The organism is Streptosporangium canum (genome assembly GCF_900113865.1).
In the GTDB taxonomy this organism is placed as follows: Bacteria; Actinomycetota; Actinomycetes; order Streptosporangiales; family Streptosporangiaceae; genus Streptosporangium; species Streptosporangium canum.
On the sequence record NZ_FOQY01000001.1, the window covers coordinates 1 to 115,343 of the forward strand.

At 71.3% G+C, this 115,343-nt stretch carries 91 protein-coding genes and 1 other RNA gene (1 of these 92 running past the window's edge); 33 read left to right on the forward strand and 59 right to left on the reverse strand.

All coding sequences use genetic code 11. The features are described from left to right. The coding region (locus BM085_RS45135; RefSeq protein WP_218158559.1) for a hypothetical protein at nucleotides 1–366 on the reverse strand (366 nt) is incomplete at its 3' end. Between the two features lie 133 nt (nucleotides 367–499). Here BM085_RS45135 and BM085_RS00010 point away from each other — a divergent pair. The 3 genes from BM085_RS00010 to BM085_RS00020 all read left to right on the forward strand — a co-directional run bounded on the left by BM085_RS00010 (nucleotide 500) and on the right by BM085_RS00020 (nucleotide 5,751). Continuing rightward, complete coding sequence (locus BM085_RS00010) at nucleotides 500–853, forward strand: hypothetical protein (protein ID WP_093885003.1); 354 nt, start codon at nucleotides 500–502, stop codon at nucleotides 851–853. 198 nt (nucleotides 854–1,051) lie between these two features. Continuing rightward, nucleotides 1,052–2,284, forward strand: coding sequence for a metallophosphoesterase family protein (locus tag BM085_RS00015; protein ID WP_093885004.1), 1,233 nt, complete (start codon nucleotides 1,052–1,054; stop codon nucleotides 2,282–2,284). Further along, nucleotides 2,284–5,751 carry a YhaN family protein gene (locus BM085_RS00020; RefSeq protein WP_093885005.1) on the forward strand — a complete coding sequence of 1,156 codons (3,468 nt, stop codon included), beginning with the start codon at nucleotides 2,284–2,286 and terminating at the stop codon, nucleotides 5,749–5,751. The genes BM085_RS00015 and BM085_RS00020 overlap by 1 nt, the downstream gene beginning before the upstream one ends. A 553-nt stretch (nucleotides 5,752–6,304) precedes the next feature. Here BM085_RS00020 and BM085_RS00025 read toward each other — a convergent pair. The 5 genes from BM085_RS00025 to pgfA (BM085_RS00045) all read right to left on the reverse strand — a co-directional run bounded on the left by BM085_RS00025 (nucleotide 6,305) and on the right by pgfA (BM085_RS00045) (nucleotide 11,625). Continuing rightward, a complete protein-coding gene (locus tag BM085_RS00025) occupies nucleotides 6,305–7,417 on the reverse strand; it encodes an NAD(P)H-dependent flavin oxidoreductase (RefSeq protein ID WP_093885006.1) in 1,113 nt (370 codons plus the stop codon). A 95-nt stretch (nucleotides 7,418–7,512) separates the two neighbouring features. After that, nucleotides 7,513–8,256: a decaprenylphospho-beta-D-erythro-pentofuranosid-2-ulose 2-reductase gene (gene dprE2, locus BM085_RS00030; protein WP_093885343.1), complete on the reverse strand. Its 744-nt coding sequence runs from the start codon at nucleotides 8,254–8,256 to the stop codon at nucleotides 7,513–7,515. Between the two features lie 113 nt (nucleotides 8,257–8,369). Then, a complete protein-coding gene (gene dprE1, locus BM085_RS00035; protein ID WP_093885007.1) occupies nucleotides 8,370–9,695 on the reverse strand; it encodes an FAD-binding oxidoreductase in 1,326 nt (441 codons plus the stop codon). Further along, nucleotides 9,692–10,693, reverse strand: a complete 1,002-nt coding sequence (locus BM085_RS00040) for a decaprenyl-phosphate phosphoribosyltransferase (RefSeq protein WP_342742831.1) — start codon at nucleotides 10,691–10,693, stop codon at nucleotides 9,692–9,694. Before BM085_RS00040 ends, dprE1 begins: the two co-directional genes overlap by 4 nt. Before the next feature lie 14 nt (nucleotides 10,694–10,707). Continuing rightward, nucleotides 10,708–11,625 (reverse strand): cell envelope lipid trafficking protein PgfA, encoded by a 918-nt coding sequence (pgfA, locus tag BM085_RS00045; RefSeq protein ID WP_093885008.1) that lies wholly within the window; start codon nucleotides 11,623–11,625, stop codon nucleotides 10,708–10,710. Nucleotides 11,626–11,764: 139 nt separating this feature from the next. Here pgfA (BM085_RS00045) and BM085_RS00050 point away from each other — a divergent pair, with 139 nt between their 5' ends. Next, nucleotides 11,765–12,961, forward strand: coding sequence for an acyltransferase family protein (locus BM085_RS00050; RefSeq protein ID WP_093885009.1), 1,197 nt, complete (start codon nucleotides 11,765–11,767; stop codon nucleotides 12,959–12,961). A 208-nt stretch (nucleotides 12,962–13,169) separates the two neighbouring features. Here BM085_RS00050 and BM085_RS00055 read toward each other — a convergent pair whose 3' ends face one another. Then, nucleotides 13,170–15,044 (reverse strand): hypothetical protein, encoded by a 1,875-nt coding sequence (locus BM085_RS00055; RefSeq protein WP_093885010.1) that lies wholly within the window; start codon nucleotides 15,042–15,044, stop codon nucleotides 13,170–13,172. Between the two features lie 75 nt (nucleotides 15,045–15,119). Here BM085_RS00055 and BM085_RS00060 point away from each other — a divergent pair, with 75 nt between their 5' ends. After that, nucleotides 15,120–15,908, forward strand: a complete 789-nt coding sequence (locus BM085_RS00060; protein ID WP_093885011.1) for a class I SAM-dependent methyltransferase — start codon at nucleotides 15,120–15,122, stop codon at nucleotides 15,906–15,908. A 17-nt stretch (nucleotides 15,909–15,925) separates the two neighbouring features. On the opposite strand, the gene BM085_RS00065 is transcribed toward BM085_RS00060, so the two are convergent. The 8 genes from BM085_RS00065 to BM085_RS00095 all read right to left on the reverse strand — a co-directional run bounded on the left by BM085_RS00065 (nucleotide 15,926) and on the right by BM085_RS00095 (nucleotide 29,911). Next, a complete protein-coding gene (locus BM085_RS00065) occupies nucleotides 15,926–17,815 on the reverse strand; it encodes a hypothetical protein (RefSeq protein ID WP_093885012.1) in 1,890 nt (629 codons plus the stop codon). After that, nucleotides 17,812–18,954, reverse strand: coding sequence for a cell envelope lipid trafficking protein PgfA (pgfA, locus tag BM085_RS00070; protein WP_177244898.1), 1,143 nt, complete (start codon nucleotides 18,952–18,954; stop codon nucleotides 17,812–17,814). Before pgfA (BM085_RS00070) ends, BM085_RS00065 begins: the two co-directional genes overlap by 4 nt. Next, the gene (locus BM085_RS00075; protein ID WP_245789034.1) at nucleotides 18,951–23,090 is read right to left on the reverse strand and encodes an alpha-(1->3)-arabinofuranosyltransferase domain-containing protein; all 4,140 of its coding nucleotides are present in this window, start codon (nucleotides 23,088–23,090) and stop codon (nucleotides 18,951–18,953) included. The genes pgfA (BM085_RS00070) and BM085_RS00075 overlap by 4 nt, the downstream gene beginning before the upstream one ends. An 8-nt stretch (nucleotides 23,091–23,098) precedes the next feature. Next, nucleotides 23,099–24,403: a glycosyltransferase family 4 protein gene (locus tag BM085_RS00080; protein WP_386434113.1), complete on the reverse strand. Its 1,305-nt coding sequence runs from the start codon at nucleotides 24,401–24,403 to the stop codon at nucleotides 23,099–23,101. 137 nt (nucleotides 24,404–24,540) lie between these two features. Then, on the reverse strand, nucleotides 24,541–24,672 hold the full coding sequence (locus BM085_RS46665; RefSeq protein WP_269323798.1) for a hypothetical protein: 132 nt from the start codon (nucleotides 24,670–24,672) through the stop codon (nucleotides 24,541–24,543). Between the two features lie 133 nt (nucleotides 24,673–24,805). Further along, nucleotides 24,806–26,566, reverse strand: coding sequence for a hypothetical protein (locus BM085_RS00085; RefSeq protein ID WP_093885015.1), 1,761 nt, complete (start codon nucleotides 26,564–26,566; stop codon nucleotides 24,806–24,808). A 66-nt stretch (nucleotides 26,567–26,632) separates the two neighbouring features. Continuing rightward, nucleotides 26,633–28,837: an acyl-CoA dehydrogenase family protein gene (locus BM085_RS00090; RefSeq protein ID WP_093885016.1), complete on the reverse strand. Its 2,205-nt coding sequence runs from the start codon at nucleotides 28,835–28,837 to the stop codon at nucleotides 26,633–26,635. A gap of 54 nt (nucleotides 28,838–28,891) precedes the next feature. Next, a complete protein-coding gene (locus tag BM085_RS00095; RefSeq protein ID WP_143120746.1) occupies nucleotides 28,892–29,911 on the reverse strand; it encodes a hypothetical protein in 1,020 nt (339 codons plus the stop codon). Between the two features lie 133 nt (nucleotides 29,912–30,044). On the opposite strand from BM085_RS00095, the gene BM085_RS00100 reads away from it, so the two are divergent. Both BM085_RS00100 and BM085_RS00105 read left to right on the forward strand, forming a co-directional pair. Then, nucleotides 30,045–31,508, forward strand: coding sequence for an AMP-binding protein (locus tag BM085_RS00100; RefSeq protein ID WP_093885018.1), 1,464 nt, complete (start codon nucleotides 30,045–30,047; stop codon nucleotides 31,506–31,508). Nucleotides 31,509–31,526: 18 nt separating this feature from the next. After that, the gene (locus tag BM085_RS00105; RefSeq protein WP_093885019.1) at nucleotides 31,527–32,609 is read left to right on the forward strand and encodes a S1C family serine protease; all 1,083 of its coding nucleotides are present in this window, start codon (nucleotides 31,527–31,529) and stop codon (nucleotides 32,607–32,609) included. 122 nt (nucleotides 32,610–32,731) lie between these two features. Here the strand turns inward: BM085_RS00105 and BM085_RS00110 are convergent, their stop codons facing one another. From BM085_RS00110 to BM085_RS00125, 4 genes are all read right to left on the reverse strand, one after another. Continuing rightward, nucleotides 32,732–33,313 carry an OmpA family protein gene (locus BM085_RS00110; protein ID WP_093885020.1) on the reverse strand — a complete coding sequence of 194 codons (582 nt, stop codon included), beginning with the start codon at nucleotides 33,311–33,313 and terminating at the stop codon, nucleotides 32,732–32,734. After that, the gene (locus tag BM085_RS00115) at nucleotides 33,297–33,938 is read right to left on the reverse strand and encodes a hypothetical protein (RefSeq protein WP_093885021.1); all 642 of its coding nucleotides are present in this window, start codon (nucleotides 33,936–33,938) and stop codon (nucleotides 33,297–33,299) included. The genes BM085_RS00110 and BM085_RS00115 overlap by 17 nt, the downstream gene beginning before the upstream one ends. A gap of 78 nt (nucleotides 33,939–34,016) precedes the next feature. Beyond that, entirely contained in the window at nucleotides 34,017–36,869 is a 2,853-nt protein-coding gene (locus tag BM085_RS00120; protein WP_093885022.1) for an AfsR/SARP family transcriptional regulator, read from the reverse strand. A gap of 4 nt (nucleotides 36,870–36,873) precedes the next feature. Beyond that, complete coding sequence (locus BM085_RS00125; protein ID WP_093885023.1) at nucleotides 36,874–38,541, reverse strand: serine/threonine-protein kinase; 1,668 nt, start codon at nucleotides 38,539–38,541, stop codon at nucleotides 36,874–36,876. A 147-nt stretch (nucleotides 38,542–38,688) separates the two neighbouring features. On the opposite strand from BM085_RS00125, the gene BM085_RS00130 reads away from it, so the two are divergent. Further along, nucleotides 38,689–39,003 (forward strand): type II toxin-antitoxin system Phd/YefM family antitoxin, encoded by a 315-nt coding sequence (locus BM085_RS00130; protein ID WP_093885024.1) that lies wholly within the window; start codon nucleotides 38,689–38,691, stop codon nucleotides 39,001–39,003. Between the two features lie 152 nt (nucleotides 39,004–39,155). On the opposite strand, the gene ssrA is transcribed toward BM085_RS00130, so the two are convergent. From ssrA to ftsE, 5 genes are all read right to left on the reverse strand, one after another. Then, nucleotides 39,156–39,540, reverse strand: a transfer-messenger RNA (tmRNA) gene (ssrA, locus tag BM085_RS00135). A 346-nt stretch (nucleotides 39,541–39,886) separates the two neighbouring features. Further along, nucleotides 39,887–41,770, reverse strand: a complete 1,884-nt coding sequence (locus BM085_RS00140; RefSeq protein ID WP_093885025.1) for a penicillin-binding transpeptidase domain-containing protein — start codon at nucleotides 41,768–41,770, stop codon at nucleotides 39,887–39,889. A 2-nt stretch (nucleotides 41,771–41,772) separates the two neighbouring features. Then, the gene (gene smpB / locus BM085_RS00145; RefSeq protein WP_031162459.1) at nucleotides 41,773–42,240 is read right to left on the reverse strand and encodes an SsrA-binding protein SmpB; all 468 of its coding nucleotides are present in this window, start codon (nucleotides 42,238–42,240) and stop codon (nucleotides 41,773–41,775) included. A gap of 86 nt (nucleotides 42,241–42,326) precedes the next feature. Next, nucleotides 42,327–43,232, reverse strand: coding sequence for a permease-like cell division protein FtsX (ftsX, locus tag BM085_RS00150; protein WP_093885026.1), 906 nt, complete (start codon nucleotides 43,230–43,232; stop codon nucleotides 42,327–42,329). A 30-nt stretch (nucleotides 43,233–43,262) separates the two neighbouring features. Next, the gene (ftsE, locus tag BM085_RS00155; RefSeq protein WP_012888192.1) at nucleotides 43,263–43,952 is read right to left on the reverse strand and encodes a cell division ATP-binding protein FtsE; all 690 of its coding nucleotides are present in this window, start codon (nucleotides 43,950–43,952) and stop codon (nucleotides 43,263–43,265) included. Between the two features lie 235 nt (nucleotides 43,953–44,187). Between ftsE and BM085_RS00160 the strand changes: the two genes are divergently transcribed. After that, on the forward strand, nucleotides 44,188–44,379 hold the full coding sequence (locus tag BM085_RS00160; protein ID WP_012888191.1) for a hypothetical protein: 192 nt from the start codon (nucleotides 44,188–44,190) through the stop codon (nucleotides 44,377–44,379). A gap of 84 nt (nucleotides 44,380–44,463) precedes the next feature. On the opposite strand, the gene prfB is transcribed toward BM085_RS00160, so the two are convergent. Next, nucleotides 44,464–45,582 (reverse strand): peptide chain release factor 2, encoded by a 1,119-nt coding sequence (gene prfB, locus BM085_RS00165; RefSeq protein WP_093885027.1) that lies wholly within the window; start codon nucleotides 45,580–45,582, stop codon nucleotides 44,464–44,466. 97 nt (nucleotides 45,583–45,679) lie between these two features. Between prfB and BM085_RS00170 the strand changes: the two genes are divergently transcribed. Continuing rightward, on the forward strand, nucleotides 45,680–46,723 hold the full coding sequence (locus BM085_RS00170) for a DUF8094 domain-containing protein (RefSeq protein ID WP_143120747.1): 1,044 nt from the start codon (nucleotides 45,680–45,682) through the stop codon (nucleotides 46,721–46,723). Between the two features lie 237 nt (nucleotides 46,724–46,960). Here the strand turns inward: BM085_RS00170 and BM085_RS00175 are convergent, their stop codons facing one another. Then, complete coding sequence (locus BM085_RS00175) at nucleotides 46,961–51,841, reverse strand: NAD-glutamate dehydrogenase (RefSeq protein WP_093885029.1); 4,881 nt, start codon at nucleotides 51,839–51,841, stop codon at nucleotides 46,961–46,963. An 802-nt stretch (nucleotides 51,842–52,643) separates the two neighbouring features. Between BM085_RS00175 and BM085_RS00180 the strand changes: the two genes are divergently transcribed. After that, nucleotides 52,644–54,062, forward strand: a complete 1,419-nt coding sequence (locus BM085_RS00180; RefSeq protein ID WP_218158560.1) for an FAD-binding oxidoreductase — start codon at nucleotides 52,644–52,646, stop codon at nucleotides 54,060–54,062. Nucleotides 54,063–54,221: 159 nt separating this feature from the next. Here BM085_RS00180 and BM085_RS00185 read toward each other — a convergent pair whose 3' ends face one another. The 3 genes from BM085_RS00185 to BM085_RS00195 form a co-directional block, all read right to left on the reverse strand. Continuing rightward, nucleotides 54,222–56,276 carry an acetoacetate--CoA ligase gene (locus tag BM085_RS00185; protein WP_093885030.1) on the reverse strand — a complete coding sequence of 685 codons (2,055 nt, stop codon included), beginning with the start codon at nucleotides 56,274–56,276 and terminating at the stop codon, nucleotides 54,222–54,224. 73 nt (nucleotides 56,277–56,349) lie between these two features. After that, nucleotides 56,350–57,201: a serine hydrolase gene (locus BM085_RS00190; protein WP_093885031.1), complete on the reverse strand. Its 852-nt coding sequence runs from the start codon at nucleotides 57,199–57,201 to the stop codon at nucleotides 56,350–56,352. Beyond that, nucleotides 57,198–58,118, reverse strand: a complete 921-nt coding sequence (locus BM085_RS00195) for a LysR family transcriptional regulator (protein WP_093885346.1) — start codon at nucleotides 58,116–58,118, stop codon at nucleotides 57,198–57,200. Before BM085_RS00195 ends, BM085_RS00190 begins: the two co-directional genes overlap by 4 nt. A 107-nt stretch (nucleotides 58,119–58,225) precedes the next feature. On the opposite strand from BM085_RS00195, the gene BM085_RS00200 reads away from it, so the two are divergent. Both BM085_RS00200 and BM085_RS00205 read left to right on the forward strand, forming a co-directional pair. Continuing rightward, nucleotides 58,226–59,749 carry a penicillin-binding transpeptidase domain-containing protein gene (locus tag BM085_RS00200; RefSeq protein ID WP_093885032.1) on the forward strand — a complete coding sequence of 508 codons (1,524 nt, stop codon included), beginning with the start codon at nucleotides 58,226–58,228 and terminating at the stop codon, nucleotides 59,747–59,749. 69 nt (nucleotides 59,750–59,818) lie between these two features. Continuing rightward, entirely contained in the window at nucleotides 59,819–61,234 is a 1,416-nt protein-coding gene (locus BM085_RS00205) for a pyridoxal phosphate-dependent decarboxylase family protein (RefSeq protein ID WP_245789035.1), read from the forward strand. Nucleotides 61,235–61,347: 113 nt separating this feature from the next. On the opposite strand, the gene BM085_RS00210 is transcribed toward BM085_RS00205, so the two are convergent. From BM085_RS00210 to BM085_RS00225, 4 genes are all read right to left on the reverse strand, one after another. After that, nucleotides 61,348–62,064, reverse strand: a complete 717-nt coding sequence (locus BM085_RS00210; RefSeq protein ID WP_093885034.1) for an HAD family hydrolase — start codon at nucleotides 62,062–62,064, stop codon at nucleotides 61,348–61,350. An 83-nt stretch (nucleotides 62,065–62,147) separates the two neighbouring features. Further along, nucleotides 62,148–62,780 carry an HAD family hydrolase gene (locus BM085_RS00215; protein WP_093885035.1) on the reverse strand — a complete coding sequence of 211 codons (633 nt, stop codon included), beginning with the start codon at nucleotides 62,778–62,780 and terminating at the stop codon, nucleotides 62,148–62,150. A gap of 74 nt (nucleotides 62,781–62,854) precedes the next feature. After that, the gene (locus BM085_RS00220; RefSeq protein ID WP_093885347.1) at nucleotides 62,855–63,361 is read right to left on the reverse strand and encodes a DUF6912 family protein; all 507 of its coding nucleotides are present in this window, start codon (nucleotides 63,359–63,361) and stop codon (nucleotides 62,855–62,857) included. Nucleotides 63,362–63,472: 111 nt separating this feature from the next. Continuing rightward, on the reverse strand, nucleotides 63,473–64,117 hold the full coding sequence (locus BM085_RS00225; RefSeq protein ID WP_093885036.1) for an HAD family hydrolase: 645 nt from the start codon (nucleotides 64,115–64,117) through the stop codon (nucleotides 63,473–63,475). 82 nt (nucleotides 64,118–64,199) lie between these two features. Here BM085_RS00225 and BM085_RS00230 point away from each other — a divergent pair, with 82 nt between their 5' ends. After that, nucleotides 64,200–65,402: an acyl-CoA dehydrogenase family protein gene (locus BM085_RS00230; RefSeq protein ID WP_093885037.1), complete on the forward strand. Its 1,203-nt coding sequence runs from the start codon at nucleotides 64,200–64,202 to the stop codon at nucleotides 65,400–65,402. Nucleotides 65,403–65,554: 152 nt separating this feature from the next. Here the strand turns inward: BM085_RS00230 and BM085_RS00235 are convergent, their stop codons facing one another. The 7 genes from BM085_RS00235 to BM085_RS00265 form a co-directional block, all read right to left on the reverse strand. Then, nucleotides 65,555–66,871: a glycoside hydrolase family 3 protein gene (locus tag BM085_RS00235; protein WP_245789037.1), complete on the reverse strand. Its 1,317-nt coding sequence runs from the start codon at nucleotides 66,869–66,871 to the stop codon at nucleotides 65,555–65,557. A 154-nt stretch (nucleotides 66,872–67,025) separates the two neighbouring features. After that, nucleotides 67,026–68,708, reverse strand: a complete 1,683-nt coding sequence (ptsP, locus tag BM085_RS00240) for a phosphoenolpyruvate--protein phosphotransferase (protein WP_093885039.1) — start codon at nucleotides 68,706–68,708, stop codon at nucleotides 67,026–67,028. Then, the gene (locus BM085_RS00245) at nucleotides 68,705–68,962 is read right to left on the reverse strand and encodes an HPr family phosphocarrier protein (RefSeq protein ID WP_093885040.1); all 258 of its coding nucleotides are present in this window, start codon (nucleotides 68,960–68,962) and stop codon (nucleotides 68,705–68,707) included. The genes ptsP and BM085_RS00245 overlap by 4 nt, the downstream gene beginning before the upstream one ends. A 45-nt stretch (nucleotides 68,963–69,007) precedes the next feature. Beyond that, nucleotides 69,008–69,646: an HAD family hydrolase gene (locus BM085_RS00250; RefSeq protein WP_093885348.1), complete on the reverse strand. Its 639-nt coding sequence runs from the start codon at nucleotides 69,644–69,646 to the stop codon at nucleotides 69,008–69,010. A 92-nt stretch (nucleotides 69,647–69,738) separates the two neighbouring features. Continuing rightward, nucleotides 69,739–70,185: a PTS sugar transporter subunit IIA gene (locus BM085_RS00255; protein WP_093885041.1), complete on the reverse strand. Its 447-nt coding sequence runs from the start codon at nucleotides 70,183–70,185 to the stop codon at nucleotides 69,739–69,741. Between the two features lie 53 nt (nucleotides 70,186–70,238). After that, nucleotides 70,239–70,475: a PTS sugar transporter subunit IIB gene (locus BM085_RS00260; protein WP_012888165.1), complete on the reverse strand. Its 237-nt coding sequence runs from the start codon at nucleotides 70,473–70,475 to the stop codon at nucleotides 70,239–70,241. 52 nt (nucleotides 70,476–70,527) lie between these two features. Continuing rightward, nucleotides 70,528–71,562, reverse strand: coding sequence for an SIS domain-containing protein (locus BM085_RS00265; RefSeq protein WP_093885042.1), 1,035 nt, complete (start codon nucleotides 71,560–71,562; stop codon nucleotides 70,528–70,530). Between the two features lie 160 nt (nucleotides 71,563–71,722). Between BM085_RS00265 and BM085_RS00270 the strand changes: the two genes are divergently transcribed. From BM085_RS00270 to BM085_RS00285, 4 genes are all read left to right on the forward strand, one after another. Next, a complete protein-coding gene (locus BM085_RS00270) occupies nucleotides 71,723–72,463 on the forward strand; it encodes a GntR family transcriptional regulator (RefSeq protein WP_031162498.1) in 741 nt (246 codons plus the stop codon). 36 nt (nucleotides 72,464–72,499) lie between these two features. Then, entirely contained in the window at nucleotides 72,500–73,840 is a 1,341-nt protein-coding gene (locus BM085_RS00275) for a PTS transporter subunit EIIC (protein WP_093885043.1), read from the forward strand. A gap of 141 nt (nucleotides 73,841–73,981) precedes the next feature. Further along, nucleotides 73,982–75,316, forward strand: a complete 1,335-nt coding sequence (locus BM085_RS00280; protein WP_093885044.1) for a PTS transporter subunit EIIC — start codon at nucleotides 73,982–73,984, stop codon at nucleotides 75,314–75,316. A gap of 309 nt (nucleotides 75,317–75,625) precedes the next feature. Further along, on the forward strand, nucleotides 75,626–76,135 hold the full coding sequence (locus tag BM085_RS00285) for an Rv3235 family protein (RefSeq protein ID WP_093885045.1): 510 nt from the start codon (nucleotides 75,626–75,628) through the stop codon (nucleotides 76,133–76,135). Between the two features lie 75 nt (nucleotides 76,136–76,210). On the opposite strand, the gene secA is transcribed toward BM085_RS00285, so the two are convergent. After that, nucleotides 76,211–79,018 carry a preprotein translocase subunit SecA gene (gene secA, locus BM085_RS00290; protein ID WP_093885046.1) on the reverse strand — a complete coding sequence of 936 codons (2,808 nt, stop codon included), beginning with the start codon at nucleotides 79,016–79,018 and terminating at the stop codon, nucleotides 76,211–76,213. Nucleotides 79,019–79,270: 252 nt separating this feature from the next. On the opposite strand from secA, the gene BM085_RS00295 reads away from it, so the two are divergent. Together BM085_RS00295 and BM085_RS00300 are read left to right on the forward strand one after the other, a co-directional pair. After that, nucleotides 79,271–79,525, forward strand: a complete 255-nt coding sequence (locus tag BM085_RS00295) for an HGxxPAAW family protein (protein WP_093885047.1) — start codon at nucleotides 79,271–79,273, stop codon at nucleotides 79,523–79,525. Nucleotides 79,526–79,615: 90 nt separating this feature from the next. Next, nucleotides 79,616–80,797, forward strand: coding sequence for a winged helix-turn-helix domain-containing protein (locus BM085_RS00300; protein ID WP_093885048.1), 1,182 nt, complete (start codon nucleotides 79,616–79,618; stop codon nucleotides 80,795–80,797). A 145-nt stretch (nucleotides 80,798–80,942) separates the two neighbouring features. On the opposite strand, the gene BM085_RS00305 is transcribed toward BM085_RS00300, so the two are convergent. From BM085_RS00305 to mtrA, 6 genes are all read right to left on the reverse strand, one after another. Continuing rightward, nucleotides 80,943–81,647 (reverse strand): response regulator, encoded by a 705-nt coding sequence (locus tag BM085_RS00305; protein WP_012888156.1) that lies wholly within the window; start codon nucleotides 81,645–81,647, stop codon nucleotides 80,943–80,945. A gap of 95 nt (nucleotides 81,648–81,742) precedes the next feature. After that, complete coding sequence (hpf, locus tag BM085_RS00310; protein WP_093885049.1) at nucleotides 81,743–82,399, reverse strand: ribosome hibernation-promoting factor, HPF/YfiA family; 657 nt, start codon at nucleotides 82,397–82,399, stop codon at nucleotides 81,743–81,745. 522 nt (nucleotides 82,400–82,921) lie between these two features. Further along, nucleotides 82,922–83,626, reverse strand: a complete 705-nt coding sequence (locus tag BM085_RS00315; protein ID WP_093885050.1) for a ComF family protein — start codon at nucleotides 83,624–83,626, stop codon at nucleotides 82,922–82,924. A 201-nt stretch (nucleotides 83,627–83,827) separates the two neighbouring features. Beyond that, entirely contained in the window at nucleotides 83,828–85,615 is a 1,788-nt protein-coding gene (locus BM085_RS00320; protein WP_093885051.1) for an LpqB family beta-propeller domain-containing protein, read from the reverse strand. Then, entirely contained in the window at nucleotides 85,605–87,344 is a 1,740-nt protein-coding gene (gene mtrB / locus BM085_RS00325; RefSeq protein WP_093885052.1) for an MtrAB system histidine kinase MtrB, read from the reverse strand. The genes BM085_RS00320 and mtrB overlap by 11 nt, the downstream gene beginning before the upstream one ends. 27 nt (nucleotides 87,345–87,371) lie before the next feature. Next, nucleotides 87,372–88,049: an MtrAB system response regulator MtrA gene (gene mtrA, locus BM085_RS00330; RefSeq protein WP_012888151.1), complete on the reverse strand. Its 678-nt coding sequence runs from the start codon at nucleotides 88,047–88,049 to the stop codon at nucleotides 87,372–87,374. A gap of 343 nt (nucleotides 88,050–88,392) precedes the next feature. On the opposite strand from mtrA, the gene BM085_RS00335 reads away from it, so the two are divergent. From BM085_RS00335 to BM085_RS00360, 6 genes are all read left to right on the forward strand, one after another. After that, nucleotides 88,393–89,694, forward strand: a complete 1,302-nt coding sequence (locus BM085_RS00335) for a DUF7847 domain-containing protein (RefSeq protein WP_093885053.1) — start codon at nucleotides 88,393–88,395, stop codon at nucleotides 89,692–89,694. Next, entirely contained in the window at nucleotides 89,679–90,347 is a 669-nt protein-coding gene (locus tag BM085_RS00340; protein ID WP_093885054.1) for a DUF4129 domain-containing protein, read from the forward strand. Before BM085_RS00335 ends, BM085_RS00340 begins: the two co-directional genes overlap by 16 nt. Further along, complete coding sequence (locus BM085_RS00345; RefSeq protein ID WP_177244899.1) at nucleotides 90,344–91,504, forward strand: DUF4350 domain-containing protein; 1,161 nt, start codon at nucleotides 90,344–90,346, stop codon at nucleotides 91,502–91,504. The genes BM085_RS00340 and BM085_RS00345 overlap by 4 nt, the downstream gene beginning before the upstream one ends. A 73-nt stretch (nucleotides 91,505–91,577) precedes the next feature. Beyond that, entirely contained in the window at nucleotides 91,578–92,582 is a 1,005-nt protein-coding gene (locus BM085_RS00350) for an AAA family ATPase (protein WP_218158566.1), read from the forward strand. A 4-nt stretch (nucleotides 92,583–92,586) separates the two neighbouring features. Next, the gene (locus BM085_RS00355; RefSeq protein ID WP_093885055.1) at nucleotides 92,587–93,954 is read left to right on the forward strand and encodes a DUF58 domain-containing protein; all 1,368 of its coding nucleotides are present in this window, start codon (nucleotides 92,587–92,589) and stop codon (nucleotides 93,952–93,954) included. A gap of 276 nt (nucleotides 93,955–94,230) precedes the next feature. After that, the gene (locus tag BM085_RS00360) at nucleotides 94,231–94,920 is read left to right on the forward strand and encodes a TioE family transcriptional regulator (RefSeq protein ID WP_031162531.1); all 690 of its coding nucleotides are present in this window, start codon (nucleotides 94,231–94,233) and stop codon (nucleotides 94,918–94,920) included. Between the two features lie 37 nt (nucleotides 94,921–94,957). Here BM085_RS00360 and BM085_RS00365 read toward each other — a convergent pair whose 3' ends face one another. From BM085_RS00365 to BM085_RS00390, 7 genes are all read right to left on the reverse strand, one after another. After that, nucleotides 94,958–95,953 (reverse strand): stage II sporulation protein M, encoded by a 996-nt coding sequence (locus BM085_RS00365; RefSeq protein ID WP_093885056.1) that lies wholly within the window; start codon nucleotides 95,951–95,953, stop codon nucleotides 94,958–94,960. Between the two features lie 123 nt (nucleotides 95,954–96,076). Further along, nucleotides 96,077–96,466, reverse strand: a complete 390-nt coding sequence (gene rbsD, locus BM085_RS00370; protein WP_093885057.1) for a D-ribose pyranase — start codon at nucleotides 96,464–96,466, stop codon at nucleotides 96,077–96,079. Next, nucleotides 96,463–97,452, reverse strand: coding sequence for a ribokinase (locus tag BM085_RS00375; RefSeq protein ID WP_218158567.1), 990 nt, complete (start codon nucleotides 97,450–97,452; stop codon nucleotides 96,463–96,465). Before BM085_RS00375 ends, rbsD begins: the two co-directional genes overlap by 4 nt. Next, a complete protein-coding gene (locus tag BM085_RS47145; protein WP_342742834.1) occupies nucleotides 97,452–98,399 on the reverse strand; it encodes a substrate-binding domain-containing protein in 948 nt (315 codons plus the stop codon). Before BM085_RS47145 ends, BM085_RS00375 begins: the two co-directional genes overlap by 1 nt. Before the next feature lie 18 nt (nucleotides 98,400–98,417). Then, nucleotides 98,418–99,401: an ABC transporter permease gene (locus BM085_RS47150; RefSeq protein ID WP_342742835.1), complete on the reverse strand. Its 984-nt coding sequence runs from the start codon at nucleotides 99,399–99,401 to the stop codon at nucleotides 98,418–98,420. Then, nucleotides 99,385–100,911 carry a sugar ABC transporter ATP-binding protein gene (locus BM085_RS00385; RefSeq protein WP_093885058.1) on the reverse strand — a complete coding sequence of 509 codons (1,527 nt, stop codon included), beginning with the start codon at nucleotides 100,909–100,911 and terminating at the stop codon, nucleotides 99,385–99,387. Before BM085_RS00385 ends, BM085_RS47150 begins: the two co-directional genes overlap by 17 nt. Next, nucleotides 100,884–101,888: a LacI family DNA-binding transcriptional regulator gene (locus BM085_RS00390; RefSeq protein WP_093885059.1), complete on the reverse strand. Its 1,005-nt coding sequence runs from the start codon at nucleotides 101,886–101,888 to the stop codon at nucleotides 100,884–100,886. Before BM085_RS00390 ends, BM085_RS00385 begins: the two co-directional genes overlap by 28 nt. A 258-nt stretch (nucleotides 101,889–102,146) precedes the next feature. Here BM085_RS00390 and BM085_RS46670 point away from each other — a divergent pair, with 258 nt between their 5' ends. Next, entirely contained in the window at nucleotides 102,147–103,148 is a 1,002-nt protein-coding gene (locus BM085_RS46670; RefSeq protein ID WP_093885060.1) for an RDD family protein, read from the forward strand. A 127-nt stretch (nucleotides 103,149–103,275) separates the two neighbouring features. Here BM085_RS46670 and BM085_RS00400 read toward each other — a convergent pair whose 3' ends face one another. Both BM085_RS00400 and BM085_RS00405 read right to left on the reverse strand, forming a co-directional pair. Beyond that, nucleotides 103,276–104,658: an LVIVD repeat-containing protein gene (locus BM085_RS00400; protein ID WP_093885061.1), complete on the reverse strand. Its 1,383-nt coding sequence runs from the start codon at nucleotides 104,656–104,658 to the stop codon at nucleotides 103,276–103,278. 189 nt (nucleotides 104,659–104,847) lie between these two features. Next, nucleotides 104,848–106,290: an LVIVD repeat-containing protein gene (locus BM085_RS00405; RefSeq protein WP_093885062.1), complete on the reverse strand. Its 1,443-nt coding sequence runs from the start codon at nucleotides 106,288–106,290 to the stop codon at nucleotides 104,848–104,850. A 180-nt stretch (nucleotides 106,291–106,470) separates the two neighbouring features. Between BM085_RS00405 and BM085_RS00410 the strand changes: the two genes are divergently transcribed. Further along, nucleotides 106,471–107,109: a DUF305 domain-containing protein gene (locus BM085_RS00410; RefSeq protein WP_093885063.1), complete on the forward strand. Its 639-nt coding sequence runs from the start codon at nucleotides 106,471–106,473 to the stop codon at nucleotides 107,107–107,109. Here the strand turns inward: BM085_RS00410 and BM085_RS00415 are convergent. Continuing rightward, nucleotides 107,104–108,345: an adenosylhomocysteinase gene (locus tag BM085_RS00415; RefSeq protein ID WP_093885064.1), complete on the reverse strand. Its 1,242-nt coding sequence runs from the start codon at nucleotides 108,343–108,345 to the stop codon at nucleotides 107,104–107,106. The genes BM085_RS00410 and BM085_RS00415 overlap by 6 nt on opposite strands. Nucleotides 108,346–108,407: 62 nt before the next feature. Further along, nucleotides 108,408–109,835 (reverse strand): adenosylhomocysteinase, encoded by a 1,428-nt coding sequence (gene ahcY, locus BM085_RS00420; protein ID WP_093885065.1) that lies wholly within the window; start codon nucleotides 109,833–109,835, stop codon nucleotides 108,408–108,410. Between the two features lie 196 nt (nucleotides 109,836–110,031). Here ahcY and BM085_RS00425 point away from each other — a divergent pair, with 196 nt between their 5' ends. Genes BM085_RS00425 through BM085_RS00435 form a run of 3 tightly spaced genes read left to right on the forward strand, consistent with a single transcriptional unit; the run spans nucleotide 110,032 to nucleotide 112,393 of the window. Further along, nucleotides 110,032–110,367 carry a MerR family DNA-binding transcriptional regulator gene (locus tag BM085_RS00425; RefSeq protein ID WP_031162553.1) on the forward strand — a complete coding sequence of 112 codons (336 nt, stop codon included), beginning with the start codon at nucleotides 110,032–110,034 and terminating at the stop codon, nucleotides 110,365–110,367. A gap of 41 nt (nucleotides 110,368–110,408) precedes the next feature. After that, nucleotides 110,409–111,575, forward strand: a complete 1,167-nt coding sequence (locus BM085_RS42565; protein ID WP_143120748.1) for a sensor histidine kinase — start codon at nucleotides 110,409–110,411, stop codon at nucleotides 111,573–111,575. Further along, nucleotides 111,572–112,393 carry a response regulator gene (locus BM085_RS00435; RefSeq protein ID WP_342742836.1) on the forward strand — a complete coding sequence of 274 codons (822 nt, stop codon included), beginning with the start codon at nucleotides 111,572–111,574 and terminating at the stop codon, nucleotides 112,391–112,393. Before BM085_RS42565 ends, BM085_RS00435 begins: the two co-directional genes overlap by 4 nt. Nucleotides 112,394–112,706: 313 nt before the next feature. On the opposite strand, the gene BM085_RS00440 is transcribed toward BM085_RS00435, so the two are convergent. After that, nucleotides 112,707–114,275 (reverse strand): helix-turn-helix domain-containing protein, encoded by a 1,569-nt coding sequence (locus BM085_RS00440; protein ID WP_093885066.1) that lies wholly within the window; start codon nucleotides 114,273–114,275, stop codon nucleotides 112,707–112,709. Between the two features lie 29 nt (nucleotides 114,276–114,304). Here BM085_RS00440 and BM085_RS42570 point away from each other — a divergent pair, with 29 nt between their 5' ends. After that, entirely contained in the window at nucleotides 114,305–115,033 is a 729-nt protein-coding gene (locus BM085_RS42570; RefSeq protein WP_143120749.1) for an LbetaH domain-containing protein, read from the forward strand. A 5-nt stretch (nucleotides 115,034–115,038) separates the two neighbouring features. After that, on the forward strand, nucleotides 115,039–115,343 hold the 5' portion of the coding sequence (locus BM085_RS00445) for a UDP-N-acetylglucosamine 1-carboxyvinyltransferase (protein ID WP_143120750.1). The gene runs 1,012 nt beyond the window's last position; the window shows 305 of its 1,317 coding nt (coding positions 1–305); it begins with the start codon at nucleotides 115,039–115,041; its stop codon lies off the right edge, out of view.

The window sequence follows — 115,343 nt, forward strand, 5'->3', positions numbered from 1 at the left end:
ATTTTGAAGGGTAACCAGCCGCTGGCCCGCGCGGCCGCTCAGGCTCTGTTGACCGGCCCGGATGCCGACTGGAGCGCGACTACCGCCATCGATGACGATCACGGGCACGACCGCACCGAACGCCGCACCATCCGTACCGCCGAAGCAGGCGACGCCCTGTTCCCCGGTGCCCGCCAAGCCTTCCGGCTGCGCCGCGACGTCGGCGACCTGGACGGCGTCTGGACCAGCAAGGAAATCGTGTACGGCATCACCAGCCTGCCCGCCGAAGCGGCCGGGCCCGCCCAGCTCAACCACTATGAACGGGCGCACTGGGGAGTGGAAAACCGCCTCCACTGGGTCCGCGACGTGACCTTCCGGGAGGATCACTCCCAGGTCATCGTTGTCACATCGTGCGCGCCGTACGGATCGTCACCGGCGATCAGCTGGACTCCGCCGTGGGTGAGGCCGTCGGCTGTCAGCCGGATGAGATCCTCCCGTCTCGGCCACCTGCCGCAGCGCGGTGCTCTACAACGCCTACGGCGGCAAGAAGACGGCGGTGCTAGAGGTCAAGGCCGGCGGCGCGTGGAACGCGGTGTTCAAGCCGCTGAGCAAGGCCCGCTGCTGGTGCGCGGCGACCGCCGAAGGCGACGGTGAGCAGGTGCTCAAGCTCTCCCTTGTCCGCGGGCCGCGGACCGTCCGTTCGTCCTTCAGCGGCGAGGGCAATTTCATCGTGCAGAGCTACACGCGCCCCGGCTCCTACGGTGACCCGCTGTTCAAGGAGGTCGGCTCCTACCGGGGCAAGGCCCTGCTACCGTCGGGCACCCACCTGGTCACCGTCCACGCCGACGGCTCGTGGACCGTGACCCGCCACTGATTCGCCGGTGACCGGCTCCGGCCCCGGGGGACCTGACAGGTTCTCCCCTGGTCACGCCTTTGTGGAACGAGTCAAAAATTTCACCATTCGCATCACTTAGCCCTTTCCTGCACGTCATCATCAGTGGTCGGCGTACGCCTCTTGCGGAGATGTACGCCACCGCTGACGGCGTGCGTCTTCCCCAGTGAAGGGACTCGCGTGAAACTTCTTCATGCCGCCGATCTCCACATCGACAGCCCACTGCGCGGGTTGTCGGCCTACGAGGGCGCCCCGGCCCAGGAACTGCGAACAGCCTCCAGACGTGCCTTGGAGAACCTCGTCGACCTGGCCGTGTCCGAATCAGTGGACGCGGTGCTGCTGGCCGGCGATATCTACGATGGCGACTGGCCCGACTTCCAGACCGGCCTGTTCTTCACCCGGCAGATGACGCTGCTCGGCCGCGAGGGCATCCACGTCTACATGGTCTCCGGCAACCATGACGCGCAGAACCACATGACCCGGCAGCTACGGCTGCCAGCCAACGTCCACATGCTCGACATCAACCAGCCGCAGACGGTCCGTGACGAGAAGCGCGGGCTGGCCGTGCATGGTCAGGGCTTCGCCCGTCGCGACGTCAAAGAGAACCTCTGCCTGGCCTACCCCTCCCCCTGCAACGACCTGTTCAACGTAGGCCTGCTGCACACCGCGCTGACCGGGCGGGACGGCCACGACAACTACGCGCCCTGCACGGTGGCCGACCTCACGGCGAAGGGCTACGACTACTGGGCGCTGGGGCACGTGCACCGACGCGAGGTCGTCTCGGAGGAGCCGTGGATCGTCTTCCCCGGCAACCTCCAAGGCCGTCACGCCCGGGAGACCGGTCCGAAGGGCTGCACCCTGGTCACCGTCGAGAATCTCCACGTCGTCTCCGCCGTCCATCACGACCTGGACGTGGCCCGCTGGGAACACCTGCGTGTCGATGTATCGGACGCAACCGACGTCGACTCGGCCGCCGACCTGGTCGCCCACCGGCTCCGAAAAATTTCAGGCGGGCGACTGCACGCCGTCCGGGTCAGCGTCACCGGGGCCAGCCCCGCCCACCTGCGTCTCTGGGGTGAACGTCCCCGGTTCCTCAACGAGGTGCGCTCCCTCGCCAACGGGTTGGGCGAGGTCTGGGTGGAGAAGGTGCGGATCGAGACCCGGCCACCGGACGCACCCGACGAGGGCGCCGCCGGATTGCTCGGCGATCTACGGCGCACAGCGTCGATGTTGCGCGCCGACGAGGATGCCCTACGGAGGATGGTCGCAGAAAGCCCACTGGGTTCGGCGCTGCCTCCGGAGGTCTGCGGCCGGGACGGGATCCGTCCCGATGATCCGGACTGGCTGCTCCGGATCGCCGACGACGCCGTCGATCTGCTGGAGTCCATGATCACAGAAAGGCGGAGCCGCTGATGAGGATCGACAGGTTGGACCTCACCGCGTTCGGTCCCTTCACCGGGACGAGCCTGGACCTGTCTGCGCCGGGCATCCACCTGGTGACCGGGCCGAATGAGGCGGGTAAGTCAACCGCCCTGCGCGCCCTCGACCAGCTCCTATACGGCATCGACGTGCGCTCGCCGTACGACTTCGTGCACGCCAAGGGGGCACTGCGGCTCGGTGCGCTGATCCGGCAGAGCGGCGGCGGCACCCTGGAGTTCGTCAGGTCCAAGTCCCGCAGCACTCCGCTGCGCGGCCCGGACGGCTCGGTGCTGAGCCAGTCGGACCTGGACGCGGCCATGGGCGGCCTCGACCGGACCACGTTCACCTCGGTGTTCGCCCTGACCAGCGCGGAGCTGCGCAAGGGCGGAGAGACGCTGGCACGGGGAGACGGCGATTTCCGGCAGGCCCTGGCGGCCTCGCGCTCCGGGCTCCGGCTCTCCGAGGCGCTGCGCGCCATCGAGGGACGCATGGAGGAGCTGTACAAGCAGCGGGGCCTCAAGCCGCTGATCAACATGCGGATCACCGCGCTGCAGCAGGCGCGGGAGCGGCGTCGTCGCGCGTTTCTTCAGCCACAGGAGTACGGCCGGCTGGAGCGGGACGTCACCGACGCCGAAGAATCCCTCGCCAGGCTGGCCACGAAGTTGAAGGTGGCCAGGGCCGAGGAGGCGCGCCTTGAGCGGCTGAGCCAGGCGCTTCCCGCCCTGAGCCGGCGCCGGGGTCTGCTCGCCGAGATCGAGGAAGTGTTGGCGGAGGGTGTGCTGGCGCCGCAGGAGGCGGTTGACCGCCTTCCTGGGTTCCTGGAAGGGCTGAAGGCCGCACGGCACAACCTGGCAGAGACACAACGGCGCCTCGACGAGACGTCGGACGAATTGGACAGGCTGACCGTCGACGATGACCTGCTCGCCGTCGGCGAGGCGATCGAGGATCTTTTCCAGGACCGCAAGGACGCCGCGAGCGCGGCACGGCGCCTGGCGAAGTCCACCGGCGCCGCGGCCGAACTACGGGAGGAGGCGGAGTCACTCCTACGCCAGGTGCATCCGGAGGCGTGCCTGAGCGATGTCGCTCTCTACCAGGTGCCCCGGGCCGTACGAACGGACGCCCAACGGCTGCACGATCGGCACACCGAACTGGAGACCGCGCTGGCGCAGAGCCGCCGGGAGATCGAAAAGCGGCGACGCAGGCTGGAGGAGGCCGAGAAGAGGCTCAGCGCGCTCCCGCCCGTTGAGGACGCCGGACCACTGCGGGCCATCCTCGCCGCCATCCCTGCCGACCTGCTCAGCCGGATGGTGACCGACGACGAGGACGAGCGGCGGATCCGCGGCGTCGTGGAGCGGATCCTGCGTGATGTGAAACTGGTGGCGTTTCCCGTGGACGAGGCGGGTGCCGTCAGCGTGCCCGCCAGCGCGGAAGTAGACGCGCACGCGGAGGCTCTCCGCGAGCTCAAGAGCGACCGGCGCGATCTCACCAGGCGCGCGAAGGAACTGACGAAGCAGCTGGCGGGCAGACGCCTGGACTTGGCGGGCCTGCTGAACGGCGACCCGCCACCCACCGACGACGACCTGACCGCCGCCCGGGCCTCCCGGGACGCCCTCTGGCGGAAAATCCGTGACGGACGGCACGACCGGGCGGAAGATTTCGAGCCCGCACTCGCCCGGGCCGACCATCTCGCCGACCAGTTGCGTAGGGAGGCGGACCGGGTCGCGAAGCGCTACCAGCTTGAACTTCAGATCGGTGATGCCGAGCGTGGCCTGGCCGAGGCCGGTCAGGAACAGGCCGCGCTCGATCGCCGGGCTGAGGAGCTGGAAGCCGAATGGGCCAGCCTGTGGGAGGGTTTCGCCGGGTTCCGGCCCACCCCCAACGGCGCCTCCGCCACCCTCAAAGCCGTGGAAAGGCTCCGCGAGGCCGTCGGCGATCTCGCCGCCGCCCGGGCCGGGCTCGAATCCCGCCGGACCCAGGCGTCCCAGCACATCGCGCGGCTCCAGGATGTCCTGCGCGTCACCGAGGGAGCCTCCTCGCTCGACACCGGCAACTTCCTCGCGGAGCTGCCCGAGCTGCGGGAGATCGCCGAAACCCGCTTGAACCTGCAGGAGACGGCGACGCAGGAACGCGCTGCGCTGGTGGATCGAGTCGCCACTGCCCGCGGCGAGCTGGGCGAGGCCGAAGCGCGGCTCACCCAGGATGAGCACGAACTGAGTACGTGGCAAGCCGGTTGGGACGGCCTGCTCACCCGAGCCGGGTTGCCCGCCGGACTGGGCACCGCCGAAACCCTCGCCCACTTGGAGCGGCTTGACCAGGTCGCCGGTAAGACGGCCCTGGCCGCGAAAAGCGAGCGAGAGATGGAGCGGGACGTCGCCGTGGTCCAGCGCTTCCGCACATCACTGGAGACGATTGCCTCCGCGTGCGGCAGGAAGATTCCCGCCGACGAGACCGAACGTCACGGGCTCGTAGCGAACCTGTACGAAGATGCCAAGGCCAACCGCTCGGCCTCCGACCGGCGCGCCCGTCTCCAGGCCGAGCGCGGCGAGCTGTCGATGACCGCCAATCACCTCCGACGCGCCATCGAGGACCTGGATGCGGAACTCGCCGAACTTTCGGAGAAGTCGGGAGTGGATGGCGCCGAGGCACTAGGCGAAGCCGTACGGCGGCGCACGCGGCACACCCGCCTGATCACCACCCTCACGGAGGTGACCACGACGATCCCCGCCAGGGGCAAGACCCTCGACGATCTCGCGGAGGAAGCCTCCCTTGTGGATCCCGACCGGCTCGGGGCCGACCTGAGCGAACTCAAGCACGTCGTCCACGATCTGGACGGGCAGCGGACCGAGCGGTCCGCGCTCTTCGGTGAAAAGAAGGCCGAGCTCGCGCGGCACGACGGTTCCGCCGAGGCTGCCCAGGCCGCCGCGGACGCCGAGATCGCGGCGGCGGCCTTGGTGGAGGAGGGTGAGGAGTACCTTCGTCTGTGGGTCGCCCGGGGCATCCTGACCACGTGCATGGAAGAGTACCGGCAGTCACAGCAGGATCCGATCCTCGCCAGGGCGAGCCGGTTGTTCGAGAGGCTGACCCTGAGCGGGTACGGAGGTCTAGAGCTCGACGAGGACAAGGAATCTCCGGTCGTGCTGGCGCGACGCGGATCCGAACTGCTCGGCGTCCACCAGCTCAGCGAGGGCACACGGGACCAGCTCTACCTGGCGCTGCGCCTGGCATCGCTGGAACGGTACGCCGAGGAGGACCATGCGCTTCCCTTCGTCATGGACGACATCTTCATGACCTTCGACGACCAGCGCACCCGCGCGACGCTGAGAGTGCTGGACGAGATGGCCGACCGCTTCCAGATGATCGTCTTCACCCACCACGACCACTTGGCGGAACTGGCCCGGGCGGAGCTTCCGGACGGCCGTCTGCATCTCCATCCGCTTCAACGGTTCACTCCGGTCGTGTAGCGGGCACGGGACGGATCGTCGGCTCGGTGTGAACCATGCGGCCAGGTGCTGTCGCTGGCCTTACCGCCGACAGCCGGTGCTGCACGGTGTATTTCAGACCGATCGCCACCGCAAGGAGAACTCCACCGCATCCACGGTGATCGGCCCTGCACTGGTCGGAGAGATACGCGTCAGCTACGGCGATCGGCCCTGAACGGTCCCGCACGGATCGCTTCAGCGTCCGTGAGCCCGCCGGGCGGTCCGAAAGCAAGAAACTGCGGTCCGCACGCCGTACGGCGGAACGGAATGGCGCGGAGGTGGGTGGGTGTTCCGGCCGGCTTATAAAAAAGCGCAACCATCGCGCCCGCCAGGCCGGAGGCCTGAAACACCGGACGGCAACCGCGACGGCCGGCCGGAACACCCACCCACCGCAGCGCGAACGGCCACCCGCCGCCAAAAAGCGCGAACGGCCACCCGCCGCCAAAAAGCGCGAACGGCCACCTCCAAAAGACTCACCCCGAAAAGCTCACCCCGGAAACACTCCGAGAACAGCGAAACCCCCAGCACAGACGCCCTACTCCCGAGTAAGACTCCCCAGGCGTTCGGTGGCCTCGATGTACTGCTCGACCATCGCGAAGACGACGTCCTTGGCCGGCCTCACCTGGTTCATCGTCCCGATGATCTGACCGGCCGGGAAGGTGGCCAGCTCGGCGGCGTCGGACCGGCCGATCCTCCGCAGCGCGTCGGAGACCAGCATGAACTGCAGCGGCATCGGAAGCGTGCCGGGCGAGTCCGCGGCCTCCCAAGCGTCGGTCCACTCGTTCTTGAGCAGCCGGGCCGGCTTGCCCGTCCACGAGCGCGAGCGCACGGTGTCGCGGGAGGTGGCCTCCAGGATCCGCCGCCTGGCCATCTCGGGGGTGTCGGCCTCCTCGACGGTCAGCCAGATGGACCCGGTCCACACGCCCTCGGCGCCGAGCGCCAGACCCGCCGCCATCTGGCGCCCGTCGCCGATGCCGCCGGCGGCCAGCACCGGCACGTCCACCGCGTCCACGACCTGCGGGATGAGCACCATCGTGGAGATCTCACCGGTGTGCCCGCCCGCCTCGGTGCCCTGGGCGACGACGATGTCCACGCCGACCTCGACCTGCTTGACCGCGTGCCGCGGGGTGGACGCCAGCGCCGCCACCTTCACCCCCCTGGCGTGGGCCAGCTCGACCACGTCGGCGGGCGGGGGGCCGAGGGCGTTGGCCAGCAGCGCGATCGGGTGTCTCAGCGCCACCTCGACCTGCGGCCGGGCGGTGGCGTCGGTCCAGCCGAGCAGGACCTTGCCGGCGTCGGAGCCGGACAGCTCCGCGACGCCGTGCGCGGCCAGCAGGCCGTCGACGAATTTGCGATGGCCGTCGGGGATCATCCCCTGGAGCCGTCCCACCAGGTCCTCGGCGGAGTCGACGCCCAGGTCGGCGCCCTCGTAGGAGGCGGGCATGACCACGTCGACACCGTACGGCCTGCCGTCGACGTGGTCGTCGATCCACTTGAGCTCCATTTCGAGCTCTTCCGGGGTGAAGTAGAGGGCGCCGAGGACGCCCATCCCGCCGGCGCGGCTGACCGCGGCGACGACATCCCGGCAGTGGCTGAACGCGAAGATCGGAAGCTCGATCCCGAGCATGTCCGTGACACGTGTCCGCATGCGCCCACGGTACGGCCCGCACCCAGCAAACTGCAACGCGTTCTAATCTAGAATATTTCGTCGGTATTGACGGGCTCTTATATAGAGAACGCGTTTCAGCGAGGCATCCTGCGCCAGATCGCGCGAGGGAGCACGCGCATCACCGCGAAGACCGCCCGCAACCTGCCGGGGACCCACACGACCTCGGCGTCCGAGCGCAGTCCGGCGATCACCGCGTCGGCGACCTGGCCGGGCGTGGAGGACATCGGCGCGGGAGACATGCCCTCGGTCATCCTGCCGATCACGAAACCGGGCCGCACCACCATCACCCGGGCACCCGAGCCGTGCAGCGCGTCACCCAGTCCCTGCGCGAAACCGTCCAGGCCCGCCTTCGCCGAGCCGTACACGAAGTTGGCCCGCCGCACCCGCACCCCCGCCACCGACGACAGGACCACCAGCGTGCCGTGACCCTGCTCACGCAGCCGCCGGGCGGCGAAGAGCCCGGCGGACACGTGCCCGCCGTAGTTGACGGCGACCGCTTCGGCGGCGGCCACCGGATCGGCGTCGTAGGCCGCCTGGCTGCCGAGGACACCGAAGGTCGGGATCACCACGTCCAGGTCGCCGACCAGCTTCGCGGCGGACTCGATCACCTCGCCATGCGTCTCCGGGCGCGAGGCGTCGAACTCCAGCAGGTGCACCTCGGCGGCCCCGATGACCGGGGGCGTGTCACCGGCGTCACGGGCGGCGAGCACGACCCGGCGGGCACCGTCGCGGACCAGCCGTTCGACGATCGCCAGCCCGATCTCGCTGCGTCCGCCCAGCAGCAGCACGGTGTCCACCGAGCCTAGGGCGTTCTTCATCGACGGGGCCTCCTCGTCGGCCATGGAACGGTCTCCGTTGAACGGGCGTCACAGCGAGAGTCTCACGGACCCGCCGCGGACCTCACCGGGACCGGTCGTCCACGACGGATGCCTCACAGGCCCAGCCTTCTCGCCAGGTCGGAGCGGAACACCCCGCCGGGGTCCACCTCGTCGCGGACCTTACGCCATTCGCCCAGCCGGGGATACATCGCGGCCGCCGTCCCCGCCGACATCCGCGAGTCCTTGGCCAGGTAGATCCGCCCGCCCGCCTCCGCCACCCAGCCGTCGAACTCCCGCAGCAGCACGGCCAGCCCGCGCCGGCCCGCCGGGATGTCCAGCGCGAGCGTCCAGCCGGGGATCGGGAACGACAGCATCCCCGGTGTGCCGGGGCCGAACCGCTTGAGCACGGTGAGGAAGGAGACCACACCCTCGGCCGACAGCCGGGAGACGATCCGCCGCAGCGTCGCCTCCTCACTGAACGGCACCACGAACTGGTACTGGACGAAACCGTGCGAGCCGTAGACGCGGTTCCAGCCGTCCACGGAGTCCAGCGGGTGGAAGAACGGCGAGAGCCCCTGGACGAGGCCGGTCCTGGGACGCGCCCTGCGGTACCAGGCCTCGTTGAACGCCCGCACGGTCACCGGGTTGAGCAGGCCGTTCGGCGCCCAGGGCGGGGCCTTCAGCCGGGAGGCGGGGGCGAACGCCAGCGGGTCGGCGCCGCGCGGCAGCTCGTCACGGCTTGCATGGTCCCCCCGGGTGAGCACGCTGCGGCCCATCCGGCCGCCGGAGGCGAGCAGGTCGATCCAGGCGACCGTGTAGCGGTGGCGGTCGTCGGTGGCGGTCATCGTCTCCAGGGTGTGGTCCAGGTCGCGGGTGCGCTCGACGTCCACCCGCATGCGCGAGGTCTCGATCGGCACGCAGCGGAAGACCGCCTCGGTGATCACTCCGGTGAGCCCCATCCCGCCGACCGTGGCCCAGAACAGCTCGCTCTCCGGCGTGAGGGTACGGCAGCCGCCGTCGGCCGTGACCAGGGTGAGCGAGCGCAGGTGGGCGCCGAAGGAGGAGTCGGCGTGGTGGTTCTTGCCGTGCACGTCGGCCGCCACGGCCCCGCCCACGGTCACGTGCCTGGTGCCCGGGGTGACCGGGACGAACCAGCCTCGGGGCACCAGTGCGGTCATGAGGTCGTGCAGGCTGAGGCCGGCGGCGGCGGTGACCAGGCCGGAGCTCTCGTCCAGGGACCACGAGGTCAGCGCGGTGCAGTCGAGGACCAGCCCCCCGGAGTTCTGTGCGGCGTCGCCGTAGGCGCGGCCGAGCCCCCGGGCGGCGACGCCCCGTCCGGGGGCCCGCCGTACCAGCTCGGCGACCTCCTCCGCCGAGCGGGGACGGGCCAGGCGCGCGGGGGTCGGTGCGGTACGGCCCCAGCCGGTCAGGAAGGTCATGTGAGGTGGATCCCGATGATGAGCGAGACGAGGAGCAGCGCGACGAACACCTGCGTGGGCCGGTCGCGCAGGGCGAGCTCCTCGGGCTCCTCCCCCACTCCCTGGTCCACCAGCAGATTGTGCCGCAGGACGATGAGGACGAAGGGCACGATGCTGATCCCGTAGGACAGCCCGGCACGTTCGTTGAGCGCCCACAGGCAGTAGGTCACGATCATGGCGCCGGAGGACATCGCGCGGACGCCTGCCAGGTAGCCGGGGGTGTAGGCGGCCAGGACGGCCCGCGTGGAGACACCGCCGGAGGCACGCAGCTCGACCTCGCGCTTGCCCGCCACGAGCTGGAGCGAGCCGAGCGAGACCACCACGAGGAACCAGCTCGTCACCGGCACGTCCACAGCGACCGCCCCGGCGAAGGCGCGGATCACGTGGCAGCCGGCGACCGCGACCAGGTCCACCACCGCCTGGTGCTTGAGCCAGTAGGTGTAGGAGAAGGTCAGCGCCAGGTATCCGGCGACGACGGCCGGCAGCCGCCAGTCGCCGGACAGAGCGGCGAGCGCCGGGGCCAGCGCCACGAGCAGGGCCCCGGCGGTCCACGCGAGCCGTACCGGGACCAGGCCCGCCGCGATCGGGCGGTGGCGCTTGCGCGGGTGACGGCGGTCGGCCTCGACGTCGGCGGCGTCGTTGAGCAGATAGACGCCGCTTGCGGCCACGCAGAACGCCGCGAAGGCGATCAGCGCGCCCACCGCCCCCTGGGCGGTCACCAGCACGCCGGCCGCCGCCGGGGCCGCGAAGACCAGGGCGTTCTTCAGCCACTGGCGCGGGCGGCAGGCCCGCAGGAGGGCCATGGGCGAGATCCCCCGGCCGGTGCGCACGGTCGCCGGCGCATCCGCCGGCGGATGGGCGGCCACCGCTTCCTCGTTCACGGGATCGCGGTCCGCCAGAACCCGGTCGCCGGAGCCCACCGCGTCCCGGCCCGCCGGGCCCTGCTCACCGAAACCCACCGGATCGCGGCTCGTCAGGCCCTGGCGGTGCGACGGATCGCGACGAACCCGCCGGCCAGCAGGACGAGGCCCACCAGGAGCAGGATCACCGGGATCGTCACCTTGATCAGAGTGATCTGGCTCTTGCTCTCGGTGGCGTTCTGCACCAGGTCCTCGACCGTCTCGGGGGTCATCTTGGCCGTCGCCGCGAAGGCGGTGATGCTGTGGGCGCCGTCCTGGGTCTTGAGGGTGTCGTGCCGCTGCTGCTCCTGCTTGACCGGCGACCCGGTCGTGGGCTCGATCCAGAACGTGTTCTTGCCTTCGTAGAACCGGTCGACCTGGACGTCACCCGTCGTGTCCGGCACTCCCATGATCGAGGCGGGGACGGTACGGGTCTCGGTCTTCGTCGACGGGGCCACCTGCTCGAACTTGTAGGCCGGCAGCCCGTTGACGTTCTCCTCGCCGACGAACTCGGCGTCGAAGGCCATGCCGGCGGTGGAGTTGAAGACCTTGTAGGTCTTCTTCTCGACGTCGAAGGGGAACTTGTAGATCTGGCCCTCAAGCTTGCTGGGCTTCTTGTCGATGTTCACCGCGCAGCAGTTGACGCCCTCGCCGGTGAACTTGTTGAAGGCGCTGCGCCGCTCGCCGAACGAGACGTCCGGGTTGCCGTTGGTCACGTCGTTCACCGCGGTGAACTCGTCCCATACGACCCGGTCGCCCTGGGCCTGGGACACGTCCCCCCGCGTGGTCACCGTGATGCCGAGGTCACCGGTCAGCACCTTGAGAGCCTTGGGGTAGAAGTACTGGGCTCCCTGGGCCTCCAGCTTGCTGACGCCGTACTGCGCGGCCGGAGCCGCGATCAGGCTGCCTCCGACCTGGAAGCGCACGAGCGGCGCCAGCACGATGAGGAACGCCCCGACGGCTACGAGGACTACTCCGATGACCCGGCTCATCTACCCTCCTGGGGGATTACTGCTTTGGGGGGTTAGGGGGAGATTTGTGGATTAACAAAGCTACTGGCCGGTATGTTAAGTGCCGAGAGTGACCGCCGTCACCGGGGGATGCGGAAAAGTGACCGAAACAGGTTCTAGATTGAACTCCCTCGTCCGGCAGACCCCTCCGGAGGCCGACGGCCATCTGGACACCCTCGACGGCGTGCGCGCCGTCGCCTCGTTCGCGGTGCTCGTCTTCCACGTCGCGAGCGAGTCCGGCGCCGCGATGCGCGACGGCTTCGGCGGCGCACTGCTCTCCCGCGGCGACGTGGCCGTGCCGATCTTCTTCGCGCTCTCCGGGCTGCTGCTCTACCGGCCCTACGCCGCCTCGCTGCTGCGCGGGGACGCCCCCGTCCGCACCCGCGCCTACCTGTGGAAGCGGGCCGTGCGCATCCTGCCCGCCTACTGGCTGGTGGTCGTCACGGCCATGCTCATCTGGTCGCGCGACCACCTGTCCGACGGCTGGAGCTGGCTGACGCTCCTGACCCTCAACCAGAACTACGTGACCGAACCCTGGTGGTACGGCCTGGGGCCCAAGGGCCTCGCCCAGATGTGGAGCTTGTCGGTGGAGGTGGCCTTCTACATCCTGCTCCCCCTGCTCGCGGCGGCGCTGGCGGCCTTCGCCCGGCACGGCGGCGCGGACGTGCACCGGCGGGCCCGGCGGCTGCTGGCAGGCCTGGGCGTGCTGGCCACACTGTCCTTCGGGTGGATGCTGCTGACCTACTACCCGCAGTACCGGCCCTTCCTGAACAGCTGGCCGCCCAGATCGGCGGTCTTCTTCGCTGCGGGGATGGCGCTGGCCGTGATGCTGGCCTGGGTGCACGCCGATCCGGACGAGAACTCCCCAGCCCGGCGCTTCAGGCGGGCGGCCTCGGCCTCCCCTGGCTCGTGGTGGCTGGTCGCCGCCCTGGCGTACGCGGTCGCCGCCTCTCCCGTGACCGGGACCCGCTTCCTCGGCATCGACGGCATCTGGTCAGGCCTGTTCGAGCTGGCCCTCTACACGGTCGTGGCCCTCTGCCTGCTCGTCCCGGCCACATTCCCGCCGCCGGGCGACTCGCTCGTGAAGCGACTGCTCGCCAACCCGGTGATGAGCTTCCTCGGCCGCATCTCCTACGGCGTCTTCCTCTGGCAGTTCGCGGCCATCTACCTCTGGTACGGGTTCACCGAGCAGCAGCCGTTCTCCGGCAACTTCCTGGCCAACCTGGTGCCCATCACCGTCATGACGCTCGCGATGGCCACCCTCACCTACCGGTACGTGGAGCGGCCCGCCCGCCGCCTCAACCACATCGTGCGCTGACGGTGGTCCGTGCAGGGCGGGGCGTAGGGGCTGAGGGGCCGTCCTGCGATGACGGCTGCGGCCCGGACTCGTAGTCCAGCGGGCGGGGACCTGGTTGACCAACTGCGCCACCGGCGTTGCAGCAGTGCGCAGGAGGTCCACCAGCCGCAGACGTAGCGGACGGCCCGGGGCCGGCACAGCGGCACGGCCCCTGCCGCGTGACCGGCGGCTACGGCGGGGAGGGTTGCTCACCCTCGGCGACCGGCACGCCCAGGGCCACGCCGGTCATGCAGACCGGGGCCGCCGGGTCGTCCATAACGATCCGGATCCCTCTGCTCACACCTCTCACAGGGAAATGGATCAACCCGAGGGGCGTTTCCTGCAGATTGAGCACGATCCGCTCCTCGCCGACCTCGACGGTCACCGAGACCGGCCTGCCTGCCGTGTAGGCCAGCGCGCCTGCGGTGGCCGGGCCGCCGAAGGAGACCGCCTCGGGGAAGACGGCGGCACCGTTCACCACCGGGATGCAGCGCTCGTTCTTCCCCGGGGTGGCGAAGAAGCCGAAGACGCTCATCCGCACCAGCCTGCCGTTCCGGTCGAAGGCCCGGGCCTCGTGGGAGGGCTCGGGGTGAGCCATCCTGACCCGTACGGCGGGGCGGGCCAGTGGAGCGAGCAGGCGGTTGCTGAGCCGCCGCTCGCCGTTCCACGGCAGCACGATGTCGTCGGGGAGCGGAGTCGGGTAGATCACGACATTGTCCGGCGCGGCGGCGAGCTGCGCGGCGGCGGTGTCCAGGTAGGCCCGGACACGGTCGCCGCTGAGGGTCGCCCGGTAGGTCTCGATCGAGATCACCGACAGCACCAGGTAGGCCCCCGCGCTCAGCCCCGCGACGAGCCGGGACGAGGCGGGCAGCGGGCGGCGATAGGCGCCGGTCTCCCCTTTCACCGGCAGCAGCGCGAACCCCAGGCAGAGCGCGAGGACCAGAACGGCGTCGGCGACGTAGCGGGTCTCCGCGCCCACCAGCGCCGTGTAGCTGCCCCGGGCGATGACCGTCGGGATGGCGTCGGCGAAAAGCAGGTAGCCGGCCAGGACGATCCACGCCCGCAGCGCCCGGCGCCGGTAGAGCACGGTGACCACCACCACGGCCGCCAGCCCCGCCCAGGAGGCGGCGACCATGAGGTCGGACGGGTCGGCCAGGCCACCGGTCGGGGTCGGCGTCCACGTGACCGGGCCGCCGACCGCTCCGCTCGGGAACGTACGGCCCAGCATGCGCGAGACCAGATCCACGGCCACTCCGGGCTTGGGCACCGACGCGCCCTCACCCGGGGCGGTGCCCATCCGGGAGAGATAGACGATCGTGTAGGCGGCGATCGCCATCACGTGCACCGACCAGAGCCGCCAGTGCCGCCGCACCTCGCCGAGCATCGACCGGATCCAGCCGGTCTCCCGGTCGCCCAGGAAGGCCGTGGTCAGCGCGTACAGCAGGAAGGCGGCGAAGACGCCCTTGGTGCTGAAGGCCATGCCGGCCACGCACCAGGCCAGCGCGCGCCATCCGTACCGGGCGCCCTCGCCTCGGGTGAAGCGGACCTGGTCGGTCAGCGCGAGCGCCAGGGCCAGCTGGAGCGGGATCGCGTTGATCGCGGCCGCCCACCAGCCGAACGCGGGGACCGTCAGCGGGGAGAACAGGAACAGGGTCAGCGGCGGCAGGATCGCCGGCCGGGTGCCGAACAGGGTCCTGAGCAGCCGGAGCACCAGCACGCCGAGCAGCGCCTGCGCGACGAACGTGACGCCGGCCACCAGCAGCCAGTCATAGGGCGCGATGCGCGAGAGCACCCAGGTCAGTGCGATCGCGCCGGGCATGAAATGGCCCTTGTGCACTCGGGTCACGAAGTCGAGGGTGAGGTCGTTCTCGTAGGCGTTCCCCACGAACAGCAGATCGTCCTCGACGAAGTAGGAGTCGCGCAGGATCAGCGCCCGCAGCGCGAGCGACGCCGCGATGAACAGGACGGCGCCGAGCAGCACGGGGCTGCGCAGGGCCGCCAGCCAGCCGGGCAGCGCGACCCGCAGTGCCGTCGACTCCGGCCGCTCGGTCTCCGTGGCCTCCACCAGCCCTCTCCCTCTGATCCCGTGTTCCGGCGGAACACCCTACGAGCCCGAAAAGTTTGCTGGCAATGCGGTGTTATGCTCCGGCCCACCTGGTTTGTTCCACTTCGTAGAGGAGCAGCATTGGAGACCCCGCAGGCACCGTTCCGGGCCACTCTGGGCCGATCCGTCAAGCTGCTCGGCGCCTTCCGCAAGGAGCAGAGCGACCCAGACTTCTTCTACGGCATGCTGGCCCGCGACACGGTCGCCCAGCTCGCCGCCTATACCGAGCTGGACGGCGCGCTCGTCGCCGACGTCGGAGGCGGACCGGGCTACTTCACCGACGTACTGCGGGCTGTGGGCGCCCGCCCGGTGTGCGTGGACTGCGACGCCGGCGAGATGATGGCCCGCCAGGGAGCCGCCCCGGAGGGAGCGGTGCTGGGCAGCGCGCTCGACCTGCCGCTGGCGACCGGCTCGGTGGACGTCTGCTTCTCCTCCAACGTGCTGGAGCACGTGCCCGACCCGTGGCGGATGGCAGACGAGATGGTGCGGGTGACGAGGCCGGGCGGCGTGGTCTACCTGTCCTTCACCAACTGGCTGTCCCCGTGGGGCGGCCACGAGACCTCCCCCTGGCACTACCTCGGCGGCCACCGCGCCGCCGCCCGCTACACCCGCAAGTACGGCAGGTCCCCCAAGAACGTCTACGGCGCCGGCCTCTACCCCGTCTCGGTCGGCGCCGCGCTGCGCTGGGCCAGGCGGCAGCCGGACGCCACAGTCCTGGACGCCCTCCCCCGCTACCACCCCCGCTGGGCGACCCCGGTGATCCGGGTCCCGGGCCTGCGCGAGATCGTGAGCTGGAACCTGCTGCTCATCCTGCGCCGCCGCTGACCGCCCGCTCCAGCCCCTCACCGTCCCCCCCTCTCCTCCGGTACGGCCGCGCCGACCACCACCGTCCGGAGGCAGGTGTGCTTCCCCCGGACCGAGATCCGCACCGGCCCTGGGGCGACTTCGGCCGGGAGGTAGACCCGGTCCCGGTCGGCCCGCAGCAGAACCTCGCGCGACCGCTCTCCCCTGAGAACGGTCGCGAGCGTGTCACGCGGCACGCGGTAGTCGATGCGGAGGACGTTGCCCTCGTGGGCGGCGGGGACGTCGACAACGGCCGTACCGCCGCCCAGCGGGAGGCAGGAGCCGTCCTTGGCCGCCACGTACCCGCCGAAAACGGTGGCGGGCACCAGGTGGCCACGGCCGTCGAAGGTCACCGCGCGGTGAGCCGCTCCCGGATGCCTGACCCTCTCCTGCAACGTGCCCTCGGCGAGCGGGCTGAGCGCCCGGGAGGTCAGCCGGTCCTCCAGGGCCTGCCAGGGGAAGACCATGCTGTCGGGCACCAGCGAGGGGTACACCCCCGTCTCCGGATCGAGCGCGGCCAGATCCGCGCGAGCCGCCTCGAAGTAGGCGCGGTTGCGCTCACCCGGCAGCCCTTGGGCGAAGCCCGACGCCGACACGAGTGCGATCACCACGTAGACGCACACGGCGGGGAGGATGTACGGCGAGGCCGCCCATGACGGCTCGCCCTCCGGAGCCGGGCCCCGCCGTAGGGATCCGGCTTCTCGAGATCGGCCCTGCGGCACGGGGCCGTCCTCCCGGGACGGGGCGCGCCACGGCATCAGGACCAGCGCCAGGCAGACCGCGAGCAGGGGCGTCGCATCGGCGATGTAGCGGCTCTCGAAGGCGTGCTGGGCCGAGCCCGACCGGCTGAACATGATCGGCAAGGCATCCGCGGCCAGGAGGTAGCCCGCGGCCAGTGCCCAGGCGGGGGCCGCCATGAGGTGCCTGCGGCAGGTGCCCGCCACGACGGCGGCCAGGACCAGCCAGGCGACGGCTACCTCGACGGCCTGGTGGGCCACCAGCGGGCCGGCCGTGGTCTCCGGCCCCCAGCTCAGCGGGCCTCCCACCAGCAGCGTCGGCACCGTTCCGCCGAGGAAGCTCCCCAGGTAGTCCACCGCCGCGTAGAAATCGGGGACCGCGAGCCCCTGCCCGCCGGTCCGCCCGGAGGCTATGAGATAGCCGGTCAGGTAGGCACCGCCCACCGCCAGATAGGCCGGCCAGAGGCCCAGATGCCTACGCGCGGCCTCCAACACGCCGTGCTCGCGCGCCGACAGCAGCACGGTGAGAAGGAACAGTACCGGCGGGATGAGAAGCGCCTTCTCGAAGAAGAGCAGGCCGGCACATGTCCAGGCGATCCCGGCGAGCGCGTGCCCGGTCCTGCCGGTGCGGATCAGCAGCACCTGGGAGCACATGGCCATGATCATGGCGATCTGCAGCGGCAGGATGTTGAGCGCCGCCGCGAACCAGGTGCCTGCCTGGAAGTTGGCCGGCGCGAACAGGAAGAACGCGAACGGGACGAGGATGAGCGGCCGGGTGCCGCACAGCAGGCGCAGCAGCCGGTGGAGCGCCAGGGCCGCGCCCGCGTACAGCGCCAGGATCACCGCCGAGACCAGAGTCCAGTCGTAGGCGGAGACGGCCGTGATCGCCCGGACCAGGGCGAGGGCGCCCGGCATGAGATGGCCGATGTGCACCCGGAGCAGGTGATCCCAGCCGAACGGCTCGGCCACGGCCCGCCCGACGAAGACGATGTCGTCCTCGGCGAAGTAGGACCGGCTGAGCAGCCACCCCTTGAGCGCGAGCCCCGCGAGCAGGAGGAGCAGCGCCGCGACCTGAAGGCCGTGCCGCCTCGCGAAGGGGCTCCGCGCCCACCGGGGCAGCCGCAGTTCCACCTCGACCGGGCCACCGTTCATGACCGCTCCCGTCCAGACCGCTCCGCCCCGGCCTCTCGCGCCCCCTCCTGTTCCGCCCCAGACTCCTCCGGTCCCCGCGCCTCCGGCCGCTCCGGCTCGATCCGCTCGCTCTCAGGTCCCGGCGGCCCCGCCCCGGACTCCTCCAGCACCGCTCGATCCGGCTCAGATCCCGGCGGCTCCGCCTCGGTGCCCTCCGGTCCGGAATCCCCGGGCTCGGGGGGGCGGGGTGATCTGCGGAGGCGGACTCCCAGAAAGGCCAGCAGGAGTCCGGCGGCGAGGAAGACGCCGGGCAGCAGGTCGCGGACGATGAGGACCCAGCGGGTGAAGGCCCGCGCGTCGGCGACCTTGGCGCTGACGTCCTGCGGGGACATCACCAGGTCCGCCCGGAGGCTCACTCTGCGCTCGATGCCGTCGGGAGTGCGCAGGCCCTGGCGGTGGCGCTCCTCCACCTTCACCGTCAGGCCGCTCTCGGGCTCGACCCAGAGCGTGCGGGTCACCTGGGCGTAGCGGGAGACGCCGATGGCCCGCCACTCGGGCAGGCCCAGCACCTTGCCGGGGAGCTGCCCGGGGATGTCCTCGATCTTCGCCGGGCCCGCCGTGTAGGTGTAGCGATAGGTCCGCAGGCCGTTGATCTGCTCCTGGCGCTCGTAGCGGAGCGGGACCGCCACCCGGAGCATCGTGTCGTACATCGGGTAGTAGCGCGGCTCGGCACGGAAGGGCAGGCGGAAGGCCAGGCCCGTCTGCTGGGCGTTGGGATCCTCGTCGACGTACTCCCCGCAGCAGTTGACCGCCATGGCCGTCCTGCGATCGAAGGCGGTCCTGCGCTCGTGGTAGTCGATCCGGTCGCCGGAGGCCGTGGTGAGCGAGGTGAACTCCACCCACACCGCCGTGTCCCCGCTCCCGGCTCCGGCGTCCCCGCTCAGCGTCCTGGTGGACACCATCGGGACGCCGGTGTGGGAGGTGAACGTGCCCGTGTCGAAGTAGTCGGCGTCCTGGGCGAGCAGGCGGTAGGTCCTGCCCTGCTCCAGCGGCAGGACCAGGGCGCTCTCGTAGACATAGAAGCGCAGGAGTGCCGCGAGGGTGACGAGGAAGGCGCCCGTGCCCGCGAGCACCGCCCGGGGGATCCTGAACCGGGTCACCGGCCCACCGCCACCGATTCGGGTCGTCGGGTCATGGCGCGGCGCGCTGGAGACGGTGCGGCCGGAGCCCGCTGGGGGACCGACGCCATCAGCCACGCGAGCGTCAGAAGGCAGAGTATCTGCGGCACGACGCCGGCCAGGGGCTTGGCCAGCGCCTCGGTCGCGTCGGCCCTGCCGTACAGGGTGCCCGCGGCGAGGGCGAGGCCGGCCAGGCTCGGTGGCACCATGAGCGCCCAAGGCGTGGCCGCCGCGCTCGCGAGGCCGGGGAGCGCGCCGAGGCGGGCGTGCCTGGCCTGGGCCACGGCCGCCAGCCAGGCGAAGAGCGCCAGCGCCGCCGTGACGAGCGCGGCGCCCGCGAAGCCTCCGGTCCACAGGCCGACGAGCGGGGCGAGCGGCCAGATCCAGGCCGCGCGGACGGCGGCGGGCGCCGCACCGGGTGACAGGACCCGCTGGGAGGGAGGGGCGAACGCGAACACCGCCACCAGGAGAACCAGAGTCCAGCCACCGAGCAGCGCCGTATGGTAGGCGGAGTCGGGCTCATAGCGCATGGTCACGACCCCCTGCCCGGAGGGCAGCTCCCAGGCCTGCCTCCAGCCGTCCAGCCTGGCCGGCGTCAGCCGCCTGCCGTCGAGGTATGCCTGCCAGCCGGCGTTGTGGTTCTCGTTGACCACCAGATAGGACGGGGTCGAGGCCGAGACCCGGACCCGACGCTCCCCCCGCCCCCACGATTCCGCGACGACGGGCGTGGCCGCGACCGCTCGCCGGGCATCGTCGGCGGATGTCCGCACGACCACCGACTCGATCCTGAAGGCGTCGCTGGGGGTGGCGGTGATCCGCGCCGTGCCGGCGCCCAGATCGACCGGCTCGCAGGCCCGGTAGCCGATCGGGCGGCCGCCGACCACATCGTCCAGCGTGCCGTCGACGACCTCGGTGAGCACGGCGTTGCCGTTCACGGTGAGCGTGGGGCCGTAGCCGCAGGGCAGCCTCAGCGGGAACGGCGCCAGCGAGCCGAGCGGCTTCACCCCCGGGATGGTGACCTCCGACACCTCGATCGGCCTGGACGCCGGAGCGGTGAAACCGATCTCCAGGCGGTCCGTGCGGATCGGCGAGAACACCACCCTTCCGTCGGAGCCGACCCAGCCCTGCGCCGTACGGCCTCCGCCGCGCACGCTCACCTTGACCGGCGGCTGCCCCAGGAACGAGTCGGGGAAGAGGACCATGATCTGCGAGATCGTGATCTTCTTGCGGAGGTTGACGCTCAGGGTCGGGTGGTGGTCGGAGGTCTGGGCGTACCAGACCGTGTCCAGATTCCCGTCCATGGCCGAGCGGCCGAGCACGGCCGGGTGGTCGGTCAGCGTGGAGGATGCGGTGACCTGGGGGAAGACGCCGGGGATGGTGGTGACCAGCCGGGCGGAGATGGGATCGGTGAGCACGGCCCTGCCGGTGACGGCGCGTTCCCCGCCGTCCCGGACGGCGAAGGTGCGATCGAAGCCGGAGCCGTCCTCGCCGATGATCTCCAGGGACGGCGAGCAGGTCCACGTCGATGGCCCGTGCATGCACGCGGGCGCGGCCCCCTGGCGGGTCAGCAGCACCGTGCCGGGATCCTGCCCGCCGTCCGAGGGGACGACGATGCTGCGCATGGCCTTCACGCCGGGAATGGCGATCTCGGTGATGCCGACGCGGGTGCCGAGCCGCGCCCCGGGCTCGGAGGCCAGCTTGGTCACCCGGATCCGCAGCCAGGAGGTCGCGCCGGCCGGTGGGCGCAGGAGCTGCGGGTCGGCCGACTCCTGGACCGGTACCAGCCGCGTTCCCGCCTCGGTCTCCAGGGCGACCTCGGCCACGGGAGGTCCCAGGGACCCCTTCTCGAACGCGACGGTGATCTGCGGCATGTCGATGCTCTCGACGAAGCGCACTTCCAGCCACTCCCCGACGGCTCCGTTCCAGCCGTCGGAGCGCCACCCGGTGTGCGGGTCGGCGTCGAGCGCCGCGTACGGCTGGCGCCCCGGATCACGCCGTTCGCCGGCCCCGATGTCCGACTCGGCGGAGGAGGCTCGCACGCCCTCGATGCCGGAGTAGCGGGCGGACGCGGTGGCGGCGGTCCAGGCGGGGTCGGTGAGGTCCGATTCCCTGCCCCGTTCCAGCGGCTGGTCTTCGGTGAGCGTGGCGGTGCCGATGCGGCGCAGGTCGCCGAAGACGATCTCGCGGCGGCGCAGCGTGTCGGTCATCACCCGGTGTCCCGGAGACGTCGTGCCCGCGCCCGGCTCGTCGCCGACCAGCATGGCCCGGTCGTCGAGCAGTCCCTCCTCGGCGAGGGCCAGCGCCGCCTCGGGCGCCCCGGTGACCCGGAGCGTCCCGGCACGGGGCACCATGGCGACGAGCGGTGCGGGGTCAGGGACCGCGTAGACCTCCAGCGCGGGGTAGGGCTGCTCGAACCAGCCCGAGGCCGTCGCGTTGGCCCTGGTCCCCAGCTCCGGCCCGAAGGCGGCGACCCGTTCCAGGCCGGTGGACTCCGCGAGGGTCTCGTGGACCCGCGCGGGCCATGCCGTACCCAGGCTCTCCCGCGCCAGGTCGTTGCGGACGAGCAGGTAGGTGACCCCGATCCGGCGGAGCGCCGAGGTGAGACCCGGCGATCCCCTGCCGGTGGCGAAGCGCTCGTCCACCGCCTGGACCAGCCGGGCCAGCCCCGGTGAACCCCAAGGGACGTTGGTGTGGGTGGCCCAGCGCACGGTCAGCAGCGACTGCATGGGCTCGTCCATCGGGCGGCCCCAGAGGTATTCGCCCCGGCGCGATCCGGGCGCGGCGAAGACCATGCCGTCCCCCGTGTTCCGGTTCAGCCAGGTCGCGGCGTCCCGCCAGTAGGAGGGCACCTCGGCGAACGCGCCCGTGGGGGTTATCCCGGCGGCGACGGGCAGCGCGGTGAGGGCGACGAGGCCGGCGGACGCCGCGAGGACGGGCTTGCGCAGCCGTACGGGACCGATCAAAGGCAGGGCGGCCAGGCCGAGGGCGAGTGGGAGCCGGAGGAGCGCGTCGAACTTGTGCAGGTTGCGGAAGGGCGCGAGGGGACCGTCCAGCAGCGCCTTCACCTGCTCGGTCCACGGGTGGGCGAGCGCGTCGGCGTGCCCGGCGGAGACGATCACGACCCCGGCCAGCAGGCTGATCGCGAGGAACGCCCGCTCCGGGGTGGCCCGGGCGGCGATCCCGGCGAGGCCGAGCCCGGTGACGAGCGCGGTCAGCACGATCAGCGTGGGCCCGGTCGCCTGCCCGAACGCCGCGGGCAGCCACGGCCGCCCGTCCACCGGCAGGAACGCGATCCAGCTCGACGTGCCCCGCAAGGTGTTGATCAGCGAGGTGACGCGGGTGGTGGCGTCCGTGGTCTCGATGAACGGCAGGAAGGAGAAGATGTAGCGGCCCATCACCAGCAAGGGCATCAGCCACCACATCGACACCGCGCCCACGCAGCCCAGCCACCAGACCAGCAGTTGTCGCCTGCGGCGCCCGCGGCGCCGGGTCAGCAGATACAGCAGCGGCACGATCAGCACGGCGAGCTCGGCCACCGCGTTGATCCCGCCGGCGAACAGGAACGCCAGCGCCGAAAGGGCCGCCGCCCTGCGCGGGCTCGTCCGCGGCCTCGTGCCGTGCACGAGCGGCAGCAGGATCCAGGGCAGCACGGCGCTCGGCTGGAACTCCGAGGAGTTGACACCGATCAGCGCGATGGCGTGCGGGGCCAGGGCGTAGGCGAGACCGGCCAGCAGGCGCGTGGCGGGGGTGCCGACGCCCATGGCGCGGGCCACCCGCTCGACGCCGACGAAGGCGGCGCAGAGGACCAGGGTCATCCACAGGCGCTGGATGTTCCACGCAGGCATGTCCAGCGCCTGGAAGAGCGCGTAGAACGGGCCCATCGGGAACAGGTATCCGTAGGCCTGGTTCTGCAGGTGGCCGAAGAACGCGCCGTCCCACAGGTGCATCGCCCGGGCGAGGAAGCCGAGGGGGTTGAGCGCCATGTCGAGCTTGGTCTCGGAGATCACCTGGCCGGGTGAGGTGTTGAACGCGATGGCTCCGAGCAGGAGGCATCCCGCCAGCAGGTTCAGCCGGCGCCGGAGCCGGGCGGGCCCGGCGTCCGTGCTGTCAGGGGTCAATGCGGCACTCAAGTGGGGTCGGTCTCACCTACGGCGAGACGGAGGTCGGAGGTCCAGGCCGGCGAGCCCGCGGAGCTCGCGGTCCGGTGCCTGCGGCCGGCCGCGGGAAGTTCCGCGGCGATGAGTCTGGTCATCGTAGCGCCGGTTCTTCCCCAGGTGAACTCGCCCGCCCAGGCTCTGCAGGCCCGCTGGATCTCCGCGCGCCGCGCCGGGTCGGCCAGCTCGGTGATCGCCCGGTCGACCACGTCGGCGAGCGCCTCGCCGTCACGGACCAGCCAGCCGGTCACGCCGTCACGGACGGAGTCGCGCAGCCCGGCGACGTCGTAGGCGACCGTGGGCACGCCGAAGGCGGCGGCCTCGATGACGGTGAGGCCCCAGCCCTCGAACTCCGAGGCGGTCACGTTCAGCAGGGCCGAACCGAGCACGGCGTTCTTGTCCTGCTCGGTGAGGAACCCGTGCAGGTGCACGCGGCCGGCGACGCCCAGCTCGGCCGCCCTGGCCGCGAGGGCTCCGGACTCCGGGCCGCGGCCCACGACGTGCACGTGCAGACCGGGACGGCTCTCGCCCAGCTCGGCCGCCAGGCCGACGACGCGTTCGACCCGCTTGTGACCGACAAGCCTGCCCAGGTAGACCACGGAGGGGTCGCCGGGCAGGGGGTGCGGGGCGACCGAGCGGACCGCGGGGCTGCCGTTGGGCACGACCTCGATCGGGGCCAGCCAGCGCAGCCGCGTGCGGAGGTCCTCCTTGGACGACTCCGAGACCGTGATCGTGGTGCGGCGGCGGTAGAGCAGCCGCGCCACCGGCCCCTCGACGAAGCAGCCGACCCTGGCGAGCCACGTGGGGAAGAAGGCGTGGAACTGCCGGTCGTGCACGTGGTGCACCAGGCAGATCACCGCGGTACGGCGGCGCACCACGAGGGGGGAGAAGAAGGGGATGCCGTTCATCGAGTCGATGACCACGTCGAAGCGGCGGCGGCGCAGCAGGAGCCAGAGCGGCACGAGCAGGTAGACGAGGTAGCGATTGCCCATCCTGCGCAGCTCGACGCCGTCCCACCGCTCGGCCCTGGCCTGGCCGGGCTCGCGGCTGGTCACGAAGTGGACCGAGGCGCCCTGGGCGGTGAGGTAGCGGCTGACCTGCCAGGCGTACTCCTCGGCGCCGCCCGCCACCGACTGCCGCGGCTCGCGGAAGTTCAGCACCGCCGCCCGGACCCCGCGCAACGGCGCCTCGGGGTCCTGCGTGGCCTCCAGGCTCAGGCGGGGCCGCGGGGTCAGCGGAAGCGGCCCGGCGCTCGCGCTCTCACCGGAAAAGGCCACGGTGTCTCCTCGGTCCTCTACGGCGCCGCGCGCCCGAATCGGGGCATGGCGGAGCCACACACCGTTCTGATGACTGTGCTCAGCCCCGGCGGGCTGAGGAGAGCAGCGTCCGAGGGGCCGTCACGCGCCCCTTCGGATCACCTGTCGCCGTAGTTGTACAACGGCCGGTTGGGCGGCTCCGGTGCGGGCGAGGCCACGTTGACCACTGCCACGGAGGCACCGACCGCCAGGATCGCCCCGATGGCCAGGGCTGCGATCACTCGTAACACTGAGCTCTCCCTCCAGAATCCGGACAGTGTGCCGAGAGTAGAACGTGATTCATCTCATAAGCCATAGGCTTAGTGAAACCGTGACAAAGAAAGTTACCGCCGGGTACTTCCGGGAGCTGCGGATACACCCGGCTCACTTGGGCGGATCAAGGCGGAGAAGGCGGATCTCGGGCCCCTGGAAGACGGTCACGGCATCTTGGAACGTGTTATCGCCGGCCTGCGCCAGAACGTAGCGGACCCCCAGCCCCGCCAGCGCCGCCGTCCGCCCGTCCGGACCGGCGCGCAGCGCCGCCTGCGCCGCGGCGACCGCCGGGTCCTCCGAGGCGACCCGGAGCCGGCCTCCGCCGGGCAGGCCCACCAGCAGCGCGTCGTTCCACAGCACCCGGCGCCGGAACATCTTGGTCGCGGGGTCGAGGACCACCCGGCGGCCGTTCCACGCGAACGCCCGGTGCGCCCCCCACGGCAGCGACAGCAGCGCCCCCGGCGCCGGGTCGGCGTTCACGATCGCCTGGACCCGGCGCCACTCGTCCGGGTAGTCGACCGCCGACAGCCTGCCGAACGCGCCCAGCGCGAAGGTGGGCAGGACCAGGACCGGGACGGCCGCCGCGACCGCGACGACGGCGCGCGAGTGCCATCGCGCGACGACGGAGGCCAGGCCGACCGCCTGGAGCAGGACGAACGGGGCAAGGTAGAGCTGCCCGTCGCGCAGCGGCCCGAAGCCGGGCCACCAGGCGATCAGACCGCCCAGCGCGCCGGGCGCGAAGACCCCCGCCAGAGCGACCGCCAGCCCACCCCCCGCCGCCACCGCCACCCCGGCCCGGTACGGCGGCGCCTCCCCCTGCCCGGCCCTGCGCGACGGCACGTCTTCCCCTCCGGCCCGGTACGGCGGCACCTCCCCCGCCCCGGCCCCGCGTGCCTCTCCCGCCCCGGCCCGGTACGGCACGGCCCGGGGAGCGCGTAACCGGGCGAACCCCCAGACGGCGACCGCCGCGAGCGACAGCCGTACGATCGCCGACCACCAGGACTCCTGCCCCGGCACGACGGCGTTGGCGTTCCAGATCCCGCCGAGCGACAGCAGGCTCCCGACCGTGCCGAGCGGCCCGTCGGCCCGCGCGGCGAACGCCTCGACCCCGGCGGGATCGGTCACGGCCCGGCTGAGCAGGGCGGGCACCAGCCACGGCAGGCTCAGCACCCCCAGCACCAGCGCGGCCTCCACCACCCGCCGCGCCCGCACCGCCCAGGCGGGAACCGTCCGCCCCGGGACCGCCCGGCCCCGGGGCGCGCGGATGGGGACCGCACGGCCGGGAGACCCGCCCGTATCGGGTGTCCCGGAAGGCCGGGCGGCGGGGACCGGGGCGGTCGCGGCCGTCGCGAGCACCGCCAGCGCGGAGACCAGCATCGCCTGGAACCCGCCCACCGCCGCCGGGAGCAGCGCGACGGCCAGGCGCAGCCGGCCGCCGAGCACCACGGCGCGCACCGCCCAGGGCAGCCCGGCGACTCCCAGCAGCAGCGCCCACTGGCCGAGCAGGAGCCGCTGGGCGAGGTAGGCGTTCCAGGCGTAGAAGGCCGCGGCCGCCAGCCGGGGGCCCAGGCGCCGTGAGGGCACCAGGGCGGCCGCGCCCGACGCGGCCAGCACGAAGATCCCGATCAGGACGGCCTTCTGGACCATCTGGTCGGGCGCGATCCGGGAGAGCAGGGCGACCACCAGGTCGCTGGGCACCGCCCGGGGGAACCCCTCCCCGGGCAGGGCCAACGGTGGGTCCGGCACGAAGACCATGTCGTACCTGAGCACGAAGCCCGGTCCCAGCGCGGGTCCGAGGGCGAGCAGCGCGAGCAGCAGCCCGAGCAGGGCCGGCGCGGACCGCTCCGCCGTCTCGACCCACCCGCTGCGCATGATGACCGACTCTAGGGGGTGGCTCCGGATGCCCGCGGACGCGTCCGGAGCCACCGCCTCAGCCGGCTACTTGCCCGGCTCGGGGTCGCGGGGCAGGCCGAGCATGCGCTCGGCGATGATGTTGAGCTGCACCTCGGTGGTGCCGCCGTAGATCGTCATGGCGCGGGTGGCGAGCACGGCGCGGTTCCAGTAGCCCGCGTCGCCGAGCTTCATGTCGGCGGCGACCACGGCGGAGGCGCCGAGCAGCCCGACCGCGCACTCCGAGACGTGCTGGGCGTGCGAGGTGGACAGGAGCTTGCGGACCGAGGCGTCGGCGCCCGGCTCGGCACCGGTGAGCTGCTTGAGCGTCACCCGCAGGCCGAGGGCGTTGATCGAGTGGCCTTCGCAGACCACCCGGGCCAGCTCCTGGCGCTCGACGGGGGTCAGCTCGCGGCCGAGCCGCCCGGCCAGGCCGACCAGGTCGGGGACCGACGAGCCGGTACCGCCGGAGCCCGAGGAGAGCGAGACCCGCTCGTTGGACAGGGTGTTGCGGGCGACCTTCCAGCCCTGGCCGACCTCCCCGACGACCAGCTCGTCCGGGATGAACACGTCGTCGAGGAAGACCTCGTTGAACAGGTTCTCGCCGGTCATCTCGGTCAGCGGCCGGACCGTGACGCCCGGGGCCTTCATGTCGACCAGGAAGTAGGTGATGCCGTCGTGCTTGGAACCGGCGGAGGAGTTACGGGCGATGCAGATGCCCCACTCGGCGACGTGGGCGACCGAGGTCCAGATCTTCTGGCCGTTGAGCTTCCAGCCCCCCTCGACCTTCTCGGCCTTCATCTGCAGCGAGGCGAGGTCGGAGCCGGCGCCCGGCTCGGAGAAGAGCTGACACCAGATCATCTCGCCGCTCAGGGTGGCGGGCAGGAAGCGATCCTGCTGCTCGGCCGTACCGTACGCGGCGATCGACGGGACCACCCAGGCACCGATGATCATCTGAGGCAGCTTGACGCGGGCCGCCTTGAGCTCCTGGAAGATGAGCACCTGCTCCAGCGGCCTGGCGTCGCGGCCCCACGGCCTGGCCAGGTGCGGCATCACGTAGCCGGCCCCGGCCAGCGCCCGCTTCTGCTCCTTGCCCTCCAGCTTGGCGAACTCGGCGACCTCCGCCCGGATCCGCTCGCGCAGCGCGGTGGCGTCGTCCGGGAGGTCGATCTCCATCTCCCGGCTCACGCCGTTCAGTGCCAGCGAGGCGACCGTCTCGGCCCATTCGGAGGAGGAGCCGAGCAGCGCGCGCAGGGTCAGCGCGCGGCGGTAGTAGAGGTGGGCGTCGTGCTCGTAGGTGTAGCCGATGCCGCCGAAGATCTGCACGGCGTCCTTGGCGCACTGCACGGCGGCGTCGGGGGCGACCACGCCCGCGATCGCGGCGGCGTAGGCCGCCTCGTCTCCGGCGCCCGCGGCGCGGGTCGCGTCCCATACGGTGGCGCGGGCCTGCTCCAGCGCGACGAGCATCCGGGCGGCCTTGTGCTTGACGCCCTGGAACTGGCCGATCGGGCGGCCGAACTGCACGCGCACCTTGGCGTAGTCCGACGCGGCGCGCACGCACCACGACGCGACGCCCGCGGCCTCGGCGCCGAGCAGGACGGCGGCCAGGTTGAGGACGCCCGGCCCCTCCAGCCCGTCCAGCACCCGTCCCGCCGGCACGGCCACCGCGTCCAGCTCCACCTTGGCCACACCGCGGGTCAGGTCCAGCGACCTGACCGGGGTCACGGTCGCCTGGGAGGCGTCCAGCGCGACCCATTCCTCACCTCGGTCGGTGCTCACCGGGAGCACCAGGACGTCGGCGAGCGCGCCGCCCAGGACCAGCTCGGCGAGGCCGCCGACGGTCAGCGTGCCGTCCTCCCCCCGGGTGCCGGTGATCGAACCGGTCAGCGCGACCGCACCGGTCAGCGTGCCGTCGGCGAGGCCGGGCAGGAGCTCGGCGTGTGCCTTGCCGTCGGAGGCCAGGATCGCGGCGCTGGCGAACACGGTCGGGACGTAGGGGCCGGGGGCCACCCGCTCGCCGAGGGCCTCGACGGCGACGGCGGTCTCCAGCAGGCCGTAGCCGCTGCCGCCGTGCTCCTCCGGCAGGTGCAGGCCGAGCAGTCCCTGCTCGGCCAGGCCGGGCCAGAAGGCGGGACGCCTCTCGTTCTCGGCCGCGATCGCGGTGCGCACGACCTCGGACGGGATGTTCCGCTCCGCCCAACCGGTCACCGACTCGCGGAGCGCCTCGTGCTCCTCGCTCAACCCGATCGCCATGACAGCCTCCAGACACGGTTCAGTGGCAGAACCATATTCTAGAAGGCACTTCCATCACAACGCTCGGGCACTCGCCACCAAAGGTGCGATATCGGCCCATAGCTGCTTGCGTGTGTCCGGCACGGTCACGAAGAGCATGGCGGGCTTCCTACGGCCCACGTCCAGCAGCGAGAGCGCCGCCTGGGAGGTGCGCCTCTCCCCCTTCACCCGGTAGCTCACCTGGTAGCCGAAAGTCCAGCCCCGGCCCGCGACCGGCTCCTGCGAGGCGGTCCAGACGACCTTGCTGCCCGCCGGATAGTGGTGGCGGATCGTCCACCTGACCGCGGTCAGCGCCACCCTGCGGAAGTCGGCGCCGGTCTTCAGGGCGTTGGCCGGCGCCGCGCCGGGGAGCGTGCCGGAGGCGACCATCGTGCGCGGCAGCCGCGCGGCGCCCACCTGGTGGCCGACGGAGAAGGACGGAATGGCCCTGGCCGTCCACGGCGCGCCCAGCTTGACGTAGGCGATCGCGGCCTTGGTGTCGGTCACCGTGCCCAGCACCGGGCTCGGCGTGCCGGGCAACGGCTGCATGGCCTTCACCTTGGGCACGCCGGGCAGCGTGATGGTGGGCACGGCCCGCGGGAGCATCGGCTCGGTGGCGGCGTCCGCCCGCGGCATCGGCACCGGATCGTCGGGCTCGTCGGCGGAGAACAGCACGAAGGCCCCGATGATCGCGGCGGCGCTGACGACGGCGGCGACGGCGCCGACGGCCGCCCGGAACCGGTTGTTCCCGGTCCGCGCCGGCGGGGCGGCAGGCGCGGGCGAGGCGGCCGGGCCACCGTCACCGTGCGTGCCGGGATTACCGAACGTGCTGGGCGGGTAGACCGGGGCGGATCCGGGGAACGCTCCATCGAGATCGCGCCGGGAGACGAGCACGGGCTCCTCGCCGTCCCCGATGGGGAAGCGCCGGGGCACCCGGGTGCCGACCGTCGTGCCGTCTTCGTCGCGGATGACGGGCATGGGCGCCGTGAGCGCCTCGTAGGACGGGACGTATCTCTCGCGAGAGCGCCCGGAGGAGTTTCCACCAACGTCCGCCATAGGCGTCACACTACGTCACCTGCCGTGATCGATATACCGTGTCACAATTACACTTAAGCCACGAGATCACCATTTTCCCTGGTGGTGACGGCCCCCTTCCATAAACAGAATGTCGCTCTGTATGGTCGCGCCTATGAGGGGCTTCTACGAGATCGCCGCCGCCGATCCCGGACGCGTCGCCGTCGTCGCCGGCACCGCCACGACGTACGGCGAGCTGCACGAGCGGGTCAACCAGGTCTCCCACGGCCTCCTCGCCCGCGGCACCCGCCCCGGCGACACCGTGGTGACGGTCCTGCCCAACGGGGTCGACGCGATCACGATGATGCTCGCGACCTACCAGATCGGCGCCTATCACGTCCCGGTGAACTGGCACTACACCGCCGACGAGGTCGGCTACATCATCACCGACTGCGCGGCGCGCGTGGTGGTCGGCTCCGAACGCCACGCGCAAGCCGTACCGGCCGGTTTCACGGAGGTCGGCGAGCTCGCCGAGGGGCGGCCCGCCACCCCGCCCGGCGAGCGCCGGGCCGGATCGATGATGCTCTACACCTCCGGCACCACCGGCAGGCCCAAGGGCGTCCGGAGACGGCTGATCGAGCTCTCCCCGGAGGACCTCCACCCGATCCTGATGCGCAAGAGCTGGCGGCACTTCGCGCTGCCGTTCGACGGCGTGCACCTGCTGCTCTCCCAGCTCTACCACTCCGCCCCGTACGGCCAGGCGATGATGGCGCTGCAGTTCGGCCACACGCTCGTGGTGACCGAGCGGTTCGACGCCGAGGAGACGCTGGAGCTGATCGAGCGGCACCGGGTGACCAACGCGTTCATGGTGCCGACCATGTTCCACCGGCTGCTGGCGCTGCCTGCCGAGGTCAGAGAAAAACATGATCTGTCATCGTTGACCCACCTCTATCACGGCGCCGCCCCCTGCCCGCCCGCCACCAAGCAGGCGATGATCGACTGGCTCGGCCCGGTGCTGTGGGAGTACTACGGCTCGACCGAGGCCGCCGTGGCCACCATGGTCTCCTCGGCGGAGTGGCTGAAGCGGCCGGGCACGGTCGGCCGGGCGATCGACGGCATGGAGTTCAGGATCGTCGCCGACGACGGCACGGAGCTCCCGCCCGGCGAGCCGGGCATGGTCTACATCGGCGGCATCAACCGGTTCGAGTACCACCACGACCCGTCCAAGACCGCCTCCGCGATGCGCGGACGCCTTTACACCCCCGGCGACATCGGCTATCTGGACGGGGAGGGCTACCTGTTCCTGTGCGACCGCCGTACCGACCTGATCATCTCCGGCGGGGTGAACATCTATCCGGCCGAGATCGAGGCGGCCCTGCTGGAGCACCCCGCGGTGGCGGACGTGGCCGTGATCGGCGTGCCGGACCCGGAGTGGGGGCAACGGGTCGTCGCCCTGGTCCAGCCGGCGCCCGGCGCCGAGCCCGGCCCCGCGCTCACCGCCGGCCTGCTGGCCCACTGCGCGCCCAGGCTGGCGCGGCTCAAGCACCCGCGGGTGATCGAGTATCGCGACCGGCTGCCGCGCACCCCCACCGGCAAGCTGAGCCGCAGCGACCTCCGGGAGACGTATCTTCCGCTCTGAGCTGGGAAGACATATCCCATGGGGGGATCGAGTCCACGTCTCGCGCTGTTCGCCGCCGCCGCCATAGCACTCGCCGGCTGCGGCCAGACCGCACGATCACAACTGTCCGGCACGGCCACCGACTCGCCCGGCGCCTCGGCGGAGGCGTCACCACGGACATCGGAGGAGCCGCTGGCCCTGGAGGGCAGATACGAGCGGGTCATCGCCGGCGTGCTGCCCTCCATCGTGCAGATCACCACGACGAACGGCCTCGGGTCGGGCGTCGTCTACGACAGCTCCGGGCACATCGTCACCAACGCCCATGTGGTCGGCCGGGCCACCCGGTTCGAGGTGACGCTCGCCACCGGCGGCGCCCCCCGGGCGGCCAAGCTCGTCGAGGCCTTCGCCCTCGGCGACCTGGCCGTGATCAAGGTGGACGATCCCACCGGGCTCAAACCCGCCGTCTTCGGCGACTCCGGCAGGCTGCGGGTCGGCCAGATCGTGCTGGCCATGGGAAACCCGCTGGGCCTGTCCGGCAGCGTCACCGACGGCATCGTCTCCGCGCTGGGCCGTACGGTCAGCGAGCCCACGGAGGGCGAATCCCCCGGCGCGACGATCACCGGCGCCGTCCAGACCTCGGCCGCGATCAACCCCGGCAACAGCGGCGGCGCGCTGGTCAACCTCTCCGGCGAGGTCATCGGCATCCCGACCCTGACCGCCGTCAACCCCGAGCTCGGCGGGGGGCAGGCCCCGGGCATCGGCTTCGCGATCCCGTCCAACACCGCCACCGACATCACCCGGCAGATCATCAAGAACGGCAAGGTCACCAACACCCACCGGGCCGCCCTCGGCGTCACCGTGCAGACCGTGATCGGCTCCGGAGGCCAGCCCTCGGGCGTCGGCGTCGTGCGCGTGACCCCGGGCGGCGGCGCCGACCGGGCGGGCATCAGGTCGGGCGACGTGATCGTCTCGATCAACGGCACGCCCACCCCGACGTCACAGGCCCTGTCGGAGATCCTCGCCACCCTCAACCCAGGCGACCAGGCCAAGGTCGAGGTCCTGCGTCCCGACGGCTCCACCTCCACCATCGCCGTGCCCCTGAGCGAGCTTCCCGGCGGCTGACCGGCCCGAACGGCGGCGCGCCCCCGCACCCGGCCACCCGGCGCGGCTCCGCACGGGCACCCGACGGCCTTCACGGGCACCCGACGGGCCTTCGCGCGGTCACCCGGCGGGCCTTCGCGCGGTCACTTGGCCGTGAAGACGATCTCGACGCGGCGGTTCCTGGCCCGGTTCTCCTCGACCGGCTTGCCGGCCACGATGTTGGGCGCCTTCGGCCGCCGCTCACCGAGACCGGTGGCCTCGAAGGTCACGCTCTGCCCGCTCAGCAGGGCACGCAGCCCCTCCTGCACGGCCTGCGCCCGCCGCAGGGACAGCCGGTCGTTGTAGGCGTCGGCCCCCTGGTCGTCGGTGTGTCCCACGATCTTGACCACCCCTCCGGCCGACTCCGTCCTGATCCTGCCCGCGACTCCCCGCAGCCTCGCCGCCGCCTTGGCGGAGAGAACGGCCCTGTCCAGGGCGAACAGCACGTCGCTGGTGAGGGCCAGGGTGACCGTCTCACCCTGCTTCGACTCGCTCTCGCTACCGTCCAGGGACTCGACCTCCGCCAGGATGTCGTCGACCGGCAGGATGAGATCCTCCACCGGCGCCGTGGCGTCGGCCGGAGGTTCCGGCTCCGCCCACGCCGCCGGCGCGGCCCCGGCGACGAGGCCGCCGGCGAGCACCGCGGCGACCAGGACACGCCATACGGGCTCAGGAGATCGGGACATCGGTGAACACCCCGAGGATCGGGAACTCAACGTTGATCTTCTGGACGTCCGGCGGCGGCGCGGCGTAGGTCGCGTACAGCGGGAGGACCTCCCCGGGCTCGGTGTTGACGTCGTACTCCGAGCACACGCACTTGGCGGTGCCCTTCTCGCCCGTGCGGGCGACCCGGTAGCGCTTGGCGTTGGCCGGGTCGACGAGGCTCACCCCGGCCACCGTCAGGCCGAGATAGGCGGAGGTGTCCCCCATGTCGCTGCCCATATTCCATTTGGTGTCACCGGTGTTGGTGACGGTCCAGCTCAGCGTGACCAGCCGTCCCTGCCGGCGGAGGCCGGTGACGTCCACCTTCAGCTCCGCGCCGCCGGCCTTGACCTCACGGGTGGCGATCACCTCCCCCTGCTGGGGCGGCGCGCTGGCCGCCGGGTCGGGCGGCGCCTGCTCCCCGGACGGGGCCTGCTCCTTCTGCCCCGGATTCTGCTCCGGCGCGCCGGACGCGGCCGTCTGGGCCACCTGCCCGGACTGGCGCTCCTGCCCGCCACCACCGAACTGCTGGCCGTTGAGCACACCGCACGCCGTCAGAGCCACCACCAGACCGGGTGCGGCCACGGCGAGCGCGATCTTCCTTCGCATCCTGTGTCACCTTTACTTGTCGGGGTTCCGGGCCGGAGTCGAATGTACGGAGGCGACCTTCAGAATCCGTATAGCCCGCTATAACCACAGGCCACGGCGGCGGCGCGCTTCCCGTGCGAGCTCCTCCGCCTCGGCCAGACCCCGCCGGTCGCCGAGAGCGTCGAACTCTGCCACAGCGACGGCAATCCCGGCAAATGCCCCATCGACCTCATCGAGGTCGAGATTCGCGGCCGCCAGGACCAGCGACGCGCGGGCGGTCCCCCGGCGGTCGCCGTACTCCTTGAAGATCGCCAGAGCCTCCTCGGCCGTCGCCCGCGCCGCCTCCGGCACGCCGTCGGCGCGGGCCACCCGAGCCAGCAGCAGCAGTCCGGCGGCCTCCGGAAGCCGGTCACCCAGCCGCCGGTCGATACGGAGGCCGCGCTCGGCGCAGTCACGGGCGGCGGGCAGGCGCCGCCGCTCCAGGTGGACCAGGGCCAGCTCGCGCAGGGCCGCCGCCTCCCCCCGGGGATCGCCCAGGTCCCGGTAGGCGTCGAGGCTGATCGTCAACAGGTCCTCGGCCCGCCGTGCCGAGCCCAGCCCGCGCAGCGCGTCCGCCCGGCCCCGCGCGTCACCGGCCGACTCGAACTCGGCCAGGCACTCGGCCAGGCACCGCTCCGCCTCGGCGGGACGCTCCTGGGCGAGGAGGACCAGACCGAGCCGGTATCGCGCACGCGCCTCCTCCGACCTGTCGGCCAGGTCCCGGAAATGGGACAGCGCCGCCTGGAGTGCGCGGGCGGCCTCGTCCAGGCGGCCCTCGATCCGGTACAGGTCGGCCAGCGCCCTCAGCAGCAGCGCCTCGCCATGACGGTGACCCGCCAGCCGCGCGGCCTCCAGCCCGATCCGGTTCGTCGCGTGCCAGTCCTCGTGGTGGGCCCGCAGCTCGAAGAACGGCGTCAGGTAGAAGGCCAGCCGCCAGGCGGCCTCGGCCAGCCCCGCGCGGTGGAAGTCCGCGACGGCGGCGACCAGGAATCCCCGTTCGGCCCCCAGCCACCGGGCCGACTCGCGCAGATGCGTCGTCTCCATGGCCAGGCTCTGCTCCGCCGTGCGGACGAGGGTCCGGCCGGTGCCCGGTTCGGCCGGCAGCAGCAGGCCACGGGCCCGCCGTACCCGTTCCAGGACCTCACGCGCGACCACGGCGAGCACCCGCGCCGCCGTGCCCTCCTCCTCGACGAGGCGTTCGGCGGCGTAGAGCCGGGTGAGATCGTGCCAGCCGTACCGTTCCTGGCCCGCGTCGTCCAGCCCGCGCGCCTGGAGCAGGCCGGCTCCGGCCAGCTCCTCCAGTGCCCGGTCCACCCGGAGACCGCCGAACGCCGCGGCGGCGGCCCACGGCGCGACGTCCGGCCCCGACAGCGCCCCGAGGCGCCGCAGCAGCCGCTGCTCCTCCTCCGCCAGGCCGCGATAGCCGAGGCCGAGGCTGCTCCGCACGGCCAGATCCCCGGCGGTCAGCTCATCCAGCCGCCCGCGCTCGTCGTCCAGCCGTACGGCCAGGTGCTCCAGGGTCCAGCCGGGCCGCCGGGCCAGCCGGGAACCCGCGATCCGCAGCGCCAGCGGAAGGCCGCCGCACAGCTCGGCGATCCGCCGGGCGGCCTGCGGCTCGGCCCGCACGCGCGGATCCCCCGCCACCTTGGACAGCATCGCCACCGATCCGGCGGTGTCGAGCACGCCGACCTCGAAGGCACGGGATGCCTCCAGCCCGTACAGCGGGGACCTGCTGGTCACCAGTGTCAGGCAGCCCGGCCCGGTCGGCAGCAGCGGTCTGATCTGGGACTCGCCGACGGCGTCGTCCAGCACCACCAGCAGCCGCCGGGAGGCCACCATGCTCCGGTAGAGGCGCACCCTGTCGTCGAAGCCGGCGGGGACGGCCCCCTCGGGACAGCCGAGGGAGCGCAGCAGGTCCTCCAGCACCGCGCCCGCGCCGGCCGGCCGGTTCCCCGCGCGGAGCGCGGCGTAGAGGCGGCCGTCGGGGAACTCCGCGCCCAGCAGCGTGGCGGCGTGGACCGCCACGGCGGTCTTCCCCGAACCGGCGGGACCGTGCAGCACCAGATGGACCGGAGCGCCACCGGCCGCGGGCGCCTGCCGGGCGATCCAGCTCAGCACCTCCTCGCGGCCGGTGAAGTCGGCGATGTCGGGCGGCGTCTCCTGCGGAACGGCGCCGCGCTCCCGTCCCTGCCCGGCCAGCACCTTGTCGTGGGCCGTCCGCAGCTCGGGGCCGGGCTCCAGGCCCAGCTCCTCCACCAGCACGCGGCGGGCGTCCTGGTAGGCCGCGAGCGCCTCCGACCGCCTGCCCGCCTGGTGCAACGCCAGCATGAGCTGCCCCCAGGCGCGCTCCCTGAGCGGGTAGGCGGCGACGAGCGCGCGGAGCTCGCCGACGACCTCGCCGTGACGCCCGAGCGCCAGGTCGAGATCGATCCGCTCCTCGGTCGCGCCCAGACGCAGCTCCTCAAGGCGTACGGCCTGCGTCCGCCGGAGCTCGCCGGAGTCGACATCGGCCAGCGCCGGCCCGCGCCACAGCGCCAGGGCGCCGCGCAGCTCGTCGGCGGCCTCGGCCGTCCGGCCGGCGTCACGGGCCCGGCGTGCCCGCTCCACCATGCGGTCGAAGCGGTGCGCGTCCACCTGGTCCGGGGTGATCGCGATCAGGTAGCCGCCGGGGACCGTGCGGATGGTCTCGGCGCCGACCAGGCGGCGCAGCGCGCTCACGTAGACCCGCAGCACCGACTCGGCCGAAGCCGGCGGATCCTCGCCCCACACCACGGCGATCAGCCGGTCGAGCGTCACGACGTGTCCCGCGCGCATCAGCAGGGCGGCCAGGATCGCGCGGTGCTTGGCCGGGCCGGGCGCGGTGATCCGGTCGCCGTCGAGGATCTGGATCGGCCCCAGCACGCCGAACCGCACGGGACTACCCTCCCGTTCGGCGCACGTTGAACGAGCCGAACCTGACCCGCATCGCCGCGTCGCCGTCCGGTGCCGCGTGCACCCCGGTCTGCCCGGGGCCGTAGGGGGCGGCGTCGACGGCCTCGCCGGCGAGGGACTCGTTGACCCACATGCGCAGCAGGAGCCTCGACCCGTCGGGACGGCATTCGGCGACGATCCGGTTGTCCGCCGACGGTTTGACCTCCGCTTTCCCGGCCGGGCCGTACAGGACCGTGCCCTTCTGCCCGGCCTGCCGTTTGGTGATCGAGACCGTCCCGGAGCCGCTGACCGCGAACTCGTAGCGGTCACCGGTGCCGGCGTCGCCCCGGCACCAGACGCCGAACTCTCCCGCGCCCTCCGTCAGCCGCGCCGAGCCGCTGACCACCACTCCCCCCTCGGGCTCGTCCGGCGCGGGCGCCGACTTCCACAGCCGCCAGCCCGGATTGACGGTCAGGAGGTAGGACCCGTCCGCGACCTCCGCCCGCCCGGCGGCGGTGGAGCCCACCGACCAGGAGTGATCCGCGCCGCCGAAGTCGGCGTGGAAGGGCCACTCCCCGCCGGGGGACGCCACGGTCCGCCACGTCACCACCCCTGCCACCGCCACGGCGACGGCGGCCAGCCCGGCGAGCAGCGGCGTCCGCCACCCGCGCCGAGCGGGCCGGGTCTCTCCGAGAGGCTCCGGAGGCCGGCCGGTCCGGGTCTCTCCAAGGGGGACCGGAGGCCGGCCGGTCCGGGTCTCTCCGAGAGGGACCGGAGGCCGGCCGGTCCAGGTCTCTCCGAGAGGGACCGGAGGCCGGCCGGTCCAGGTCTGCTCGACCACCTGGGTGGCCGTCGCCGGAGTCATGGCCCGCCCGCCGACCAGCTCGCCGAGCAGTTCCGGGGCGCTCGGCCGGCGGGCCGGGTCCTTGGCCATGGCCCGCTCGACGAAGCCGCGGATCCGCCCGTCCAGGCCGTCGAGGCGCGGACCCTCGTTGACGATCCGGTAGAGGACCTCCGCCGGCGCCCCGCCGCCGAACGGCAGCCGCCCGGTCCCCGCGAACGCGATCACCCCGCCCCAGGCGTAGACGTCGGCGGCCGGTGTGAGCGTTTCCCCGCGCACCTGCTCGGGGGCCATGAACGCCGGTGTCCCCTGGATCCCCTGGCTCATCAGGCTGTCCCCGTCGACCAGCTTCGCGATCCCGAAGTCGATCACACGAGGACCCATCGGCGACAGCAGCACGTTCGACGGCTTGAGATCCCGGTGGATCACCCCCGCCCCGTGGATCGCGTTCAGCGCGACCGCGATGCCGACCGCCAGGGCCTCCAGGTCGGAGCCGGTCATCGGCCCCTGCTCCCGTACGGCCTGCGCCAGGTCGGGGCCCTTGACGTATTCGGTGACGAGATAGGCCACGTCCCCGTCGAGCCCGGCGTCCAGCACCGGGGCCGTGCAGAACCGGGCCACCATGCGGGCGGCGGCGACCTCGCGCTCGAAACGCCGCCGGAAGGCCGGGTCGCGCGCCAGCTCCGGGTTGATCACCTTCACCGCGGCCAGGCCGCCGGTCGGGGTGCTGGCGAGGTGCACGGTGCCCATGCCGCCGCGTCCGAGCACGCGCCGGAGCAGGTAGCCGCCGATCATCCGCGACTCGCCCGGTGCGGCCCGTTCCGAAGGGTTCATCGGAGTTAGCGTAGCTTTCCGGCGTTCCTCCCACTTTCCGGGTGTTCCTCACGCACCATCGGGGGAGGTCACCGTCAGGTCCGGTCGATGAGATGTGCTACTTCATGGCACCAGGTAGCACCTCAGGCGTACAGTCGACGTGTGAGCATGCCTGAGCCCGTTAATCCGGCGCGGATCTCACAGCGTGATCTGCGCAACCGTTCGGCGGAGATCATGGACGCCCTCGAACGCGGCGAGCGATTCGCCGTCACCCGCAACGGCGACCACATCGGCGACCTGGTGCCCATCCGTCGCAGACGGCGCGCCGTCTCCCGCGCGGAGTTCGCCGCCATGTCCCGTGGCATGCCGCGCCTGGACGACCGGGAGTACCGCGCCGACCTGGACCGTCACGTCAACGACGATCTCTATCGTCCCTATGACCGCGCGTACGGCAGGGGCGAGTTCACCGAGGGCCCGCGGTGACCCAACGGCAGAAGCGGGGGCGTGACCCGAGGACCGGCGGCCGGGCAGGGGCGCCGGAAATGACAACAGCGGCGTCCCCCTTTGAGGGGGCGCCGCTGACAGGGGGTCATCCGCCCCGGCTCAGGTGAGCCGGTGGCCGGACGACACCGAGGTGGTGGAGGTGGCGGGAATCGAACCCGCGTCCTTCAACTCCAAGACAGGGCTTCTCCGGGTGCAGCCTGCTGTGCTTTTCTCAGCCCCGGCGTTCACACAGGCAAGACGCCGACGGGCTCAGCCACTGTTTGATTTCCCGATCTTCCCCGTGGCCGGGTCGATCGGTTGAGCCTCCTAGCGATGCCGGATCCGGGCCGGAGGCGCTCCCGGGCCGGCAGAAGTCACTCGCTGCTTAGGCGGCGAGTGCCAGGTTGCCCTGGCTGACTTCGGAGTGCGTCTTATTGGCACTTGTTGGTCGCGGTCACAGTGTTAACGAGGTTATGTCCGCAGTCCTCGACCCGCTTCCCCTGACTTGCAAAGCCAAAGTCGAAACCAGTCACCCCCCTGTTGAGTTGTCAACCCGATCCCGAGGGACCGAGCTATCCGAAGATACCTGTTACAACACGGGTAACGCCAACTGAATTCCCATCCGGCAGGCCCTCCCCATGCCCGGGAGGCCCCCTGGGGGCCGACAGACGCCCGGAACCCCGGGGACGCGGCTCTGTCGCACGCGCCCCCGGAGCCGACCGGCAGGGTCGAGCCGGTCCGGACGGCAGGGCCTCCCCCGAGACGAAGCCCTGATCTCATCACGACGACCGAGCCCGCAACCCCCGAGCGGGGCTCAGTCACTTAGAAGGACGCAGACAGGACACGCGATGGTTGCTCGCAGTGATGAGAATATTCCACTGAGTCACAGTCCGGCGTGCAGGCCCCGGAAGAACCGCCCGGCGATGGCCGCCCCCGCCGTGGAGTCGGTGCTCTCGGCGAGCACCGCCACCGCCACGTCCTCCTGCCAGCCGACGAACCAGGCCAGCGGCTTGCGGCCCTGTGTCGCGGAGGCGGTGATGCCGGAGACCGGGTCGCCCGGAGCCGCCGCCAGGCGGGCCGAGCCGGAGGTCACGCCGGCGCGCATGAGCGTCTTGAGGGTGCTGATCGTCTTGTCGTCGATCCTGATCGCGTCGGGAGTCTTCACCGGCTCGGCCTCGGCCGAGGGGTCCGGCGTCTTCGGCTCGATGACCAGGACGGGCGGATGCCAGGTGCCCGAGGCGACCGCCCCGGCGACCAGTGCCATGGAGAGCGGGCTGACCGAGACGTTCTGCCCGGCGATGGCCTTGGCCGTGGCGGCGTCGTTGGTCAGCGGCCGCATCTTGCCGCTGAAGGTCTTCAGCGGAAGGCTCCACTGCGCGCCGATCCCGAACCTCGCGGCGCTGGCCGCCAGCTCGGCACCGTCGACCTTGCGGGCCAGCGAGGCCAGCGCGGTCACGCAACCGGTGGCGAAGTTGCCCTGGAGGCTCAGCGTGCTCCCGGCCGGCGGTGCGGCCTGGTGGAACTGCGCGCCGCCGACGGTCCGGTCGACCGGGCAGGCGAGCTTCTGCTTGAGACTCATCTGGGCCTTGAGAAGCCCCTCGACGGACATGATCGAGAAGAGGCTGCCGGCGTGGAACTTCCCGGCGAGCGCGTGCCTCTCCTGGTGGTACTCCTTCGTGCTGGCGACGGCCAGCACGTTGCCGGTGGAGGCCTGGACCGCGACCAGCATGGCCGGCGAGCCGCCGAGCAGGGCGCTGTCGGCGACCTTCTGCATGGGGCGGTCGAGCGTGGTGCGCACCGACGAGGTGGCCCGGCCCGGACGCCACTTGCGCAGCTCGGCCACCGTCTTCGACGTCTTGGTGTCCAGGATGATCACGCTGGTCTCGGTCGAGCCGGTGAGGTATTCCTGGTATGCCTTCTGCAGCCCGCTCCGGCCGACCGTGTCTCCGGCCCGCTGCGGGCCGCCGAGCTGCTGCTCGGTCTCCGGGGTGACGGCGGTGACGGCGCCGACGATCTGGGCGGGCGAGTCGGGGGCGACCGGCAGCGACTCCGGGCTTATCTGGAGGCCCGGGATCGCCTCGAGCTGGGTGCGGAGCTGGGCGTACTTGGCGCGGCCGAAGGTGACCAGCGGGACCTGGACGTTGGGGATCGCCGAGCGGATCCGGCTCAGCAGGCGGTCCTGCGGGAAACCAGTGATCTTGGAGAGCTGCCTGCAGACCGCGACCTCGTCCTTCAGCAGGGACGGGATGACGTTGGCCACGTAAAGGGTGGCCTCCTGCTGGAGCGGGTCGTTGTTGCGGTCGAGGATCGGCTGGCGCCCCTGCGGCTTGACGTCCACGGCGAACCGCTGGCCCTCGCGCAGCTGGGGGTGGATCACGCTGGGCGACCAGCGCACCTTCCAGTGGCCGTCCACCAGGTGCAGGGGGAGCTTTCCGGCGTACTCCCAGAGGGGGTTGTTCTCCCCCAGGTCGACCTCGGCCGCGAAGTCGGCCTCGGTCTGCTCCCCCGCGCTCCGGATCCCCTTGAGCCTGAAGCGGAACGAGGCCGCGTCAAGGTGGACCTTGGCGTCCTCCAGGGCCTGACGGACCGCCTTCTGGTCCCCGTCGGTCCGCCGGGCGGCCGCGGCGTAGTCGCCCGTCTGCCAGCCGACCAGGAAGTCACGCACCGCCTCGTGGGCCGACGGCTCCTCGAAACACGCGGACAGCATGGGGACCGTCGCCGCCAGCGTGAGCGCCGCGGCGACGGCCCGCCGAGCCTTCCCCGTCACAATTACCTGTTCCTGTACCTCAGTGAGCGGGCCATCTCACGCTTGGCCTGATTCTCGGCCAGCGTCTGCCGCTTGTCCCAGTCCTTCTTGCCCTTCGCAAGACCAATCTCGATCTTGGCCTTGCCGTCCTTGAAGTAGATCGCGAGCGGTATCAGTGTGAGACCGCCCTCCTTGGTCTTGGAGACCAGCTTGTCGATCTCCTTACGGTGCAACAGCAGCTTGCGGGTGCGGCGCGCCGCGTGGTTCGTCCACGTCCCCATGGTGTATTCGGGGATGTGGACGTTGATCAACCAGGCCTCGCCGTCCTTGATGACCGCGTAGCCGTCGATGAGGGAGGCGCGGCCAAGGCGCAGCGACTTGACCTCGGTGCCCTGCAGCACGAGACCAGCTTCGTAGGTGTCCTCGATGTGGTAGTCGTGCCAGGCACGCTTGTTCTGGGCGATGACCTTCCGCCCGGTCTCACGTGGCATGCCCCCGAGCCTACCGGGGACCGGAGCGGCGAGCCGCGCCCGAGAGCCCGAGCGCGCTCGACGGGCGAGCCATCAGCACGGCCGCGTCACACCCGCAGGTAGCGGCGGAGCGTGATGAACGAGGCGAGCACACAGATGACCACACCGATGACCATTGTGAGAGTGATCACCGTGGCCACGGTCTCCCACGTGAGCGGGGTGTTGGCCAGGTACGCCTGCACCTTGTCGAAGAGGAACACCTTGCTGATGATCAGCAGCAGCGCGGCCACCACACCGCCGAGCAGGCCGGCGATGACCCCCTCCATCACGAACGGGAGCTGGATGTAGAGGTTGGAGGCGCCGACCAGCCGCATGATCCCGGTCTCGCGCCTGCGGTTGTAGGCGGACAGCCGGACCGTGTTGCCGATCAGCAGCGCGGCCGCGAAGACCAGGATGACCGCGATCACCAGGGCGGCCCAGCGGAGACTCTCCAGCAGCCCGAAGAAATTCTCCAGGATCGCCTTCTGGTTGACCACGTTGGAGACCCCGGCGGCGCCCTTGAGCGAGTCGATCACCGCGCCGTAGGTGTCGGGGTCCTTGAGCTTGACCCGGAACGACTCCGGCATGTCCCCGACCTGGATCGCGGAGAGCATCACGGTGTTGCCGGCGTTCTGCGCGCGGAAGTTCGCGTAGGCCTTGGCGGCGTCCTCGAACTCCACCCGCTCGACCTGCGGCATGCTCTCGATCTGCGTCTTGAGCGCGGCCTGCTCCTGCGCGTTCACGCCGCCGCTGCCCTTGCACTGCGGGAAGGCGTCGTTCTTCTTGCACAGGAAGACCGAGACCTCGACCTTGTCCGACCAGTGGTCCTTCATGCCGGAGATCTGAGAGTTGATCATCAGACCCACGCCCAGCAGCGCCATGCCGATGGCCACGGTCACGATGACCGCGATGGTCATCGTGAGGTTACGGCGGAGGCCAATCCAGACCTCGGAGAAGATGAAGTTTGCCCGCATGCTCTTCCTGTCGCTCTTCTGGTCCTGGTCTCAGTACGCCTGGCCGTACACGCCACGCGACTGGTCACGGACGATCTTTCCGTCCTCCAGTTCCACTACGCGCTTGCGCATGGAGTCGACGATGGCCGCGTCGTGCGTGGCCATGACGACCGTGGTACCGGTCCGGTTGATCCGGTCGAGCACCTTCATGATGCCGATGCTCGTCGCCGGGTCGATGTTTCCGGTCGGCTCGTCGGCAAGCAGGATCATAGGCCGGTTGACGAAGGCGCGGGCCATCGCGACCCGCTGCTGCTCGCCACCGGACAGCTCGTCGGGCATCCGGTGGGCCTTGCCCTCCAGGCCGACGAGCTCGACGACCTCGGGCACGACCTTGCGGATGAACCGGCGCGGCTTGCCGATGACCTCCAGGGCGAACGCGACGTTCTCGTAGACGTTCTTGTTCGGCAGGAGCCGGAAGTCCTGGAAGACGCAGCCGATCCGGCGGCGCAGGTGGGGGATCTTGAAGTTGGACAGTCGGGCGAGGTCCTTGCCGGCCACATGGATCGCTCCGGAGTTGGGGCGCTCCTCCTTCAGGACCAGGCGTAGAAAGGTCGACTTCCCGGACCCCGAAGGGCCGACGAGGAACACGAACTCGCCCTTGTCGACATCGACGCTGACGTGGTCCAACGCGGGCCGGTTCTGGTTCGCGTAGACCTTGGTGACATTATCAAAATGGATCACGGGCGCATCACGGCATGCCAGTCTAGGGGTTAGGACGGTCGCGGGAGTGGCAGAGGTCCACTTCCGCCTCTCGCCGGCCGGGGGGCGCCGGTCTTTACTCTTGATCGACGTTCCGGTTGGCCGGAGCCCAGTCTAGGGGGAAGACTGGCATGGAAAGTCCATAACGGAAACAAAACGATTCGGCGCCCGGTAACGACCACATAAAGTAGTTCTTACCTCGGAGAGGGAGGACATCATGAGCTGTGAGGACCTGGTCTGCGCGGGGTGCGCCCACCCTGTGGCGGAGGGCCGCTGCCCGCTGTGCCGCGCCAACCGCGAGCGGATGCACCATCACGGACTGGGCGGGATGACCCCCGCGCTCGTCTCCCTGGCGCTGATCGCGCTGTTCTTCCTCACCCTCGCCCTCAAGCACCTCTCGGGCGCCTGAGGCGTCTCACGGGCCTCTGAGAGGCTTCCGGAGCGCCTCGCGACCCCCGGACCCCGCTCTCATCAGCCGGCCCTCAGGGGCCGGCTACTGGTCGACGCCCGACTCCTGGCGGCGGGTCCACCGGATCTCGGCCTCGATGAACTCGTCGAGGTCGCCGTCGAGCACCGAGCTCGGGTTGCCCGCCTCGGTGCCGGTCCGCAGGTCCTTGACGATCTGGTACGGATGCAGCACGTAGTTGCGGATCTGGGTGCCCCACGAGGTGGTGGCCTCGCCCCGGATCTCGTTCAGCGCCGCGGCCTCCTCCTGCCGCTTGCGCTCCAGCAGCTTGGACTGCAGGACCGCCATCGCGGTCGCCTTGTTCTGGAGCTGGGAGCGCTCGTTCTGGCAGGAGACCACGATGCCGGTGGGCAGGTGGGTCAGGCGGACGGCGGAGTCGGTGGTGTTGACACCCTGGCCGCCGGGGCCGGAGGAGCGGTAGACGTCGACGCGCAGGTCGTCCTCGTTGATGTCGATGTGGTCGGTCGTCTCGACGACCGGCACCACGTCGACGCCCGCGAAGGAGGTCTGGCGGCGGCCCTGGTTGTCGAACGGGCTGATGCGGACCAGCCGGTGCGTGCCGTGCTCGCCGCGGAGCGTGCCGTAGGCGTACGGCGCCTTCACGGTGAAGGTCGTCGACTTGATCCCGGCCTCCTCGGCGTAGGAGGTCTCGTAGACCTCCGTCGGGTAGCCCTTGCGCTCGGCCCAGCGCAGATACATCCGCTGGAGCATCTGGGCCCAGTCGGCGGCGTCCACGCCACCGGCCTGGGACTGGATCGTGACGACCGCCTCACGCGCGTCGTACTCGCCCGAGAGCAGGGTGCGGACCTCGAGGGCGCCGATGTCGCTCCTCAGGGAGTCCAGCTCGCGGTCGGCCTCCTCGCGGGTCTCCTCGTCGTCCTCGGCGGCGGCGAGCTCGTACAGGACGGCCAGGTCCTCCAGGCGCTGCCCCAGGGACTCGACCCTGTTGACCTCGCCCTGCAGGTAGGAGAGCTTGCTGGTGACCTTCTGGGCGCGCTCCTGGTCGTTCCACAGGTCGGGCGCGGCGGCCTGCTCCCCGAGCTCCTCGAGCTGCTTGCGTATCGCGTCGAGGTCGAGCACGTCCTGAATGCTGTTCAGTGTGCCGGTAAGCTCGGTGATCTCTTCTGCCGGATCGATGAGTGCCACGTCTGTAAAGGGTACGCGACCGCCGAACCCCGTTGTGTACGGCTCGCGCCCCCGCCATGGCTAGCATGGGGCCGCGAGGGACCATCGGGAGGCGGACGTGCGGGAACGTGGGCGACGGGGTCTGCTCGTGCTCGCCCTCGCCCTGGTGACCGCGACCGCCGCGTGCTCGGGCTCCGGCGGCACCTCCGCGGGGCAGGGCCGTCCGGCGACCGGCTCCCCCCTCACCCCCGCCGCCCTGCCCGCGCCCCGGGTCACGCTCGCGGAGGCGGGCAAGGAGCTGGCGGGCCTCCTGAGCGCGCAGGAGGTGCTGAGCCGCGCCACGCCGCGCCAGGACGCCGACGACAGGAACCTGCTGGAGCAGACCGACGACGGGCAGGAGGCCCTCGCCCAGGTCGCCCTCAACGGCCCGGCGGGCGCCTCTCCCCCTCACTACACCTGGGGCAGGCCGCAGCTGCTGGTCCCGCGGGTGCAGCGGACTCCTTTCTGGTTCGCCGCAGTCGTGAACCGCACGGATTCGGCGGGCGAGGTGCGCCCCGCCGTACTGACGCTGATCAAATACGGCGGGGAGCGGTGGACCCTCAGCTCCGCCTCGCTGCTGGAGCCCGGCGCGCGGATACCGGAGATCGCCAAGGACGCGGAGGGCTACGCCACCGCGCTGGACTACGAGGACACGAGCGTCGAGATCAGCCCCCGGCTCATGGCCCCGCTGCACGCGACCTCCGCCGAGGAGGGCACCGAGGGGTTCACCGCCGGGCTGATCGAGGCGGGGCCGCACACCACCGGCTACGCCGACGAGATCGCGGCCAACCGGCTGGACTACAAGAAGGAAGACTGCCTGGGCTACGACTCGATCTTCGCCGCGAGCAACTATCCGGTGTACGCGCTGCGCACCGCCGGCGGCGGCGCCCTGGTCACCTACTCGCTGGTCAGGACCACCACCGTGACCTCCAAGGTAGAGCCCTGCGCGGAGATCGTGGTGCCGCCGGACGCCAAGCATCTGGTCAAGGAGCGCCGCGCCTCCAAGGAGCTGCGCACCGTGGAGCTGCAGCAGTACGTGAGCACCGTCCCGGCCAAGAACAGCCGCAGGCCGGCGAAGATCATCGGTTATCTGGGCGGCATCACCAAGGTCTTCGTCTCCTGAGCCCCCCGTCGGCGGGCCCATCGGGGAGACCCGGCCCGCCGAGGCTCCGGCCCCTCGGAGACGCGGCCCTTCGAGGCTCCGGCCCCTCGGAGACCCGGCCCCTCTGAGACGCGGCCCCTCGGAGACCGGCATCCGCGGCTCCCCGGAGACCCCGGCCCCTGACGACTCCCGGGGAACGCCCCCTGACCACGCCAGGAGACCCGGCCCCCGGATCGGGGGCCGGGTCACGGCGGGCGGTCAGACCTCGCTGTGCGGCAGGTTGGTGGCGGCCACCAGCGTGCGGATCGCGCGCAGCGCCACCGACAGTGTGGCGAGGTCGAAGTTGTCGCTCTCCCAGATCTCCGACAAGGTCTGCCGGGCCCGCGCCATCGCCGCCGAGTTGACCTCGGTCCAGCGCGCCAGGCGCTCCTCCGGCGTCAGCCCGGACTCGCTGTGCGCCAGGACGCCACGGGTGAGCGTGGCGTGCGCGGCGTAGAGGTCGTCGCGGAGCGCGGCCCGTGCCATGGAGTTCCACCGGTTGTCCCTGGGCAGCGCGATGACGCGCTCGCGCAGCCCGGAGAGCTGGAGCCGGTCGGCCAGGTCGAAGTAGACCTCGGCCACCTCGTTCACCGGCCGGCCGGTGTGCACGGCCGCCTCCACCAGGTCGAACGTGGAGTAGGCCGGGACCATCGCGGCGACCCGCTCGGCCAGCTCCGGGGGCACGCCCCGGGCGACGAAACTGTCGCGCCGATCCTCGAACGCCGCCAGGTCGGAGCCGGTCAGCAGCTTGGGCAGGTGCGCCAGCAGCCCGTTCATGCCCTTGGCGAAGAAGTTCACCGTGGAGGCCAGGTCCAGCGGCGCGCGGCGGTTGCCGAGCAGCCACCGGGTGCCGCGCTCGGCCAGCTTGCGCGCCTCAAGCTCCATGGCGATCTGAGTTGAGGTGTCCACCTTGTTGTCCAGCTCCTCGATCTGCCGCCAGAAGCTGGGCAGGTCGAAGACCTCGCGGGTGACGAGGTAGGCGCGGGCGATGTCGGGGGTGGACGCGCCGCTCTCCTCGCCGAGACGGAACATGAAGGTGGTCCCGCTGGAGTTGACCAGGTCGTTCACCACGCCGGTGGTGATGATCTCCCGGCGGAGCGGGTGGGCGTCCATGTAGTGGCGGAAGCGCTCGCGCAGCGCCGTCGGGAAGTAGGACACCAGCCAGGAGGCCAGGTAGGGGTCGTCGGGCAGGTCGGAGCCGAGGATCTCGGCGTCCACCACCAGCTTGGTGTAGGCCAGCAGCACCGAGAACTCCGGCGCGGTCAGCCCGAGTCCGGCCTGGCGCCGCTCGGCGAGCGTCTTGTCCGACGGCAGGTACTCCAGCTCGCGGTTGACCAGCCCGGCCCGCTCCAGCTTGCGGAGCTGGCGGGAGTGGATGTGCAGCATCTCCGGCGCCTGCGCGCGGGCGGCGGCCAGCACCACGTTCTGGTCGTAGTTGTCCCGCAGGACCAGGCCGGCGACCTCGTCGGTCATGTCGAGGAAGAGCTGGTTGCGCTGCTTGTCGGTGAGTTCGCCCTCACGGACCGCCCGGTCCAGCAGGACCTTGATGTTCACCTCGTGGTCGGAGGTGTCCACGCCCGCGGAGTTGTCGATGAAGTCGGTGTTGACGAGCCCGCCGTTGAGTGCGAACTCGATCCGGGCGAGCTGGGTGAAGCCCAGGTTGCCGCCCTCGCCGATCACCTTGCAGCGCAGTTCGGAGGCGTTGACCCGCAGGCCGTCGTTGGCCTTGTCGCCGACGTCGGCGTGCGACTCGCCCGACGCCTTGGCGTAGGTGCCGATGCCGCCGTTCCACAGCAGGTCCACCGGGGCCCGCAGGATGGCGCTGATCAGGTCGTTGGGGGCCAGCGAGGTCACCCCGTCGGCGATGCCGAGCGCGGTGCGCATCTGCGGGGAGAGCGGGACGGACTTGGCCGTGCGCGGCCAGACGCCGCCGCCGTGCGCGATGAGCGAGGTGTCGTAGTCGGCCCACGAGCTGCGCGGCAGCGCGAACAACCGGGCCCGCTCGGCGTAGCTGCGCGCGGCGTCCGGGTCGGGGTCGACGAAGATGTGCCGGTGGTCGAAGGCGGCGACCAGCCGGATGTGCTGGGAGAGCAGCATGCCGTTGCCGAACACGTCGCCGGACATGTCGCCGACGCCGGCCACGGTGAAGTCGGTGGTCTGGATGTCGACGCCGGCCGTGCGGAAGTGGTATTTGACCGACTCCCAGGCGCCGCGCGCGGTGATGCCCATGGCCTTGTGGTCGTAGCCGATCGAGCCGCCGGAGGCGAAGGCGTCTCCCAGCCAGAAGCCGTACTCCTTGGCCACCGCGTTGGCGATGTCGGAGAACGTCGCGGTGCCCTTGTCGGCGGCGACCACCAGGTAGGTGTCGTCCTCGTCGTGCCTGACCACGTCGGCGGGCGGGACCACCTGGCCGTCGACGAGGTTGTCGGTGATGTCCAGCAGGCCGGAGATGAACATCCGGTAGCAGGCGACGCCCTCGGCCAGCACATCCTCCCGGGCGCCCGACTTCGGCGGGTTCTTCACCACGAAGCCGCCCTTGGAGCCGGTGGGGACGATGACGGTGTTCTTCACCATCTGCGCCTTCACCAGGCCGAGGACCTCGGTGCGGAAGTCCTCCATCCGGTCCGACCAGCGCAGGCCGCCTCGCGCCACCTTGCCGAAGCGCAGGTGCACGCCCTCGACCCGGGGCGAGTAGACGAAGACCTCGAACTTCGGCCGGGGCAGCGGCAGCACGCTGATCGACGGCGAGTCGAACTTCAGGCTGATGTACGGCTTGCGCTCGCCGTCCACGGTCTGGAAGTAGTTCGTCCGCAGCGTGGCGTTGATCATCTCCAGGTAGGCCCGCAGGATGCGGTCCTCGTCCAGGGAGGCCACGTCGTCCAGGGCGCCGAGGATCTCCTCGTTCAGCGCCTCGCCCAGGTCCGACCGGACCTCCTCCGAGCGCCGGGGGTCGAGCCTGGCCTCGAACAGCCGCACCAGCAGCCGCGCGAGCCGTACGTTGCCGAGCAGCACCCGCTCGATGTAGTCCTGGCTGAACGTGGTCCCGGCCTGGCGCAGATATTTGGCGTAGATCCGCAGGGTCTCGGCCTGCTCCCAGGTCAGCCCGGCGGCCAGGACGAGCGCGTTGAAGCCGTCGCTCTCCACCCGGCCCCGCCACAGCGCGCCGAACGCGTCCTGGAACAGCCGCTTGAACTCGTCCCTGTCCACCTCCGACGAGGGGGTGTAGCGCAGGCCGAAGTCGTAGATCCAGGCGTCCTTGGTCTGCGCGTCGCCGTCACGGTTGATCTCGTACGGCCGCTCGTCGACCACCTCGACGCCCATCCGCTGGAGCAGCGGCAGCACGTGCGACAGGGAGATGGAGGCGCCGATCCGGTAGAGCTTGAACCGGCGCTCGCCCTCGGCGGCGTCGTAGGGCTCGTAGAGGTTCATCCCGATCTCGTCGGAGGAGTCGGCGGCGAGCGCCTCCAGGCGGCGCAGGTCGGCGACCGCCATCCGGGCGGGGAAGTCGGCCTTGTAGCCCTCGGGGAACGCCGAGGCGTAGCGGCGGACCAGGCCGGGCGTCTCCTCCTCCGAGCTCAGCTCGGCGATGGCGGTGGCCAGGTCGTCGTCCCAGGAGCGGGTGGCGGCGGCCAGTTTGGCCTCCAGCTCCTCCACGTCGACCGCCTCGGCGTTCAGCGGCCTGCCCCGCTCGCCGCGCACGACCACGTGCAGCCGGGCGAGGGCCGACTCGCCGATCATCGCGCTGTAGTCGAAGGAGGTGCCGCCGACCGCCTTGAGCAGGATCTCCTGCATCTTGACGCGGATCTTCGTGGTGTAGCGGTCACGCGGGAGGTAGATCAGGCAGGAGATGTAGCGGCCGTAGTCGTCCGGGCGGAGGAAGACCTTGACCTGCTTGCGCTCGCGGAGCCTGAGCACGCCGAGCGCGATCGGCAGGAGCTGTTCCACCGGGGTCTGGAAGAGCTCGTCGCGGGGGAAGGTCTCCAGGATCTCGATGAGGTCCTTGCCGTCGTGGCTGTCGGGGGCGAACCCGGCCAGGTCGAGGACCTCGGCCAGCTTGCGCCGGAGCACCGGGATGCGGGAGATCGACTCGCTGTAGGCCACGTGGGTGAACAGGCCCAGGAAGCGCCGCTCGCCGATGACCTCACCGGAGGCGTCGAAGAGCTTCACGCCCACATAGTCGAGGTAGGCGGGGCGGTGGACGGTGGCGCGGGTGTTGGCCTTGGTGATGATCAGCATCTGCTGCTTCTCCCGGGCCTTGGCCCGCAGCTCCGGGGAGAGGGCGGCGAAGCTGTCGGAGCCCGCCTTGTCGTGGCGGAGGATGCCCAGCCCGGTCCCGGCCACCGGGCGCAGCGTGTCGCCCTCCGGGGTCTCCTCCAGGCGGTATTCGCGGTAGCCGAGGAAGGTGAAGTGCCCGTCGGCCAGCCAGCGCATCAGCTCCAGGCTGTCCTCGACCCCCGCCAGGTCCAGCGGCGGCGGGTTGACCGACACGTCCTCGGCGGTCTGCACGGCGAGGGCCCGCATCTTGACGAAGTCCTCGACGGCGTAGCGCACGTCCTCCAGGACGCGCTGCAGGTCGGTTTCGAGCTCCTTGAGCGCGGCCGGGTCGGCCTGCCTGTCGATCTCGAAGTGCATCCAGGACTCGACGAGCGTCTGCCCGGTGACGTCGTCCTGCTCCGGGCCGAGCAGTTTGCCGGTCATGTCTCTGCGCACCCGCATCTGCGGGTGGATGACGAGCTGGGTGCCGATCTGGTGCCGGTCGAGCTCCATCGTCACCGAGTCGACGAGGAAGGGCATGTCGTCGGTGACCACCTCGACGACCGAGCAGCCGGGGTCCCAGCCGTGCTCCTCCAGGCTCGGGGTGTAGGCCCGCACCATGGCGCGGCCCTGGGGGCGCTTCTCCGCGAGCTGCCGCTGGGCCATCGCCGGGCCGTACACGTCGACCGGGTTGCGGCTCAGCAGGTCTTCTGTCGCGACATGCCGGTAGTAGAGCCTGAGGTAGGCGAGCGCCTCCTCGGCACCCACGTGGTCGCTGCCCGGTGTGTGCGCGCACATTTCGGCGGCACTCCTCAGCAGCTCGTCCTTGGCCTCGTCGAGCGGCATGTCGCTCTCACTCCTTTGTGAGGGGTTTTTCCACATTTGATTAGGGATCTAGGACCAAGTCCGTAGTTCCCACATAAGGGGGAGGTAATGCGGGCGCGGGCGCCTTCCGGGACACGGTGTCCCCGGCTCTGTCGCGATCCACGGCTCGGCCGCCGACCGGGGACACGTCCGCGGCGGGGCGGCGGTCTCGTCATGGGTGAGCCGGTCCTCGGCCAGTCGCCGCGGGTCTTCATGTGACCCGCGGTCCCTCGCCACCGTCAGCGGGGAAGCGGAGGTCTCCTGGTCGGAGACGGCGAATCCTCGCTGGGAGAGGGCGGTGAGATCAGCATCCCACACGGTGGGCCGGGAAGGGCGGCGTCGCCGCCGGGCGAGTCCGGTCGCACCGGCGCCCCTCGGACTGTCCAGACAGCTCACGTCACTCCGCTCACCGGACATGGCCCGCGGCACAACACCTCCAGCGGCCATCTGCCCCGATCCCCGTTGACCGGAACATGCCGCCGCTCCTGATACCACCCGAAAAGCCGTAAAACGTCAACGTGACAGCCCCGCAGCCGCCGAGGGGATCGAGAAGACCCGGTCGGCGGTGCCCGGCGGCCGTGGCGTCTCACCCGGTCTCCGGAAGGAGAGAGCTCCTCCCCCACCGCCAATCGTAGGGGTCCGCGGCGGGTGCGGTCGTTGTGATGCGAATGTGATCAACCAGGCGGGCCGGGCGGCCGTCTCAACGGGCAGGAAAACGGAAACCCTCGGGGAGACGATCATGCGGCCCGCTCCGGACAGACGGACATTTCTTCGGATCGGCGGCATGGCCGCCCTGACCCTGGGAGCCGGGATGCCCGCAGCGGCAGGACCCTCCCGATCGGATTGGAACGCTCTCGCGGAAGGGCTGGACGGCAGGCTCATCCGGCCCGGCGACACCTCCTACGACACGGCCCGCCGCCTGTTCAACCCCTCCTTCGACGGGGTGCGGCCCGCGGGCGTGGCCTACTGCGCCACCCCCTCCGACGTGGCCGAGTGCGTCGGCTTCGCCCGGCGGACGAACGTGCCGCTGGCCGTGCGGTCGGGCGGCCACTCCTACGCCGGATGGTCCACCGGCACCGGCCTGGTCATCGACGTCTCCCCGATGAACAAGATCATCCACGCGTCCGGCCGGGCGACCGTCGGGGCGGGCGCCAAGCTCGTCGACGTCTACGAGAAGCTGGGCGCGAGCGGGGTCAGCATCCCGGCGGGCACCTGCCCCACGGTCGGGGTGAGCGGGCTGGCGCTGGGCGGCGGGATCGGCGTGGTCTCCCGGAAGTACGGCCTGACCTGCGACGTGATGGAGTCCGTCCAGATCGTCACGGCTGACGGCCGGCTGCTGACCTGCGACGCCGACCACAACGCCGACCTCTACTGGGCCTCGCGCGGCGGGGGCGGCGGCAACCTCGGCGTGGCGGTCTCCTTCGGCTTCCGGACCCACCGCACGCGTGAGGTGACGGTGTTCTTCCTGCACTGGCCGTGGGCCAGGGCCGCCAAGGCGCTCCGGGCGTGGCAGGCGTGGGCGCCCTCCACGCCCGACGAGCTGTGGTCCACGATGCATCTGAGCCGCGACGGCGGGACGGACGTGCAGATCGGCGGCCTCTACCTGGGCGGCAGGGCGGACTGCGAGCGGCTGCTGGACCGGCTGGCCGACCGGATCGGCGCGGTCTCCTCCAGCTACGTCCGGCAGACCTCCTACCGCCAGGCCATGATGATCATGGCGGGCTGCTCCACCCTGTCGGTCTCCCAGTGCCACCAGGGCGGTTCCCTGCCCGGCCAGACCCGCGACGGCAGGCTGCCGCGGGACAACTTCACCGCCAAGTCGCACATGGCCTACCGCCCGCTGTCGGAGGCCGGCGCCAGGGCGCTGGTCGCCGAGGTCGCCCGGCCGGGCAGCCACACCGTGCTCCTGGACGCCCTCGGCGGCGCCGTCGGCCGGGTCCGCCCGGAGGCCACCGCCTTCCCGCACCGGGCCGCCCTCTACAGCGTGCAGTACTACGCCCACCGCACCGGGGCGGCGACCTGGGCCAGGACCGCGCACGCCGCCATGCGTCCCCACTTCGGCGACCACGCCTACGTGAACTACGTCGACGCCGAACTCGGCGGCTGGCGCTCGGCCTACTACGGGGCGAACGCCGGGCGGCTCGCCCGCGTCAAGGCCGCCCACGACCCGGGCCGCCTCTTCCGGCTCCCCCAGGGGATCTGAGAGCGGTCCGGACGCGGGTCCCGGGGCGGATGAGCCGGTGTCCGCGTCCGCCCGGGACGGATGTCCCCCTCGGGACCGCCCCGGAGGTCACGTGGTTCGCCGGGCGGAGACACCGGCCGAGGACGCCTCGGCGCGCCGAGGCGTCCTCGGTGCCCCGCGTCAGTCCTTCACCGGAGCGAAGTGGGACAGGACCTCCGGGTTGGCCATGGCGTCGAGGTTGGCGGCCTGCTCCGGGGGCACCCCGAGGAGGATCTTGCGGACGGGGACCTCCAGCTTCTTGCCGCTGAGCGTGCGCGGGATCCCGGGGACCTCGATGATCTCGTTCGGCACGTGCCGGGGGGACAGCGCGTCCCTGAGGGCCGCGCGCAGGCCCGCGACCAGCGCGTCGGAGAGGGCGGCCCCTTCGGCCATGGTGACGTAGAGCAGCAGGCGGCCCTCCTGGCCGAGCTGACCGGTGTCGATCACCAGGCTGTCGGCGATCTCGTCGAAGCGCTCCACCACCCGGTAGAACTCGCTGGTGCCCATCCGGACGCCGCCCCGGTTGAGGGTGGAGTCGGACCGGCCGTAGATCACGCAGCCCCCGTCGGGGAGGATCTTGATCCAGTCACCGTGCCGCCAGACGCCCGGGTAGTCGGCGAAGTAGCTCTCCCGGTATCGCGACCCGTCGGCGTCGTTCCAGAACATCACCGGCATCGACGGCATCGGCGCGGTCAGCACCAGCTCGCCGACCTCGCCGACCACCGGCGCGCCCGACGGGTCGAAGGACTCGACCCTGGCCCCCAGGCAGCGGCACGGGATGACGCCCGCGCGGACCGGCAGCAGCGGCACCGCGCCGACGAAGCCGGTGCAGACGTCGGTGCCGCCGGAGAACGAGCCGAGCTGGACCTCCGGCAGCGCGTCGTGCACCCAGGCGAACCCCTCGGGCGGCAGCGGCGATCCGGTGGAGCCCAGGCCGCGCAGCGCCGTGAGCCCGGCGGGCCGCAGGCCCGCCTTCATGGAGGCGACCAGGTACGGCGCACCGGTGCCGAAGTAGGTGACCTTCTCCTCGGCGGCCAGCCGCCACAGCGCGTCGGTGCCCGGATAGGTGGCCGCCCCGTCGTAGAGGACCACCGTCGAGCCGGTCAGCAGGCCGCCGATGAGGTAGTTCCACATCATCCAGCCGGTGGTGGTGTACCAGAAGAAGACGTCATCCTCGCCCAGGTCCTGGTGGAAGGAGAGCGCCTTGAGATGCTCCAGCACCACGCCGCCGTGGCCGTGCACGATCGGCTTGGGCAGCCCGGTGGTGCCGGAGGAGTAGACGATCCAGAGCGGGTGGCCGAAGGGCACCGGCTCGAAGGCCAGCGGTCCGGCGGAGCCGCGCAGGTCCGCCCAGCTGAGGATGGCGCCGCCGCCCTCCGACGGGGCCCGCCCCGCGTCCGGCGCGCCGCGATCACCGGACGCGCCGTCGGCGCCGGGACCGCCAAGGCCGCCAGGACTGTCAGGACCGCCGGGTCCGCCGGACGCGCCGGCGGCGCCCGGCGTGCCGGGACCGTGCGGCGTCGCTATCCGCACCTGCGCGACCAGGGTCGGCAGCTTGGCGGCGATGTCCCGGACGACCTCGGCCCGGTCGTACCGCCTGCCGTTGTAGTCGTAGCCGTCGACCGCGATGAGCACCTTCGGCTCGATCTGGGTGAAGCGGTCGATCACGCTGGGCGCGCCGAAGTCCGGGGAGCAGGACGACCAGATCGCCCCCAGGGAGGCGGTGGCGAGGAAGGCGACCAGCGTCTCGGGGACGTTCGGCGCGTACGCCGCGACCCGGTCCCCCCGGCCGACGCCCAGCCCGGCCAGGCCCGTGCGGACCCGCGCCACCTCCTCGGCCAGCTCTCCCAGGGTGAGCGTCCGCCGCCCGCCCGCCTCGTCGCGGAAGACCACCGCGAGCCGGTCGGGCTCGGCCCCGGCCCGGCGCAGCGCGTTGGCCGCGTAGTTCAGCGTGGACCCGGTGAACCATTCGACGCCGGGCATCGTCCCGGATATGACGGGCCCGTCACCACGCTCACCCACGACACCGAAGTAGTCCCAGACCGACGTCCAGAACTCGGCCGGGGCGTCCACCGACCACTGCCACAGGGACTCGTAGTCACCGGACCGGCCGAGCCACTCCATGTAGCGGGTGACCTTGGCGTCCCTCACGACCTCCGGGGCGGGTTCCCAGAGCAGCGCACCTTCCTCAACCATGGCCCCATCCTCTCGGCGGCCCGCCGGAATGTCATCCCCGGCGGCCACACACCCTCGGGTTTCGCGGTGTGGCTCAGCCACGTAGCCGTTCCACGGCGGCCCGCGCCGCGGTGCCGATCACCGCGTCGGCACGGGGCTGGTTCTGCGCGGTGCCGTAGGAGCGGGTGAAGACCGCGACCGCGTAGCGACCGCCGTCGGGGTACTCCACCACGCCGACCTCGTTGCGGACCGTGGGCAGCGTGCCGGTCTTGCCGCTCACCGCGACGTCGTCGTAGGGGAATCCGGCGGCGAGCCGGTGCGGCCAGACCTGCAGGCCGAGCAGCCTGCGCATCGAGGCGCACGAGGCGGCCGAGGCCGCCTCGTCGCGCCAGACCATGCCCAGCAGCCGGGTCATGTCGCGCGGGGTGCTCCGGCTGGTGCGTGCCGGGTCCAGTGCCCGGAGCCGGGAGATCGTCGCGGGGTCGGTGGGCATCTCCTCCTGTCCGGCGTCCTCGACGATGCTGGCGAACAGGCTCCGGCAGTCGTGCTCGACCCACGTCCCGTCCAGGCCCTCGGCGGCGAGCATCGTGTTGACCGCCGACAGGCCGACCCTGCCGACCAGGGTGTCGGCGGCGGTGTTGTCGCTCACCGCGATCATCAGGTAGGCCAGGTCGCGCAGGGACATCGTCACGTCGTCGGCCATGGCCGACACCCCGGTGGGCCCGGGAGTGTGGCGGTCCGCCATGACCGTGATCCGTTCGGTCACGTCCAGCCGTCCCGCGTCCGCCTGCCGGAAGAACTCCACCAGCAGCGCCAGCTTGAACACCGAGGCCATGACCACGGGCTCGTCGGCGCCGTGGGCGACCTCGGCCCCGGTGTCCAGGTCCACCGCGTGCAGGAACCCGGTCACTCCGGCCGCGCGGAACAGGCCGCCGAGGTCGGTCACGCCAGGAATCCAGAGGCGGGCCTGGCACGGACGCGCCGCGCAGGCGCCACACCGTCATCGGTCATTCCGGCATTCTCCTTCAGCACTCCTACGGCCACCGCCCCGAAGATTACGGCAGCGTCCGCCGCCGCTCCCCGCCAGGCCGTGGAGATCCGCCACGCGAGGGGACTGCCCAGCAGCGGCCTCCATCGGAGTCCGGGCAGCTCCACCTGGGGCCCGAAGGCGACGGCCGTACCGGCCAGGACCAGTCCGAGGGTCTGCGCCTCGTGCACCTTCTCCGGGACGAACCCGTGGTGACGGCACTCCGCGAGCGTCTCCTCGTGCAGGCCGGGCTCGCGGGGGAAGAGCACGAGCTGCCGGCCCGCCAGGTCGGCCAGGTGCACCGACGACGTCGCCGCGAGCGGGTCGGTCTCGGCCAGCACCACGCCGGGGCGCTGGACGAGCACCGGGCCGAAGCTCAGCCCGGGGGCGGTCACCGGGTGGCGGAGCAGACCCACGTCGAGGGTGCCGTCGGTGAGCGCGATGACCTGGTCGGCGCTCCACATCTCGGCGGGCGCGGGCCGTACGTCGGGCGCGCGGTCGCGGAACCCGGCGATCAGCGCCGCGATCAGCGCGGATCCCAGATCGGGGGTGACTCCCACGCGGAGCACCTCGCTCTCCCCCTGCCCGGCCAGGTCACGCAGCCTGTCCACCCGCGCGACGATCTCGCGGGCCTCGGCCAGCAGCAGCCGGCCCGGCTCGGTCAGCCGGACCTGGCGGCTGGACCGGTCGAACAGCCGCACGCCGAGCTCCTCCTCCAGCCGCCGGATGCGCTGGCTGAGCGGCGGCTGGGCCATGCCGAGCCGGACCGCCGCGTTGCCGAAATGCAGCTCTTCGGCGACGACCGTGAAGTAGCGCAGATGTCGCACGAGATCCATGAACAGCAACTATATCCGTTTCTGTATTGATAATGGCCACATACCAATATTGGACATCAAGGACATCTCTCTGGTCTCCTCAGTCCGCGAGGACAAGGGGACGATTGATGAAGCTGAAATACCTGGCGGCGGCCGTACTGGTGCCGGTCGCCGTGGTCGGCGGGGGCGTGTGGGCGCTGAGCACCCGGGGATCGGCCGAGCAGACGGCCCAGGAGTTCCTGGCGGCCTGGGGCAGGCAGGACTACCCGGCGATGCGGGCGCTCACGGTCGAGCCGCCCGGCGACTTCGACCGCTGGTACCAGCGGTTCCGGACCGACCTGAAGCTGTCGGGGGCCGGCTTCGAGGTCACCGGGAGCACCGACTCCAAGGTCGCCTTCCACGCCGAACTGGACGGACCGGTGGACTGGGCCTACGACGGCTCGCTGGCGCTGGTCGAGCACGAGCGGAGCTGGCGGGTGAAGTGGAGCCCGGCGGCGATCCATCCCCGGCTCGAACCCGGCCTGCGGTTCAAGACCGTGCTGGTCAAGGCCGAGCAGGCGCCGATCCTGGCCGCCGACGGGACCCGCGTCGACACCGCCACCGCGCCGGGCTCGATCCAGCAGCTCGTCGAGGGGCTCAGGGATAAGTACGCCTCCCGGCTCACCGGCACCTCCTCGGCCCGGGTGGACCTGGTCCGGGGCGGCAAGCAGGTCGCCACACTCGCCACCGCCGAGGCCAAGCCCGGCGAGGAGCTGCGGACCACGATCGACCTGCGCGTCCACCGGGCCGCCGCCGCGGCCCTGGACGCGGTGGACAAGCCCGCCTCCCTGGTCGCGCTGCGGCCCTCGACCGGCGAGGTCCTGGCCGTGGTCAACAAGCCCGGCGGGTTCAACCGGGCACTGCTCGGCCACTACCCTCCCGGCTCGACCTTCAAGGTGGTCACGGCCTCGGCTCTGATCGCCGACGGCATGACCGCGGGCGGGCTCGTGCCCTGCCCGGCCGAGCAGAACATCGGCGGCTTCCCCTTCCACAACGCCGGGTTCAAGGACTACGGCACGATCGCGCTGCGCGAGGCGTTCGCCCACTCCTGCAACACCACGTTCGGGGAGCTCAGCGTGGAGCGGCTCGGCGGGAAGCGGCTGGCCGCGGTGGCGGCGAGCTTCGGGTTCGGAGGCCCGGTGGACCCCGGTGTGCCCGCCGTACGGGCGCAGTTCCCCGACCCGAAGGACGACACCGACCTCGCGTCGGCCTCGATCGGGCAGGGCCGCGTCCTGACCAGCCCGCTGAACATGGCGACCGTGGCGGCGGCGATCGCCGACGGCTCCTGGCGCCCGCCCCGCCTGGTGGCCGCGGACCTGCTGCCGCCGGTCCAGCCGAGGAAACTGGAGCCGGCGGTGGTACGGGCGTTGCGCACGCTGATGCCCGCGGTGGTGGTGGAGGGCACGGCGAGCGCGGTCTCCTTCCCCCCGGGTACGGCGGGCAAGACCGGCACCGCCGAGTTCGGCTCGGGCAAGGAACCGCCGTCCCACGCGTGGTTCATCGGCTACCGGGACGACCTGGCGTTCTCGGTGATCGTGGAGGGCGGCGGCGCGGGCTCCGCGGTGGCCGCGCCCATCGCGGGCCGCTTCCTCGGCGGGCTCACGGAACCCTAGCCGTCGAAGATCGAAAAGGGGCTGGCGGGCCGTGACCGGCACGTGTTCTCCTGAAGGATGAGTGATCCTTTGAACGAACGCGACCAGGCCGCGGCCGCGCTGGAGATGGTGGCCAGAGCCGCCGGCCCCTACCTCGAATCGCTCGGCGAGCGCCCCGTGCACGACCACGGGGCCGACGGCCTGCTCGACCTGCTCAACGGCCCGCTCCCCGAACGCGGCGAAGGCACGCTGGACAGCGTCGAACGCCTGCTGCACGTCGGCACCGAGGCGGCGACGCACTCCTCGGGACCGCGTTTCTTCCACTTCGTCGTCGGCGGCTCCACCCCGGCGGCCCAGGCGGGCGACTGGGTGACCTCCCTGCTGGACCAGGCCGGCGGGCTCTGGCTGACCTCGCCGTTCGCCACCCGGGCGGAGACCGTCGTGCTGCGGTGGCTGAAGGACCTGTTCGGGCTGCCGCGATCCTACGGCGGCGTGCTGACCCCGAGCGCGACCTTCGCCAACCTCACCGGGCTGGCGTGCGCCCGGCAGTGGTGGGGCGAGCGCCACGGCGCCGACGTGACGGCCGACGGGCTCGCCGGACTGCCGCGGATGCCCGTGCTGGCCGGGGGGTACATCCACCCCAGCAGCCGCAAGGCGCTGCTGACGCTCGGCTGCGGCCGGGACGGCGCCCGCGTCTTCGCCCGGGACGAGGCGGGGCGGGTCGATCTGGAGGCCATGGACCGGGAACTCGGACGGATCGACGGCCCGGCGGTGATCGTCGGGAACGCGGGCGAGGTGAACGCCGGCGACTTCGACCCCATCGACGACCTCGCGGACCTGGCCGAGCGGCACGGCGCCTGGCTGCACGTGGACGGGGCCTTCGGCCTGTTCGCGGCTGCCTCGCCCCGCCTGTCGCACCTGGTCAAGGGGGTGGAGCGGGCGCACTCGGTGACCTCCGACGGGCACAAGTGGCTCAACGTCCCCTACGAGAGCGGGTTCGCGTTCGTCCGCGATCCGGAGCTCATGGGCCGGACCTTCGGCCCGTGGGGCGCGGCGTACCTCCCGGCCGAGGACGACCCGCACGTCAACTACAACTGCCTGGGCCCGGAGTCCTCCCGCCGCGCGCGTGCGCTGCCCATCTGGGCGACCCTGCGGGCCTACGGCAGGCAGGGCCACCGGGAGATGGTCGAGCGCCACCACGATCTGGCCCTGCGGCTGGGCGCGATCGTCGAGGAAGCCCCCGACCTGGAGCTGCTCGCCCCGGTACGGCTGTGCGTGGTCTGCTTCCGCTACCGCCCGCCCGGCGTCCCCGAGGAGGAGCTGAACGCGCTGAACGCGTGGATCGGCCAGGAGCTGCTCGCCGACGGCCGGGTCTACGCCGGGACCACCACCTACCGGGGCATGACCGCCCTGCGACCGGCCATCCTCAACTGGCGCACCACCGAGGCCGACATCGACCTGCTGGCCTCGGTCGTCCGCGAGATCGCCGCCCGCCGTCCGGGATGACCACGCGCCGCACGGGATGGCCCGTGCGGCGGGCGGGGGCGGCTCGGGCGGCGGGCGGCTCGGGCGGCGGGCCGTGGAGCGAGGGTCCGGCCGGCGCCTTGCGGGCCGAGGGTCTAGCCGGCTTTGCGGGCCGGTGAGGTGAGCCCGGCCACGGCCGCGACGACCTCCGACGGGTTGGACAGGTCGGACAGCACCACGTCGGCCCCCGCCTCGTGGAGCTCGGCCGGGAGGGATCGGCCGGTGGCGACCGCGATCATCGACGCCCCGGCGATCCTGGCGGCCTGGACGTCCCTGGCCGAGTCGCCGATCATCACGGTGTTGCCGCCGTCGAAGGTGCCGCCGTACTTCTGCCTGGCCCGGCCCTGCGCGACCTGGAGCAGCGTGGCCTTGGGGTAGACCTCCTCGCCGTAGCCGCCGACCTCGAAGTCCACGTGCCTGTCCAGGCCGAAGGCGGTCAGCTTGTGCACGGCGTTGCTCTTTATCGTGCCGGTGAGCACCGACTGGACCGTGCCGTCGAGCCTGGCCACGGCCTTCAGCGCGTCCGCCGCCCCGGCCATCGTCCGGCCGTCCTTGGTCAGGCGCTTGCGCCGCGCCCCGAATGCCTCGCCCAGCGCGTCCAGGAACTTGGGGAGGTGGTCGTCCTCGGCGAGGATCCCGTTGATGGCCAGCGTCTCGAAGACGATCTCCGAGTCCGGGCGGCCGTTGTGCTGGGTCAGCTTGACCAGAGGCCGCCCGGTGACCTTCCGGAAGGCGTCCGCGTACGCCTCGCGGGTGACGATGGACACATCGACCAGCGTGAGATCGACGTTCCAGAGAACGAGCCGGCTAATCGGGGCCTCCCGGAATGGTGCGGATGCCCAGGGTACGGGCTACGGCCGTACCCCGACCGCCATCAATGCCGAAATCATCCGTTTCAGGCGTAGTCGATGGCGTTCGCGAGGGTATCCACGACCGGGACGCCGAACGCCATCAGGTCGCTCCGGCTGGTCATACCGCCGGTGTAGAGCACGGCCCGCGCCCCGACGTGCTGGGCGGCGTGCGCGTCGTCCACGCTGTCGCCGATCACGAGCACGTCGGCGGGGTCCAGGCCGAGGGCCGCGAGATGGGCCACCATCGAATCGGCCTTGTGGCCGCCGGACGCGCTGCGCAGCCCGTCGATCCGGGTGAAGTGCCGGTCGATGCCGAACTCGGCGACCTTGGGCCCCAGCCGCTCGTGCGCCCACATCGACAGCAGCGACTGCCTGCCGCCCTCCCGCTCCCAGCTCTCCAGGGTGGAGGCCGCGTCCGCCGCGAGACCGCACTCCAGCATCAGCCGGTGGTAGTTCTCGTGGAAGCCGAGGTCCAGCCTCTCCCACTCGCCGTCGTGGAGCGTACGGCCGAGCATGCGCTCGTAGGCCGTCCAGATCGGGCGGGTGTACACCGCCCGGAAACCGTCGACATCGTAGGAGCCCAGCCCGTAGGGCGCGAACACCTCGTTCGTCGCTCCGACGACGGCGTCGATATCGTGGAAGAGCGTGCCGTTCCAGTCCCACACAATGTGTCTCATATCGCCCTCCAGGATAGCCAGACCGCGCCGCCGGAGACATCCCCCGACCATCGCCGCGGGCCCCGGCGGAGCCCTCAGCCGATCAGGTCCGGTATCTCCTGGGTGGCGTACCACAGCAGATCGTTGGCCTCGGCGCCGTCCAGGGCGAACCGGGCATCGTCATCGCCCCGGTCCGCGGCCGGGAGCGCGACGATCGCGGCCTCGATGTCCTCCACCGCGGACAGGTCGTCCACGTGGACCGCGGCGATGTCGGCCATCGGGATCGCCGCGGCGAGCCGTACGCGGGCACGCTCCTCCAGCTCGGCGCCCGCGCTCACGCTCCCGTCCGGCACCTCGGCGGCGATCACCACCCGGCGCGCGGCCACCCGCACGCCGTCGGCGCGGTCGGCGGCCAGCATCCGCAGCGACGCCCTGGCCGCCTCGGTCAGGGCGACGTACTCCAGTTCCTCGGTGTCACCCGAGACGTACCACTCGACCAACGCGGGTGTCACCGCGTAGCCGGTCAGCGGGGCCGGGCCGAGCTCCCCCAGGGTGACCACACGGGCCAGCGCGGGGAGCGTGCACGGCAGGTAGACGCGCATCCATGCCTCGATCTGTTTCTCCGACACCGGCGTCCGGTTCGACGCCGATCATCCATCGAGTGTGCCAGTCCCGGCGACCCGGTCGCGAGATCCGGCACACCGGACGGGCAGTCAGCGCAGCGGCACGCTGAAAAGCCGCTCCAGCTCGGCGATGGTCTGTTCGGGGTCCCGGTGGTGCACGCCGACGATGCCGAGCGCGCGGGCGGCCGTGATGTTGGCCTCCATGTCGTCCACGAACACGCATTCGGGCCCCGCCAGGCCGACCCTGCCGAGCGCGTGCTCGAAGATCCTCGGTTCCGGCTTGCGCATGCCGACCTCCCCCGAGATGACGATCTCGTCGAAGAAGTCGTCCCAGTCCTCGCGGGGATACTCGTTGGCCCAGGAGTTGGAGACCAGGCAGGTCCGCAGCCCGGCGGCGCGGGCCTGGCGGAGCATGTCGTACATCGGCTCGACCCGCTGGAACCCGGCGAACATCCTGGCCAGGAGTCCCTCGGCGACCGGCGGCACGCCGTCCGTGGTGACCAGCCTGGCGGCCAGGTTCCGCTCGAAGTCCAGCCCGGAGATCTCGCCCCGCTCCAGCGCGTGGACCGCGTTCTCGCCGGTCTCGGAGCCCTCGTAGGCGTGCAGCACCAGCCGGCGCATCACGTCGCGGTAGTGGCCGGCGTCGATCCGGTCGGCGACGATCCATTCGGTGATCGCCTCGGACAGACCCGTGGTGAGCACGCCACCCCAGTCGATCAGCACGCCTCTGAACATCCCGCCTCCTCATCTGGAACCGGATCCAGGTTAGGCACGGCCGGTGAGTGAACCGGAGAGGGGTGGTGCCAAACTGACCGCCATGGACTTCGCGCTCAGCACGAAGGCGGAGGAATACCTCGCCAATCTGACCGATTTCATGGTGTCCCATGTGTATCCCGCGGAGCCCGTCTACCACGGGTGGCGGCTCGCCAAGGGGCACGACGACCACACCCTGCCACCGGTCGTCGAGGAGCTCAAAGCCGAGGCCCGCTCGCGTGGTCTGTGGAATCTGTTCCTGCCCGACGAGTCGGGCATGTCGGTGCTCGACTACGCCAGCCTGGCCGAGGTGACCGGCCGCTCCATCGACCTCGCCCCGGAGGCGCTGAACTGCGCGGCCCCCGACACCGGGAACATGGAGGTCCTGCACATGTTCGGCTCGCCCGGACAGCGGGAGCGCTGGCTCAGGCCGCTGCTCTCCGGCGAGATCCGCTCGGCGTTCGCGATGACCGAACCCGCGGTGGCCTCCAGCGACGCCACCAACATCGCCACCTCCATCACCCGCGACGGCTCCGAGTACGTGATCAACGGCCGCAAGTGGTTCATCACCGGCGCGGCCGATCCGCGCTGCGAGATCATGATCGTGATGGGCAAGACCGACCCGGACGCCCCGACGCACCGCCAGCAGTCGATGGTCCTGGTCCCCATGGGCACCCCCGGCGTGGAGGTCGTCCGCCACCTGCCGCTCTTCGGTTACCAGGAGCAGCACGGCCACTCCGAGATCGTCTTCACCGACGTCCGGGTGCCCGTCTCGAACCTCATAGCGGAGGAGGGCGACGGTTTCCGCATCGCCCAGGCGCGTCTGGGACCGGGCCGCATCCACCACTGCATGCGGGCGATCGGCATGGCCGAGCGCGCCCTGGAGCTGATGTGCTCCCGCGCCGCCAACCGCGTGGCCTTCGGCCAGACCCTCGCCCAGCAGGGCGTCGTCCAGCAGCAGATCGCCGAGTCCCGGCTGGCCGTCGACCAGGCCCGGCTGCTCACCCTGAAGGCCGCCTGGATGATCGACACCGTCGGCGCCAGGGCCGCCGCCGCGGAGATCTCCGCCATCAAGGTCGTCGCCCCCCGGATGGCCTGCGAGGTCATCGACCGGGCCATCCAGGTCCACGGCGGCATGGGCGTCTGCGACGACGTCCCGCTCGCCATGATGTACGCCCAGGCCCGCGCGATGCGCATCTTCGACGGCCCCGACGAGGTCCACATCCGTACGGTCGCCCGCCGGGAGCTCAAGCCCTACCTCCTGTGAGCCCGCCGGATCTCCTGCCCTTCCATGAGCCCGCCGGGAGCTCAGGCGCTACCTTCCGCGGGCCCGCCGGATCTCCTGCGGGCCCGCCGGGCGGCGGGCCCGCACAGCCGGTGGCCGGCCGGGCCGCGACCGGCGGGGAGAACCGCCTGCGGTCAGCGGGCCCGCTCGTTGATGAGCTGGGCGACCTTGCGGTGCTCGGCCGAGCGCAGCACCCGCTCGGCCTCGGCCGGGTCGGCGACCGGCGCCCTGTCCAGCAGGCCCCGCGCGGCCTTCAGCTTCAGCAGCCGCCGGACGGACTGGTCGAGCCGCGCGGTGGAGATCTTCCCTGACTTCACCGCGGCCAGCACCGCCCCGTAGGCCTTGGGGAAGTCCGGCGGCATCAGCAGCAGGTCCGCCCCGGCCTGGATGGCCCGTACGGCCACCTGCCCGTCGCCGTACTTCTTGCGCACCCCCGCCATGTCCAGCGCGTCCGTCGAGACGACCCCGTCGAAGCCGAGCTTCTCGCGGAGCAGCCCGGTCAGGATCGGCTTGGAGAGCGTGGCGGGGTCACCGGACGGGTCGAGCTTGGGCATGACCACGTGGGCGCTCATGATCGCGTCGATGTCCTTGCCGATGGCCGCGGCGAAGGGCGGCGCGTCCAGCTTGTTCCACTGGGACAGGGAGTGCTGGATCACCGGCAGCCCGGAGTGGCTGTCCACGTTGGTGTCGCCGTGGCCGGGGAAGTGCTTGGCCGTGCTGGCGATCCCGGCGTCGTGAAAGCCCTGGACCGCGGCGGCGACCATCGGCGCCACCTTCTTCGGGTCCGAACCGTAGGCGCGGGGGCCGATCACCGGGTTGCGCGGGTTGATGTTCACGTCGGCGACCGGGGCGAAGTCGAGATTGATGCCCAGCGCGCGCAGCTCGGTGCCCGTGACCTTGGCCGCCCTGCGGGCCAGGGCGGGATCTCCGGTCGAGCCGATGACGGAGGCGCCGGGCATCGGGGTGACCAGCGGGGCCATCCGGGAGACCCTGCCGTTCTCCTGGTCGGCGCCGACCAGCAGCGGGATCTCCGGCGACGCCTTCTGCAGCCCGTTGGTCAGCGCCACGACCTGCCGGACGTTCTTGACGTTGTCCGCCCAGGGGAACAGGATCACCCCGCCCGGCCGGTATTTGGCGACCGCCTTGGCCGGGGTGCCGACCCCGAACCGCGCCTGGTTCTCTCCCGACACCGTGTCCGCCGCCGGGCCGTACAGCACCGGCATGAAGAGCTGCCCGACCTTGTCCTCCACGCTCATCCGCGCGAGCACGGCCTCCACCTTGGAGGCCCCCGGGGTCGCGGACGCCGCGGACGTCCCGGACCCCTCGGACGTCGCGGACGGCGAGGGGGCGGCGCTCGTGGCCATGTCGCTGACCTGCCCCGCGGCCGGCCGGGCGGGCGAGGCCGCCCCCGCCCCCGTGCCGGCACATCCGGCCACCATAGTCGCGATCACTGCCAGACCAGTCGTACGAATGCACCGAACCATGGGTCCACGCTATCCGCGCCGGCGACCTGAGGCGCCGGACCTGACCACTTCATCGGCTCACAGGGCCGGTCCGGCGAGTCCGGCCAGGGTCACAGGGCCGGTCCGGCAGGTCCGGGCAGGTTCACAGGGCCAGTCCGGCCAGTCCGGGCAGGTGGGAGCGGGCCGCGGCACGCGCCCCCTGAGGGGAGGTCCCGGCCAGGGCGGCCCGCGCGGCGAGACGGCACTGCTCGCGGGTGTGCCGCGACAGCGCGGCCCGTACGGCGGGCAGCGCCGCAGGGGCCATCGACAGCGAGGTGACGCCGAGCCCGGCCAGCACGCAGGCCAGGACCGGGTCGCCGGCGGCCTCCCCGCACACCCCGCACGGCTTGCCGTGCTCGACGGCCCCTGCCACGGCCAGGGCGACCAGGTCGAGCAGCGCGGGCTGCCAGGCGTCCTGCAGTGCGGTCAGCGCGCCCACCTGCCGGTCGGCGGCGAAGGTGTACTGGGCCAGGTCGTTGGTGCCCAGCGAGAAGAAGTCCGCCTCCTCGGCCAGGTCGGCGGCGCGCAGGGCGGCCGCCGGGATCTCGATCATCACGCCCGCGGACGGCAGCCCCGCCTCCTTGCAGGTCGCCACGTACCAGGCGGCCTCCTCGGCGGTGGCCACCATCGGGGCCATCACCTGGAGCTTGGCCGAGGAGCGGGCGGCGGCTCCGGCCAGGGCGGCCAGCTGCGTGTTCAGGATCTCCGGATGCGCCCGGAGAAGCCGCAGCCCGCGCTGCCCCAGCGCCGGGTTCGGCTCCTCCCCCTGCGGGGGCAGGAAGGCGAGCGGCTTGTCCGCCCCCGCGTCGAGCGTCCGCACGACCACCCGGCCGCCCGGGAAGGCGTCCAGCACCTCCAGGTAGGCGGCCTCCTGCTCCTCCCCCGAGGGCGCCGTCGTCCGGTCCAGGAAGAGGAACTCCGTCCGGTAGAGCCCGACGCCCTCCGCCCCGTGCTCCAGGGCGCCGTCCACGTCACGCGGCCCGCCGATGTTGGCCAGCAGCGGCACGGCGTGGCCGTCGGCGGTCATCCCCGGCCCGGTGGCGGCGGCGAGCGCCGCGTCCCTGGCGGAGGCGGCGTTCCTCGCCGTGGCCACCTCCTCCTCCGAGGGCGCGGGCCGTACGAGACCGGAGACACCGTCCACCAGCACCGGCGTGCCCGGCGCGATCGAGGTGGCCCCCGGACAGGCGACGACGGCCGGCACCCCCATCGCGCGGGCGAGGATCGCGGTGTGACTGGTCGGCCCGCCCTGCTCGGTGACGAAGGCGGCCACCACGTCACGGGAGAGCAGCGCGGTGTCGGCGGGCGCCAGGTCACGGGCGATGAGGACGTACGGCTGCGCCGCGCGGGAGGGCAGGCCGGGCAGCGGCAGGCCCTCGATCACCGCGATGGCGCGGTCCCTGACGTCGTCCAGGTCGGCGGCGCGCTCGCCCAGGTATCCCCCGGCGTCGACGAGCATCTCGCGGTAGCCGCCGAATGCCTCGTAGACCGCGCGGGCCGCGCTCTTGCCCGCGTCGATCAGGCCGGTCACCCCGACGGCGAGGCCGGGGTCACGGGCCATCAGCGCCTGGGCGCCCAGGATGTCCTGAGCCTCGCCGCCCGCCCGGACCCCCCGCTCCTCCAGGTCGGCGGCGACCTGCTCCAGCGCCCGCGTGGCCCTGTCCCGCTCCGCCCCGGCGTCCCCGCCGTGCCGGGCGCCGGGCGCCGGCACCGGCGTCTCGTACGCGAGAACGTAACCGGGCCCGAAGCCGACGCCCGGACTCACGCCCACCCCCGTGAGCGCGGTCATGGCGCTGAGGCGATGAGGGCGAGCTGGTCCAGGATCTCGTCGGCGCCCTCGCCCTCGGCCTTGATCACCACCGTGTCGCCCTGCCGGACGTCGAGCGACAGGACCGCGAGGATGCTCTTGGCGTTCACCGGCTGCCCGCCCCCCTTGGCGACGGTGACGTCCAGCGGGGCCTTGGTCGCGGTCTGCACGAACGTCGCCGCGGGACGGGCGTGCAGGCCGACCTCGGCCTCGACGGTGACTTGACGCTCGGCCACATGCTCCTCCTGCAAGAGTCGGCCGGGCGGTCTAGACCGCCCGGCTCACTGATCGGTCGACGGGGGCCATTCGACCCCCGTCAGGTCGGCGACCACGAGATCCGCCGCGGTGAGCTCCGTGCCCGCATGGGTCGTCGCTATGCCCACACACCTCATACCCGCCGCCTTGGCCGCCGCAATCCCGGCGATCGAGTCCTCGAAGGCGACGCAGTGCGCCGGATCGACGGAGAGCCGCCGGGCGGCCAGCAGGAACCCCTCCGGGTCCGGCTTGCCCACGACCACGTCCTGGGCCGACACGACGGTGAGCACCAGGTCGCGTATCCCGGTCTCCGCGAGCCGCTCCTCCGCCCAGTCCGGGGAGGCGGAGGTGACGACGGCGATCGACGAGCCGTACGCCGAGACCCTGCGGACCAGGTCGGCGGCGCCCGGCACCGGCACGACGGCGGGCAGGCCGGGATGGTCGTTGAAGGACATGACCTCGCTGATCAGTTCGTCGATCCGCCGGCCGGGAAAGAGATGGGCCCTCTCGGCCAGGACGTCGCGCCCGCGCCGTCCCATGAAGCCGCGCAGCACGACCTCGTCGTGGCCGACTCCGTGTCTGTCGAGCAGCATCGCCCACATCGCCAGGCTCCGGCGCTCGCTGTCGATCAGCGTGCCGTCCAGGTCGAACAGCGCAGCCTTCATGGTCGTCCTCGCCTCCAGGTCCGTCATCCCCGTGGATCGCGCTCCGCGGCCGGCCGCCGCCCGGGACTTCCGTACCCACGGGCCCCGGGGCCTCATGCCCACAGGAAGAGGTCGTCTCCCGCGCGGACGGCGCCCTGGGCGAGTGTGGTGACGGATCCCTCGGCCGCGTCCAGCGCGACGACGGGGCAGACAGGGGAACGCCCGCCAGCCTCGATCTCCAGAGGATTCCACACCACCACGGGCTGCCCCGCGCTCACCCGGTCCCCCTCGGACACCAGCAGTTCGAATCCCGCGCCTTTGAGCTGCACGGTGTCGATGCCCAGATGGACCAGGACGCCCCGGCCGTCGTCGCCGACGACGACGAACGCGTGCGGATGCAGTTTGACGATCTTACCTGTGATGGGTGAGACGGCCTCACCGGGCTCCCTGGCGGGCTCGATGGCCGCTCCGGGCCCGACCAGGCCCTCGGAGAACACCGGGTCGGGTACTGCCCTCAGGCCCACGGCCGCCCCCGCGACCGGGGCCAGAACTGTGGTCATCACACCCCCTCGGCATGTCCCCGCCCGTGCGGGCGGGGACGGCCCCCGGCCTCTCAGCCGATGATGTCCTCGATGTCGCTGGCGATCGTGTCCGCCTCCGGGCCCACGACCACCTGGACGATGTTGCCCGCGGCCATCACCCCGTGCGCGCCGGCCGCCTTGAGAGCCGCCTGATCGACTTTGGAGGCGTCGCGCACCTCGGTACGGAGCCGGGTGATGCACGGTTCGATCTCAATGATGTTGTCCACGCCACCGAGCCCCGCGATGATCGCGTCGGCGTTGGCCGCCATATCGCCCTCCAGTCGTCATCGGTCTTTGACCAGGCTAAACGACGTCGGGGGATCAGTCGGTCTGGGTCACCTTGTTGAGACCGCGGGGCGCGTCGGGGTCGATCCCCAGCCTGCGCGCGAGGGCCTCGGTCAGCAGCTGCCCGGGGACGATGAGGCCGAGCGGGGCGACCCATTCGGGGAGGTCGGGGCCGTTCAACGCGGCGGTGGCGACCGAGGAGAGCGCGGTGCCGCCACCGACGGTGAAGGCCGAGGCCCCGGCGCCGGTGACCCGCTCGGCGAGCGCCACGGTGCCGGCCAGGGTCGGCCCCTCGCCGGCCGCTACCAGGATGGCCGGGGTGTCCTCGTCGACCACGGCGATCGGGCCGTGCAGCAGGTCGGCGTAGGACAGGCCCATGGCGTGCAGGTAGCACGCCTCCTTGAGCTTGAGCGCCAGCTCAAGCGCGGTGGAGAAGGCCAGGCCACGGCCGGAGACCACGACGCCGGGCTTGTCGGCCAGGCCCTCGACGATCTGCTCCAGGTCGCCGGGCTCCGCGATCAGCTTCTCCACCGCGTCCGGCACCCGCTGCAGGTCGGCGGCGTCGACGTCGGCGCCCAGGCCGAGGCCGAGCACGGCCAGCGCGGCGAGCTGGGTGGTGTAGGTCTTGGTGGCCGGGACGGCCTTCTCCTCGCCCGCGAGCGTGCACAGCGCGAGGTCGGCGGCCTGGGCCAGGGGGCTCTGCTCGCCGCCGTTGGTGATGGCCACCGTACGGGCGCCGCAGTCCTTCGCCCAGGCGAGGGTCTCGACGATCTCCTCGGTCCGGCCGGACTGGGAGAGCGCGACGGCCAGGACGCCGTCGAGGTCCAGCTTGCGCCTGTAGGTGGTGGCGATCGAGGGCGCGGCGAGGGTGGACAGGCGGCCCGTGTGCGCTTCCGCCAGGTAACGGCCGTAGACTGCGGCATTGTCGGAGGTGCCACGGGCGATGAACAGCAGCTGACGGGTCTGTCCCGCGAGCTTCTGCACCTCCCCGACCCTGGGGAGGAGGGCGTCCAGCGTGGCTCGCAACGCAGCGGGCTGCTCGGCGATCTCGCTGCGCATCTTGGTCGTCATCTAGCGCTCATCCTTCGGTTCGGGCCGGCGAGATCGGGCCGTTATCGATCCGTCGCCGGTCCGTACGTTGACACCCTTTTCCGGCCTGTGGTCTAGTCCGGACTAGACCAGTACGAACCATAACTCATCACTACATCTCAGATCGAGGGGGGAGGATCCCATGGCTCAGATCGACCCGGACAGCCCGATACCGAAATACTTCCAGCTCCGGGAGATCCTCCTCGACCTCATCGAGAACAACGAGCTGGCGATCGGCATGGCGATCCCATCCGAGCGCGAGCTCTGCCAGCGCTTCGGGCTGTCCCGGATGACCGTGCGGCAGGCCGTCGACCACCTGGTCTCCGAGGGCAGGCTGCAGCGCGTCGCGGGCAAGGGCACCTTCGTGGCCCGCCCCAAGATCGAGATGGCCCTCCGGCTGACCTCCTTCAGCGACGAGATGCGCGCCCGGGGCATGGAACCCGGCTCCCGCGACCTGGACCGCCGGGTGGTCAGAGCCAGTGCGCACCTCGCCAGGGAGCTCGGCATCCAGCCGGGGGACGAAGTGCACTTCATCGAGCGGCTGCGCACCGCGGCCGACGAGCCCATGTGCATCGAGCGGGCCCACATCCCGGTCTCCCTCGCGCCCGACCTCGACACCCACGACCTGACGGGCCGCTCCCTCTACGCGCTGCTCGAGACCCGCTACGGCCTGGTGCTCGACGCGGGCGAGCTCACCATCGACGGCGGCATAGCCGATCCCGGAGACGCCGACCTGCTGAAACTGCCGCGCGGTGGAGCCGTCCTGCTGCTCCAGCGACGCTCCTTCGCCGGAGGCGTCTGCGCCGAACTCGGGGTCTCCACCTACCGCGCCGACCGCTACCAGCTCCGCACGGTCCTGGAAATACCGGCGCGCCGCTCCTGACCTCCTCCCTCCCCCCACCCCCTGGAGGAAAGTCCGATGAGTTCCACCTCAGCGGACGCGGGTCCCCCCGCCCCGCCCTCGTCCGGATCCGCCGTGATGAGCGTGCTCCAGCGGCTGGGTCGCTCCCTCATGCTGCCGATCGCGGTCCTGCCGGCCGCGGGCCTGCTGCTCCGGCTCGGCAAGGACGACCTCGTGGGCCGGACCGACAGCCCCCTACTCGACGACGTCGCCCACGTCCTCGGCATCGCGGGCGGCACGCTCTTCGACAACCTGCCCATCCTGTTCGCGATCGGCGTCGCCATCGGGTTCGCCCGCAAGGCCGACGGCTCCACCGCACTGGCCGCGCTCGTCGGCTACCTGGTCTTCCACGCGGTCAGCATGACCATGTTCTTCAACCTCTTCGACGACCGGCTGAAGGACTCGATCTCCAGCCGGCTGTTCGACCCCGCCAACCCGGGCGTCCCGGAGGTGGCGCTCAACCTCGGGGCGCAGAACCCGACCCGGGTGCTCGGCGGCATCGTCATGGGCCTCGTCTCCGCGCTGCTGTGGCAGCGCTACTACCGCACCAAGCTGCCCACCTGGCTGGCCTTCTTCGGCGGGCGCCGCCTGGTGCCGATCCTCACCGCCTTCGCCGGGCTGGTCCTGGGCGTGTTCTTCGGCTTCATCTGGCCGGTCATCGGCAACTGGCTCCGCGCCTTCGGCGCCTGGCTCGCCGAGAACAGCACGATCGGCGCCGGGGTCTACGGCATGGTCAACCGCGCGCTGCTCCCGCTGGGCCTGCACCACATCGTCAACAACGTGGTCTGGACCCAGGTGCCGGAGTGCGTGGTCGACGGCAAGCAGCTCGCCGGCGACCTGGTCTGCTTCAACAACGGCGCCATGGGCTACGGCGGTTTCGAAGCCGGTCTCTACCCGGTCCTCATGTTCGGCCTGCCCGCCGCGGCGATCGCCATCTGGCGGGCCGCGCCGCCGCACCGCCGCACGGCGGTCGGCTCGATCATGATCTCCGCCGCGCTCACCGCGTTCCTCACCGGGATCACCGAGCCGATCGAGTTCGCCTTCATCTTCGTGGCCCCGGTCCTGTTCGTGGTGCACATCGTCCTGACCGGCCTCTCCCTGGCGATCGCCTCCGCCCTGGGCGCCAAGCTCGCCTTCAGCTTCTCCTCCGGGCTGATCGACCTCGGCCTGTACGGCACCGCCCCCAACGCCCAGGGCGTCCCGATCATCATCGTAATGGGCCTCGTCTACGCGGTGATCTACTACACCGTGTTCAGCTTCCTGATCAGGAGGCTGAACATCATGACCCCGGGCCGGGAGCCCGAGCCCGACGTCGACTCCGGCGAGCCCGCCACCGCACCCCCCGCCAGACCGGCCTGACCCGCCCCTCCGGGACGCGGAACGCCCCGCTCCGGTGGCCGCGTGGTCACGACCGCGTGGTCACGGAACCGTGTATTCACGGGACCGGGTGGTAGATACCAAGCATCCCCCTGTACGGCGCGGCACGCAGGGGGTTCGGGGATGGGCACGGCAGCCGTGGAACGCGGCCCTTCGATCTGGTCGTCGGTCTTCGCGATACTCCAGCGCATCGGGCGCTCGTTGATGATGCCGATCGCGGTGCTGCCCGCCGCCGGCCTGCTGCTCAGATTCGGCCAGGAGGACCTCCTCGGCCGGACGGACAACGCCTTCCTCGACCAGGTGGCCGCCGTCTTCGCCGCCGCCGGCGGCGCCCTGTTCGACAACCTGCCGCTGCTGTTCGCGGTCGGCGTCGCCATCGGGTTCGCCCGCAAGGCCGACGGCTCCACCGCGCTCGCCGCGGTGGTCGGCTACCTGGTCTTCGACCGGGTCAGCAGGACCCTGTTCTTCGCCGCCTCCCCCGCCTCCGAGGTCTACAAGAAGATCGCGCTGACCGTCGTGGGCCCCGACGGACGCCCCCTGCCGCTGCTCAACCTCGGCGTGCAGAACCCCACCGGGGTCCTGGGCGGCATCGTCATCGGCATCACCGCCGCCCTGCTCTGGCAGCGCTACTACCGGGTCAAGCTCCCCTCCTGGCTCGCCTTCTTCGGCGGACGGCGGTCCGTCCCGATCGTCACCGCCGTCGCCGCCCTGATCCTCGGGGTGATCTTCGGCCTGCTCTGGCGGCCGGTCGGCGACTGGCTGGCCACCGTGGGAGACTGGCTGGCCGCCCACGGCACCGTGGGCGCGGGCGTCTACGGCGTGGCCAACCGCCTGCTCATCCCGATCGGCCTGCACCACTTCCTGAACACGATCGTCTGGTTCACCCTCCCCGAGTGCCGGGCCGGGGTCGACGATGCGACCAGGAACGCCTCCGGCGACCTGAACTGCTACTTCGCCGGCCAGGACGGTGCCGGGATCTTCATGACCGGCTTCTTCCCGGTGATGATGTTCGGCCTGCTCGGCGCCGCCATCGCGATGTGGCAGGCGGCTCCGCACGGCAAGCGCGCGACCGTCGGCGGCATCATGCTGTCGGCCGGTCTCACCTCGTTCGTGACCGGCATCACCGAGCCGCTGGAGTTCGCCTTCATCTTCGTGGCGCCCGTGCTGTTCGTGGTGCACGCGCTCCTCACCGGGCTGTCGATGGCCCTGATGGCCGAGTTGGGGGCCCGGCTCGGGTTCACCTTCTCCGGGGGCGCCATCGACATGCTCCTCAACGCGGGCAAGTCCAACACCCACCGGATCGTCCTGATCATCGTCTTCGGCCTGATCTACTTCGTCGTCTACTACCTGCTGTTCACCATCCTGATCAGGAAACTGAACCTGGCCACCCCGGGCCGCGAGCAGGAGGACGCCGAGCCTCCGCCGGGTACGGCCGCCACCGGTCCCCCCACCCCCTGAGGCCGGATACGGCCACCGGGGCCCACCCCCGCACCGACTACGGCCACCGGTCCCCTCGCTCCTGCGCCCGATACGGCCGCCGCCGGACCGCCCGTCCCCCGAACGACGTTTCGGCTGTCCTCCCGGAGATCACGACTCATTCCGGAACCCGCCTCCACCCGGTCGGGAACCGATCCAGCTTGAGGGCATCTTCTCCGCCTAAATGGGCGAAACGCCGGGGATCACGGGGAAGTTGGCGTCCGATGTATCTGGACAGGGGGCCGGAAACTCCTAGATGTGTCAGTTCCCCCGACGAAAATCGGAGTTGCCATGTCCCGTACGCCACGGCCGGTTCCGCTCCCCCGGATCGCGCCGTCCCCCTCCGCCGAGCCGCCCTACGACGACGAGCGCCCGGCCGGGGACGTCCCGGCCGCCCCGCCGTACGTCCAGGGGGCCCTCGCCCTCGCCTACGACCCCGAGCCGGTCGAGCCGCCGGTCCGCAGGCCGTTGATCTGGGGGCCGCCGGGCGCGGTCCCCGACGATCGACGGCTGCGAGCCCTCGGCCAGGCCGTCGCCGAGATCCTGTCCGGCAGGCGGCCCCCTTCGAGCGTCTCCGCGCACATGACCGAACGCACCCACGCCGAGCTGGTCAGGAGCGGGAAGATCATCAACTGCACGCGGCCGCCGCTGGTCGGCACGCCGCACGTGTCCCAGCCCAAGGACGGGGTCGTGGAGATGTGCGTCCTGGTGCACTGCGGCGACCGGCCGCGCGTGCTGGCGCTGAGACTGGAGCGCAAGGGCGTGCAGTGGCTGTGCACCGACTTCGAGGCGACCCCCTGACCGCACGCCGCAGCGCGCGCCCTACCGCGTGAAAGCCGAAGGGCCCGCACGGCGTGCGGGCCCTTCGGACGGCGGTCAGGCTTCGACGTGCCTGGGGTCGCCGTGGCAGCGCTTGTACTTCTTGCCGGAGCCGCAGGGGCACGGGGCGTTGCGCTCGACGTTGCCGTAGGCGTCGCGCTCCGCCTTGCTGCTGATCCGGGTGTGCTCGACCTCGCCGCTCTCGCCGGGCGCGGTGTATTCCAGCTCGGAGGGACGCTGCGGGCCACGCAGGCCGCGAGCGATGATCGAGCGGGTCTCCGCGACCGCCGCGTCCTCGTGCTCGTGGTCATGGTCGTGCTCTTCGACGATCGGGTTGGTCTGCACCTCGACTTCGAGGTTGAACAGGTAGCCGACCGACTCCTCCTTGATGCCCTCGAGCATCTGGGAGAACATGTCGAAGCCCTCGCGCTGGTATTCGATCAGGGGGTCGCGCTGCGCCATCGCGCGCAGGCCGATGCCCTCCTGGAGGTAGTCCATCTCGTAGAGGTGCTCGCGCCACTTGCGGTCGAGGACCGACAGGATGACCCGGCGCTCCAGCTCCCGCATGGTCTCGGGGCCGAGCTCCGCCTCGCGGAGGTCGTAGGCGGCCATCGCGTCCGCCTTGACCTTCTCGTTGAGGAACTCCGCGGTGAGCTCCTCGCGACCGCCGGCCTCCTCGACGACGCCGTCGATGGTGAGGGTGGTCGGGTAGAGCTGGCCGATCGCCTTCCACAGCTTGTCGAGGTCCCACTCCTCGGAGAAGCCCTCGGCGGTGGCACCGGCGGTGTACTCGTCGATGACGTCGTTGATGAAGCCTCGGATCTGCTCGTGCAGGTCCGCGCCCTCCAGGACCTGGCGGCGCTCGGCGTAGATCACCTTGCGCTGCCGGTTCATGACCTCGTCGTACTTCAGAACGTTCTTGCGGATCTCGAAGTTCTGCTGCTCGACCTGGTGCTGGGCGGAGGCGATGGCCTTGGAGACGATGCCCGACTCGATCGGGACGTCGTCCGGGATGTTCAGCCGCGTCATGATCATCTCGACCCTGGCCGAGTTGAACAGGCGCATGAGGTCGTCTTCGAGCGAGAGGTAGAACCGGGACTCGCCCGGGTCGCCCTGACGGCCGGACCGGCCGCGGAGCTGGTTGTCGATGCGCCGCGACTCGTGCCGCTCGGTGCCCAGCACGTAGAGGCCGCCGAGCTCGGTGACCTCGTCGTGCTCGGCCCGCACGGCCTCCTTGGCCTTCTCCAGCGCCTCGCCCCAGGCCTTGTCGTACTCGTCGGGGGTCTCGACCGGGTCCAGGCCGCGGTTGCGCAGCTCGACGTCGGCGCGGAAGTCGGGGTTGCCGCCGAGCATGATGTCGGTGCCTCGACCGGCCATGTTGGTGGCGACGGTGACGGCGTGCTTGCGGCCCGCCTCGGCGATGATCGCCGCCTCACGCGCGTGGTTCTTGGCGTTGAGGACCTCGTGCTTGACGCCCTTGCGCTTGAGCTCCTTGGCCAGGCGCTCGGACTTGGCGACGCTCGTGGTGCCGACCAGGACCGGCTGGCCCTTCTCGTAGCGCTCCTTGATGTCCTCGACGCAGGCCAGGAACTTGGCGTCCTCGTTCTTGTAGACCACGTCGGCCTGGTCCTTGCGGATCATCGGGCGGTTGGTCGGGATCGGGACGACGCCGAGCTTGTAGGTCTGGTGGAACTCGTTGGCCTCGGTGGCCGCGGTGCCGGTCATGCCGGAGAGCGTCTTGTAGAGGCGGAAGTAGTTCTGCAGCGTGATCGTGGCGAGAGTCTGGTTCTCGTCCTTGATCTTCACGCCTTCCTTCGCCTCGATGGCCTGGTGCATGCCCTCGTTGTAGCGGCGGCCGTGCAGGACTCGGCCGGTGAACTCGTCGACGATCAGGACCTCGCCGTCGACGACGATGTAGTCCTTGTCTTTCCGGTAGAGCTCCTTGGCCTTCAACGCGTTGTTGAGGAAGCCGACCAGGTGGGTGTGCTCGGGCTTGTAGAGGTTGTCGATGCCGAGCCAGTCCTCGACCTTCTCCACGCCGGTCTCGAAGATGCCGACGGTGCGCTTCTTCTCGTCGACGGCGTAGTCGCCGGTGTTCTCCTCGCCGTCCTTGCCCTCGGTGCCCCTGCGGAGCCGGGGGACGATCTTGGCGAACTCGGCGTACCACTTGCCGGACTGCTCGCCGGGGCCGGAGATGATCAGCGGCGTCCTGGCCTCGTCGATGAGGATCGAGTCGACCTCGTCGACGAGGCCGTAGTTGTGGCCGCGCTGGACGCACTCCTCCAGCGACCAGGCCATGTTGTCACGCAGGTAGTCGAAGCCGAACTCGTTGTTCGTGCCGTAGGTGATGTCCGCGTTGTACTGCTTGCGGCGCTCGTCGGGCGGCATGTTCGCCAGGATCACGCCGACCTCGAGGCCGAGGAAGCGGTGGATGCGGCCCGTCTCCTCGGAGTCGCGCTTGGCCAGGTAGTCGTTGACCGTGATGACGTGGACGCCCTTGCCGGAGATGGCGTTGAGGTAGGCGGGGAGCGCGCAGGTGAGGGTCTTGCCCTCACCGGTGCGCATCTCGGAGATGTTGCCCATGTGCAGGTTGGCCCCGCCCATGATCTGCACGTCGAAAAGACGCTTGCCCAGCACGCGCCGGGAGGCCTCACGGACGGTGGCGAAGGCTTCGGGGAGCAGGTCGTCGAGCGACTCTCCGTCGGCGTGACGCTGCTTGTAGTCAGCGGTCAGCGCGCGGAGTTCGGCGTCGGTCAGGCTCTTGAAGTCGTCCTCAATGGAGTTGACCTGGTCGGCGATCCGCTTGAGCTTACGCAGAAGCTTGCCTTCGCCTGCGCGAAGAATCTTATCGAGAAAGGCTGGCACTTTAGGTAAAGCTCCTCGCAGGTCTTCCGTGGCCGGACCGGCCCGGATGAGGACGAGACACGGTTCTCCGCTGCCATCGTAGGCGGTTCTACCACCAGACACAGCCACCCTGAAAGACGCTCTTCGCGTCCGGGGAGTTCCCCGCGCCCTTTTTATTGGGAGTAGTAGCCAGCCTAAAGGGTATGCCGGTTTGCGCACGCGCATGGCGAAGAGGTCGATTCTACGGGCGCGTCGCGACCCGAGGGAGCCGCCGTGGAGGACGACGCGGAGCGGACGAGCCACACGGGCAGGGCGTCGTCATGGCTGGCCGTGACCGTGATCACGCTGGGTTTCGCCATCGGCGGGGTGGGGCTGTGCCTGGGCCCCATGTGGCCGCTGTTCTGGATGGGCGCGGCCGTGTGCGTCCTGGGCGGAATCCTCCTGCTGGCCTTCCGGGTCTTCCGGGACGCCGTCCTCGAGGCCCCGCGCGCGCCGTACCGGCAGACCGGGACGGAAACGTCCGAGTGACACCGGCATAAACATTTTGTCGGTGTGTAGCGCTAACCTCGGCGTCATGCTGACGTTCCATCCCCTCCCCGGCTCCCCCGGGGGCCGATCATGACGGTCACACTCTCCGCCGACGAGGCCCGCCGGATCATCCTCCGCGCCCAGGGCCTGCTCGGCGCCGACGCCCGCCGCGGCGGCGCCCCCGCGACCCTGCGCCGTCTGGGAGCCGTCCAGCTCGACACGATCTCCGTCCTCGCCCGCTCCCACGAGCTCGTCGCCTACGCCCGTCTCGGCGCCGTCGGCAGGCAGCGGATCGAGCGCGCCTACTGGGACGACCCGGCCCAGGCCTTCGAATACTGGTGCCACGCCGCCTGCGTCCTGCCGATCGACGACTGGCCCCTCTACGCCTTCCGGCGCAGGTATCTGCGCGCCAGGAAATTCCGCTGGCACGAGGTTCCCGACAACGTGGACAAGGTGCTGGAGCAGGTGCGCGAGAGCGGCCCGATCACCACCGCCGACATCGGGGGCGCCAAGAACGGCGGCCCGTGGTGGGACTGGTCCGACTCGAAGATCGCCATCGAGTGGCTGCTGGACATCGGCGAGGTCGTCTGCACCCGCCGCGTCGGCTGGCGCCGCGTCTACGATCTGACCGAACGCGCGGTCCCCGCCCACCTCCTGGCCGAGGACCTCTCCGACGCCGAGTGCATCACCCGCCTGGCGGGGATCGCCGGCCGCGCCCTCGGCGTGGCCACGCGGGCCGATCTCGTCGACTTCCTCCGCCTCAGGCCCGCCTACGCCGCCCTCCTGGACGCCTCGTTGCTCGACGGCAGCGCCGGCCTCACCCCGGTCCAGGTCTCCGGCTGGCCGGACCGCTCGGCGAGCGCGTGGGCCGATCCGGCCGCCCTGGAGGGCGAGCCCCGGGGCCGCCACCGCACGACCCTGCTGTCGCCGTTCGACTCCCTCGTCTGGGACCGCGCCCGGACCGCCCGCGTCTTCGGCTTCAACCACCGGCTTGAGGCCTACGTCCCCAAGGAGAAGCGCGTCCACGGCTACTTCACGATGCCCGTCCTCGCCGGGGGCCGGCTGATAGGCCGGGTCGATCCCGCCCGGGAGGGCTCCACCCTGGTCGGCCGCCAGGTCAGCCTCGAACCCGGCGTCAACCAGCGCAAGGGCGCCGAGTCACTGGCCGGCGCGCTGTGGGAGGCAGCGAGCTGGGTCGGCTGCGACGACGTCCGCGTCGACCGCGTCGACCCGCACCTGTCCGCGCCCCTGCGGCACGCCCTGACCCGCTGAACACCGGCCCCGCCCACCCGCCGGGCTCAAGGCCCGTTGAACGCCGGACCCGCCCACCAGCGGGCCTGGGCCCGCTGACCCGCGGGTCCGCCGACCACCGCACCCGCGGGTGCGGCGCCCCGTCCGGGGCGCCGCACCCGGCGCGTCAGGTGATCTCGAGCATCCGCTCGCGGACCGCGTAGACCACCGCCTCCATCCTGGAGTGGAGCTGGAGCTTGTCCAGGATGTTGCGGACGTGGTTCTTCACGGTGTTCTCAGAGATGAACAACTGCTTGGCGATCTCGCGGTTGTTCATCCCCTTGGCGACCAGGCGGAGCACCTCCATCTCCCGGTCGGTCAACCGGGGGACGGGGAGCTGGGGGGGCCGCTCGGCCTCCTTGCGGCTCATGTTCGCGAACTCGGTGATGAGCTTGGCGGCCATCGCCGGATTGATGAGCGACTGTCCCTCGTGGACGCCGCGCACGGCCTCCGGGACCTCGTCGAGCTGCACGTTCTTCAGCAGGTAGCCGGTGGCACCCGCTTTGATCGCCTCGAAGAGGTCCTCCTCCTCGTCGCTCACCGTCAGCATGATGATCCGTGTGCTCGGCACCGAGGCCTTGATCGCACGCGCGGCCTCGATGCCGCTCCTACGGGGCATCCGGACGTCCATGAGCATGACATCGGGGGTGAGGCGGTCGGCGAGCTCGACCGCTTCTTGACCGTCGCTCGCCTCGCCGACCACCTCGATGTCCGTCTCCGCGCTCAGCGCCATTTCCAGACTGCGCCGGATCAGCGCGTGGTCATCGACGATGAGCACGCGGATCGGGTCACCACTCCTGGCAGGGCGGGTCGCCTCGTCGGGTTCCGTCACGCCTCCTCCTCGGGGGGCCAGAGCCGTTGGACCGCCATGATTACATGGGTTTCAGGGTCCTCGGGTTGGTCGGAGAGGATCTTCAAACGCGTCTGTCAGGGTTCTACGAGCCGCAGCACGCCGTAGTTGTAGCCCTGGCGCAGGTACACGACGCTCGGTTGGCCGCTCTCCTTGTCGCGGAACAGGTAGAAGTCGTGACCGACCAGCTCCATCTCGAGCAGGGCCTGGTCGATGGTCATCGGGTCGGCCCGGTGGGCCTTCTCCCGGACCACGAGCGGCCCGTCACCGTCCATGTGAATCGGGACGATGGTCTTGTCCTCGGCCGAGTCGGGCTCGAGCCCCGACTGGACCTCGGGCTCCTCACGCGGCCGGGGGGGAATGGCCTCCAGGGTCTCCGCAAGGGCGGTGGCGGCCAGCTCGGCGAGCGACGGGGGGCAGTGGTTGCCGTGGTGGATCTTGCGTCGGTCAGCGAGGCGCCGGAGTCTTCCTTCAAGCTTTCCGAGTGCAATATCGAGGGCGGCGAAGCGATCGTCGGCTGTGGCCTCGGCCCGGACCGCGGGCCCGCGGGAGTGGATGGTGAGCTCGACCCGCTCGCGTTGTCCGGTGATGCGGGGGTTGCTCTCTTTGGTCACCTCCACATCAACGCTGATGAGCTTGTGGTCCAAACGCTCGATCCTGGCCAGCTTGGTAGTCACGTGGTCGCGGAATCGGTCACTCACTCCGGTGTGCCGACCCTTGACGATGATGTCCATGCACGGACCCCCTTCGAACCTCGACGGTGGTACTGCTGCGGCACCCGCTCGGCCGACCTGGTCTTCGTCCCCACATCCGCCTGCTGAGGGTTTCGCAGCTCTTTGCCACTACATGCCCTTCTCTTCTGGCGAGGAACATCTGGCTCCCCGGGAAGGCAGGACTTACCTCTAAGCCGCACCGTGATCGATCGACAAAGAGTCGTCTTACGTGGACCGTTTGGCCTGCGGCTGGCATCGGCTAACCGAGCCGGCCCCCTTGCGGGAGTCGGTCCGGCGCAACCACGGACCCGAGCGGGTGCCATGGCTCAGACGCTATCCGCATCCCGACCGAATGTCAGCTTGGACACCGCCGAAAGGATCACTTTGCGTGATCACCCACCGGCCGATCGGGCGTCGGGACAGCCGCTTTGGCCGCTCGATATCCCTATATACAAGTGCTTCTCACATCGATTGAGCAGCCGCGAATCCTTGATCGGGACAGGGAGGTGTGGCCTCACGGTGAGACCGGCCCCCAATAACCCCTCACCCTCCGTCACGATAAGGACTTTGCCCTCTCCGGCGTGTCGCGGCGATCGTGGCGGCGAGCGGGACCGCCATCCCGGCCTCGCGCAGCGCCCTGGCCGCCTCGGCGAGCGTCGCGCCGGTGGTGACGATGTCGTCCACCAGCACAATCGGCCCCGCATCGCCCCAGGAGCCCGGCAGGGGCCCTTTCCGGGCAGCCGTAACCCTGAATGCCAGAGAGAGGTTCTCGGCCCGCTGGAGCGAGCTCAGCCCCGCCTGGTCGGCGACTCTGCGGCGCTGGGCGAGGATCTTCGCCACGGTCACCGGCCATCCCGCCGCGCGGAGGTATCCGGCGGCCAGCGCCGTCAGCCGGGTCACCGGATCGTGCCCGCGCCGCCGGAGGGCCGGCCGGGCGCTCGGCACCGGGACCAGCGTGACCGACCGGCCGCCGATCGCGGCGGCGACCGTCAGCGCCAGGGCTCCGGCGAGGGGATGGGCCAGGGCCGTACGGCCGCGCTCCTTGTAGGCGATGATCGCCCGTCGTGCGGCCCCCGTGTAGTCGGCCGCCGACCAGCATTCGGGCAGGCCCGGCGGGAACGGGACGGGCATCCGGCAGGCGGGCCGCCCGTGCAGCTCCGCCGCGCACCGGGGGCAGACGAGAGCGCCGGGCACACCGCATCCGGCGCAGCGGGGCGGCAGAACCAGGTCGAGCAGGGCTGTCGGCACGGCTCCACGGTGCCAGGCGGCACCGACAAACCTCGCTCACGGAGGGAGAAACCACTCATATCAGCCGTAACTCCCCTCGCAGAGGAGGGGGCCGCCCATCTCCGCCGCACCCCCTCACGGAAGGCCGCAGCCTCCTCGCGGAAGAGCCGCAGCCCTCTCACGGAAGAGGGGCGCCCCTCAGCCCAGGAGGCAGGCCGGGAGTCAACCCAGGGGGTAGGCCGGGAAAGAGGGGCCGTCCTTCTCGGAGAAGAGCACGGTGCCCTTCTCGTCCTTGACCATGGGCTCCCACTTGGCCGAGGTGCGGTTCCAGTAGAGGACCTGCCGGTTGCCGTTGTCGTCCTGCGCCCCGGCCAGCAGGGAGCCGTCCAGGGCGGTGATGCTCTCGATCCGGGAGTCGGAGGCCAGGGTCTTGGGCTCCGCCGCGACCGAGGCCTCCAGCAGGTCGGACTTGCCGGTGAGCACGTAGAGGGTCTTGCCGTCCTTCCAGGCGATATCCTTGATCGTCTGGTTGCCGTCGCCGTCCACCACGGACTGCAGGTCGGTGATGCGGGTGCCGTTCCCCTGGCCGACGACCGTGCCGATCTTGACCTCCTCCTCCGTGCCGTTCTTGACCACCACCGCGACGTGCACCCCGTCCCGGGCGACCTTGAGCGACGTGACGTGGACCGCGTTCAGGTCGGGGGCCCAGACCTGGTACTGCTGCCTGCTGTCGCGCCGCACCACCACCGAGCTGTGGCCGGTGGGGCGGTTGACCGTCCACAGGGTGTCGTAGCGGTCCCAGGAGGGCGGGGTGAGGGAGGCGCCGGTGACCCAGTCCTGCCACTCGCCCCCCGGGGCGAGCGGCGCGACCGAGACCTTCGTGCCGTCCTCCGACAGGGCCGCCACCTGCCCCTGGCCGCTGATCGCCGGACGGGTGCGCGAGCCGTCCTTCTCGCCCGCCCTGCCCTGCACCGGCTGGCCGACGTTCTCCTTGCCCAGCATCTGCAGGGCGCCGTCGGCCAGGTAGTACGGGTAGACGTCGCGGGGAGCCGTCCAGGGGTCGAAATCCGCGTGCTGCTGGGCGTCGATCGCCAGCAGGCTGTCGGAGTAGTACAGCTTGCCCTCCACCCTGACCTCGAAGCCCCAGCCGCCCTTGGTGAGCTCGGCGAGCGTCCCGGCGAGCTGGGCCGACATCGGGCCGATCCGGTCGGAGTCCACCGGCTTGGTCAGGTCGACGACGACGCGGTTGTTCTCCGTGGTGACGTCGATGAGCCTGGTGCCCGGCCGGAAGGCGGAGTTCACCGCCTTCTTGAGCAGGCTGCTCGGCCCCTTCAGCAGCCGCTCCACCGCCGTCTTGGCGAAGTTGGACGTCGGGTCGATGGGCACCCGGACCTGGTCGGCCACCAGGCCCTGCCACGCCGAGTCCAGGAAGTACAGGTCGACCTTGAGGTAGGCGCGGTCGACGTCCGCCTCGGAGAGCATCAGCCCCTCGGGCGCCGCGCTGATCCGCCACCCCTGCGCCCCCTTCACGAGGGTGAAGGGCTCGTTCAGGCTCCCGCCCTTGGGCCAGTAGCGGCCGTCCTGGTCGATCATGGCCGTCACGGTGCCCTTGAGGGTGACCCGGGTCTGCTTGGCGTCCGCCTGGACGGGCGGGGCCTTCTCGTACTGGTCCTGCTTGCCGTCCTGCTTGTAGACCGTCACCCCGCTCTGCGGATTCCACTCCCTGGCGAAGGCGTCGGTGAGGTATTTGCGCGCGACGTCACGCCCGGGGTCGTCGACGCTCGCCATCGCGGCCCTGAACCCGGTGACGACCTCCTCCGGCGACCAGTCGGCGCTCGGCGGCACGGCGATCACCCGGGCGTACGGGTCGCCCAGCGGGTTGCCCTTGCGGGGGTTGCCCACCGAGATGGGCTTGCCCCCGGTGGGAATGACCGAGCAGGCCGTCACCCCGCAGGTCAGCGCGACGATCAGGCCGACCGTCCCCACCCGTCGTCCTGTGCTAGTCCGCATCGTTTCCCCCGTCGGCGACCGCCGGTGCGAGCACCGGGGTCATGTGCCCCCGCCATGTCCGCCGCATCTCCACCTCCGGCGGGACCAGCGACAGCGGCGACCCCCGCAGCGGCGCCCCGGCCACCCGGGGCAGGGAGAGCCGGAACTGCGACCCCTCGCCCTGCGCCCCCCATGCCTGGAGCCAGCCTCCGTGCAGCACGGCGTCCTCGCGGGAGATCGCCAGGCCCAGGCCGGTGCCGCCGATCGTCCGCGCGCGGGACGGGTCGGCCCGCCAGAACCGGTCGAAGACCATGTTCTCCTCGCCCGGCTTGAGACCCACCCCGTGGTCCCGTACGGCCACCGCCACCGCGTCGCGGTCGGCCCCCACCGAGACGACGATGTCGCGGCCCTCGCCGTGCTCGATCGCGTTGAACAGCAGGTTGCGCAGGATCCGCTCGACCCGGCGGCTGTCCATCTCGGCCATGCAGGGCTCGCCCGGCAGGCGCAGGTCGAAGCGGGTCGAGTGGCGCTCGGCCAGTGCCTCGGAGTCGGCGACGGCGCGCAGCACCACGTCCCTGACGTCCACCGGATCGACGTCCAGCTCGGCCGCGCCCGCGTCGTAGCGGCTGATCTCCAGCAGGTCGGCGAGCATCGACTCGAACCGGTTGAGCTGGTTCTGCATCAGCTCGGCCGAGCGTGCGGCCATCGGGTCGAAGTCCTCGCGGGCGTCGTAGAGCAGGTCGGCGGCCATCCGCACGGTGGTCAGCGGGGTGCGCAGCTCGTGCGAGACGTCGGAGACGAACTGCCGCTGGACGTGGGAGAGCTCCTCCAGCTGGTGGATCTTCAACGCCAGGTTGGCGGCCATGTCGTTGAAGGAGGTGGCCAGGCGGGCCAGGTCGTCCTCGCCGCGGACCTTCAGCCGCTCGTCCAGACGTCCGGCGGCCAGCCGCTCGGCGGCCTGCCGCGTCAGCCGTACCGGCGTGACCACCTGGCGGGTGACCAGCGAGGCGATGGCCGCCAGCAGCAGCACCAGGGCGGCCCCGACGGCGACGAGCATCCGCAGGACCGAGTTGAGGGTCTCCTCCTCATTGTCCAGCGGGATGAGGTGGTAGATCTCGTATCCGCTGTCCAGCATGGTCCCGGAGGTGTCGAGGCGGGTGCCGATCACCATGCCCCGGACCGGCTCGCGCCTGCCCTCGTAGTAGAGGTCCCCGTAGTGGGTGCTGTCCTCGCCCGCCTCCTTCTTGGACACCTCCTCACGCAGCCCGGCCGGGATGCTGCGCGGATCGATGTTCGGGGTGACGAAGAACTCGCCGGGCTGGTTGTCGTTGCGGGCGATCACCGAGTAGCGGGGGACGGCCCCCGCGCGGCCGGCGAGGGTGTAGACCGCCTGGCTGAGCGGGCTGTCGCCGCCCCGCTGGAGCCCGTCGCCCGAATCGACCGACGGCTTGGAGACGTCGCCGGACGGCCGGTTCAGGTAGCCGAGCACCGCGTTCCGGTCGGCCTGCGCCTCGCTCCTGGCCGCGCGCTCCCGGTCCTGGAGCGTGGTCGCGATGATCTGCTGCATGAGGAAGACGCCGAGCACGGCCACCACCGCGATGGAGATGACCATCGTGCTGGTGACGACGCGGAGCTGCAGGGAGCGCCGCCAGACCCGGCGCACGCCTCCCGCGGCGCGACGGGCCCGCCGGCGGACGCCCCGCACCACCTGGCGCGGGGTACGGCGGCGCTTCTTCGGCGAGGACGGCATGTCGGGGGCCCGGGAGATCCGTGCGGGCTAGGCCGGGCCGGCTTTGTAGCCGACCCCTCGGACCGTCACCACGATCTCCGGGTGCTCCGGGTCCTTCTCTATCTTGGCGCGGAGCCGCTGGACGTGCACGTTGACCAGGCGGGTGTCGGCCGCGTGCCGGTATCCCCAGACCTGCTCCAGCAGGACCTCGCGGGTGAAGACCTGGCGCGGCTTGCGGGCCAGCGCGACCAGCAGGTCGAACTCCAGCGGGGTGAGGTTGATGGTCTCCTCGTCGCGCTTGACCGAGTGCCCGGCGACGTCGATGGTGATGTCGCCGATCTGGAGGATCTCCGGCGTCGGCTCGTCGGTGCGGCGCAGCCGCGCGCGGACCCGGGCCACCAGCTCCTTGGGCTTGAACGGCTTGACAATGTAGTCGTCGGCCCCCGACTCCAGGCCGAGCACCACGTCGATGGTGTCGCTCTTGGCCGTCAGCATGACGATCGGCACACCGGACTCGGCGCGGATGCGGCGGCACACGTCGATGCCGTCGGCGCCGGGCAGCATCAGGTCGAGGAGGACGAGATCCGGCCGGGTGTCGCGGAACGCGTCGAGGGCCTTGTCCCCGTCGGAGACGAAGGAGGGCTCGAAACCCTCTCCGCGCAGCACGATGCCGAGCATCTCGGCGAGAGCGGCGTCGTCGTCGACGACCAGCACGCGTCCTTTCATGGCCCCTCATTCGTTTCACGCAGTTTGGGAGTTTTTGGGGTAAACGGCACGGTCGTCGAAGATTACCCTTGTCCAGCCACTGGATGACACCTGCCGACGACCAGCCATCCGAATGCCGAATTTTAGGCGCACACAACGTAAAGCGTGTGGGAGTGCCCCCGTGCGGCCAACTCCGGTCTCGGCGACTGCGAACGCCAAGCGAAGGTGGTCACGTTCCCAGTCTGCGGTAAACAACGGTGTCTCGGCCATCCCTCCGGCATCTCCGCCGATCTCCCGGCGTGTGAAACCCCGCCGAGATCTCCCGGGCACCACAATCGGTGTGTCCACATGTCAGGATTGGGATATGTCAGACGGTCACGGCTCCACTCCCGACACGCCACCCGGCTGGGCGTCCAACCAACCTCCGCCGTACGGCGACGCCCCGGGATCACCGTGGACCGCGCCCGGCTCCGGCCCCGGCGCGCCACCGCCGCCGCAGCCCCCGCAGCAGCCCTACGGCGGGCAGGCGCCGTACGGCCAGCCCCCGCCCCCCGGGCCCGGCCCGTACGGCCCGCCGCCCCACGGCTTCCCCCCGCCCCACGGATTCCCCCCGCCCCCGGCGATGCGGCCGGGGATCATCCCGCTGCGCCCGCTCGGCCTCGGCGACATCCTCGACGGCGCCATCAAGCTGATCCGCTCCAACCCCAAGACCATCCTGGGCCTGTCGGCGATCGTCGCCGCGCTCGGGGCGATCCCGGTGGCGATCGGCCAGGCGGTCGTGATCGGCGACCTGGGCGCCGGCATCAACGACCCCTCCCTCCTGGAGAACTCGCAGGACATCGGCTTCCTCGCCCAGTACGGCGGGACGCTGATCTCCTACGCGGTGCAGTTCGTCGCGGTGACCCTGCTCACCGGCGTGCTGACCCGGATCCTGGGCCGGGCGGTCTTCGGCGGCAAGATGACCGTGGGCGAGGCCTGGAAGCTGACCCGCGACCGGGTGCCCACGCTGTTCGGGCTGGTGGCCATCGGGCTGCTGGCCATGCTGCTCCCCATGGTCGTGGTCGTCCTGCTCATCGTCGGACTGGGGGCGGCGGGGGCCGACTTCGGGGCGCTGTTCGTCGTCGGCGCGCTGGCGATGCTGGGCTTCATCGCCTACGCCCTCTTCATCACCACCCGCCTGGCGCTGGCGCCGTCGGTGGCGGTGCTGGAGCGGCGCGGCGTCATCGACTCCCTGCGCAGGTCCTGGAACCTGGTGGGCGGCGGTTTCTGGCGGACGCTCGGCATCCTGCTGCTGACCCAGCTCATCACGGCCCTGGTCGCCCTGGTGCTCTCCTTCCCCTTCAGCATCATGGCCTTCGTCGCCGGCCTGATAGGCCAGGGCTCCACCGGCTCGCGGATCGTCACGGCGATCCTGATCGCGGTCGGCGGCACCGTCGGCGCCATGATCACCTATCCGTTCCAGGCCGGGGTCAACGGCCTGCTCTACGCCGACCGGCGGATGCGCGCCGAGGCGTTCGACCTGGTGCTGCAGACCGCGGCGATCGAGCAGCAGCGCCAGGGCTGGGTGCACGCCTCCGCCGACGACCTGTGGGACCCGTCCATCACGCCCGCCGGACCCGGCCGATACGACCAGACCGGCCGGGGAGCTCCGTGGCACGACTCCTGACCCTCCCGGCGCCCCTGGCGTCCCCGATCCCGATCGACATCGACCGGGGCCGGGCCCGGCGCGAGGCGGTCCAGGAGCTGCTCAAGCCCGAATACGCCAAGGAATCCCTGATCGACCGCGCCATGCGGGCCGTGAGCCAGTTCCTCGGCGACCTGCTGGACCAGGAATCCGTGGGCGTCGTCGGCAGCGTGGCCGCGCGGGTCGTCCTGGCCGCGATCGTGATCGCGGCCGTCGCCGCGGTGATCACGATCGCGCGCAGGGCCACCCGGGGCGGTACGGTGCGCCAGGACGGGATCTTCGGAGACCGTCGCCGCACCGCCGCCGAGCACCGCGACGCCGCCGAGCGGCTGGCCGCCGAGGGCCGGTGGGCCGAGGCCGTCCGCGAACGGCTCAGAGCCGTCGCCCGAGACCTGGAGGACCGCGTCATCGTCGACTCCACGCCCGGCCGTACGGCGGGTGAGCTCGCCGCCGAGGCGGGGCGGGTGCTGCCCGCCTTCGCCGGGGAGCTGACCGCCGCGGCCCGGGTGTTCGACGACGTGACCTACGGCGAGGTCCCGGGCACGGCCGAGGCCTACGGAATCCTGCGCGACCTCGACGAGCGGCTGCGCACGGCCCGTCCCATGCCCGCCGCCGCGAAGGCGGTGCCCTCGTGAGCCTCGCCGCCGCCCCCGGAACGGGGTCGACGTCCGCCTCGCCGACAGCCGCCGGCCTGTGGCGCGGCGGCCGGGGCATCCTCCTGGTCGCGCTCATCGTGGTCGTCGGCGCCGTGATCGGCGTGCTGCTCGGCGGCTCCGGCGGGGGAAGGCCGCTCGACCCCGCCGACACCTCGCCGTCCGGCGGCAGGGCGCTGGCCCAGCTGCTGCGGGCCCACGGCGTGCAGGTCACCCGGGTCACCTCCGTCGCCGAGGCGGAGGCCGCCGGCTCCCGCGACCGCACGCTGCTGCTCAGCGACACCTCCTTCCTCAGCGAGAAGGAGGCCGGACGGCTCGGCGCCATCCCCGCCGACCTGCTCGTGGTCGGCGTGCAGCCGTACCAGGAGTTGATCACCCCGGGCGTGCGCACCACCAAGAAGGTGCGGGCGCGCTCGCGCGAGCCCCGGTGCGAGCTGCGGGCCGCGACCGGGGCGGGCAGCGCCTACCTGGGGGGCTCGTCCCTCACCGCCCCCTCCGGGGCCACCGGCTGCTACCCGGCCGACGGCAGGCCCACCCTGGTCAGCTACCCCGACGAGGGCAGGACGATCACGGTCGCGGGCGACGGCCAGTTCATGAGCAACCTGCGGCTGGCCGAGGACGGCAACGCCGCCCTGGCGATGAACCTCGCCGGGGCCCGGCCCTCCCTGGTCTGGCTGGTGGCCCCCGAGACCGCCCCGCAGGCCACCGGTGAGCAGGGACTCTACGACCTGATCCCCGGCGGGGTCAGATGGGCCGTGGTGCAGCTGGCCGTCGTGGTCCTCCTGCTGGCACTCTGGCGGGGCCGCCGGCTCGGCCCGGTGGTGGCCGAGCGGCTGCCCGTCGTGGTCAGGGCGGCCGAGACCGTGGAGGGCCGGGGCAGGCTCTACCGGGCCAGGCGGGCCCGCGACCGGGCCGCCGCCGCCCTCCGCACAAGTTTCGTCGACCGGGTCACCCCCCGGCTCGGCCTGCCGTCGGCGGCCGGGCCGGACGCGAAGGTCGAAGCGATCGCCGAACGCACCGGACAGGCACGCCCCCACGTGGGCGCCGCCCTGTACGGCCCGCCGCCGGCGGACGAGGCCGGGCTGGTAGCCCTGGCCGCATATCTGGACATGTTGGAGAGGCAGGTCAAAGAGTCGTGAGCGAGCGTAGCGAGCAGACCGTCGGGCACGGCGGCACGGCGCCGTCGGCGCCGGCAGAGGAGTCCTCGTGACCATGCCACCGGAGAACAGCGGCCTGGCGCAGACACCCCCGGTCGCCGAGACCGCGCCCGGCGCGAGCGCGGCCCGGGAGGCGCTGGCGGGCCTGCGCGCCGAGGTCGCCAAGGCCGTCGTCGGCCAGGACGCCGTGGTCACCGGGCTGGTGATCGCGCTGCTCTGCCGGGGACACGTGCTGCTCGAAGGCGTGCCGGGCGTCGCCAAGACCCTGCTGGTCAGAACCCTGGCGGCGGCGCTCTCGCTGGATTTCAAGCGGGTGCAGTTCACCCCCGACCTGATGCCGGGCGACGTCACCGGCTCCTTGATCTACGACGCGAAGACGTCGGAGTTCGAGTTCCGCCAGGGCCCGGTCTTCACCAACCTGCTGCTCGCCGACGAGATCAACCGCACGCCCCCCAAGACGCAGGCGGCGTTGCTGGAGGCGATGGAGGAGCGGCAGGTCAGCGTGGACGGCAAGCCGCGCGGGCTGCCCGAGCCGTTCATCGTGGCCGCCACCCAGAACCCGGTGGAGTACGAAGGCACCTACCAGCTCCCCGAGGCGCAGCTCGACCGCTTCCTGCTCAAGCTGACCGTGCCGCTGCCGCCCCGCGACCAGGAGATCGCGGTGCTGGAACGGCACGCGCTGGGCTTCGACCCGCGCGACCTGTCCCACATCAAGGCCGTGGCCACCATCGCCGACCTGGACGCCGGTCGCGCGGCGGTCAGCCAGGTGCACACCGGCCCCGAGGTGCTCGGCTACATCGTGGACATCGCCAGGGCCACCCGGCAGTCGCCGTCACTGCAGCTCGGCGTCTCGCCGCGTGGCGCCACCGCGCTGCTGGCCGGGGCACGGGCCTGGGCCTGGCTGTCCGGCCGCTCCTACGTGACCCCGGACGACGTCAAGGCGCTGGCCAGGCCCTCCATGCGGCACCGGATCCAGCTCCGCCCCGAGGCCGAGCTGGAGGGCGCGACCGCCGACGGCCTGATCGACGCCATCCTCGCCTCCGTCCCCGTCCCCCGCTGAGCCGATGGCACTGACAGGACGAGCCGCCCTGCTGGCCCTGCTGGGGACGCTGGCCGTGCTCTTCGCGCCACAGCCGGCACCGGCCGTGGCCGGCGTGGCGCTGCTGCTCCTGGCGCTGATCGCGGTCGACCTGCTGCTGGCCGCGGGCGTGCGGCAGCTGCGGTTCACCCGCTCGGGCGACCGGCTGATCCGGCTCGGCGAGTCCGCCACGGTCGAGCTGATCGTGGAGAACCCCGGCCCCCGCCGGGCCCGGGGCCTGCTCAGGGACGCCTGGCCCCCTTCGGCCGGGACCGCGCCACGACGGCTGCCGCTGGACGTGCCCGCCGGCGAGCGCCGCCGCCTCATCACGACGCTCACCCCCACCCGCCGGGGCGACCGCGAGGCGGTCACGGTCACGGTGCGCACCCTGGGCCCGCTGGGCATCGCGGCCCGCCAGGGCTCCCACCGGGTGCCGTGGTCGGTGCGGGTGCTGCCGCCGTTCCTCAGCCGCAAACACCTGCCCGCCAAGCTGTCCAGGCTCAGGGAGCTGGAGGGCCAGCATCCGTCGATGGTCAGGGGGCAGGGCACCGAGTTCGACTCGCTGCGCGAGTACGTGGCCGGCGACGACGTCCGTTCGATCGACTGGCGGGCCACCGCCCGCCGCAACGACGTCGTGGTCCGCACCTGGCGGCCGGAGCGCGACCGGCGGGTCCTGATCGTCCTGGACACCGGCCGCACCTCGGCCGGCCGGGTCGGCACGGCCCCCGTCCCGCTGGCCGGCGAGATGCCCGGGACCGGCGGCCTGTACGGCGGGGCGGCGGTCGTGCCGGGCTGGCCCCGGCTGGACTGGTCGATGGACGCGGCGCTGCTGCTGGCCGCGCTGGCCGCCCGCGCCGGGGACCGGGTGGACTTCCTGGCCTACGACCGCGCGGTGCGCGCCTGGGTGTCCGGCGCCAGCCGTACCGAACTGCTGTCGTCGCTGGTCAACACCATGGCACCGCTGGAGGCCGAGCTCGTCGAGGCCGACTCGGCCGGCATGGTCGCGGCCATTCTGGCGCGGGCCAAGCGGCGCAGCCTGGTCGTCGTGCTGACCGACCTGAACGCGGCGTCGCTGGAGGAGGGACTCCTGCCGATGCTCCCTCAGCTCTCCGCACGGCACCTGGTGCTCCTCGCCGCCGTCTCCGACCCGCAGGTGGCCGCGATGGCGGCCGGGCGCGGCACGCCGGAGCTGGTCTACAACGCGGCGGCCGCCGAGCACCAGAACGCCGGCCGGCGCAGGATCACCGCCCGGCTGCGCCGCCAGGGGGTGGAGGTCGTGGACGCCGCCCCGGAGCAGATCGCGCCCGCCCTGGCCGACGCCTACCTCGCGCTGAAGGCCGCGGGCCGCCTCTGACCGTTCCCGGGCCCCGGCGATCTGCCGGGGAGAGGTGTATCCGGCCGACCCGATGACACAGCCGGTAGCGGTGAGCGAGGGGCCGGGCACATAGCCGGTGGCCAGCCAGGCGCCGGCCCGTCTGGACGGCGTCCACGACCGGCGTGGTGGAGGCGCCGCCGGTGAAAGGGTGGGCGGCGTTCCGGATCGGAGCCGCCATGTCTTCAACGGCATCGTTGAATCTTCCGTATAAACTTATGCGGCATTTCCCGCTGCTGACGAGGACCTGCCTTCAAAATGCGGTTGCGACCCATCGATCTGGCGCGCGAGCACGGCCTGTCCACCCAGGCGGTGCGCAACTACGAGGAGGCGGGGATCCTGCCGCCGGCCGAGCGCTCGCCGCACGGTTACCGCGTCTACGCTCCGCGCCACGCGGCGGCGTTGCGGACGTTCCTGGCGTTGATCCCCGCGCACGGCCACGCGACCGCGGGGGCGATCATGCGGGCCGTGAACGGCGGCGCGGCCGAGGAGGCGCTGCGGCTGATCGACGGGAGCCACGCGGAACTGGCCGGCGACCGGCACACACTGGAGGCCGTGGAGCTGGCGCTGCGCGACCTGGCGCCGCCGCGTGAGCTGGAGCCGGGTGTGACGTTCATCGGGCCGCTGGCGCGCAGGCTCGGCATCCGGCCTGCGACGTTGCGCAAATGGGAGCGGGCCGGGCTGATCGTGCCCCGGCGCGACCCGCGCACCGGCTACCGCGTCTACACCTCCGCCGACGTGCGCGACGTGCTGCTGGCCCACCAGCTGCGGCGGGGCGGGCACGGGCTGGAGCAGATCGCTCGGGTGCTGGAGCGGGTGCGGGCGGCGGGCGGACCGGAGCCGCTGCAGGCGACGCTGCGGGAGTGGCGCGACCGGCTGACGGCACGTGGCCTGGCGATGCTGGCGGGCGCGGGCGCGCTCGACACCTATCTGGGGACGCGACGCTAGTCTGGGGACGCGGCGCTCGGTAGCCGAGGACGCGGCGCTAGCCGGCGCTCGGCGCGAGGTCGGGGGCCCGCTCCAGGTCTCCCGTCTCCTGGGCGGCCAGCGCCCGGCGGCCGAAGAAGATCACGTAGGCGAGGAAGGCCGCCTCGGCGACCACCCCGATGCCGATCCGCGCCCAGGTGGGCAGGCCCGAGGGGGTGACCAGCCCCTCGATCAGGCCGGAGACGAACAGCACCACGACCAGGCCGAGGGCCACGCTCATGACGGCCCTGCCCTGCTCGGCGAGGGCCTCGCCGCGCTTTCTGGGACCGGGGTCGACGACCGTCCAGCCGAGGCGCATGCCGACCGCCGCGGCCAGGAACACCGCGGTCAGCTCCAGCAGGCCGTGCGGGGTGATCAGGCCGAAGAAGATGTCCAGCTTGCCGCGCGAGGCCATCAGCCCGGCGGAGACGGCCACGTTGAGCGCGTTCTCCCACAGGATGTAGGGGATCGGCAGGCCGAGCAGCACGGCCATGATGATGACCTGCATCGACACCCAGGCGTTGTTGACCCAGACCTGCCCGGCGAACGAGGCCGCGGGGTGCTCGGAGTAGTAGTCGGCGAAGTCGTGGTCGACGAGCTGGGTGATCTCCTCGGGCGTGCCGATCGCGGCCTGGACGGCGGGGTCGCCCGCCACCCAGACGGCGACGACCGCGGAGACCAGGACGAACGCGGCGGTCGTGCCGAGCCACCACCAGCGGGCCCGGTAGGCGACCACCGGGAAGGAGACGGCGAAGAAGCGGATGAACTCCCGCCAGGCGGGGGTGTGCGCGCCGGTCACCGCCGAGCGGGCCCGGGCGACCAGCGCCGACAGCCGGCCCACCAGGATCGGGTCGGCCGATCCCGAGCGCACGATGGACAGGTGCGTGGCGACCCGCTGGTAGAGGTCGACCAGTTCGTCGGTCTCGGCGCCGTTCAGCGACCTCCGGCGCCGGACGAGGTCCTCCAGGCGGTCCCAGGCCTGCCGGTGCGCGCTGACAAAGACGTCGATGTCCACGCAGGAAGCGTATCCACATCCGCGCTCACGCCGGGATGCCCTGCCCCGGGAGGAAGCTGCCCCGTCCTCCCGCGACCGGGTTTTCCCGGCGAGGAGGACGGCGACCGCCGCGGGGCCGTACGGTCAGAACGCGACCCCGCACCGCAGGAGCACGTTGGCGTACGGCCGCGCCTCGCCGGTCCGCACGACCAGCCGGCTGGAGCGGGACAGGCGCTTGAGCTCGCTGTGCGGGATGTAGGTCAGGCCGGGCAGCCGGGCTCCGAGCAGGGCGTCACACTCGGCGTTGGCCGTGCGGACCTCCCGCGCCGCGGTGGCGCCCTCGACGACGAGCTCGGCGAGGATTCCGTCCAGCACGTCGGCGAACGCCGGAATGCCCGGCAGGAAGGCGAGGTCGACGACCTCGACGCCGGAGGGCAGCGGCATCCCGCTGTCGCAGACGAGCAGCTCGTCGGTGTGGCCGAGGCGGGCGAGCCCGCCGGACAGGGCCGCGTTGAGGATTCCCGCGCGCTTCACAGGGCCTCCAGATCCTCCGGGTACGGATAGGAACTCTGCGCGCCGGGTCTGCGCACCGAGGCGGCGCCCACCCGGACCGCGAAGGCGGTGGCGGCGGCCAGGTCGTCGCCGCCGGCCAGGCGCCAGGCCAGCGCCCCGGTGAACGCGTCACCGGCGCCGGTGGTGTCGACGGCCTCCACCTGGGGACTCGGCACCTCCGTCACCCCGCCCGGCCCGGCGACGACCGCGCCCCCGGCCCCCAGTGTGAGGACCACCGAACGGGGGCCCAGCGCGAGCAGGGCCCGCGCCTGCCGGCCGGGGGCGCCGCGCCGCCCGAGCAGGAGCGCGGCCTCGTGTTCGTTGACGACGAGCGGGTCGCAGACCGCCAGCAGCTCGTCGGGGACCATGGCCGGAGGCGACAGGTTGAAGACCACCCGCGCCGCCGTCCGGGCGGCGGCCAGGACCGCGGCGAGAGGGCTCTCCAGTTGCAGGGAGACGACCCGCGCCGAGGCCAGCAGGCCGGCCGCCGCGGCGATGTCGTCCTCGCTCAGCCGCGCGTTGACCCCTGGTGACACGATGATGCTGTTGTCACCGTCCGCCCCCACCGTGATCAGGGCGACGCCGCTCGGCCCCGGGGTCTCGACGAGATGGTCCAGCCCCACGCCGTCACCGGCGAGCGCCTTGCGCAGGAACTCGCCGTTGCCGTCGGAGCCGATCCTGCCGAGCAGGGCCACGCGGGCGCCGAGCCGGGCCGCGGCGACGGCCTGGTTGGCGCCCTTCCCCCCGGGATAGGTGACCAGGTCGGAGCCGATCACGGTCTCGCCGGGCGCGGGACGGCGGTCGACGCGGACCACCAGGTCGGCGTTGACCGAGCCGACGACGACCAGCTCGTACGGGCTCGCCCCGGCCTCCCCGCCCTGCTCGTATGGCCCTACCCCGGCCTCCCCGCCGTGCCCGTGGGCGTTCTCGGGAGGGACGGGCTCGACGGCGCCGCCGTGGACGGTCATCACGAACCCGCGAACTCTGCGACGTTGTCCTTGTTCACGGCCTTGACCGGCACGGCCACCGTGGCCTCGATCTTCTCGCCCTTGGCCGCCTTGATCGCGCCCTGTACGGCCTGCTGGCCGAGGAGCTGCGGCTGCTGGGCGATGCTGGCGTTCAGCGTGCCGGCCTGGATGGCCGTGAGCCCGTCCGGGGTGCCGTCGAAGCCGACGATCTTGACTTCCTTGCCCGCCTTCGCGCCCAGCGCCTTGACGGCGCCGAGGGCCATCTCGTCGTTCTCGGCGAACACCCCGGTGATGCCGGGGTTGGACTGGACCAGGTTGGTCATGACGTCCAGGCCCTTGGTCCGGTCGAAGTCGGCGGGCTGCTGGGCGACCACCTGGATGTCCGGGTAGGCCTTGATGCCCTCGGTGAAGCCCTGGCCGCGGTCACGGGCGGCGGAGGTGCCGGGAACGCCCTGGAGGACGGCGACCTTGCCCTTCTCGCCCATCTGCTTGGCCAGCTCCTGAGCCGCCAGCTTGCCGCCGGCGACGTTGTCGGATGCCACGGTCTGGGCCACGGTGGCGCCGTTGACCACGCGGTCGACGGCGATCACCGGGATCTTCGAGCGCTCGGCGGCCTTCACCGCGGGCCCGGCGGCGTCGGAGTCGACCGGGTTGATGATGATCGCCTTCATGCTCTGGCTGGCGAAGTTCTGGATCTGGTTCACCTGCTGCGAGGCGTCGTTCTGGGCGTCGGTGACGGTCAGCGCGACGCCCTGCTTCTTGGCCTCGTCCTCGGCGCCCTTGCGGAGCTGGACGAAGTAGGGGTTGTTCAGGGTGGAGACCGACATGCCGAGCTTGATGTCTCCCGCGGCCGCTCCGGACCCTCCCGAGGAGGAACCCGAGCCGCAGGCCGTCAGGCCCAGGGCGAGCGCGGCGCCGGCCGCGATGACGGTGATGGTGCGTTTCATGGTTTTCCCTCGGTGGTTTCAGTTGGTTCCGCGACGGCGCAGGGTGTCGAGCAGGACCGCGAGCGCGATCACCACTCCGATCACGACCTGTTGCCAGAAGGCGGAGACGGACAGCAGGTTGAGGCCGTTGCGCAGCACCGCGAGGATGAGCGCGCCGACGAAGGTGCCGAAGGCCCGGCCCTTGCCGCCGGACAGGCTCGCCCCGCCGATGACGACGGCGGCGATGGCGTCCAGCTCGTAGCCGGCGGCCGCCTGGGGCTGGGCCGAGGCCAGCCGGCTGGCCAGGACGATGCCCGCGACCGCGGCGAAGAGCCCGGCCAGGGCGTAGGTGATGAGCTTCTGCCTGTTGACGTTGATGCCGGACAGCCGGGCGGCCTCCTCGTTGCCGCCGATGGCGTACATCGCGCGCCCGCTGTAGGTCCGGCTCAGGATCACGGCCGTGATCAGACCCATGATCAGCATGACGACGACCGGGACCGGCAGGTAGTCGCCGATGGTGTCGCCCAGGTGCGAGACCGCCTCCGGCATCGCGATCGGGCTGCCCTGCGAGATCACCAGGGCCAGGCCGCGGGCGATGCCGAGCATGGCCAGCGTGGCGATGAACGGCGGCAGCTTGCCGTAGGCGATCAGGGCGGCGTTGACCAGCCCGCACGCGAGGCCGACGGCGAGGGCGATCACGGTGGCCAGCGGCCACGGCAGGCCCGCGTCGGTCGCGGTCCAGGCCAGCACGATCGCCGACAGGGCCGCGACGGAGCCGACCGACAGGTCGATGCCGCCGGTGATGATGACGAAGGTGGCGCCGAAGGCGAGGATCGCGGTGACCGCCGCCTGCACGCCCACGTTGAGCAGGTTGGTCACCGTCAGGAAGTCGCCCGACAGCAGCGACAGCGCCACCGCGAGCACGACCAGCGCGACCAGCGCGCCGTTCTCGCCCAGCCAGACGGCGGCCGGCGGTTTCCGGCCGGGGGGCTTGCGCTGCAGCACGTTAGTGGACACGAGCATCCTCCACCTCGGTCACGGCCAGGGCCATCACCGAGTCCTGTGTAGCCTCACCGGCGGCGAGCTCCCCGACGAGCCTGCCGCGGGCCATCACCAGGACGCGGTCGCTCATGCCCAGGATCTCGGGGAGATCGCTGGAGATCATCAGCACCGCGTGCCCGGAGGCGGTGAGCGAATTGATCAGTTGATAGATCTCGACCTTGGCCCCCACGTCCACACCCCGCGTGGGCTCGTCGAGGATGAGCACGCTCGCCTTGGCGAGCAGCCACTTCCCGATGACGATCTTCTGCTGGTTGCCGCCCGACAGCGTGCGGACCTCCTGGCCGAGGCCGCTCATCCGCACACCGAGCTGCCGGGCCACCTCGGCGGCGGCCCTGCGCTGCCCCGGCCTGTCGACGAACCCGCCGCGGCTGGCCCGCCGCAGCGTGACCAGGCCGAGGTTCTCCCCCACGTCGGCGCCGAGCACCAGCCCCTGGCCCTTGCGGTCCTCGGGGACCAGGCCGAGGCCCGCCTCCATGGCGGCGTGCACGTCGCCGCGGGCCAGCGGGCTGCCGTTCACCAGGACCTCGCCGGAGTCGTAGGCGTCCGCGCCGAAGATCGACCGCGCGACCTCGGTGCGGCCCGCGCCGACCAGTCCGGCCAGGCCCACGACCTCTCCGGCGCGCACCTCGAAGGAGACGTCGGCGAACTCACCCTCCCTGCGGAGCCCTCGCACCTGCAGGAGAGTTCCGCCCGGCGCCGCCGGCTCCCGGGGGTACTGCTGGTCGATGGGGCGGCCGACCATGAGCCTGACCAGCTCGTCCTCGGGAGTGGTCGCCGGCACCTCGGCCACCGAGCTGCCGTCCCGCAGCACGGTGACGCGGTCGCCGATCTGCGGGATCTCCTCAAGGTGGTGGGTGATGAACACGATCGCCACCCCCTGGTCGCGCAACTGCCGGACGATGTCGAACAGCCGCTCGACCTCGGTCGTCGTGAGCACGGCGGTCGGCTCGTCCATGATGAGCACGCGGGCGTTCAGGCCCAGCGCCTTGGCGATCTCGACCATCTGCATGCGCGCGATGCCCAGCCGCGCCACCGGGGTGCGCGGGTCGACGTCGACGCCGACCCTCCGCAGCAGCTCCCCCGCCTGCTCGTGCATCCGCCGGGTGTCGACGAAGCCGAAGCGGCGGGGAGGGCGGCCCAGGGCGAGGTTCTCACCGACGGTGAGCTGGGGAACCAGGTTGAACTCCTGGTAGATGGTGGCGATGCCCAGTCTCTGCGCGTCGCTCGCGGTGCGGATCTCGACCGGCGCCCCGTCGACCAGGATCCGCCCTCCGTCGGGGTGGTAGGCCCCGGAGAGCATCTTGATCAGCGTGCTCTTGCCCGCGCCGTTCTCCCCGAGCAGGACGTGGACCTCGCCGGCCCGGAGGGTGAAGTCGACCCCGTCCAGCGCGACCACACCCGGGAACTCCTTGCGCAGGCCTTCGACCCGGAGGATCTCGTCGTTCAAGAGACGTCCCTTCCTTCCCCGCATGATTGGCGGACCACCAGTACGGCGGGCAGGGACACCGACTCGGCGGGCCGCCCGCCGAGGCGGTCGAGGATGACCCGCACACCCCGTTTGCCGAGCTCGGCGGCGGGCTGGCTGATCGCGGTTATCGCCGGATCGACGTGCGGAAACCACGGCACGTCGTCGAATGACGCCAGCGCCACGTCCCCGGGGATCCGCAGGCCGCGCGCCCGGATCTCGTCCAGCGCGCCCAGGGTCATCAGGTTGTCGCCCGCGAAGATCACCTGAGGCGGCTCCGGGAGGTCGAGGAGCCTGGCGGTGAGGGCGCGGCCGCTGCCGGACCGGAAGTCGCCCGCCTGGACGTACTCCGGGTGGACCTCCAGGCCGTGCTCGGCCATCGCGGCGAGGAAGGCGCCGGTCCGCTCCCGGCCCGTGGACAGCCGGGCGGGGCCCGAGATGAAGGCGATCCGCCGGTGCCCGAGCTGCCGCAGGTGGGCGACCAGCGCCCTGATCGCGTCGGTCCCGTCGGCCCGGACCGACGGCACGTGCACCCCGGGGAGCGTGCGGTCCAGGAAGACCAGCGGCCCGCCGGCCCGTGCGATCTCCTCGACCAGCGGCGTGACCTCGGCGGTGGGGCAGATCAACAGCCCGTCCACCCGCTGCTCCAGGAGGGTGCGCACGTAGTGGTCCTGTTCCTCGGCCCGCTCGTCGGCATTGCCGATGATCACGGTATAGCCGGCCGCCCGCGCCGTGTCCTCGACCGCTCTCGCCAACTCGGCAAAGAATGGGTTGGCGATGTCGCCGATGATCAGCCCGAGGGTCTTGGTCGCCTCGGTGCGCAGCGAACGCGCCACCGCGTTGGGGACGTAGCTGAGCTCTCTCATCGCGGCGTAGACCCGGGTCCGGGTCTCCTCCGTCACCGACGGGTTGTCGTTGAGGACCCGGGAGACCGTGGCGACGGAGACGCCCGCGTGCGCGGCCACGTCCTTGATGCGTGCCATCAGCCCTCCATGTAATCGATTACATCAGAGTATGTAATCGATTACATGGATGTAAACAGCACATTAAGTGACCTGCGTCACACTCATGGTGCTCACGCGGCCCCCACGCTTCCCAGCCGGGTCGGGGGACCCGGCGGCCGGATCCCGGACGCGGCGGGAACCCGGGGACGGGACGGCGGGGACACCCCGGTGCACACGCGGCGGCCGGCGGGCACGCGGGCAGGGAAAGCCGGTCGCGTCACCGGTAGGGTGCTGTGTGTGTCCGATGTCGTAACCGGCGAGGCCGTTGTCGTCGAAGTCCGGGTCGCCCAGCTGCCGAGCAGAGCGGCGGCGCTGCTCATCGACATCGCGGTCCAGCTCGTGACGCTGTTCGGGGCGTCCTTCGTGGTCGGTGCCCTGGCCTTCACCGCCGACGAGGCCCTGTTGACGATGATCTACATCGCGCTCACCGTGCTGGTGCTCGTCGGCTATCCAGTGATCTTCGAGACGCTCTCCCGCGGCCGCAGCCTGGGCAAGCTCGCCCTCGGGCTCCGGGTGGTCAGCGACGACGGCAGCCCCGAGCGGTTCCGGCAGGCCCTGTTCCGCGGGCTGGCCGGAATGCTGGAGTTCTGGACGCTCAGCGGCGCTCCCGCGCTGATCAGCTCGCTGATCTCGGAGAAGGGCAAACGGCTCGGCGACATCTTCGCGGGCACCATCGTGATCTCCGAGCGCGGCCCCCGGCGGTACGGCCCGCCGCTGGAGATGCCGCCGCAGCTCGCCGCGTGGGCCGCGACGCTGGAGCTGTCACGGCTGCCCGAGGGGATCGCCGCCACCGCGCGGCAGTACCTCACCCGCTGGCACGACCTGTCCCCCGCGGTCCAGCACGAGATGGGCGCGCGCATCGCCACCGAGATGTCGGCCTTCGTCTCACCGCCCCCGCCTCCCGGCGTGCCGCCGTTCGCCTACCTCACCGCCGTCCTGGCCGAGCGCCGCCGCCGTGACCACGCGCGGCTGGCGTTCCAGGCAGGCGCCTCCCAGCGGCCCGCCCCGACGACGCCGACGCCCTACCCGCCGCCCCACCGGCAGGCGCCGTACCCACCGCAGCAGGCGCCGCATCCCTACCAGCAGGCACAGGGCTCGCATCCGCCGCCGCCCCACCCGCGGGCGCCGTACCCGCCGCCCTCCCACCCGGTCCCGGCTCCGATGGCCGCACCGCCCGCGTCCCAGCCGCCGGCCACGGCCCCCGGCCCCACCTCCGGCGGCTTCGTCCCGCCCGCCTGAACCCGCCCGAGCCCGTACGGACGACCGGCCGGATCTGGGCATGCGTGCCGTGGAGCCATCCGGCCGGACCTGAGCACGCCGTACGGCCGTGGGCGGCGGCGGGAGGATGCCGCCCACAGCCGGAGAATCAGTGGTTGCGCCCCTGGTGGTAGGAGGCCTGGGTCTGCACGTTCAGCCGGTCCAGGCGGACGCCCCCGGCCGGGTCGGTGCGCCGGTCGTTGATCCTGACCACGTCGAGTCCGTGGTGGAAGTCGCTGCCGTAGATGTGGCCGTTGTAGTAGTAGGCCGACCAGATGCCGCCGCCCCCGCCGTTGGGCTCCGGGCCTCGCTCGAAGAAGCCGATCTCCCGCGGGTGTGCGGAGTCGGTGAAGTCCAGGATCGAGATGCCGCCCTGGTACCAGGCCTGGACCATGATGTCCTTGCCCTTGACCGGGATCAGTGAGCCGTTGTGCGCGACGCAGTTCTCGGTGTCGGCCTGGTGGCGCGAGATCTTGAAGTAGCTCCGGAACACGAGCCGGCCGCCCCTGATGTCGTAGACGGCGTCGGCGCCGCGGTTCGGGCCGGTGGCCTCGTTGCAGGTGGCCGCGCCGCCACCGCCGAGCTCGTCGGTGAAGACGACCTTGGTGCCGGCGTTGTTGAACGTCGCCGAGTGCCAGAACGCGAAGTTCGGGTCCGTGACACGGGCCGTGATCACCGGGTTCTCCCGGTCGGAGATGTCGAACAGCACGCCGTCGCCCATGCAGGCGCCCGCGGCGACGTCCTTCTCCGCGTAGACGGTGATGTCGTGGCAGCCGCTGGTCGGCAGCAGCAGGCCCGGCTGGGTCTCGTTGCCGCCGTCGGGGAAGACGACCGGGGTGCTGACGACCGCGGCGTCCGCCGGGGAACGCAGCGGCACCTTGATGACCGAGATCTTGTCGTGCGGCGGCCGGCAGTCGGGGAAGCTCGCCGAGGGGTTGTAGGAGGAGGCGTACAGGTAGACGTTGCGCCGGTCGCGGCCCTTGCCCGGCACGAGGGTCAGGGTGTGCGAGCCGCAGTCGGTCTCGACCGCCTTGACGTACTTAGGGCTCTTCTTGTCGCTGATATCGAAGATCCGGACGCCCTCCCACGACTCCTTGACCGACGCGACCTGCCCGACACTGCTGCAGGAGTCGTTGTTGCGGGAGGAGTCGACCGCGGTGAACAGCAGATTCCCGTAGACCGACACGTCCATCTGGGAGCCGGGGCAGACGACGCTGCTGACGACCTTGGTCCGGTCCGGGCGGCTGATGTCGTAAATGGAGAAACCGCCGTAGTTGCCGACATAGGCGTAGTCGCCCTGGAAGGCGATGTCGGTGTTGATGGTGTTCTCCAGCCCGGCGGGCTTGGGGACGTTGGCCACGTGCGACACGTTCGGGCTGGTGGCGACCTCACCGGACGGTGGGATGCCGGCGGCCTGGGCAGGCATCGCCGACATGAGCATCGCGGCGGTCACCGCGATCGACGGCCAGCCGATCCTGTGGAGAGTGAGCACCCGGTAACCTCCGTTGCGAGGGAGACATGAAGTGCAGACAAACGTGGAAATTGTCCGTCTCAACCGGAAAATAAACTAGATGTCAGCCAGTAAGGATAATCATCTAGTTTTATGTGTTCCCTCCGACAAAAGGACTATCCGGACCCTCCACGGGCGGCGAGGACCGGGATCCCCGCCGCCCAGAGATGATCAGTCGTCGTCGTGGTCGCCGTGACCGCCATGGCCGTGCTCGGCGTAGGAGGCCTGGGTCTGCGCGTTCAGGATGTCGGCCTTGACCCCCTTGGCCTTGTTGGTGCGCGGGTCATTGATCTTCAGGACGTCGAGGCCCAGGTTGAAGTCGCTGCCGTAGATGTAGCCGTTGTAGTAGTAGGCGGACCAGAATCCACCGCTCAGCGCGGGGGCGGTGCTGTCGGGGCCGCGCTCGAAGAAGGCGATCTCCTGCGGGTTGGCGGAGTCGGTGAAGTCCACGACCGAGATGCCGCCCTGGTACCAGGCCTGGACCATGATGTCCTTGCCCTTGACCGGGATCAGCGAGCCGTTGTGCGCGACGCAGTTCTCGGTGTCGGCCTGGTGCCTCGGGATCTTGAAGTACCCCTTGAAGGCGAGCCCGCCGCCCGCGATGTCGTAGTAGGCGTTGGCGCCGCGGTTCGGGCCGATCGCCGCGTTGCAGGTGGCCGCGCCGCCGCCGCCGAGCTCGTCGGTGAAGACGACCTTGGTGCCGGCGTTGTTGAACGTCGCCGAGTGCCAGAACGCGAAGTTCTCGTCGTCCCGGGCCGTCGCGGTGACCTTGGGGTTCACCGGGTCGGAGATGTCCATCAGGATGCCCTCGCCCATGCAGGCTCCGGCGGCGATGTTCTTCTCCGGGAAGACGGTGATGTCGTGGCAGCCGGTGGTCGCCGACGTGCGGTAGGGGTACTGCTGGGTCGGCTCGCCGGGGTTGCCGCCGTCCGGGAACAGGTTCGGGGTGCCGACGACGGAGGCGCCCGCCGGGTTGCCCAGCGGCACCTTGACGATCGAGATCAGGTCGTGCGGCGGCTGGCAGTCGGGGAAGCTCGCCGAGGGGCTGTAGGAGGAGATGTAGAGATAGACGTTGCGCCGGTCGCGGCCCTTGCCCGGCACGAGGGTCAGGGTGTGCGAGCCGCAGTTGGTCTCGACCGCCTTGACGTACTTCGGATTCTTCTTGTCGCTGATATCGAAGATCCGGACGCCCTCCCACGACTCCTTGACCGACGCGCTCTGCGAGGTGCTGCTGCAGGAGTCGTTGTTGCGGGAGGAGTCGACGGCGCCGAAGAGCAGGTTCCCGTAGACGGCCACGTCCATCTGCCCGCCGGGGCAGATCACCGAGCTGACCAGCGAGGTCTTCTTCGGCTTGCGGATGTCGTAGATGGAGAAACCGGTGTAGTTGCCGACGTAGGCGTAGTCGCCCTGGAAGGCCATGTCGGTATGGATGTCAGTGAGCGCGGCCGGCTTGGGAACGTTGGTCACGTGCTCGATGTTCGGGCTCATGACGATCTCGCCGGGTGCCGGAATGTCAGCGGCCTGGGCGGGCACCGTGGACAGCGCCATCACCGCCGCGACACCGGCTACTACCAGGAACCGGCCGGACAGGCCCTTCCTGAAGGGGGTGAACACTCGCGAACCTCCTTGCCATATGCGCCATAAAGGGCGCATAAATGACTAGATCGTCCGCCTTGAGTGATAGATCGGGCAAGGTGTCACTGTGTCAGCAAGTTTTTCCGATTTGTTGTCTTTACTCACCTACCCGGCCGAGGTTAGGGTTTTCCGTCACAGCAGCTTCACGAAGGAGGCCGGGTGCGCGTCGCGCTCATTGCCGTGGTCGCCGCCCTCTCCCTCAGCGCGTGCAGCGCCGATCCGGGGCCGCCTCCCGTCCAGGCGAAAGCCGAGTCGACCGCCCCGATCATCGCGCCCGGCAGGCCGGGTGAGCCCGCCAGGACGATCGGCCCGGACGAGGCCCGCACGGCCGTGCCCGCGCCCACCGCCAACGCGGCGGACGTGAAATACGTTCAGGACATGGTCACCCATCACCGGCAGGCCGTCGACATGGCGGTCCTGGCTCCGTCCCGGGCCGACTCGGCCACGCTCAAGGGCCTGGCCTCGCGCATCAAGGACGCCCAGGGGCCGGAGATCCAGTACATGACGACCTGGCTGCAGCAGCAGGGCATGAAGGTGCCCGACCACCACGCCTCCCACACCGGCATGCCGGGCATGGCCACACCCGAGCAGATGCGGGCCCTCAAGGCCGCCTCGGGCAAGGACTTCGACCGGCTCTTCCTCACCCTGATGACCGCCCACCACCAGGGCGCCATCACGATGTCCGAGCAGGTCCTGGTCGGCGGCTCGCACATCAAGATCGAGGAGCTGGCGAACGACGTCGCCGCCACCCAGAGCGCCGAGATCCGCAGGATGCGGGAGATGCAGGCCGGGCTATGAGCCGAGCCGCCAGGAGTGGAGATACTTCTCCTGCTCGGCGGTCAGGGTGTCCACCTCGATCCCGGCGGCGGCCAGCTTGAGCCGCGCCACCTCGACGTCGACCTCCTGCGGCACGTCGTAGACGCCGGGCGCCAGCCCCGCCCTCTCGCGGGCCAGCCACGCGACGGCGAGCGCCTGCGCGGAGAAGGACATGTCCATGACGGCGGCCGGATGCCCCTCGGCCGCCGTCAGGTTCACCAGACGCCCCTCGGCGAGCAGCAGGAGCCGCCGGCCGTCGGCGAGGACGTACTCGTCGGTGTTGGGGCGCACCCCGCGATGGACGGCCTGCGCCAGCTCGTCCAGGGCCCGGACGTCGATCTCGACGTCGAAATGGCCGGCGTTGGCCAGGATCGCGCCGTCCTTCATCGCCGCCAGGTGCTCGCCCCTGATCACGTCGCGGTTGCCGGTGACCGTGATGAACACGTCCCCCGCCCGGGCGGCGCCCGTCATCGGCTGCACGTCGTAACCATGCAGTGAGGCGTCCAGGGCCTTGACCGGGTCGATCTCGGTGATCACCACCCGGGCGCCCAGGCCCCTGGCCCGCTCGGCGACGCCCCGGCCGCAGTAGCCGAACCCGGCGACCACCACGGTCTTGCCCGCCAGCAGGGTGTTGGTGGCGCGCATGATGCCGTCGATGGTGGACTGGCCGGTGCCGTACCGGTTGTCGAACATCCGCTTGGTCCGGGTGTCGTTGACCGCCACGACCGGGAACCTCAGCGCCCGCTCGGCCGCCATCTGCCGGAGCCGGATGATCCCGGTCGTGGTCTCCTCGCAGCCCCCGGAGACCCTCTCCAGCAGCTCGGTCCGCTCGGTGTGCAGGATGTTGACCAGGTCGCAGCCGTCGTCGAGGACGACGTCCGGGGAGATGTCGAGCGCCTGGTGGATGTGCCGGTAGTAGGTCTCCCTGTCGACCCCGGCCCTCGCGTGCACGCCGACGCCGTACTCACCCAGCGCGGCGGCGACGTCGTCCTGCGTGGACAGCGGGTTCGAGGCGGCCAGTGCGATCTCGGCCCCGCCCGCCTTCAGCGTGCCCATGAGCACCGCGGTCTCGGCGGTCACGTGCAGGCAGGCGGCGATCCGCAGCCCGTCGAGAGGCCGCTCGGCCGCGAACCGCTCTCCGATCGCGGTGAGCACGGGCATCGACCGCGCCGCCCACCCGATCCGCCGCTCGCCCGCGGCCACCAGTGCGCTGTCCACGTCTCTCCCCGGATTGCCCGAAGGCCCCCGCAGCTCTGCGGGGGCCCGGTTGGAACGGTCGATCAGTAGCGGTAGTGGTCGGCCTTGTAGGGGCCCTCGATGTCCACGCCGATGTACTCCGCCTGCGCCTTGGTGAGCTTGGTGAGCTTCACGCCGAGGGCGTCGAGGTGGAGACGGGCGACCTTCTCGTCCAGGTGCTTGGGCAGCACGTAGACGCCGATCGGGTACTGCTCGGTCTTGGTGAACAGCTCGATCTGGGCGATCACCTGGTTGGTGAAGGAGTTGGACATGACGAACGAGGGGTGACCGGTGGCGCAGCCCAGGTTCATCAGGCGGCCCTCGGCGAGCACCAGGATCTGGCGGCCGTCGGCGAAGGTCCAGGTGTGGACCTGCGGCTTGATCTCGGTCTTGACGATGCCCGGGATCTTGGCCAGGCCGGCCATGTCGATCTCGTTGTCGAAGTGGCCGATGTTGGACACGATGGCGTTGTGCTTCATCTTCGCCATGTGGTCGGCGGTGATGATGTCGAAGTTGCCGGTCGTGGTGACGAAGATGTCGGCGATGCCGACGACCTCGTCCAGCGTGGTGACCTGGAAGCCGTCCATGGCCGCCTGGAGCGCGCAGATCGGGTCGATCTCGGTGACGATGACACGGGCGCCCTGGCCCCGCAGCGCGTCGGCACAGCCCTTGCCGACGTCGCCGTAACCGGCCACGACGGCGACCTTGCCGCCGATCAGCACGTCGGTGGCGCGGTTGAGGCCGTCGATGACCGAGTGGCGGCAGCCGTACTTGTTGTCGAACTTCGACTTGGTCACCGAGTCGTTGACGTTGATCGCCGGGAAGAGCAGCGTGCCGGCCTTGAACATCTCGTAGAGGCGGTGGACGCCGGTGGTGGTCTCCTCGGTGACGCCCTTGATGCGCGAGGCGACCTCGGTCCACTTCTTCTCGGGGGTGACCGTACGGCGGAGCAGATCAAGGATGATCTTCCACTCCTCCGCGTCGTCCTCGCCCGCGCTGGGGACGGCGCCGGCCTTCTCGTACTCGGCGCCCTTGTGGACGAGCAGGGTGGCGTCGCCGCCGTCGTCGAGGATCATGTTGGGGCCGTCACCGCCGGGCCATACCAGCGCCTGCTCGGTGCACCACCAGTACTCCTCCAGGGTCTCGCCCTTCCAGGCGAAGACCGGCACGCCCTGCGGGTCGTCGACGGTGCCGTTCGGGCCGACGACGACGGCGGCGGCCGCGTGGTCCTGGGTGGAGAAGATGTTGCAGCTCACCCAGCGGACCTCGGCGCCGAGCGCGACCAGCGTCTCGATGAGCACGGCGGTCTGGATGGTCATGTGCAGCGAGCCCATGATCTTCGCACCGGCCAGCGGCTGGGACTCGGCGTACTCCTTGCGGATGGCCATCAGGCCCGGCATCTCGTGCTCGGCGAGCTGGATCTCCTTGCGGCCGAAGGCCGCAAGGGAAAGGTCGGCGACCTTGAAGTCCATGTGTTACCCCTCTGGTTGATGGTCGCGCTCGCCGCGTGCCCTCGCTGGTCTCGCGACCCCGCTTCGCTCTCGGGCCCGGCTCGGCGCTCCACCGGAAAAGTCGACGATGTGAGTTTAGGCGGCCGGGATGACTCCGCGCACCTTCCAGAGCGCTAATCTGACACAAGAATGTAAGACTCTGCGGAAAGGCGTGAGAATGCGGATCACCGAGGCCGCCAGACGGCTGGGAATGTCACCCCGCATGCTCCGCTACCGCGAGGCACTCGGCCTGCTCCCGCCGGTCCGCAGCCACGGGGCGCACCGGCGCTTCGGCCCCGAGGAGCTGTCGGCCGTGGCGCAGGGCGTGGAGCTGGAGAAGCGGTTCGACATCTCCCCCGCCGAGCTGGCCTTCGCGCTGCGGGTGCTGAGCGAGCCCGCGGTGGCGCAGGCCGTACGCGATCTGGGGCTGCGGATCGGCCGCCTGCAGGCCCCGCGCCGGGCGCTGGACTTCGAGAAGGAGAAGGCGCTGCGCCTGCTCCAAGGTCGCTCCTAGGAGTGACGACACAAGATTCCCAGGTCACGACAATTCTCCCCATGGATGTCACCACCAAGCTGAGCCACGCCGAGAAGCGGGTGACCGCCTTCGATCTCAGGCGCGTCCTCGAATCGCCGCTCACCGACCTCGCCCTCGCCGCGGCGCTCGCGATCCTCGCGCTCATGGAGGCCGCGGTCCCGACCAGGCACGGGAGCCCTCTCGTCTTACTGGCCGCACTGCTGGCCACCGCGCCACAGGCGGTCCGCCGCTCCCAGCCGTGGCTGGCCGTCGCCCTGACCTTCCTGGGGGCGGTCGGTCTGCTCACGGTCGGTGTGAACCGGCTGCCCGTCGCGGTCGGCGTCTCGGGCGTGCTCTCCTTCTACACGATCCTGCGCCGGCTCGGCCGCAGAGCGGCATGGTCCCTGACGGCGGGTGTCGGTGTGCTCCTCACCGTCGGGTTCATCGCCCAAGGGCCGTACTGGCTCTACCGCGGCGGGATCATCATCCTGATCACCGCGCTGGGCGTGGTCGCGGTCACGGCGCTCCTGGCGGACGTACGGCGCAGCCGCAGCGAGATCAAGGAAGTGCGCGCCGACAACCTGGAGACCCTCAGGGAGCAGGCCGCGATGGCCGAGCGGGCCAGGATCGCGCGGGAGATGCACGACATCGTGGCCCACTCGGTCTCGATGATCGCCGTGCAGGCCGAGACCGCGCCCTACACGCTCGGCGACCTCGACGACCGGGTGAAACAGGAGTTCGCGGAGATCGCGACCAGCGCGCGCACCACGCTCACCGAGATGCGCCGCCTGCTCGGCGTGCTCCGCGCCGACATCACCACCGCTCCGGAGACCGCGCCGCAACCGGGGCTGGCGCTGCTTCCCGAGCTGGTGGAGCGGCACGAGGGCGTGGTCGACCTGGACATCGTCGGCGAGCCGGTCCCGGTGCCGCAGGCCGTGGACGTCTCGGCCTACCGGATCGTCCAGGAGGCGCTGACCAACGCCCGCGTCCACGCGCCGGGCGCCCGCGTCTCGATCGAGCTGACCTACCGCCCGTCCCTGCTGGTGCTGCGGATCACCGACGACGGCCCCGGCCCGTCCGGCGACACCTCCAACGGGCACGGCCTGGTCGGCATGCGCGAGCGCGCCCTGGCCCTGGGCGGCTGGTTCCAGGCCGCCCCCGGCCCGGCCGGAGGCTTCCTCATCCATGCGGGCCTCCCGCTGGAATGACCGCCTCCGACCATCACCGGACCTTCCCGGACACGCCGCCCCAGGACGACCGGCCCGGTGCGACGCCCCAGGGCCGCCGACCGGCTCCGATGCTCCCCGGAGCGCATGCCGGGGCCGGGGAGACGCCGTCCCCGGGCGACCGGCCCGATCCCGGCCGCGCGACGCCGCCGCACGGCCGCACCCGGGTGCTCATCGCCGACGACCAGCCGGTCGTGCTGCGGGGTTTCGCGGCGGTGCTCAGGGCGCAGCCCGACCTCACCGTCGTGGGTACGGCCTCCGACGGCGCGCAGGCCGTACGGCTGGCCCGGGAGACCCACCCGGACGTCGCCCTGCTGGACATCCGGATGCCGGAGATGGACGGGATCGAGGCGGCCCGGCGGATCCTGGCGACCGAGGCCACCAGGGTCATCATGATCACCACGTTCGACCTGGACGACTACGTGTACGACGCGCTCTCCGCGGGGGCGAGCGGGTTCCTGCTCAAGGACGTCCGGGCGAACGACCTGGCCGAGGCGGTGCGGACGGTGGCACGCGGCGACGCGCTGCTCGCCCCGAAGATCACCAGGCGGCTGGTCGCCGAGTTCGCCCGGCAGCGGCGGCCCGTGCCGGCGGGCAGCCCGCTGACCCCGCGGGAGGCGGAGGTGCTGCGCCTGATCGCCCGGGGGCTGTCCAACGCCGAGATCGCGGCCGATCTCGTGGTCACCGAGCACACCGTCAAAACCCACGTGGCACGGCTGCTCGCCAAGCTCGGCCTGCGCGACCGCACCCAGGCCGTCATCCACGCCTACGAGACGGGCCTCGTCGTCCCGCACATCTGACGCTCTCCCGGCCGTCGAAGAACCGGCATCCCATCCGAAACCGGGTTACGGGGCTTGAGCACGCAGGTGAGCGGCTCCGAAGTACGGTATCGCTGAGGGCTGCGCCCGGTGGGCCGCTTCCACCCACCCGTGGGGCAGGCGCTTCGGCTGAGCGACTGTCGCCCGCCCCACCCCTGACCGGGTCCGCGACAGCCAGGAGACCCCTCGCGGAACGAGCCGAGGACATCCACGACCCGAGCGAGCGGACATCACCCAGGCACGACAGCCCTTCGGTCCTCTTTCTCTTGTCCTGGATGTCCTATGGCTGCGCGTGTCAGGCGAGGACACCGCTGCGGGCGGCAAGGCCACGCAGCTCGGGTGTGGTGCGGCCGGACACCAGTAGGCCGGAGACGAGGGACTTCACCGCCGGACGCGCATGCGTTTCCTCAGGGGCATGATGCTCGGCGGTCAGGAGTGCGCGCACGCATTCGTCGCGACGGCCCAACTGCCCGAAGGCGGTGGCGACGTCCGTGTAGTAGCGGGAGCGGCGCTCCACGCTGGGCAGGCTCTGTGGTGCGATCGCGTGGGCGGTGCTCAAGGCCGCGGCGGGATCTCCGGCGGAGTTTTCCGCCGAGATGAGATGCAGCTGAACGGTGACCGGGCTGAAACCGCCGCCATGGTCACGCAGCAAGGTGGTGCCACCAAGGTCGGTGGCAATGGCGGCCGCCTCGGCGGTGAGCTGCCGCATTCCCTTACGGTCACCGCCGCGGGCCACGGTGTAGGCCGCCGATTGGATCAGCAGGCCGCGCTCGGCGGCACCGGCCTGTCCAGCACCGCGTAGAGCGGGGTCGTCGGCGGCGGCCAGCGCGATCGACATCGCCTGGTCATTCCACCCGGCCTTGCGAGCCAGGACGGCGAGCTGCCGCGCGGCCTCTGCCACCGTGAGCACGTTGCCTCCGGCTTCGGCCAGCTGCCGCGCGCGGTCGGCCGCCATCCAGCCGAGCTGCTGCTCGTCCATCTTGACGAGCATTCGGGTCGCCAGCACGTAGCTTTGCGCGAGGAGCGCGTAGTGACCCGTCGCGCCGTCACTGATACTGACCGCGTGTCCTGCGCGGATCAGCCGAGGCAGGCGCACGGCGAGGCTGCCGTAGCGGCAGCCATGGAAATCGGCGAGCGCGCGCGAGAGTTCCGCGGGTAGTTGCTCAGGCGGCGGCTGATCTCCTGGGGTGCTGCCCAAACCGAGCATCGCGTCCCGGAGGCCGGCGACGAGCACCTCACCGAGCAAAGCCTCGTCGGCCTGCGCGGTGCCGCCTCCAAGAAGTCGAGAGCCGGCGGCTGCGGCAGCCGTGACCACCAGGTTCGCCAGCACATCCCTTCGCCGCACCGGATCTTCACCGTCCTCCCGCTGGGTCCTTCCCACCCTATGAGCGGGCAGGCGGAGATATGCGGTAGTTGGTACGGTCGCTTGACCGTGTCGGACCTTCGGCTGAGGTGGGGCAAGGCCGAACGCCTGATGCGGGATGCCGAGCACTTCGGCGAAGATCCGCAGCACGGCGACGTCAGTCATCGGTGAGATGCCCCGCTCGTAGCGGGAGACCTGGGCCGCGGAGTATCCGGTCCGCTTGCCGAGCTCGGCCAACGTCAGCCGGTGTGCCTGCCGCACCTGACGGACGAGCTGCCCGGGAGTAACGATTGCCTCGGGGTTGCTCGTGCTCTGCCGATCGCATCCATACCCTGTCCCTGCTGGTTGCTGAGACTGCACTCCCTCACCGTAGCCATATCGTGACACTCTGTGTAGGGCTTTTGCATCAGACGCAAACCTTTTGCATCCCCAGGCAGCGCGCTCCCACAGCCGGGCCGGATGCGATGACCTAGGAGCGAGCAGCCCGCACCTGGCCGCCATCCATCCGGTCCCGCTCCCAGGAGATCCTGATGCAGCTGATTCCCGGCCCGTTCACAACCGCACCCGCAGACATCCGGCTCGCCCCCGACTACTACTTCCAGCCCGACGACCTCGGTCCCTACATCATGAGGCTGCTGAAAAGCTGCCCGACGGTCTTCGACATCAAATCCACCATGGCCGCAGACCTCGACCACCTCGCCGCCGCGGGCCTTTACGCTGAACCCCGCGGCGTCGTAGAAGATGGCGCTCTTCTCCAAGGTGAGGTCATCGTTCAGGCCGGCGCCCGCATAGAGGCGGGTGCCCAGGTCGTCGGTCCGGCGCTGATCTGCACCGGCGCGATCGTGTCCGCCGGTGCTCTGATCCGCGACCACACCGTGATCGGACCCGGCTGCCGGATCGGGTTCGGCGCGGAGATCACCCGCAGCCTGCTGATCGGGCATGTCTTCATGAAGCATCCCTGCTTCATCGGCGACTCAGTGATCGGGCGGCGCGTCAACGTCGGATCCTTCTGCTCCACTACCGGGCTGCGATGCGACCGCGGGCCGGTCGCCGAACCAGCGATCGAGGAGATCACCGTCACCCTTGGCGGGCAGCGCATCACTACCGGGCAGACGAAGTTCGGCGCCGTCATCGGCGACAAGGTGGCACTGCCGGCCGGGACCGTGCTGTCGCCGGGCACGCTGATCGGCCCCGGCACGGTGATCTACCCGCGCGACCACATCGGTGGCTTCCTGCCCGCCGGCTCCCGGGTGCGGTGACGGCCATGACCATCACCCCTACCGCGGCGGCTCTGGAGTCCACTGCCGTTACGGTCACCGGCGGCAGGCCGCTGAGCGGCCGCATCCCGGTGCAGGGCAGCAAGAACATCGCCCTGCACCTGTACGCCGCTGCCCTCGTGGCGGATGGCCCGGTCGTCCTTGCCTCAGTCCCGGACATCCTCGACACCGGAGTATGCGCGCAGATCCTGGCTCACACCGGCGCCCATGTCGTGGTCGATGACGGCCGATTCTCCGTGATCCCGGCCCCGGCCATGGCTATCTGCCCGATCATCCATCCGGAGCTCGGCCG

Bases quoted from the DNA above. Each gene is read 5' to 3' on its own strand.
- BM085_RS00280 (WP_093885044.1), top strand. From the start codon at position 73,982: ATGGGCACGGCAGCCGTGGAACGCGGCCCTTCGATCTGGTCGTCGGTC.
- BM085_RS00230 (WP_093885037.1), top strand. From the start codon at position 64,200: ATGGACTTCGCGCTCAGCACGAAGGCGGAGGAATACCTCGCCAATCTG.
- BM085_RS00275 (WP_093885043.1), top strand. From the start codon at position 72,500: ATGAGTTCCACCTCAGCGGACGCGGGTCCCCCCGCCCCGCCCTCGTCC.
- BM085_RS00425 (WP_031162553.1), top strand. From the start codon at position 110,032: ATGCGGATCACCGAGGCCGCCAGACGGCTGGGAATGTCACCCCGCATG.
- BM085_RS00065 (WP_093885012.1), bottom strand. From the start codon at position 17,815: ATGAACGGTGGCCCGGTCGAGGTGGAACTGCGGCTGCCCCGGTGGGCG.
- BM085_RS00200 (WP_093885032.1), top strand. From the start codon at position 58,226: ATGAAGCTGAAATACCTGGCGGCGGCCGTACTGGTGCCGGTCGCCGTG.
- BM085_RS47150 (WP_342742835.1), bottom strand. From the start codon at position 99,401: ATGCTCGTGTCCACTAACGTGCTGCAGCGCAAGCCCCCCGGCCGGAAA.
- BM085_RS42570 (WP_143120749.1), top strand. From the start codon at position 114,305: ATGCAGCTGATTCCCGGCCCGTTCACAACCGCACCCGCAGACATCCGG.
- BM085_RS00215 (WP_093885035.1), bottom strand. From the start codon at position 62,780: ATGAGACACATTGTGTGGGACTGGAACGGCACGCTCTTCCACGATATC.
- mtrB (WP_093885052.1), bottom strand. From the start codon at position 87,344: ATGCCGTCCTCGCCGAAGAAGCGCCGCCGTACCCCGCGCCAGGTGGTG.
- dprE1 (WP_093885007.1), bottom strand. From the start codon at position 9,695: ATGACCTTCCTGACCGGCTGGGGCCGTACCGCACCGACCCCCGCGCGC.
- BM085_RS00320 (WP_093885051.1), bottom strand. From the start codon at position 85,615: ATGCGGACTAGCACAGGACGACGGGTGGGGACGGTCGGCCTGATCGTC.
- BM085_RS00390 (WP_093885059.1), bottom strand. From the start codon at position 101,888: ATGGCACGCATCAAGGACGTGGCCGCGCACGCGGGCGTCTCCGTCGCC.
- ftsX (WP_093885026.1), bottom strand. From the start codon at position 43,232: ATGCGGGCAAACTTCATCTTCTCCGAGGTCTGGATTGGCCTCCGCCGT.
- BM085_RS00095 (WP_143120746.1), bottom strand. From the start codon at position 29,911: ATGGCGGACGTTGGTGGAAACTCCTCCGGGCGCTCTCGCGAGAGATAC.
- BM085_RS00160 (WP_012888191.1), top strand. From the start codon at position 44,188: ATGAGCTGTGAGGACCTGGTCTGCGCGGGGTGCGCCCACCCTGTGGCG.
- BM085_RS00130 (WP_093885024.1), top strand. From the start codon at position 38,689: ATGCCTGAGCCCGTTAATCCGGCGCGGATCTCACAGCGTGATCTGCGC.
- BM085_RS00090 (WP_093885016.1), bottom strand. From the start codon at position 28,837: ATGGCGATCGGGTTGAGCGAGGAGCACGAGGCGCTCCGCGAGTCGGTG.
- BM085_RS00195 (WP_093885346.1), bottom strand. From the start codon at position 58,118: ATGGATCTCGTGCGACATCTGCGCTACTTCACGGTCGTCGCCGAAGAG.
- BM085_RS00285 (WP_093885045.1), top strand. From the start codon at position 75,626: ATGTCCCGTACGCCACGGCCGGTTCCGCTCCCCCGGATCGCGCCGTCC.
- BM085_RS00025 (WP_093885006.1), bottom strand. From the start codon at position 7,417: ATGCGGACACGTGTCACGGACATGCTCGGGATCGAGCTTCCGATCTTC.
- ahcY (WP_093885065.1), bottom strand. From the start codon at position 109,835: ATGGACTTCAAGGTCGCCGACCTTTCCCTTGCGGCCTTCGGCCGCAAG.
- BM085_RS42565 (WP_143120748.1), top strand. From the start codon at position 110,409: ATGGATGTCACCACCAAGCTGAGCCACGCCGAGAAGCGGGTGACCGCC.
- BM085_RS00350 (WP_218158566.1), top strand. From the start codon at position 91,578: ATGCCACCGGAGAACAGCGGCCTGGCGCAGACACCCCCGGTCGCCGAG.
- mtrA (WP_012888151.1), bottom strand. From the start codon at position 88,049: ATGAAAGGACGCGTGCTGGTCGTCGACGACGACGCCGCTCTCGCCGAG.
- BM085_RS00360 (WP_031162531.1), top strand. From the start codon at position 94,231: ATGCGGTTGCGACCCATCGATCTGGCGCGCGAGCACGGCCTGTCCACC.
- BM085_RS47145 (WP_342742834.1), bottom strand. From the start codon at position 98,399: ATGAAACGCACCATCACCGTCATCGCGGCCGGCGCCGCGCTCGCCCTG.
- BM085_RS00020 (WP_093885005.1), top strand. From the start codon at position 2,284: ATGAGGATCGACAGGTTGGACCTCACCGCGTTCGGTCCCTTCACCGGG.
- BM085_RS00270 (WP_031162498.1), top strand. From the start codon at position 71,723: ATGGCTCAGATCGACCCGGACAGCCCGATACCGAAATACTTCCAGCTC.
- BM085_RS00335 (WP_093885053.1), top strand. From the start codon at position 88,393: ATGTCAGACGGTCACGGCTCCACTCCCGACACGCCACCCGGCTGGGCG.
- BM085_RS00375 (WP_218158567.1), bottom strand. From the start codon at position 97,452: ATGACCGTCCACGGCGGCGCCGTCGAGCCCGTCCCTCCCGAGAACGCC.
- ptsP (WP_093885039.1), bottom strand. From the start codon at position 68,708: ATGACCGCGCTCACGGGGGTGGGCGTGAGTCCGGGCGTCGGCTTCGGG.
- BM085_RS00100 (WP_093885018.1), top strand. From the start codon at position 30,045: ATGAGGGGCTTCTACGAGATCGCCGCCGCCGATCCCGGACGCGTCGCC.
- BM085_RS00125 (WP_093885023.1), bottom strand. From the start codon at position 38,541: ATGAACCCTTCGGAACGGGCCGCACCGGGCGAGTCGCGGATGATCGGC.
- BM085_RS00110 (WP_093885020.1), bottom strand. From the start codon at position 33,313: ATGTCCCGATCTCCTGAGCCCGTATGGCGTGTCCTGGTCGCCGCGGTG.
- BM085_RS00300 (WP_093885048.1), top strand. From the start codon at position 79,616: ATGACGGTCACACTCTCCGCCGACGAGGCCCGCCGGATCATCCTCCGC.
- pgfA (WP_093885008.1), bottom strand. From the start codon at position 11,625: ATGAGCCGGGTCATCGGAGTAGTCCTCGTAGCCGTCGGGGCGTTCCTC.
- BM085_RS00225 (WP_093885036.1), bottom strand. From the start codon at position 64,117: ATGTTCAGAGGCGTGCTGATCGACTGGGGTGGCGTGCTCACCACGGGT.
- BM085_RS00175 (WP_093885029.1), bottom strand. From the start codon at position 51,841: ATGCCGCTCGACGAGGCCAAGGACGAGCTGCTGAGGAGTGCCGCCGAA.
- BM085_RS00435 (WP_342742836.1), top strand. From the start codon at position 111,572: ATGACCGCCTCCGACCATCACCGGACCTTCCCGGACACGCCGCCCCAG.
- BM085_RS00085 (WP_093885015.1), bottom strand. From the start codon at position 26,566: ATGCGCAGCGGGTGGGTCGAGACGGCGGAGCGGTCCGCGCCGGCCCTG.
- BM085_RS00220 (WP_093885347.1), bottom strand. From the start codon at position 63,361: ATGCGCGTCTACCTGCCGTGCACGCTCCCCGCGCTGGCCCGTGTGGTC.
- BM085_RS00105 (WP_093885019.1), top strand. From the start codon at position 31,527: ATGGGGGGATCGAGTCCACGTCTCGCGCTGTTCGCCGCCGCCGCCATA.
- BM085_RS00250 (WP_093885348.1), bottom strand. From the start codon at position 69,646: ATGAAGGCTGCGCTGTTCGACCTGGACGGCACGCTGATCGACAGCGAG.
- dprE2 (WP_093885343.1), bottom strand. From the start codon at position 8,256: ATGAAGAACGCCCTAGGCTCGGTGGACACCGTGCTGCTGCTGGGCGGA.
- BM085_RS00255 (WP_093885041.1), bottom strand. From the start codon at position 70,185: ATGACCACAGTTCTGGCCCCGGTCGCGGGGGCGGCCGTGGGCCTGAGG.
- BM085_RS00260 (WP_012888165.1), bottom strand. From the start codon at position 70,475: ATGGCGGCCAACGCCGACGCGATCATCGCGGGGCTCGGTGGCGTGGAC.
- BM085_RS00385 (WP_093885058.1), bottom strand. From the start codon at position 100,911: ATGCGGGGAAGGAAGGGACGTCTCTTGAACGACGAGATCCTCCGGGTC.
- BM085_RS00060 (WP_093885011.1), top strand. From the start codon at position 15,120: ATGCTCCGGCCCACCTGGTTTGTTCCACTTCGTAGAGGAGCAGCATTG.
- hpf (WP_093885049.1), bottom strand. From the start codon at position 82,399: ATGGACATCATCGTCAAGGGTCGGCACACCGGAGTGAGTGACCGATTC.
- BM085_RS00180 (WP_218158560.1), top strand. From the start codon at position 52,644: ATGGCCGCCCTGACCCTGGGAGCCGGGATGCCCGCAGCGGCAGGACCC.
- smpB (WP_031162459.1), bottom strand. From the start codon at position 42,240: ATGCCACGTGAGACCGGGCGGAAGGTCATCGCCCAGAACAAGCGTGCC.
- BM085_RS00355 (WP_093885055.1), top strand. From the start codon at position 92,587: ATGGCACTGACAGGACGAGCCGCCCTGCTGGCCCTGCTGGGGACGCTG.
- BM085_RS00440 (WP_093885066.1), bottom strand. From the start codon at position 114,275: ATGGCGGCCAGGTGCGGGCTGCTCGCTCCTAGGTCATCGCATCCGGCC.
- BM085_RS00265 (WP_093885042.1), bottom strand. From the start codon at position 71,562: ATGACGACCAAGATGCGCAGCGAGATCGCCGAGCAGCCCGCTGCGTTG.
- BM085_RS00115 (WP_093885021.1), bottom strand. From the start codon at position 33,938: ATGCGAAGGAAGATCGCGCTCGCCGTGGCCGCACCCGGTCTGGTGGTG.
- BM085_RS00185 (WP_093885030.1), bottom strand. From the start codon at position 56,276: ATGGTTGAGGAAGGTGCGCTGCTCTGGGAACCCGCCCCGGAGGTCGTG.